Origin of the sequence: Chitinophaga jiangningensis (assembly GCF_900142605.1) — a bacterium.
In the GTDB taxonomy this organism is placed as follows: domain Bacteria; phylum Bacteroidota; class Bacteroidia; order Chitinophagales; family Chitinophagaceae; genus Chitinophaga; species Chitinophaga jiangningensis.
In genome coordinates this window covers 288,358-403,700 of sequence record NZ_FRBL01000004.1, presented here as the reverse complement: position 1 = coordinate 403,700, position 115,343 = coordinate 288,358, and the positions used below count along the sequence as shown (strand labels likewise).

Below are 115,343 nucleotides of genomic sequence, written 5' to 3'. Positions count from 1 at the left end.
TGCCATCATATGTGCCGCTACCTGGTGTTCAAAGCCGCTCATACATTCATTGAAGTAGCCCAGCTGCCAGGCGTTTTTAACGCCAAACGGAAATTCTTCATTACGCGGATTGGTGTTCAGGATCATGCCGCCCTCTCCCGGCACGGCATATGGCCGGCCACCCGGATGTGCCGCAATGTATGGGCCTACATCTGCCTTAAAATTATATTTATACAATGCTTTCAGTGCCGACAATGTTTTTTCCCGGTCTATCACCCGGTCCATGCCTACCTGGAAAGCCCAGCTCTGGCCATATACCTGGTCGATATGGCAGGTGTTGTAAGAACCTATCACCGATCTTCCTTTAATTTTATCCGGCTGATGGATGAAGTATTCCCCATTAAACAGCTGCGCTTCCATGTTCCGTTTTCCCTTCTCCGTATAGTCGTTACAGATAGTTGCAAATTCAGCATCGTTCATTTCTTTGGCCATCAGTGCAGCGGCTTGTACGGCCGCAATGCACAACCCTACGATCCAGGCTATTTCACCATCCCATACCGCGTCCAGCGTGTTTTCCATAGGAGTATCGGTCATGCCGTCGCCGTTGCGGTCCTGGTGAATCAGGAACAGCGTTGCCTTTTTAATCTGCGGCCAGTTCCTTTGGAGGAAGGCATTGTCCGGGCTCATCTGGTGCTCGCGGTATATGCGTAACACGGTGCCTGCCTGTCCGTCGATGGCGGGGCGTTTTTCCGCTTCGCCGCGGAATAGTATGCCACCATCCGGCATCATGGCAATGCCGAGGTCCACGCGTTCCCGGGTATCACGTTCGAGCGACGGGAAAATGCGGCCTACCGCCTGTGCATACTGCCATACATGTGTGCAGGTGCCCTCGCAGGCGCCCACGCCTTCCCAGGCGTAAAAGCGGCCGGAACTGAAGCGGTGCGCAGTGGTAGTTGCCAGTGTGGATATATTGAGGAATGTACGTTCCATCAACCACCAGGGCAGCGATGCATCATACCAGGTATTTTTCCATAGGCGACTCTCGCGGGCTAGGCGGTCGTGGTTGTCCTGCACATAAGTCATGACTGCGGCAGCGTCTTTATACTTGTTTGCATAGTATCTCCCTTCGCCCTGTATGCCTTTAAAGTGCAGATTGGCAGTATGCCAGCTGATGGCAAAATCTGTTCGTATAGTCTTACCCGGTAGCACCGTGTGGTGCGTGGCCACTGAACCGTTTAGCTTTTCGTTTACCGGCTTAATGGCCTCCCTGGTAGACGATGCCGTGAATGATATATCCCCCTGCTGCATCGCGGGATTTACGATCACCTTATTACCAGCTGCTGCAATACAAAAGCTGCCGTAATCGGATTTTTTGCTGAACTCCTGGTTGCTGCCGGTTTTGGTGCGTATGGTTTCATAGATACCCTGCCAGCCTTTGCCTTTCACTACGGTGTTTACCCGCTCCTGCGCCTCGCCGGCTGAATAGATGGCGGTTTTATTTTCCAGCCATCCCAGTATGGTAGCGGTTACCGGCGTATTACCTGTGTTGTGTACCTGGTAGGATAATATCGTAACCGGCAGCCCGGAATCATCTGCGTTCAGTGGGATGAACGGCGAAAATGCCTCCAGGGTAACTGTTACCGGCAACGCGGGATCTATATAACGGATAGTGGCTATAGGATACGTAGCTTCAAAACTGATTTCAGGCCAGCTGGCTTCATCCAAATTGCGGACAACTGTCTTGTTTCCCCATTGGAGTTGCAGGGCAAAACCCTGGTCCAGCGGGCGTATGTTTTTGGAAGGCTCAATATAGCAGGCTCCATCCCTGGAACGTACTTTTTTACCGCCATCCAGTACATTCGCGCTATAGTTTACTATTTTGGGCTCTATCCCTTCCTGGTTTTTGTTGAAGATGTCCCACAGCCACAGGCGGCCGTCGCCACCGAGGTATACCGTGCCGCACATGATACCACCTACCGGCATACCAATGTATTGCAGTTCATTTTTACTTTTCAGATAGGTGGTAACGTTACCCCGATCATAGAGTGATCTGATCCAGGAAGCATCCGGCTGCGCCAGCGGTGGTTGCAGCGCGCTGCCCAGTACGGGCAGGCGCACCGTAAGTGCACCTGCCATCATTAAGCTTACATTTTTTAAGAATTTTCTTCTTTCATTGCTCATAACACAAGATTTTATTTCCAGGTAGTTGTCTGTGAGCGCGGTTTGCCCACGAAGTCATTGCTGCTGCCCGGGTATCTTTTGCAAAGAATCCGGCAAATCCGGAGAGGGATATAATGCCTCAAAGGCATTACTATCATTGTTCAGTGTAATATTTTCCTGCCAGGTCCTGACCATAACATGTTATAACAATATAGAGAACCTTTGTGGATGGTGTGTTAACCAGGGTAACGCAGTGTTATTATTGGTGAAAAAAACATCACTGCTTTAAATGAAAATGGATGTCCGGCGGGACAACCATTTTCTATGCTATATAATAATAACTGCCTTCGGTGGGCGCCTGACCACTTATACAGCCATGGCTACGCGGACACCTTACCCTTATCAGTATTCCGTTTGAGATGCATATATGCGGAAGGCAACATGTTATACTTAGCCTTAAAGGATCTCGCAAAATAGTTAGGTGTGGCAAACCCCACGGTATACGCTACCTGCGCAATGTTCATGTCACTTTTTTCCAGCAACACCGCCGCCCTTTCCAGTTTCACGGAACGGATAAATTCCACCGGCGTTTGCCCGGTAAGCTCCAGCACCTTGCTGTACAGCGAACTTCTGGACATGCCCACCTGCCTGCTAAGCGCTTCCACAGAGAGTTGCGTGTCGGTCAGGTGCTTATCCAGGTACGCCATGATCTCACTCATCAGTCGCTCATCCTCCGGTTGAATAACCGGTGCGGCATCTTCAATTTTTATCTGCCTGGAATAGGTATGCTTCGCGCAATTGTTTAACGACAGCAAATTGCGGATTTTCGTATGCAGAATCTCTACGTTAAAAGGCTTCAGTATATAGTCGTTGGCGCCTGTTTCAAGGCCCTTCAGCTGCTCTTCCTCACCGGTAAGCGCCGTTAGCAGAATAAACGGAATATGATGCGTACGCTTATCCTGTTTGATTTTTTTACAGAGGTCCATGCCATCCATGTAGGGCATGCTGATGTCACTCACAATCAGCTGCGGGTGTTGCGACAATGCCTTTTGCCAGCCTTCTTTCCCGTTGCAGGCCTCTATTACCCGGTATTGCAGCCGGAGGTTGTCTTTCAGGTAAAACCGCAGGTCGTCGTTGTCCTCTACTATCAATATCACCGGCAGGTCGGTGTCACTTTCCGGTATTTCCAGGGAGATGGGATGGGCCGCTATGTCATCTTCTTCCGTTGACTGCAAAAATGGTACTGTTGCTTCACCTTCCATTACCGGCCTTAGTGGGATAGTAAGGGTGAAAGTGCTGCCTTTTCCCGGTTCGCTCTCCACCGATATTTCACCACCATGCATTCTGGCAAATTCTCTCGTGATGGATAATCCAATCCCGGTGCCCTTGTTCAGGATTGCGGCAGGTGTGGATTCCTGGAAAAAGTGTTCAAATATCTTATCATGATGTTCCGCTGCAATGCCTATGCCGGTATCTCTTACTTTGATGGTGACCATATCCTGATCCGGATGATTTTTTTCCACCGCTACCACAATGCGGCCACCTTCCAGCGTGAACTTAAAGGCATTGGACAGCAAATTGAAGAGAATACGTTCTATCTTATCAGGATCAAATCTGGTGAAGATTTTATGCACATTGCTTTCAAAGCTTAAAGTGATTTTCTTCCTTTCTGCCATATCCCGGAAGGAGTCGGTAGCTTCATGAACAAAAGCGATAAACTCCCCGTCGGCCAGCTGCAATTTCAATTCCTGCTCCTCCATCTTCCGGAAGTCCAGCAATTGATTCACGAGGTTTAACAACCTTCGGCCGTTTTGCCGGATCATCCTGAGCTGGTTAAAGGAGTGCTCATTTTTTTCTTTGCGGATCAGGGTGTCAATCGGCCCTAAGATCAGCGATATGGGTGTCCTGAATTCATGACTCAGGTTGGTGATAAACTTAATTTTTAACCGGTCCAGTTCCCGCACCCGTTCCGTTTCGCGGCGCTCCTGCTCCCGTTCCATCTGCTGTTGTTGCTCCAGGAATTTACGCTTTACTTTTTGTATGCCCTTGTAACGGATAAAGAGTAAAATACCGGCTATCAGCAGCAGGTACAGGGTATAGGCATATGGCGTGCGCCAGAGCGGGGGATGTACCACGATCCGGATGGATTTCCCCTTTTCATTCCAGATGCCATCGTTGTTACTGGCTTTTACCTGGAAAATATATTCTCCCGGGTCCAGGTTCGTATAGGCGGCGGTGTTAGTATTGCCGGTATAATTCCATTCTTTTTCAAAACCTTCCAGCCGGTAAGCATATTGGTTTTGTTCAGGTGCGGTGTAATTTAAACCTACAAAACTGATGGAAAAGTTCTGGCGGTAATCCAGATCAATGCAATCAGTGATGCTGATGTTTTCCTTAATAGGTCCTTTGGGCGAAGGACTCACCGCCCTGTTGGCAATACGAAGTTCAGTAAATAAAACAGCAGGTGCGTTGGTGTTCTTTTTTAATCCCGCCGGATCAAAGTAGTTGAAGCCTTCCAGGCCGCCCATGTACACGGTGCCATTGGAGGCCAGCATGCCGGAGCCACGTACAAAGTTGTTATGTTGTACACTGTTGTGGAAGGTATATTTATTAAACTTCCGGGTGTCCGGATCAAAGCTGCAGATGCCCTCGTTGGTGGATAACCACAGTAATCCCTTTTTATCCTGTACGATTTTGTAGATATTATTATTAAGCAATCCATCCTCTTCCGTAAAGGTCACAAACTGATTTGTTTTTTTATCGAGTAAACCCAGGCCACCGCCGTAACTACCTACCCAGATGTTGCCCTGTCTATCTTCCAGCACCGAAAAAATTTTATCTCCCGGCAAATGACTTTGATAGGAAGTATAAACGGTAAAATGCTGCATGGCAGGGTCCAGCTTAGCGATGCCACCGCCATGGGTAGCTATCCAGAAATTGCCGGCACGGTCCTCCAGGATATCGCGGATATAGGGATTCAAAGGCAGTATGGTTTCATTAGGTCCCGGTTCCCGGCTAAAGCGTGCCACCAGTTCTAATTGTGGATTCAATACGGTAAACCCGCCGCCGTTAGTGCCAATCCAGATACGTCCCTTACTGTCGGTGCTCAGCGAAAAAATATCGTTGGAGTTGAGGAGATGGCTGTTTTCTTTTGTGAGCTGCCTGTACTTACCGGTGGTAATATCCACTACAAACAAGCCGTCGAAGAAGGTGCCTACCAGCAACTGGTTTTGCCTGGTGAGCAGTAGCGACACCACACGGATACCTTTTTCACTGCCTTTAATGGCTGATTGCAGCTTCAGTTGTTCGAATGTTTTTTGTACGGGGTCAAAGCAGGCAACGCCGCCCATATCCGTACCCACATAAATTTTTCCATTGCCTGTTTCTGCAAAGGAGGTCACAATAGGCGCCGGCAATCCATGCTTATTAAAAGGATCATATTGCACCAGGTTAAAAAGGTTCAGGTGACTGTCGGACTTGATTATACCATTCCGATAGGTGCCTACCCAATACAATCCGTCCTGGTCGATATGGATGGAATTCACGTCTTTTAAACGGGTTGTTTGTCCGTTGCGACTATCATACGACACCGCTTCCACTTTGCCCGTGGCAGGGTCCAGGATGTCGAGTCCGGAGGTGGAACCTACCCATATCCGGTTTTGTGCATCTACTCCCAATGCATTGAGGGAATTGCTGCTGATGGTGTTGGTGGTGGATTCGTGCCGGTAGGTGATAAATCCATTCAGCGCGGGAGTGGTCATGCTGAGCCCATCCGTGGTGGCGAGCCAGATGTTGCCGCTATTATCTTCCAAAATATCACGTACCACATTGTTGCATATGCTGCGGGAGTTCGATGGGTTATGCATAAACTTCCGCAGTATTTTCCCCTGCTGGTCCGTAATGAATAATCCTTCGTTGGTGCCTATCCACATTCTTTTTTGGCGGTCTTCCAGCAAACAAACGGTAGTCAGTTTAAAGGGCTTCCCATTGCTGTCTGAGAAAGGCGTTACTTTTTTAGTGACGGGATCAATCAGGTCCAGCCCCCGGTAGTGCCCTACCCATATGCTGCCGCGATGATCGCTGGTAATACACTTAACCACATTACTGCCCAGGGTGTTCGGTCCTGCGTCTGCCGGAAAGTTCAGAAACCTGTCGTTTTTGCGGTCGTACATAGCCAGGGAGCCACCGCTGGTACCCACCCAGATGGTGCCGCTGCTGTCCTCGTAAATGGTGGGTATTTCATTGGCAGGCAAACTGCCGGGATCATTATTCTTGTTGCGGTATACGGTGAAGTTGGTGCCGTCATACTTCGCCAGGCCATCATCTGTAGCAAACCACATCAGGCCATAACGGTCTTTTATGATCGCGTTGATGCTGCTTGATCGGAGTCCACCTCCCGTGCTTAAAGCCGTGAAATGAAATGATTGCGCGGTGGAATATTTATAAAGTGTCAATAAGACAATTAAAAACAGGTGTACCCTGTAATGAAACTGCCGATTTTGGTTGCTTTTCATATTAAACGTGGTGGCGTTAGCAATTATTAATCCCCTATACTTCGCGAACTGGATAACATTGGTGTATTGTCAGGAAATCCGTGGTTATTTTCCTACCTACAAGATACAAATTAATTACTGAATCCACACCCCGGTTTTACTATTTTAAGAGTCAGGTCGACATTTATTAAACCGGGAAAGTTTGGCTGATTTTTCCGCTGCGGTGCAACAAATCTGGAGTACTTTGAACATTTGTTACCTTATTTTCAACATTTGAGCCATCCCGCCACAGCCGGTAGTGCTACATTTGAAGCGTATCCCATTCAACACGTTATGAACTTTAAACGCAGCCTTTTAGGTGTGGCATTGTTATGCCTGCCTGCTTCATTTTTACAAGCACAAACCAGTACTACTGATCAGGATTCGCCGGAACGGTATACAAAGGAGCTGACATATGTCAATCCTGTTCTTCCAGGTGATCACCCTGATCCTACCTTATTAAAAGTAGGAGATGATTTCTATCATTGCGGTTCGTCTTTTCATTTTAATCCTTACCTGCCGGTGTATCATTCCAGGGACCTCGTGCACTGGAAAATAATCGGCCGGGTGCTGCCTCCTTCGCACTCCACCATGGTGGCTGACCGACCATCAGGTGGCGTGTGGCAGGGAGCTATTACCTATTTCTATGGTTCTTACTGGATATATTTTTCTTCCGGCGGCCAATGGTTTTCCAAAGCAACTACACCGTATGGGCCATGGTCGGCACCGGTACCCGTGAAAACCGATTCCGCCACCGGCAACCTTGGCTACGATAATTCCATTTTCGTGGACGACGACGGCAAACCTTATATGGTCATTAAAAATGGACAGAAGGTAAACCGCCTGCGTGCAATTGGTCGGGATGGCCAGCTCACGGATACAGTCATCAACCTCGACTGGATCAACGCCAACCTGCAATACAGCTGGGCCGAAGGCCCCGTGATGTGTAAACGAAACGGGTATTATTACTATTTCCCGGCAGGGGATGTTACCGGCGGACAATATGTACTACGTGCCACCGCCTTAACCGCCGACTCCACCAAATGGGAACGGCTCGGCAACTTCTTCAAGCCCAGCCCTGACCCGAAAAATACTTTCAGAAGCCCGAATCATATAGCGGCCCCGATACAATTATCCGATGGCACCTGGTGGACGATCGGGCAGAGCTATGAAAAAACAGAACGGGATGACTGGTCCGGCATGGGGCGACAAACATCCCTGTACCAGGTGATTTGGGAAGGCGACCGCCCCTGGGGGCTGCCACCGGTGAGCACGCCGGTAACAAAGCCCGACCTTCCGCAGGGCGGCATCACCTGGCGTACTGCTTACAGTGATCAGTTTACGGCAGATACCCTGCATCCCGCCTGGCATTTCCTGGACAGGCACTCCGCTGCTAATTATTCATTGTCCGGCCGCAATGGCTGGATCCGTCTTCAACCGGGTAATGGAACAACGCACCTGGTACAAAAAGAAACAGATCATTACTATACCGTTGTTACCAAAGTAGAGATGGACGCAGCTGATACCAGTCAACAGGCAGGTATTTACCTGACCAACGGGAATCAGAAAGTAACCGTTTCGCTATTTACCGGCTATAATAACGGAAAGAAAATCATCTTCCGGCAGGACTCCACCACTTTTATGATCCCTAACCCGGCCGGCAAATCCCTTTGGCTGAAAGTAGAGCGGTACGAACACGAGCTCACCGGCTCCTATAGCCGGAATGGTATCGACTGGGTGAAAGTGGGCACGATTGATAGTCGCCCGCTTGACCGTACCCAGCCCAACTTCAATTCCTGGGTAGGCACCAGCGTTGGGCTTTTTGCAAAAGGAAAGCCGGCTGATTTCGATTGCTTTATATACAAAGATGGACGGTCGTCCCTGCCTGCAGTGAGCTATAATAATTACTATGGCATAGAAACGATTACATCTCCCTATGGTAAAATGGTAACCAATAGCAGCGCTAACGGAGGCTGGATGCTATTTGCCGGCATTGACCTGGGAACCACCGCAGAACCTTTAGGCAAAATGACGCTGGAACTTACTGCCGCTGCCAACAGCCGCCTGGAGGTATTCCTGGATAGTATCACGGATGCAAAGCCGGTGGCCGTAGCCACGGTGACACCCACGCAGCAACTCAAAAAAATTTCACTCGATATAGGTAAGTCATGTGGTCAACATGATGTTTTCATCCGTTTTTCACCGGGAACCCAAGGCGCAGCGTCTATCCGATCGATTCGCTTTTCTGGCCGGTAACACTATTCCACAACCACGTTTTGAATTTTTTTTAAAAACAATCTTTATGTTCATGTCAACCTTTCAACCAAAAAGGCGATCATACCTACCGGGGGGTGGTATGATCAGCACGCTTACGATTGCTTTATCCATCCTGTTGATATTCCTTCATCAAACGGTGATGGCACAGGCTACGCGGGTGACGGGCACCATCGTTAACAGCACCGGAGAAGCTGTTGGTTTTGCATCGGTAGCTGTAAAAGGCGGCTCCGCTGCCGTAGTAGCCGATGAAAAAGGAGCTTTTGCCATTAATGCACCATCCAACGCAACCATCATCATTACCTCTGTAGGTTACGAACGCCAGGAGGTGAATATCGAAGGCCGCAGTACGCTTAAAATCACACTCGTATCCACCGCCAGCAGTCTGCAGGACGTGGTGGTGATCGGTTACGGTACCCAACGCAAAGAAGCTGTTACCGGTTCGGTAGCTTCCATCAGCGGAGCCGCCATGCGTGAAGTGCCTTCCGCTAACGTATCGCAGGCATTACAGGGGCGTATGGCCGGTGTGCAGATGGCACAAACTTCCAGCAGACCTGGAGCTGCCATGCAGATCCGCATACGCGGTGCCCGCTCCCTTACCGCCACCAATGATCCGCTGATCGTACTGGATGGTATTCCTTTCCCTGGCTCTATTGCTGACCTCAATCCGGATGATATAAAAAGTGTGGATGTTTTGAAAGATGCTTCCGCCACGGCTATCTATGGTTCCCGTGGTGCCAACGGTGTGATCCTGATCACGACCAACAAAGGACAGAAAGGTGCTAAGCCAAGAGTGGCCTATAACGGCTATGCAGGCAATCAAACCGTATTTGCAAGGTACCCGATGATGAACGCCCGTGAGTTCACCACCTTAAAACAGGTAGCTAACCGCTTCCCGGCTTTAGGAGTGGATGAGGACTCCTCTGGTAAAGTGAATACCGACTGGCAGGACCTCCTGTACAGAACCGGTACCCTGAATAGTCACGATATCAGCGTTACAGGCGCAGGTGAAGGTGGCAGCTACAATGCCGGAATGGGCTATTACCGCAACCAGGGCGTAATACCCACACAGCGGTATACACGCTATTCCTTCCGCGCCGCCGTGGATCAGCTGATCGGGAAACATATCCGCATCGGATTTACAACGAACAATAACTACAATATCAGCGAAGGAAGTCAGGTAAATGTGAACCTGATGTTGTCGCCACTGGCAAATCCTTATAAAGCGGACGGCTCTACTAAAAGAATTGTGAACACCACACTGGGCGACAACTATGTGCTCACCAAAGGTATAGTGGATAGTTTAACAGATAACGGATTGTGGCTAAACGAAACAAGGAATTTTGCCACCTATAACTCTGCTTATGGTGAAGTGCAGATTCCGGGTGTGAATGGTTTGAAATATCGCGTAAATCTCGGTCTGGACTTCATCCAGGGCAACAACGGCAACTACACTGCCCAGGGGGTGAACAGTGTGAACGCTGCCACAGAATCCACCGCGGGTATCAGTAACTCACAAACCTATCACTGGACAGTGGAAAACATTCTGTCGTACGACCGCACCTTTGCAGAAAAGCACAGTGTAAACGTAACCGCTTTATATTCCGCTGAACAACAGAAATTCAACACTTCTTCCATGGCTGCCAAAGGTATTCCCAGCGATGCCTTCCAGTTTTATAACCTTGGTAATGCCACCGGAGAAATTACCGTGAACCCTGCTAACCAGGGCTATTATATGTGGGGACTGATGTCGTGGATGGGGCGTGTAATGTATGCTTACGATAATCGCTATATGATTTCCGCTACCGTGCGCTCTGATGGTTCTTCCAGGCTGGCACCCGGTCATCAGTGGCATACTTACCCGGCAGTGTCCGCAGGCTGGAATGTGGCTAACGAAGCCTTTATGCAAAATGTGAAATGGCTGAACGCACTCAAGCTGCGCGCCGGTTTCGGTCAAACATCCAACCAGGCCATCAATCCTTATGCTACACTTGGTGCCTTAAGTACCAGGCCCTATAACTTTGGATCTGATAACTATTCCATCGGTTATTATGTGACGCAATTGCCTAACGCCAGTTTGGGCTGGGAATACTCCAAAACCTGGAACTACGGGATCGACTTCGGATTGTTTAAAAATCGTTTAACCGGTACCGTAGAGTACTATGTTACCAAAACAAATGACCTGCTGCAAAGCGTAGGATTACCGCAAACTTCCGGTGTTAACAGCTATACCGCCAATGTGGGTAAAACAGAAAACAAGGGTGTTGAAATTACCCTGAATGGTTCTATCCTGGATGGTGGCCGCGATGGTGTTAGCTGGGATGCAGGATTCAACCTCTACGCCAATCGTAACAAGCTGGTGGCGCTGGCTTCCGGTTCCACCAAAGATGAAGGTAACGGCTGGTTTGTTGGGCACAACATCAACTCCGTATACGACTACCAGAAAATAGGATTGTGGCAGGCAAAAGATCCGTACCTGAATATCCTGGAACCAGGTGGATCAGTAGGGATGATCAAAGTATTATATACCGGTGGCTATAACGATGACGGTACACCGAAAAGGGCTATTGGTGCTGACGACAGGCAGGTGATGGACCTGGACCCGAAATTCATGGGAGGCTTTAATACAAGGGTAGCTTACAAAGGATTTGACCTCACGGCAGTAGGTGTGTTTCAGCATGGTGGTAAACTCATTAGTACGGTATACGGCTCCGGAGGCTATCTCAATACACTCACTACCCGAAACAATAACATAAAGGTAGACTACTGGACACCTGAAAATACGGATGCAAAATATCCGAATCCGGCAGGTCCGCTGAGTGGTGATAATCCTAAATACGGTACCACACTGGGTTACTTTGATGCTTCCTTCCTGAAAGTGCGTACCATTTCACTGGGCTATGATTTCAGCAGAAGCGTGATCAAAAGTAAGAGCATAAAAATGCGTGCATATTTCACCGTTCAGAATCCGTTTGTGATCTGGTCACCCTATACGAAGGAATCAGGTATGGACCCTGAAACCAACTCCTATGGTAATGAAAATGCCGCAGTGCCTTTATCCGGTAGTTTGCGCAGGCTGCTGACCATTGGGGTGAATACGCCTGCTACCCGCAATTACATTCTTGGTGTCAATTTATCATTCTAAACCAGCTGTCAGATGAAAAATATCAATATAAGCAGAACCTTTACAGCTGCTGCACTGATTACCCTGGTGCTCGCCGGCTGTTCCAAAATATTAACAGAACAACCACGTAGTTCTTTTACACCGGATTATTTTAAAACAGAAAATGGTGTAAAAGGTGGTATTACTTCGCTGTATGCTCATCTTCGTAATATATACGGGCATGCCTATTATTACAGCGGCTGTATCACCGGTACTGACGAGGCTACCTATGCACAAAGTGCGGATGGTAACTTTAAAGACATGGATATGTCCGGCGTAGGTCAGGTTACTTCTACCAGCGCGCCAACAGCAGTGCCCTGGGGGGAATCGTATTCAGATATTAATACCGCCAGTGGCATCATCGAAAATGCTTCCGCAGTTGGACTGCCGGATGCGCTCATTGCTGAAGCCCGTTTCTTCCGCGCATTCGATTATTTCTTACTGGTCCAAACCTATGGTGGTGTGCCACTGGATCTGGGTGCCGGTGAGCTGAAATTCAATACCAATCCCGTAAGAACGTCCAAGCGTAATACCGTTCCGGAAGTATATACCAAGGCTATCTTTCCCGATTTGCTGAAAGCGGTGAACGACTTACCAGATGCGGGGCGTGTGATTGGCGGCGTCACTAAAACAGCGGCGCGTTTATATCTCTCTAAAGCCTACCTTACCTACGCCTGGTGGTTAGAGAATCCCAAAAGCATTCCCACTTATCCGGAAGCAAACCGTACGGACCCTGACGGGCATGATGCACACTGGTATTATCAGGCAGCGTATGACGTAGCAGCAGCGGGTATTGATAACCACGGTTCGTTTGCGTTGCAGCCTACATTTTATGACCTTGGTGTGGGTTCCAATGATCGTAACAGCGAGATTCTTTTGTATGCGGATCGCACAGAAACAAGTGAATATTATAACGGTTCCAGTCTTACCTATGGTTCAGGTGGGGCCCCTGATAACTTTGCGGTATGGATGATGACCTGGAACTACACCCTGATCCGCAGCAGTAAAAGTGCTACTTCCTGGAGCAATGCGGCAAGTACCGTGCAGCGTGCTGCCACACAGGATCTGGGCCGCCCCTGGACCCGTATGGCACCAACTATTGATGTGGTGGAAAATACGTTTGCAGATAAAACAAATGATTCCCGTTACGATGGTACGTTTGTAACGGTGTACCGCGGAAACTGGAATCTGGCAGGAGATAATACGGCCACTTATTACAATGCCAATTTACTGCCGGTGAAGGCCGGTAATGCGATCCTTACCTTCCTGAATAGCGAGCCTGCAACACCTATCAATTATACAGACTGGGCATCCAAAAATAACGTGGGTGCCGGTGCATTGCCGGGCAGAGCGGATTTCGTGATATCTCCGCAAGGGATTAGTCGCTTAAGATATCCTGGTCTTTGGAAGATGGGTACTTACCGCACGGATAATGCTGGCGGACTTGGACAGCCGAATGCAGCCTCCACAAGGCCTTTCAACATAGCGAAGCTATCTGAACTGTACTTTATTGCAGCAGAAGCTGCGGTGAAAGGTGCCGCGCCGGTAGCCGGAAAATCAGCAAGGGAGTTGATTAATGTGTTGCGTGCACGTGCAGGTAAATGGCGTTTCAGCAATGCAGAAAATGTGGCAAAAGTGGTGGACAACAGCGCCGCCATGGTGGCTGCTACACCTGCCACCATCGATATCAACTACATCCTGGCGGAACGTTCCCGTGAATACTATGGAGAAGGATATCGCTGGTACGACCTGGTGCGTACGCAAAAATGGGCGGAACTGGCTGGTACCTATCGTATTGGAGGGGTGAACATCGGTGACCACACACCACAAACCATCACCCGCACCATTCAGCCATTCCACTACCTGCGTCCAATCCCGCAAGGGCAGATAGACGCGATGCAGATGACGGATGCGGAGAAGAAAGCTTATCAAAATCCTAATTACTAAATACTTCCGAACTTGAATCGCTAAGCCAATAAGTTCGTGAATCTTCGCGATTGAAAGAAGGGCGTTTCCACGCCCTTTATTTGAATTTTTGCAAATGATGAGGACAAACCGGCGTGGAACCTGGTTTGTCCTTTTTTGTGATAAGTAATAATAAGATCGACCTAATACACGCTGGCTTTCCTCTATAAATTGAAAGACTGTCTGAATTCTAAGGGTGAAATATTGTTTTTCATCTTGAATAACTTACTGAAAGATTGTAGGTGCTCAAAGCCAAGTTCGTACGCTATTTCACTGACAGACATTTCAGTTGTGGTTAACATTTCCTTGGCTTTGGCTATCAGCTTTTCGTGTATGAACTGCTGAGTATTTTGCCCGGTAAGCATTTTAACCAGGGTCGTAAGATATTTTGGTGAGAGATTTAATTCCTCTGCTAAATAAGCAACCGTAGGAAGCCCCTTGTGGACTAAATTATTGCTATTGAAATAGTCGGTGACTAATTTATCCAAACGATCAAGTAGCTGGTGATTTGCCTTTTCGCGCGTAATAAACTGCCGGTGATAAAACCTGTCGGAATAACCAAGCAGGCTTTCTATCTGTGAGATAATGATATGCTTGCTGAATTTATCTATATTAGCCTCACATTCCTGCACAATATTTTGTACAATCTGATTAATTATTGATTCTTCTTTTGGCGACAAAAACAAAGCTTCGTTAATAGAATAATCCCAAAAGTCGTAGGTCTTTATAGTCTTGGCCAAACTTGTATTCCAAAGAAAATCAGGATGGATATTTATCACCCATCCAGTTCTTTCAACCGGTTCGGCTTTGTCAGTAAGCGCGACACTAAAGATCTGATTAGGTGCAATGAAAGACAGAATACCTTCATTAAAATCAAATGGGTGCTGTCCATATTTAACCCTGACGTTCTTCATTCGTTTTATTGATATAGAATAGAAATCCAGCACCATGGCAACTGGGGTTTCGTCATCAATCTGAGGAACAGCACTCACATCCACTACACTGATCAGTGGATGCAAAGGTTTTGGTAATTGCCTGAACTCATGAAATTCAGTTAGTGTTTTAAAATGTTTCAAAGCATTTTTTTTATTTCCAGTATTAGCTTTCCCCGCACATGCCATGTTTCACTTTTGCGATGTGCTGCAGCGACTTCTTCCATCGGGAATACCTTGTCAATCGAAACTTTTACGTCACCCTTGTCAATTAATGCTGCAATTTCTTCCAGCCATTCCCGTCTCGCTTGATAAGCAGGGAATTCACCCTTAGCTTGTTTTTGAGCAAGGGCAACTTTGACTTCCTCGTTAACCGGGGCATCAATATTTACACTAACGAAAGTTCCACCCAACTTCAAAACACTTATAGCTTTGAGCCGTTCCGTATTATCGCGTTGCGGTGATGCTTCCACCACCAAATCAATATCACTTACAGTTTCTTCAAACTTTTGACTTGTATAGTCTATTACCTGGTCAGCGCCGAGGTGCTTTAAGTAGTCCAGGTTGCCTGTTGAGGCAATACCAATCACATATGCTCCTTTTGCTTTTGCAAACTGCACGGCGAAGCTGCCAACACCACCAGAGGCCCCCTGAATCAGCACGCGCTGCCCAGCCTTAAAGCTTCCATGTGCAAATAGTGCAGTCCAGGCTGTCAGACTCGCCAGCGGAACCCCTGCTGCATGGATAAAGTCCAGGCTCTTGGGCTTCAGGGCGAACTGGTTGGCTTTAGCCACACAGTATTCTGCGTAACTCCCGTCGCCTGGAAAATTCGCTGTGCCGTAAACTAAGTCTCCTTTTTTAAAAGCGGTTACTTCACTGCCAATTTCAGCCACTATTCCTGCAGCATCTACCCCCAGGATAATGGGAAGTTTGAGAAAGGGGCGCAGAAAGTCATTGCCTCCTTGTCGGACTACCCAGTCAGCCGGATTTATTCCACTTGCAAATACCTGAACTAAGATTTCATCTGATGCTGGTGTTGGTTGTATGACCTCTTCAATTTGTAAGACTTCTGGTCCTCCAAAGCTATGGATGCTGACTGCTTTCATTACTATTATTTTTGTTCAAAGTTATTGGGTAGTAATAAAACGCATTTAGCCATAATTCGCTTTGTTTTAATCTAAATACCGAATTTACGGTATAGTTATTCAAATAAAATTAGTAATTGTGCGTAGTGCATATAAAAGTGAATATCTAAGGGCGGGTCGTTAAGTGTCAAAAATAGGGAGTGAAATAGCATCTGCCTATGTGCCTTAGGCAATTGCGGAATTGCCCCCCCCCCGTTTTTGGTTGGCGTTACAAACTTTTTAAAATCACATCCCGTAAACGGTCTTCGTGTTCATCACCCCATTGCCCTAAGGCGGCAATCACGGGAATTACCGTCTTACCAAATTCGGTAAGGCTGTATTCTACTTTTGGCGGTACAACCGGATAAATTTTTCTCGTAATCAGTTCGTGCTTTTCCAATTCATTTAACTGCATGTTCAAAACCCTGCGTGAAGCATCGGGAATTTTGCGTTGCAGTTCGCTTGGGCGCTTATGTCCCTGATGGATAAACCAAAGCAAACGTATCTTCCATTTGCCGTATAGTACTTCACCTATCAGATCAAGACCACAGTTCAAATTCGGTATTACTTTCTTTTCATACATATCGCAAAATTAAACCTATATCACGGTGTGTGCAATAGGGAGAAATTTATCCCTATCTGAATCGTAACTCCGTACTTGTTAGGAACTAATGTACTTCAGAGATTTGCACAAAGAAACTTAAAAACAATTTAAAATGGATTATCAAAATGAGTTATCAGGCAAGATTGCCTTGGTTACGGGTGGAACAAAAGGAACCGGAAGGGCAATTGCCGAAAGACTTTTGCAAGCAGGCGCAACGGTAATTATAACTGCAAGGAATGCACCCGAAAAGGAAAACAGCAGGTTGCATTTCATTCCTTCCGATTTGAGTCAGGCAGCAGGCACACAAAAGGTAATAAACGAAGTACTATCGAGTTATGGGAGACTGGATATCCTTGTAAACAACCTTGGTTCTTCAACAACACCTGCCGGCGGCTTTATCGCATTAAATGATGAGGATTGGGAATCAACCTTACAAGCTAATTTGCTTGCTCCTGTCAGGCTTGACAGAGGTTTTTTACCGCAAATGATCAATAGAAAAAGCGGAGTTATTATTCACATCGCTTCCATACAGGGCAAATTACCGCTATACGATTCTACTTTACCGTATGCAGCTGCAAAAGCAGGATTGATCAATTATAGTAAAAGTTTATCAAACGAAGTTTCGCCAAAAGGAGTCCGTGTGCTAACTGTTTCACCAGGATGGATAAATACATCTGCATCGGTAGCCTGGTTGGGCGAAATCGCAAGAAATGCAAATAGTACTGTAGAAGCAGCTCAACAGGGTGTCATGGATGCATTGGGTGGGATACCTTACGGCAGGCCCGCCGAACCGGAAGAAGTGGCTGAACTGGTAGGTTTTTTAGTTTCACCAAGAGCCAGTTATTTAACAGGAACAAATTTTGTAATTGACGGCGGAACAGTGCCTACTATTTAATAACCTCAAAATAAAAAGTTATGAACTTACCACCAGCAGTATCAGCTTTAGTAGCAGCACAAAACAGTTTTGATAGTGTTACTTACGCAAATTGTTTTTCCGAAACAGCCGTAGTTTATGATGAAGGTAAAACGCACAGGGGACGAAAAGCTATAGCACTTTGGATTAAAGCATCCAATGAAAAATACCAATCAGTGATGAAACCTCTTGAATATACCGGGCATGGGAATTCAGGTGTGTTGTCGGCAGAGTGTTCCGGTACGTTTCCAGGAAGTCCGATCACATTGAAATTTCATTTCGATATTATTGATGGCCAAATTCAGCACTTAAAAGTAACTAGTTAAATATTAGCAGAGAGTAACTGAAGATTGGTCGCTCTGTGATTAGTTATTGCATCAGTCATTTTTTTACTTACCAAATTTTTGGTGAGGGCGGATGGAAAAGGCTGAATTTGGCTGTCATTGCCCACACGCACGCTGTATCAATGTATTAAATTTGGAGGACGATAATAGAAGCAAGGCGGGGAAACGGAATTTACTAAGAAAAAAAGGTTGTAAGTAGGATACTTACAACCTTTTTTTGTGCCCAGAACTGGATTCGAACCAGCACACCCTTGCGAGCGCTGCGACCTGAACACAGTGCGTCTACCAATTTCGCCATCTGGGCATCACTGATTTGTGTTACAGGGCTGCAAAGATAGGAATTGATTTTAATCTGCAAAATTTATTTTCTGAAAATTTTCGGACAGCCCGTTTTGCCATGATATTTCTTAACTTAACACCTATAACCAAACGGTTACACGCCTACGAAGCCCGATATGATCAATTACTATATACTGCTGGAACTGCATAATTTCGCCGCCATGGAAGATGTGAAGGCCGCGCACAGACGTCTTTCCAAACAGTATCACCCCGACCTCAATCAGGGCAACAGGGCCGCAGAAGAAAAGTTTAAGATCGTTCAACACGCGTATGAGCAGCTGAAAGACCCGGTGCGTAAACGAAACTATGATGATATCCTCCGCGCTAACATCTACCGGCAATATTATAATACCACCAGCAGCACCAACACCGGTAATAGTACTTACAGCCGCCCGCAGCCTGCTGCAGCTGAGCCGCCACCGCCATCACCGAAGCAGGTAAAACGGGACTTGTACCTTAAACTGGCCGTAGCCGCTGGTATAGTAGTGATCATTGTCCTCGGAGTTATTTTCGGAAAAGAGGATAACCTGGCATCCCGGCTAAAGGCCGGCAACCCCTCGGGCATCATTATTCAATCAGACATGAATACGACTGATCTTGGCTTTCAGGCCAATGATACCAACGATGATGTGAGGAATATCATTGGTGAGCCGGATACAAAAGTTTATGGGCAAGGCGGGCTGGAAATCTGGGTGTACAGTAAGTATACCGTGTTTTTTCAAAACGGCAGGGTAGTGGGTTGTATTCGTACTGCCAAACAGCAGCTTCGTTAGAGCGACATAAACACCATCTCTATCAGACCGTCGCCGGTGTCGTGAAAGTCCTTACTGCGGCCGGTTTCCACCGCCTGGATTGCCTGCATGCTTCTGAAGGTCTGATTTACTGCACCAAATTCAATGGTCAGTTGCAATAGCTCTCCCCGGTTGTTACGGTTAAATCTCCCCTGAATAAAATTTTCGAAGATATCCAGCAGCTCCTGATGTACGGGTCGGCTGGCAAACGGTACCGATTGCGGGTCCAGCGTGTAATCCATAATCATTTTGTTTCGCTTGTCGGGAGTGGAAAATTGTTTCATCAATCTTACAAATTCCTCATTGGTGATATAGTGTATTATGCCTTCAAATATAATGGTGGTAGGGAGATGGGAATCAAACCCGGCCAGCTCCAACGCCGGTATCAGCGAGCCGGCGTCGGCAAGGTTGTGATTTACAAATGCGACCTTACCGGTGTCCAGTCCCAGAGAATTATATAGTTCCTGTTTAATCGCCATATAACTACTGTCAACCTCAAATATTTTCCTGATCTGGTTATTATATTGGGAGAGAAGATGAATAGCGAGTGGGTCAAGCCCTGCGCCCAAAATACAAATCTGCTCATCCTGGCGCTCTATCAAACGCTTACGCAGGAATGAACGCACACTTCGTTTACGCAATTGCACCACTTCTTTAAACAGGGGATAAATTCCCTCCAGTAGTTCGCCCAGGGCACCCACCTGGCTGTAGTTGAGCCGCGACAAATACTGCTGTTCCAGTGGAGAATTGTATACCTCCCCGGCATATTGCATGATGAGGGTAGAGGTAGCCGGCACTTTATATTGTTTGCTTTCCATAAATACAGGTTGTGCAACAAGGTAAAGCGGCGTACCGGAAGTTAAATAGCGGTGATTTTTTGCCTACCTGATCACTTTGTACCTGTAATTGATGGTGATGCCCAGGGCTGGCAGATATTGGCTGGCAGCAAACCTGGTAGTATCTGTGTAGGTGTAGGTAACGGCACTGGTAACAGGTGGCTTTGTTTCAGCGGTGTAGGTGATTTTATTTACGTAGTGCTGGCTGGCGAGCCAGGGCAGTACTGTGTCCATGGGATACGGGTAAATATCTTTCACCAGTGTACGCATTAGCAGTGGATTGGCCAATGTAATAGGATATAGCGGATTTGTATTGGTGCTGTATTCAAAAGCATAATTTCGGTCGATTGGGATGCTGCCGGGGACAGTGATTTTGTACCTGTAGCCGGTCATTGCTCTGTCGTTATAAGTGTACTTGCTGTAAATAATGCCCTGCGCGCCTTTGACTGCCAGGTTCAGCTGGTTGTAGGTGTCGGTGGTATATTGCACGGTGTCATAGCCGGAAACCGTTCCATCACCCCGGAATAGGGTGGTGTAGGTAGTCATTTCACCTGTACTGATACTGACAGAATCGCGTTTGGTATGCAGCATGCTGCCGCCAATATAGGTGTAGTAATCGGCCAATTTCACATAGCCGTTTGTGTTATAAGTATAGTCAATATAGTCAATAAATTTTCGGTAAAAAGGTACAAACTCCCACCTGCGGATTACCTGCCTGGCGTCGTTATAAATCAGGGTATCCTTTGGGATGCCGTTTACGTAAATAGCGCTTACCAGATACTTGCCTGGTGAAGGCAGTGTTGGAGGTTGCGTTGGTGGTGTCAGTTCACCCGCTTCGTGTTTGCACGAGTTGAATATGACAGCGTGCATTAGCAGGATTCCGGTTAACAGTAATACAAGGTTATTCGGTTTCATTGGATAGTTTAGGGAATGCAATCACCTTAAATGCAGTGCTGTCAAATTTGAAATCCTTCATATGAATATTTCTACTTACTAAAGATAAGATTTCTGTCTGGAAGATGGCTGGAGTGGCTAAATTAAATGATGCCAGGCGGCTTACGGAATATTATGCACTCGATAAGTTAATCCTGTAACAATAGTCGCTCCCCCTCCGTTACACCCCTTAAACCACTTGTATGAAAAATGTTATTTACACAACTGTTTTGTTATTAACCTCACTATTGTTTGTAGCCTGTAAAAAGGATAAGATCGAATATAAAAGCGACTTTCAAAAAAGTTATAATGCCTGGATTGATTTTAAGAAAGCCACTGGTAATTCCTATCGTTATCAGGTCACCACAGTTTCCTGGACGGGACTCAGTACAGCCACAACCATTACGGTGCAATCCGGAAAAATTATGCATCGTTCCTATGTGGCTAAGGGCCCTGATCGCAATCAACCGTCTGCAATCGTGATATATGAACAATGGGAAGAAGAGGAGGCCGCCATCAATACAAATACAGGGGGATTCAAAGCCGTTACACTGGATGAAATCTACCAACAAGCCCAGCAGGAATGGCTGGTGAAAAGATCGGATGCTGATGTTTATTTTGAGGCAAAAAACAACGGCATGTTGTCCAATTGTGGATATGTACTAAAAGGGTGTGCGGATGATTGTTTCAGAGGGATTATAATTACCTCGATTGAAAAAATCTAGTATCAGCAAAACTGAGGTTGTAATTATTTTACCAAAAAGTAATCGATGAAATAAACGTCTTACAGTACGGGTCAAGCCTTCGTCAGGATAATTCACATACCACCTATACCGGATTTACTCCCTGTAACGTATAAACGAAAAAGGTATTATCGCCTTTTGGGAGCCCTGCATTGCCATTCCCCACATAATTTCTACCCTTGCTGCGTATTTTTTCTATATTACCCCTGCCTCTTACAGGCACTACTTAATACTATCTTATTAATACGGTGAATAATTATGATGAAAATTTCTTTTGGCCTGGCTTGTTCCGCAGCAATCCTGTTGGGGGCTAAAATGTTTCTGGGAAGCACGCCGGCGGCTTTACCTTATCCTCCTGAATTAACTGTTTCAAGATTTGCAGGCCCCGATGTAACACCCAGCCCGGCATGCCTGGCAGTAGCACCTACCGGTGAGGTATTTGTAGGGGTAGATATGATTGGCTCTTTGGGAAAAGACCCCGGCAAGGGGCGCATCCTTAAACTCATTGATACCGATAATGATGGTAAAATGGACCGGCATATTGAATTTGCTACGGTCGATAATCCACGTGGTATTCTTGTGCAGGGCAACCAGGTTTTTGTGCTCCATACAACCTTTTCGCCGGAAACAAAGAAAGCAACGGGGATGGCGTTGGTGCTGTTCGAAGATAAAGATGGAGACGGAAAGGCAGATGGCCCGCCAAAGCCCCTTGTTGAAAACCTGAGCAACACCAAATATATTCAGGAGCGCGGTACAGACCATGCCACCAATGGTATCCGTATGGGTATCGATGGTTGGATCTACATCGCGGTTGGTGACTTCGGATTTCATAATGCAACAGACCGTTCCGGCAAAAAGCTGACCATGCTGGGAGGGGGCATTATTCGTGTACGTCCCGACGGTACGGAGCTGGAAGTTTACACCCACGGAACACGAAATGTATATGATGTAGCCATAGATCCTTACATGAACGTGTTTACAAGAGAGAATACCAATGATGGTGGTGGATGGAATGTGCGTTTTTCGCATCACCTGCAGTCAGGTGAATATGGCTACCCTGTCCTGTTTCAGCATTTTACAGATGAAATCATTCCTGCGCTGGCCGACCTCGGCGGCGGCTCCGGCACGGGTGCACTGTATATGGCAGAGCCCAACTGGCCTGCTAAATTCAACAACGTTCCTATGATGGCTGACTGGGGACGCAGCATGTTGTATATCCATCGGGTGACACCTGATGGTGCCACCTTTACCCAGAAGGATGAAGAATTCATCGAGCTCCCGCAAATCACGGACCTCGATGTGGATGGTTCCGGAAGATTATATTTATCAGCATGGGATGGCGCTGGCTATTCCGGCAGTCCCGATAAAGGTTATATAATTCGCGCGGTTCCTGCAAACTGGACTTACCAGGCCTTTCCTGATGTCAGTAAATCTGATATAAACGCACTAGCCGGCTTATTGAAATCAGCCAGTGCAGTAGCCCGGTTGAGCGCATCGCAGGAGTTGATTGCCCGTGCTGATAAACAGGCAAGTGACGCAGCGCTGGCAGTAGCCACGGATGCACAATTGCCGGTGTATGCACGTGTAGCCGGCATCTATACCTACGCACAGGCTGCCGGCGAAGCTGGTATCCCTGCTTTGGTTACGCTCACCAACGATGCCGATGTAAGAGAGCATGCACTGCGTGCATTGGCAGATAGAAAGGCATGGGTGAAAGATGTTCCAACCGCCCCTTTCCTGGCAGGATTAAAAGATCTCTCACCAAGGGTACAGGCAGCGGCAATTATTGGATTGGGACGCCTGGAACGCACCGAAACAGCGGGTGCATTGCTGGAAACCAAAGTGCCGGCTTCTTTCAAAGCGCCTGTGAAAACTGCAGAAGGTCCGCATGCTACACCTAATGCTGCCATCGTACTGCCTCACCTGGCAGTAAGGTCATTGCTTGCACTTCATGCTACGGATTCAGTGGTAGCGGCTATCAATAGCAAGAACGGCACCCTGGCGTTATGGGCATCGCGTTATATGCACGAGCCTAAAGTAGTGAATGGCCTTATAAGTGCTTACCAGGTCGCAAAAACGGAGCAGCAAAGGCAGCAGATACTTGTTACACTGGCGCGACTCTACAAAAAAGAAGATGCCTATGACGCTTCCTGGTGGTGGGGTACCCGTCCCGATTCACATGGCCCGTACTATAAAGCGGTGAAATGGGAATCATCTCCTGCAATTGAAAAATTCCTCAAGTCAGTGTCGTTGAAGAAAGGACCTGCAGGACTGGCCTTTTTCAGAGACCTGGATGCCCGCAACAGAATGGATATTCCTGCTTTTGCACCTGCTAAAACTGCAGTAGCGGCTGCGTCAAACGAACCTAAGGTTGACCTCGAAAAAATTAAAAGTAAAAAAGGTCAGGTGGGTAAGTCCTCTATCGAAGATGTGCTGCTGGCCGTAAACAAACTAAAAGGTGATCCCACCAAAGGAAAAGCATTGTTTACTACACAGGGTTGTATTGCCTGCCATAGTATCAATAAGGGAGAGCTGATGAAAGGCCCGTTCATGGGGCAAATCGGATCTATCATGAACAGAGAGCAGATCGCTGAATCTATTCTGAAACCCAATGCCTCTATTTCTCAGGGTTTTGCTACTGTAATGATCACCGCGAAGGGTAATAAGTCCTACATGGGCTTTGTGACAGAGGAAACAGCTGCTAAAGTGGTTATGAGAGATATCAGCGGCACGGTAACTACCGTGAAAACCAGCGATATCGTAAGTCGCAAGGAAATGAAAACTTCAATGATGCCTACTGGGCTGGCCAATGCGTTATCGTATGATGAATTTGCATCGTTGGTTACTTATTTGTCGCAGCAGAAAAAATAAGGGGTGTTGGTGAATTTGAAGCGGTTGTATATCGAAAGGTATACAACCGTTTTGTTTAATGGAATTGCAACAAATTCAAATGGAAAAAAGAAAGGTCAGAGTCGCTTTTTATATGCGTCTTAATTATTGCCTTTCCCAGAGGCCGAATTCCATAAATGCTTCAGCCAATTTCAAATAATTTTCTTTAGTTCTATTTACCCAAATATCCATATCACCAGTTACACGTCTGTATCCATGGAGAATTACGGCATAACCGCCTACCAATATATACTCTACATTGTGGTTGTTTAATGCTTGAATGAAGTCTCTGAAATCATCATTAAAAATAACTCCCATTACTTGCCAAGTTTCTTAATAATAAAATATTTTCTATCAAGTTTGGGTTGTTCCGACATTGAAAATCCATATGCCAGAGATATAAGATAATATGCCTGACGTAAACGTTCAGCATAAGGAGTTTCCTTGTCAAATATGTTAGCTGCATCAGCCTCCTCAAACGTTTGGATTTTAAATGCAGTTCTGTCAAATTTAAAGTCTTTCATGATCAGTCCTTTGTAGTTAAAGATACAATTAAAAAACGTGTCTAATTCTGCATGTCTCTTGCGTGTCAATAAGAATAGGAGAAATCATGAAATATCGCGAAAATTGGCACTTGATAAAACTAAAAAAGGCTTGCAAATCAACGATTTACAAGCCTTTTACGTGCCCAGAACTGGATTCGAACCAGCACACCCTTGCGAGCGCTGCGACCTGAACACAGTGCGTCTACCAATTTCGCCATCTGGGCATCACTGATTTGTGTTACAGGGCTGCAAAGATAGGAATTGATTTTAATCTGCAAAATTTATTTTTAAATAACCCCAACGGGCATACGAAATATAAAGTTTGCTTACTTACCAGTAAGTAAGTAAATTTGCATTTTAATAATACGATTATCATGTCTGAAACGAGAGAAAAAATCATCTCACTGGCGGATAAGCTCATCCGGGTGAACGGCTTCAACGCCTTCTCGTACAAGGATATTGCCCAACCGCTGGAAATGAAAAATGCAGCCGTTCATTACCACTTCCCGGGAAAAACTGACCTCGGAATCGGCGTCATAAATGAAGAACTGTACCGCTTCACCCAACAAACACATAAATGGCAGAAACTACCGGAAGATGAACAGCTTAAACACTTCATCGACGTGTTTCGCAAACATTGCCACCACGGAAATATATGCCTCATGGGCTCCCTGTCTCCCGATTATAATACCCTGGCTCCCGATATGCAGCTCAAAGTACAGGAAATGGCAAACGCCATCCTCCAATGGCTCTCCGCATGCCTCGATGCCGGCAGAAAACATAAACGCTTTAAATTTAAAGGCAGCGCCGAAGACAGAGCTCTGCTTATTATAACCAATCTCCAGGCATCGCTGTTGATGTCAAGAGTACTAGGAAACACCATTTTTTCAAGGATCTCCCATCAACTGCTGGACGATATCCTTATCTAAAACTTCTATTATGAAAAGAGTAGTAGTAACAGGCCTTGGCGCCATCACCCCTCTGGGCAATAACACCGCCGACTTCTGGAATAACCTCACCGCTGGCGCCAGCGGCGCAGCCACCATCACTAAATTTGATGCCTCCCGGTTCCGCACCCGCTTCGCCTGTGAGCTCAAAAATTATGACCCCTCCCTGGCCCTCGATAAAGCTGAACTCCGGAAAACAGACCCGTTTACTCAATACGCCCTGTCCGCCGCCGCTGAAGCTATCGAAGACTCAGGCATCGACTTCTCCGCCATCGACCCATTCGATACCGGCGTCATCTGGGGTTCCGGACAAGGTGGTATGCAGACGTTTGAAGAACAGGTAACGGAATATGTTCAGGGCGACTTCAACCCCCGCTTTAGCCCGTACTTCGTACCGCGACTCATCTCCAACATGGCATCCGGTATGATCTCCATCAAATACGGCCTGATGGGCATCAACTATACCACCGTGTCGGCATGCGCCACCTCCAACACCGCCATCATGGATGCCCTCAACTATATCCGCCTCGGTAAAGCTAAAGTGATCATCACCGGCGGCTCCGAAGCTCCCATCACACCCGCCTCCGTGGGTGGCTTCTGCGCCATGAAAGCGATGTCCACCCGCAACGACGACCCCGCCACCGGCTCACGCCCTTTCGACGTTGACCGCGACGGATTCGTTATGGGGGAAGGCGCCGGCGCCCTCGTGCTCGAAGAATATGAACACGCCATCGCCAGAGACGCCAACATATACGCTGAAGTAGTAGGCGCCGCCATGACCGCCGACGCCTACCACATGACCGCCACCCACCCGGAAGGCCTCGGCGCCATGAAAGCCATGCAGTTCGCACTCAAAGATGCAGGACTCAAACCCTCCGACGTCGACTACCTCAATGCGCACGCTACCAGCACACCCGTAGGTGACCTCAGCGAAATCAGAGCCATCGCAAAAGTATTTGGTGACAAACCCAAACACCTGCATATCAGCTCCACCAAATCCATGACAGGTCACCTCCTCGGCGCCGCCGGCGCCATCGAAGCCATCGCCAGCATCCTCAGCATCCATAACGGAGTGGTACTGCCTACCATCAATACCACCACCCTGGACCCTGAAATCCCCGCCGGACTTCAGATCCAGCTGAATCATGCTACGGAAAAAGATGTGAGGGTCGCCATGAGTAATACATTCGGCTTTGGAGGCCATAACGGAATCGTTATCTTCAAAGGCGTATACTAAAAGTGTCCGATACTGGACAGTATTTGTGCTGTTTGTGAACATTGTTTTTTACATGTATACCGCGCAATATGCTGATCCACAGCATATTGCCTTTCTGGTATTTTTCTTGGTCCGTGGAGGCTGTCATCGATTACCCTAACCATCTTTCCATATGCTGAAGAATTATATCAAAGTAGCATGGCGACATATCAGGCAGAACAAACTACTGTCCATTATCAACATTTTCGGGCTGGCCACCGGAATGACCTTCGCACTGCTGATCTATATGTGGATCCTGTACGAAAAAAGCTTCGATGCTTTTCACGTAAATAAGGACAAAATTGGCATAGTAGTCCAACACGTGGAATTTAACCACGTGAAAAGCTCCCAGAGCGTGTCCCCATTGCCGCTCTACTATGAGCTGAAAAATAATTATCCGGAAGTGGAATATAATACGCGCCTCTCCTGGATCCAGGACGAAAGCGTGATCTCCGGGGATAAAAAACTGGTGAAAAAAAGCCTGTATGTTGATCCTGATTTCCTTCGCATGTTCACCTTTCCCCTCCTGAAAGGTGATGTGAATACCGTCCTTAATAATCCTAATAGTATTGTTATTTCCGCCTCCATGGCGCAGGCCCTCTTCGGTAATCAGGATCCGATCGGGAAAACAATACGGTTAAGTAGTAAGCACGATATGCTCATCACCGGCGTGATGAAAGACATACCGGAAAACTCTACCTATATTTTCGATTTTCTGGGCAGCTACGAGTTCATTATGCAAACAAATGATTTTGTTAGAAACAGTCGCAACGACTGGGGTAACAACTTTATGATGAACATGGTCCAGGTAAAAGAAAACGCATCACTGGCAGGACTGGAGAAAAAAATTACCCGGCTGATTACGGAAAAAGATCCAAAACTTAAAAACAGGATGGTAACCCTGCAGGCTGCGGCGGACTGGCACCTGTACAACAATTTTCAAAACTGGAAAATTGATGGTGGCCGCATCACACTGGTCCGCCTGTTCAGCGTAATCGGCATCTTCGTTTTACTGGTTGCTTGCATGAACTTTATGAACCTTACCACCGCCCGCTCCGCCAGGCGTGCACGGGAAGTAGGCGTTCGTAAAGCTGCCGGCTCTACCCGCCGCCAGTTGATGCTCCAGTTTTTGAGTGAGTCCATGCTCACCGCCATGATTGCCTTCGTAGTAGCGTTAGCATTATGCCTGGTACTATTGCCTTACGTACGCCATCTGGGCTTCGAGCATATCCACCTTCATTCATTTAATCTGAATATGCTGGGCATTATGCTCGCTATTTGCCTGGGGTCTGGCCTACTGGCCGGCTCCTATCCCGCGTTCTACCTGTCAGGCTTTAAACCGCTGGAAGTGCTGAAAGGAAAAGTTAACAGCGGAAAGGACTCCGGGCTTTTCAGGAAAACACTGGTAGTGTCACAATTTGTAATATCTTCTGCCCTCATTATTTGCACCATCATTGTATACCAACAAATAAAATTTGGTCAGGGAAGGAGCATCGGATATAATCCGGAAAACCTCATTACCGTAAGATCCAGCGATGACCTCAACAAAAATTATCAGCCACTGCGCAATGAAGTAATGGCTACAGGATATTTCGAATCGGTTGCACGGGCCTCCCAACCTATGACAGCCTTATATAACAGCTGGTCCGATTTTACCTGGGAAGGTAAATCAGCAGACCTGGATGTTTCACTTAACGTGATCCTCACAGAATGGGATATGGACAAAACAGTAGGCCTGAAGTTTAAGCAGGGGCGAGGTTTTTCCCAGCAATTCCCCACTGATTCCACCGGTATTATCATCAACGAAGCTGCGTTGAAAGTAATGGGCTTCAAAGATCCGCTGGGTAAAATCATCCGCCTGGGATCACAACAATTGCATGTGATTGGCGTAATTGAAAACGTGCTGCTTACCGAACCATTCAAGCCGGTAGCACCGCTGGTGATGATCTTTACAAAAGATGCTTTCAACAATATTTTCCTGCGGCCAAAACCCGGGGTAGATATGAAAGCCGCGCTGGCAGCCGTTACGCCAATATTTGAAAAATATAATCCAACGCTGAATTTCAATTATTCGTTTACGGATCGCGATTTCGCAGCGAAGTTCGATATGGAAAATCAGGCAGCGCGACTGGCGGGTATCTTCGGCCTCTTCGCCATCTTCATTTCCTGCCTCGGTTTATTTGGCCTGGCAATGTTTATGGCACAACGCCGTACCCGCGAAATCGGCATCAGGAAGGTATTGGGCGCCACCACCTCCCAATTGTGGCTACTGCTGTCCACTGAGTTCATATGGCTCGTGCTGCTGGCCTGCCTGCTGGCAAGCCCCGTTTCCTGGTACGCCATGCACAACTGGTTGGAACATTATGAATACCGGATTAATATCAGTTGGTGGATCTTCCCTGCTACGGCCATTTTAGCGCTGATCATCGCGATTGCTACCGTTAGTACCCAATCCATCAGGGCGGCCTTGCTGAATCCTGCAAAGAGTTTAAAAACGGAATAACCCTCTTCTGCCGAAGGCAGAAAAGAAGAGGGGAGCATCAAGGACCTGCGGTCCTTGATGCTCCCCTAATATTTCGGAACAAAACATAAGCCTTAGCTGCTTACCTGCTTTGCTGCTTTGCGAGAAAAAAGTTCGCTCTCCTGGCGCCAAAGGCGCCTGATAAAATATAATCAGCCTTTGCGAGAAAAAAAGTTCGCGCTTACACCGCTACGTTAAACTCGCGCAGGGTATCGTTCAGGCTTGTTTTCAGATCTGTAGAGGCTTTACGCTGACCAATAATCAGTGCGCAGCTCACCTGGTATTCACCGGCAGGGAATTTCTTGGTATAAGTACCAGGAATCACCACGCTGCGGGCAGGTACACGACCTTTGTATTCTTTAGGCTCCGGACCGCTTACGTCAATGATTTTGGTAGATTGTGTCAACACCACGTTTGCACCCAGCACTGCTTCTTTTTCCACAACCACACCTTCTACCACAATGCAACGGGAACCTACAAACACACCGTCTTCAATGATAACCGGGCTTGCCTGCAGTGGTTCCAGTACACCACCAATACCAACACCACCACTCAGGTGTACGTTTTTACCGATTTGTGCGCAGGAGCCTACAGTTGCCCAGGTATCCACCATGGTTCCCTCGTCTACAAACGCACCAATGTTTACGTAAGAAGGCATCAGAATACAACCCTTCGCGATGTAGGCACCATAACGTGCTACCGCGTGAGGTACTACGCGAACGCCCAGGTCTTTATAGTTGGTTTTCAGCTTCATTTTGTCATAGAACTCGAAAGGAGCCAGTTCCATGGTTTCCATTGGCTGAATGGAGAAATACATCAGGATGGCCTGTTTTACCCATTCGTTCACTTTCCAGCCGTCAGCTGTTGGCTCTGCAACTCTCAGATTACCTTTGTCCACTGCTTCGATAACAGTTTTAACGGCATCTGAATACACTGTTTCCTGTAACAAACTGCGGTCTGCCCAGGCAGCCAGTATCTGTTGTTGTAAATCCATCGTTTTTAAATTTTTTGCAAACATAATGCGAATTTTTCTTTCCCGCAATCCTTCGTACTAATGCCGCTATCTGCATTGCGATTCCCATCGCGGGCTTAAAACTCTCCCGGAAACTCCCTATTTTGCAGCCATGAAAATCGGATTCGACGCGAAACGCGCGTTTCAAAACAATACCGGATTGGGAAATTACAGCAGGAGCCTGATCGACTCCCTCGCGGTCGGATATCCTCAGCACGACTACTATCTCTTTGCACCTAAGGAAACCAGCATGTATAACTGGAAACGCTTTCCGGACATGCACCTCATCACGCCGCAAAGGCGGATTCATAAGTGGTTAAAGTCGGTATGGCGTAGTCGTATGATGGTGCCGGCCCTGCAAAAACAGGGTGTCGACATCTACCACGGTCTTAGTCACGAAATTCCGTTCGGAATCCATGACAGCGGCGTAAAGTCGGTAGTAACCATGCACGACCTGATATTCGAAAGATACCCCAGCCAGTATAATCCGATTGATGTGATGACCTATCGCCGTAAGGCCCGCTACGCCTGCAAATACGCGGATGTGGTGGTGGCCATTAGTGAGCAGACCAAACAAGACCTGATCACCTATTACCAGACCCCGGCCGATAAAATCAAGGTGGTGTACCAAAGCTGTGATCCGGCCTTCAGTCAGTTGCACAGCCGGGAGCATATACAGGCCTTCAAAGCCAAATACCAGTTACCCGCATCGTATTTCCTGTATGTAGGTTCTGTTATAGAGAGAAAAAATTTACTCGGTATAGTAACGGCCATGCGTACACTGGACATTACCGATCGTTTACCTTTAGTGGTATTAGGCAGTGGCGGCGGATATAGAAAAAAGGTCCTGGAATGGCTGCAGCAAAATGGCATGAAACAGGAAGTAATCTGGCTGAATGAACGGGCACGGCTGGATAACAGCGAACTGCCCTGCCTCTACCAGGGCGCCCGGGCACTGGTGTATCCTTCCCTGTTTGAGGGGTTTGGTATACCGATATTGGAGGCATTGTGGAGCGGAACCCCCGTTATCACCTCGTCAGGTTCCTGCTTTGGAGAAACGGCGGGAGAGGCTGCCCTTTATGTAGACCCGTTAGAACCCGCTACCATAGCGGATGCAATGAAACGGATCGTAAATGATGATGCGCTGGCAGCAGATTTGCGTACCAAAGGCTTTCAGCACGCACAGCTGTTCACGGCTGAAAAGTGTGCAGCAGCCATGATGAATGTATATAATAGTATAAAATAAGTAAGTGATGGAGATTTTTGAAGATGATATCGTAGCCTCGCTGGGTGCTTTGCGTAACGGCGGACTGATTCTTTATCCCACAGATACCATCTGGGGCATCGGTTGCGACGCCACTGACGAAGCCGCCGTAAGCAGGGTGTACGCCCTCAAAAACCGGGAAGAAGCCAAAAGCCTGGTCATTCTGCTGGCAGATGTCAGAGATTTACTGCATTATGTAGCCAATCCAAGACCCGATATCGCGGACATAATAGCAGGATTTGAACGCCCTACCACCGTCATATACGACGGCGCCCTGGGCCTGGCCTCCAATGTGATCAACGCCGATGGCAGTATCGCCATCAGGATAGTACAGGACCCTTTTTGCAGGCACTTGATAAAAAGATTACGTAAACCATTGGTTTCCACCTCGGCAAATATTAGCGGCGATCCTTCTCCGGCAACTTTTTCCGCGGTAAACCCGGCAATCGTAAATGGAGTGGATTATGTGGTGAAACACAGGCAGGACGAGGCCGCAGCCAGTATTGCCAGCCGCATTATCCGCATCCACAACGATGGTAGTATCACGGTTATTCGCGACTAAAGGCGTTTATTTCTTACATTTGCGCCCTGGTTTTGGGAATAGGACCTACATCAACAGGATAAATTTAATATGATAAGCAACAAGCCGATGGATATTCCCTGCTCACTGCAGGAAAGAAAAATACTGGAAAAGATAGCGCTGGCAGCTCAGGAGCTGAAAGTGCCTGCCTATCTTATTGGAGGCTTTGTGCGCGATAAACTCCTCGGAAGAAGAACGAAAGATATGGATATAGTGTGTGTGGGAGATGGTATCGCCCTCGCACATAAATTGGCTGCCAGCCTGGGCGATCACGTCCCTGTCAGCTTCTTTAAAACATATGGTACCGCCCAGGTAAAATGGAATGACCTCGAAATGGAATTTGTAGGCGCCCGGAAAGAGAGCTACCGTCAGGAAAGTCGCAACCCTGAAGTGACCGAAGGCTCCCTTCAGGACGATCAGAACCGCCGCGATTTTACCATCAATGCGCTGGCTATCAGCCTCCGCGACGAGGACTATGGTTCCCTGCTGGACCCGTTCAACGGCCTGGCAGACCTGGATGCAAAAATCATCCGCACGCCGCTGGAACCGGCCCAAACCTTCAGCGATGACCCGCTGCGCATGATGCGCGCCATCCGGTTCGCCTCACAGCTGCAGTTTACCATTGTGCCGGAAGCATTTCAGGCCATACAGGAGAATGCAGAAAGAATTCGTATCATTACCCAGGAAAGGATAACGGACGAATTCAATAAAATTATGCTTTCCCCAAAACCTTCCGTAGGCCTGGACTTATTATATAAGTCCGGTTTGCTGAAAATCATTTTCCCGCAGATGATCGACCTCGTAGGAGTGGAGATGTATGAAGGAAAAGGCCATAAGGATAATTTCTATCATACCCTGCAGGTAGTGGATAATATTGCACAGCATACCAAAGACCTTTGGCTGCGCTGGGCCGCACTATTGCATGATATCGGTAAGCCTGCCACTAAAAAGTTTGAACCAGGCCATGGCTGGACGTTTCACGGCCACGATGCCGTAGGTGGTAAAATGGTGACCCGCATCTTCTCCCGCTTCAAACTACCGATGGGAGATAAGATGAAACTGGTGAAAAAGCTGGTAGAACTGCACCTGCGCCCGATCTCGCTGACGAAGGAAAATATAACGGACTCGGCTATCCGCAGATTGTTGTTTGATGCCGGCGATGATATAGACGGACTGATGCTACTTTGCGAAGCCGACATCACCTCAAAAAATAAAGTTAAAGTAAAACGATACCTCGAAAATTTTGAACTGGTCCGTGCCCGCATGAAGGAAGTGGAAGAAACCGACAGGATCAGAAACTGGCAGCCACCTATTACCGGCGAAATCATTATGGAAACATTCGCATTAACACCGGGAAGAGTCGTGGGCGATCTTAAAACCGCCATCCGTGAAGCAATTTTGGACGGTGAAATCCCCAACACCTACGAGGCTGCTTATGCTTATATGCTGGAAAAGGCAAAATCTTACAACCTGACCCCAGTTAAATAAAATTGGTATTTTTACATTGCGCAGATTTTTAGCAACAATACGTTCTCTTGAGCGTTAAACCTTTATATATTTTATCTAACTTATAACCTAATTGTCATGCCGGTTTTGAAATTCAGAGTCTACTGGGAAGAAGATGAAAGCGTTTACAGAGATATTGCGATCAAACCTAATCAGACGTTTTTACAATTTCACCAAGCGATCCTGCAAGCATTCGAATTCGACGCTAAACATAAAGCGACTTTCTTTCGCAGTAATGATAACTGGCAAAGAGGTAGGGAAATCATCCTGGAAATGGATAGAACTCCCCGTAAAGTGGAACCCCTGCTGATGGCGGAAACACCTATCGGCGCAGCAGTAAAAGATCCTAACCAGAAATTCATTTACCTGTACGACTTTGCGAAAAACTGGTCATTCCTCGTGGAACTGATCGGCGTTTCCAAAGAAGAAAACATAAAAATTTCCTACCCTGTTTGCGTACGCAAAGAAGGACTGGCACCGAGTCAATACGGTACCAAAGGCCTCGTGGGTGATAAACTCGTGGAAATGGAAGAAAAATACGACCTCAATAAAGAGGGCATGGATGAAGACGGATTCGGTGAAGAAGGTGAAGATGACGCCAGCAGCGATCAGCAGGAAGAGCTGGGCGCTGAAGACGATTTGATGTTCTGATATGCAAAAAACTGTTATCGTCATTGCAGGACCTACCGCTTCCGGAAAAACAGCCACGGCTATACGAATAGCACAACTGTTCAATACCTCCGTTATTTCGGCAGACTCCAGGCAATGTTATAAAGAAATCAGTATAGGCACTGCAAAGCCATCTCCGCAGGAGCTGGCAGCAGTGCCTCACTATTTTATTAACTCCCACAGCATTCGCGAGGAGGTAAACGCCGGCATGTATGAAAAGCTGGCACTGCAATATTGTGAGGAAATTTTCGCCACCAACGATGTGGCAGTGATGTGTGGCGGCACCGGCCTGTATATCAAAGCCTTCGCGGAAGGCATCGACGAAATGCCGGAAATTCCGGCAGCAGTGCGACAATCCATCACAAACCAATACGCCGAAAAAGGAATATCGTGGCTGCAGGAGGAACTGCAGCGCCGCGACCCGGACTTCTACGCCGGCGCAGAAATCCATAACCCCGCACGCCTCATGCGGGCGCTGGAAGTCCTCGAAGCCACCGGCCAATCCATCAGCGTTTTCCGAACCGCCACCAAAAGGCAGCGGGACTTTCGTATCATTAAGATAGGCTTACATCTCCCTAAAGAAATACTACACGATAATATTAACCGACGTGTAGACATGATGGTGAGTGCCGGACTTGTAGACGAAGTGCGGGCTGTGCTTGCATTCCGCAACCACAACGCCCTGCGCACCGTTGGCTACACAGAAATATTCAACTATCTTGATGGCAACCTGACACTGCCACAGGCCATTGAGGATATTAAAGTCCACACCCGCCAATATGCCAAACGCCAGCTGACCTGGTTTAGGAAAGACCCGGGATATCAATGGTTTGATGCAAGGGAAGGGGAACAGATAGATGCATGGCTGCAGCAGCAGATGGATACCTGACCAACTGCGTGTAACCATTACAGTAGAATACCTTGAAAATAAAAGCCGGTACTGCAATCGCAGCACCGGCTTCTCTATAAATAGTCTGAATACTAAAATTTAAACCCTATTGTACCCATGATATTGCTGCGCTTGAAATCCAGCAATGCTGCAGGAGGATAAGTGTTAGCATCATTGGTAGAATACAGCTGGTAGTAGTCTTTTCCTTGGGTATAGCTGTAAGTAACGTCAAAGTATATACCTTTTGTACGTACGCCCAGGCCACCGCTGTAGGTCTTACGGGAAGCATCAATGCCCATATTATAGCTGTCGTTGGAATATGGATTACCATAGTAAGCAAAACCTCCTCTGGCAGCGAATATTCTCGCAAACTTCACTTCCGCACCTGCCTTGAAATTGGACGCTGCTTTGTACAGGAAGCCGATGGTTTGATTGATGCCACCTTCATAGCCTTTGTCCGCATCCTCAAATCTGTATTTGGAGGAACTGTGATTCACATATTCGTAGTCGGCTGCGAGGAAGCCCGTTACCGCATCCGCGTCCTGGAGGTTTCCGAAGAAGTAGGACGCACCTGCGCTTGCACGCAGGGGAGCCGTCATGTTATAGCTGTAATCTTCGCCGGCGCCGCTGGACGACTGCTTACCTTTCCAGCCCTCCGTGTTGGAAGTCAGGTCAGCGCTGGTAGCGATGCTCATGCTGTAAATAGTAGGCAGGCGCAGGGAACCACCAATTCTGAAACGGTCGGTGATTTTATAGAGGATACCAAGCGTTCCGCTGAAACCAAGACCGTTGATGGTAGTGTATTGTTTATAATCGAAATAACCAAAGTCGTTATTCTGGTTGCCGGTATTGTCATCCTCAGAAACAGAGAGCGTTTCCTTGTAGGTAATACTAGGAAGGTTTAAGCTCACACCGAGATAGAGCCTGTCGCCGTAGTTGGTACCAAGGGAGAATACGTAATCGTTGATACCGCCTTTGGTATCGATCTGGGCGCGCTGATAGATGCTTTCCATTACGCCGCCAGCGCCGGTAGGCATGGCCAGGGAAATCCATTTGCCATTGTCTTCCACGAGCAGCGCCTGGTTGTAGGCCAGTGCTGAGCCGATAGAGCCGTAGTCAGGATTATAGCTGCTGGGTTCAGATTCTTCTCTCCAGGGTTCTGTATAGGAGGTGTAGTCCGTTACGCCGCCAATTCTTACCTGGTTGTTGAAATTAGCGCTGCGGTTCATACCGAGGCCAAAGGACCAGTTATTCCAGGTATTGGAGCCGCTGTTGGTGTTGGTCACGAACACCACACCGATATTAGGAATCTGAAAATTGGATTTACTGCCTTTTACATCCAGTGGGTCTACCATGGGGAGGTAGGAGGATGAATTTTTAGAGGTGGCCACACCACCTGAAATCAGAAATTCTCCGGTTTTAAAAATACCGATACCGGCTGGGTTGGTAAATGCGGATGAAAAGTCACCTCCGAGTCCTACCGATACGCCTCCTAATGCCTGTGTTCTGGCTGTTCCGCTGGGTTGCTGGTTGGTGAACAACAATGCTTGTTCAGCTGATTGGGCCATGGCGGAAACAGATAAAAACAACCCTCCGAGTAGAGGATAGATGCTCTTGATCATAAATTAAAACTTAAAATGAGATGTGCTTGCAGGTAATGATTGCTGACAAACGCTTTAGTTGGCTAAAAACGTTCCCTAACGTGCAATTCGTATGTGGGTGTAAAAGATAAGCGTAGTTTTTTAGGCTACGCTTATCAGAAAATTCTTTGTATTAACGGCCTCCGCGACTAGGACGGGAGTAACCGCCTCCACCGCCGCCACTGTTTACGCGGCTAGGTGCGCTGCTTGGCTGGTAGCTCGGTTGATAGCTTGGCTGGCTTGGTCTGCTGTACTCGGTACGCTGAGGGCGGGAGTAGCTGCCGTTGTTGCTGTTGCTATTCTGGTATACCGGCCTTTCGTTGCCTGACTGCTGGAATACCCTGCGTGGTCTTTCAGAAGTAGTGCTGCCGTTAGATGGAGTATATCTGCCACCAGTACCGTTGGAAGTATTGGCGTAGTTAATTCTGTTAGGACGACCGTTGGTACCGGTGTTAGGTCCGATTGGCTGATAACCGCCTCTGTTAGGACGAACCACGTTACCGGAAGCAACGCCGCTCCGTACCGGACGGGTATAGTTGTTAATACGGTTATAGGTAGGCGTGTAGTTACCTTTGTAACCGCCGCTGTACCAGCCGTGTCCGTAATAACCGCCACCATAGTAAGGATAGTAGCTATAGTATGGGTTGTAAGCGTAGTAAGGATAGCCCCACATGCTGCCATACCATGGATTGTAGAAGCCACCGCCCCAGCCGTAGCCAAAGCCCATGCTGAAGGATGAACCCCAGTAAGGACTGTATCCATAACCAAAGCTGCTGTAAGGATAGCCCCAGCCGCCAAATCCACCATAACCCAGACCCATTCCGTAATTGAATGCGAAGTTGTTTCCTGCGCTCAGGCCATCAGAATAACCATCCCAGTAACTACCGGAATAGCTGCTGCCGGTAGCACCAAAACGCTCTAACCTGCGCTCGTAATCTCCCTGCTCATCGCTATAGGTTACATAGGAACCACCTTCGTCATCGGAGGCAGCCACTGATGTAGCGGTATAATCATCCTGGCGGGTGTTGTTTTTGCCATTACTCGCATATCCCTGTTGCTGCTGTTGGCGGGGTGAATAGTATACATCATCCGGGGTAGACGCTGTTTTGTAAGTGCTGGAACAAGCACCCAGGGCTAACGCGCCGGCCATGATGACTAAATATGATATAGGCTTCATTTGAAATATATTTTAAGCGTGATCTGTATCGTAAATCTACTCTTTTTAAACGGATTTCTGCTACACAAAGTTACATCATACTATCTTGTCTATATTATTTTGTTGCAACTATTTGATGCTTTATGATTTTCATGTAGGTTTGTAGCATTTTTCTTTTGAATATTATTCAAAAATTAAGCCAAATTGTAATTTGTTTTCTTTGATATAGGAGTTTTTTTATCAGGATAATTTTTATCATACATTGGCTGCCAAATAAGGATATATAAATTAGATATTTATTTTATGAGTAAAGAGATCACCGCCCGATCCGCAGATTATTCCCAGTGGTATAATGACCTGGTGCTGAAAGGTGGACTGGCAGATTACTCTGCCGTGAAAGGATGTATGGTTATCAAACCATATGGCTTTGCTTTATGGGAAGCAATGCGCGACGTACTGGACCGTAAATTCAAAGAAACCGGCCATCAGAACGCTTATTTCCCGCTGTTTATCCCCAAAAGCTTCCTCAGTAAAGAGGCTGCTCACATCGAAGGCTTCGCCAAGGAATGTGCTGTTGTAACCCATTACCGCCTCAAAAATGACCCGAACGGCGGCGGCGTAGTGGTAGACCCGGAAGCGAAACTCGAAGAAGAACTCATCGTTCGCCCAACTTCTGAAACCATCATTTGGAATACATACAGAGACTGGATTCAATCCTACCGCGACCTACCACTGCTCATCAACCAATGGGCAAACGTTGTTCGCTGGGAAATGCGTACCCGCCTCTTCCTCCGCACCGCTGAATTCCTCTGGCAGGAAGGTCATACCGCCCACGCCACCGCAGAAGAAGCGATCGCAGAAACCACGCAGATGCTGGAAGTATACGCCAATTTCGCGGAAGAATATATGGCCGTACCTGTTGTACGTGGTGTTAAAACCGCTAACGAACGCTTCGCCGGTGCCGTAGATACCTATTGCATCGAAGCGCTCATGCAGGACGGTAAAGCCCTTCAGGCCGGTACCTCCCACTTCCTCGGACAAAACTTCGCCAAAGCATTTGAAGTGAAGTTCTCCAACAAGGAAAATAAACAGGAATATGTATGGGCTACCTCATGGGGCGTTTCTACCCGACTCATCGGTGGACTCATCATGGTGCACTCTGACGACCAGGGTCTGGTGCTGCCTCCACGCATCGCGCCACTGCAGGTAGTGATCGTGCCTATCTACAAAGGAGACGACCAGAAAGCAGCAATCGACGCGAAAGTTAATGGCCTCATCGCCGACCTGAAAGCATTAGGCGTTAGCGTGAAATATGACGATAGCGACAACAGCCGCCCGGGATGGAAATTTGCCGAGTACGAAATGAAAGGCGTACCGGTGCGCGTTGCCATCGGCGCCCGCGATATCGAAAACGGCGTAGCCGAAGTAGCCCGCCGCGATAATAAAACAAAAGAGAGTCTGCCACTGGAAGGCCTGGGTGCACGCATCCACCAGCTCCTGGAAGAAATTCAGCAGAACCTCTACAATAAGGCCCTGAACTACCGCGATGAACACATTACCCGCGTGGATACCTTCGAGGAATTCAAACAGGTACTGGACACCAAAGCAGGTTTCGTATCCGCCCACTGGGATGGTACCAGCGAAACAGAGGAAAAAATCAAAGAGCTTACCAAAGCCACCATCCGCTGTATCCCGCTCAACAACCCGCAGGAAGAAGGCAAGTGTATCCTCACCGGTAAACCTTCCAAAGAAAGAGTGCTCTTCGCAAGGGCTTACTAAATATAACGCAGGCAACAAAACAACCGTTTTAACATAGCATAAGCAACAAAACCTCATCCTTTGCTGCTTACCTGCTTGCTGCTTTGCGAGCAAAAAAGATCGCGCTCCTGGCGCCGAAGGCGCCTAAAGTGAATTGAGTCTTTGCAAGAAAAAAGATCCGCCACCAGCGGATCTTTTTTCAGCCCTGCAGGCACCGAAGGTGCCCAGGCGACCAATCTCTCATCCAATAAGTATCTTATTTATTGCAAATATTTGTAATTTCTTAGCCCGCATTCCAAAAGAAACCAGTAAATTTATCCGATGCCCTCATTCCGCTACATACTGCTATGGATGCTGGCCTGCTTTTGCGTCCTAACGGAAGCCCGCTCCCAGGGCCTCATGATCCGTAATTATAACGTGAAAGACGGCCTGGCAAACGCTACGGTGTATGCCGCTGAACAAGATAAAAATGGATTCATCTGGTTCGCTACCCCCACCGGCGTCAGCAAATTTGATGGGAAACGATTCCGCAACTACTCCAAAAAAGACGGGCTCACAGATAATGACGTCGTGAAACTGGCAGCGGACTCCAGAGGAAGAGTATGGTTTTTTACCCTCAACGGCAAGCCCTCCTTTTACCTTAACTCCGTAATACACAACGAGGATAACGACTCCAGCCTTACCTTCAACTCCCGCAGCCACTACCTCCAATACGCATTCGACGGCGGCCCCAAATCAGGCTACATCTGGTTTCTCAACTCCAACAACCGTATTCTTCAATATACCGGCAAACAATTCACTTACGATAAACTCGGTAACTCCGGCAGTGATATCTACTTCCTGCTGAAAAACGACAGCATATTCAAGCCTTTACAAACTTCCTACGTCCTCGAAACCCTGAAAGATCCCAATAATGCAAATCAGCGCATTATTACCGTATGCCCATATCCGTTAGAAGATCCGGCATTTCAGGAACGTATAAAAAGTCACGCCATTACCATCCTCCGGAATACCCTGTATTCCTTTACCAAAAAAGATGCGATCTGCTTCTTTAATGGCGCTGAATGGGGAATCCGAGAAGATATCAGTAATATTTGTATCGATAATGATAACCTGTGGGTAGGTACCCAGCGTGCTTTATATCTCGTAAAAAATTTTTTTAAGGGAGAGAAGAAAGTCACCCGTTTGCTGGAGAATCACTATATCACCTCATTGCTGAAAGACAGAGACGGGAATATATGGATCACCACTTTTGGCGACGGGGTCTACTATATCCCCTACAAAAACTTCTACTTCAGCTACCTCGATAATACCAACGGCCTTTATTCACACTCGATCTTCAGCATCTTTAAAGATAAAAAAACAGACCTGCTGCTAATAGGCCAGAACGCTGGTATTCTCAATACCATTGATGCAAAGGGCAGTATCCGCCAGTTTACGCTGGATACGACCTCCGGCCGCAATAGCGTCCTCCAGATATTACCGGATAAGGAAAACTCCGTACTCATTGCCACGGACAATGCACTGTTCCAGTTTAATACACAGTCGCAAAAATCCAAACTGCTGAAGTCCGTGAAAATGCTCAAGGACGTGGATATTTCCCCCGCCGGAAAAATTCGTATAGCCGCCAAAAACCAGGTGATCGCTTTGGATGATTACGCCATCAGCGACCTGGATATGCTCGTTACCTCCATCGCTTCCGTGGATGACTCCACCTACTTTGTAGGAACCAACAACGGCCTCTATTTCTGCTCTGACAACAGCAAACAGCTGATGCGGCCAGGTGATAACACCCACCTCAAACAGAGTATCAAAGACCTGAAGTGGATCAATGGCTACCTCTGGATCGGTACCAGCGACCAGGGAATATACGTGATGCACCACGATTCGGTGGTGAAGCACCTGTCTACCGCCATTGGCCTGGCGAGCGACATCTGCCAGCAGTTGTACTACGATGGGGTGGGCCAGCTGTACGTAGCCACCAACAAAGGCGTCAGTGTCATCGATGTAAATAAACAGGAAATTGTAAGGAACATTACTTCCAATGATGGCCTGATGTCAGATGATATCAGGGGCGTGTTTTATGATGATGGCCTCCTGTACATCGCCACCTCCAACGGACTTTGCTACTTTAAAGGCAACAACCTGCCAGTAGATTCCGTGCCGCCGGTGATTTACCTCAGTAATATCCGGTATGGCGACAGTACTTTCCTGCCTTCCAAAGATTTTGTATATCTCTATCAGCGCAAATCCTCGTTTGAGGCGGAATTCGGCACTATTGTGTTTGATTTGCCGGATCAGGTAGAGTATCAGTATAATTTTAGTGGCGACAGCACCACGGGCTGGGTCACTACCATGTCCAACATCATTCCTTTTCCCGACTTGCAGCCCGGTACCTACAAACTGATGGTAAGGGCCCGCAAGTATAAGAGCGACTGGTCGCAGCCGCTGAGCGTGAATATCAATATCCTGCCACGCTGGTATCAGCAATGGTGGGCGAGGGGCATACTTCTCCTGTTAGGGCTGCTGCTTATTCTGTTTATTCTGCGTTATATTGTTCGAAGGATCAAGCAATCAGAGAAGCGGAAAACGGAGTACAACCGACGGATCGCCGAACTGGAAGCCAAAGCGCTGACCAACCAGATGAATCCGCATTTTATCTTCAACTCCCTGAACTCCGTGCAGCATCTGATTCTGGAGAAAGAAGAAAAACAGGCACTGAACTTCCTGGCAGATTTTGCCACGCTGATGCGTCAGATGCTCAATAACTCCCGGAAGTCCTATATTTCTCTGGAAGAAGAAATTGCCTTCCTGACAAGATACCTGGAGCTGGAAAAAATTCGTTTTGCACATTCCTTTACCTACAAGTTTATCATGGAGGATAAACTGAAAGACTATACGATTTACATACCTCCGATGATTATTCAGCCGATAGTGGAAAATGCTATTAAACACGGGCTGGCGCCTAAAAACAGCAGCGGATACCTGGAAATCAGGCTGGAAATGATAGACGACCTGCTTTATTGCTCTGTAGACGACGATGGAATTGGATGGGATAAGTCCAACGCCTTGAAAAGCAACAGGCTGGTGAAGCACGAATCCACCGCGCTGAGCGTAATCAAAGAGCGTTTGCAGATTATAAAATCTTTTAATGGAAGTGTTGGAAAGTTAGAAATTATTGATAAATTTAAATCTGGTTTCGGCAATAAGGAAGGTACCTTAGTTGAAATACTGATTCCCATTGTTAAGATGTTATGAGTAATATAAAAGCTGCCATTGTCGACGATGAAGTTCGCAACATTCATATTTTGCGTAATATCCTGGAAAACTACTGTAAAGATGTCACTGTAGTTGGAGAGGCACAGAATATTCATGAGGCGGCGGAAATGATTAAAAACAACCCCATTGATGTATTATTCCTCGATATTGAGATGCCCCCGCATAATGGGTTTCAGTTGCTGGAAATGTTTCCTGTACTGAATTTTGAAGTTATTTTCATCACCGCTTTTCAGGAATATGCCTTGCAGGCAATCAAATTTGCTGCGCTGGATTATCTGCTCAAACCCATCAAGGTGAGCGAGGTCGAAGATGCACTGGAAAAAGTTAAAAAGAGTAAGAAAGGTCGGCTCAACGAACTGGCGTCTATCCTGAAAGACTATGTCAAAAACAACGACAACGCCTTCTCCAAGATAGTGATTCCGGTAAACGATGGGTATAATGTGATCGACCTTAAAGACATTATTTACTGCGAGGCGTTTGACAGCTATACCAAAATTCAGCTGATCAATAACGTTTCGCACCTAATTTCCAAGTCCCTGAAAGAATACGAGGAAATGCTGTCTGATAAGGGCTTTTACCGCGTACATAAATCCTTCCTGATCAATATTCACCACATTGTAAAGATCATCAAAGGCCTGGGAACCGCTGTGGTGATGAGCGATCAGAAGAATATCCCCATCTCATCCCGCAAGAAGGAAGAGTTCTTCTCCCAGTTAAAAGGAGTAATAAATCTTTAATTTATAATTTTTAATGATATTTAAAGGCCGGTTGAGCGAACGCTTAACCGGCTTTTTTGTGCTTTTACCAGCCATTTCTATGCATTTACGGGAAACCGGTTCGATTATCATATATATATCTTATTTTGATCATGGGTTTTCATAGATATGGCTGATTGCCTGTGAAGTTTTTTTAAGCCATACAGGTATTGCTTAAGATGAAAAGGGCCGCGGGAGCGGCTCTTTTCATTGAAGTAATCTCCATTGTAAGTGCACAAAAAAGGACCGGGTGTTACCCGGTCCCAGTCCTAAAATTTTTATACAGGGAGATATCAGTTAGAAGCTTTCGCTCGATCCGCCGCCAGTCTGAATATTATAATAGTAAATATTAGTGCTCTTTTCAGGATACAATCCTATCAGCTGCACATTCCCTTTACGGTCCAGCACCTTGGCAAGTTCGTCAGGGCTGGTGATGGACTGGTCGCCTGCTTTGATAATCAGGAAGCCAGGGGCCATCGTAGTTTGTTTTTTCAGGATACCGTTACCGATACCGCTTACCCATACTCCACCACGGATACCGAGGCGGCGGGCATCGTCCTTGTCCAGCGCGGATAAATCAGCGCCCAGTCGGTCCAGGACGGTGGTTCTTACCACATCCGTATTACCTGCCAGGTTACGCAGCGTTACATTATCTGCAGTGTACTCTTTATTGTTACGCAGGTAAGTGATGCTGATTTTGTCGCCTGGTTTATAACGGGCAATCTGTTCGGTCATCTGGGAAGGACCAGGGATCGGGGTACCGTTAATGCGCGTGATGATATCGCCGGCCTGGAGGCCTGCGGCCTTTGCAGAGCCGTTATCTACCACTTCTGTTACCTGTACACCCGGTGCGTCTCTTCTTACACCCAGCTCTTTCAGCTGTTCGTCAGAAAGGGAAGCGATCACAGAACTTGGCATGTATGACACACCGAGGTATGCACGCTGCACATTACCGTATTTCATCAGGTCGTTCACCACTTTCTTGATCAGGTTCACCGGAATTGCATAGGAATAACCTGCGTAGGAGCCCGTAGGGGAGGCGATAGCGGAGTTAACGCCAATCAGCTCACCACTGGTGTTGATAAGGGCACCACCACTGTTACCCTGGTTTACCGCAGCATCGGTTTGAATAAAGGATTCAATAGCGCTGTTGCGGCTGCCGCGACTCTTATTAATCCCGATTGTACGGGATTTTGCACTCACGATACCTGCGGTAACGGTGGCATCGAGGTTCAGTGGATAACCGATAGCGAGCACCCATTGGCCGATTTCCACATTATCGGAGTTGCCATACAGCAGGTAAGGGAATCCGGCTCCTTCAATTTTAATCACAGCCAGGTCGGTGCTTGGATCAGCGCCGATCAGCTTAGCCTTATAAGTTTTGGCACTGTTACTCAGTGTAACAGAGATTTCATCTGCATCGTCGATTACGTGGTTGTTGGTAACGATGTAACCGTCATCAGAGATCAATACGCCGGAGCCACTGGCCATCTGGCCTGGAACGTAGTATCGGCGGCCGTCTCCACCACCATTAAACTCATCGCCGAAAAATTCATCACCGAAGAGGTCCTGCAGAATGGAGCGTTTACGCTGTAAGCCATTCGTTACCTGGCGGGGATTGATCTTAGTTTTGATATGTACTACTCCGGGAACCGCTGCCTTTGCTGCTGCGGTGAAATCACTGGGAGGGACAGCACTGCCGTTTTCTGTGCCGGGCATGTAGCGTGCGTAGTTTACAGGGACCTCTGTAGAGCCGTTCTGATAAATACCTGCCTGCCTGGGTTGGAAATATTTGCTGTACACAAATATGGAGGCAGAAGCAGTCACAATGCTGATGCAAACAATTGTAACAATTTGCTTGAATTTCATATTATAGTGTGTTTAGCTATACGAATAAATTTGTAATGCTCTGCTGGCAATTTTAATGCCTTGGGTACAAATTTAATAGTCGGCTTGAATCAAATATCCTTTACCCCATTCACTTTAACAGATTTTTATATCAATCGTTAATTTAAAGTAAAGTAAGTCTATCATGTTACTGACAGGGATGCATTCACTACCTGTCAACTTAACAATTATAAGCGACATTTTGTTAGACGCCCAGCATAAATGCCATGGTGTCCACACCGTCTGCATAATCCCGCAGCGAAGGTTGCTGTGCGTAGCCGAAAGGCGTGAAATCCCTGCCTACGAGGCATTGCAGCACTTCGTTTTGTCCCAGCTCTGCAGCGAGTGCCTGCTTGTCGGTATAGTATTCATAGTTTAATACACTCAGTGGACTAAACAGGGATTCGGCTTCATGGAGCAGCACGGTACCATTTGACAGATGGTAGCTGTTATTGAGCAGCAGCAGGGCCAGGTTGTAGTCGTAGTTATTCTTGTACTTGTGGTGGTCCATCAGGTAGCTGTATTTATTCAGCGCATCCAGCAAAGGCTGGAAGTTGTATTCCTGTGGCACATATATTTTGGTCACATTGCGGCAACCCAGGCCAAAGTACAGCATGATATCATCAGCCAGGGCTTCCAGCTCTTCCGGTGTTTCTTCGCCGGTGAGCACTGCAGCTGAAGTGCGGTTATGGCGGATGATATGCGGGTATTTGGCAAAATAGTAGTTAAAGTAACGGGCAGAGTTGTTGCTGCCGGTAGCAATATAGGCGTTGCAGTCCTTCAGCATGTCCAGTACTTCCGTTTGGCCGGCTATTTCGGGGTACCATTCCTCCATTTTCTGCAGGATATGCTTCATCAGTACCTCATCTTTACTGGATAACTTCAGTTTCACCTGGTGCCCGCTGATAAATCCGCAGAGCCAGTCGTGAAACCCTACCAGCGGAATGTTTCCGGCTGATACGATGCCTATTTTTTTTGGGGTACGGGTTTGGGCAGCGGCCGGGTAGGACTGCAGCCATTCGCGCAGCCTGGCGGGTTCAAGAAAGTATTGGCAGATATTGTCCAACGCTTTGTCGATGAAGGCCGGGATAAACCAACCATTGGCGATGTAAGCCCTGTCCTTCACCGCTACCCACTCAGGGCTGTCTCCGGCCAGGTATTGGCCCAGGCGCACCAGCGCTGCTTCTTTTTCTGCTATATTCATGAATCTTTATAAATAATGACTTGATTAAACCGGGAATATTTTATTTTTGTTCCACAAAATTAATGGCTTACTACTTAAACAAAAAGTTTACTCTATGGCAATTAAGATAACAGATGAGTGTATTAACTGTGGCGCTTGCGAACCTGAATGCCCAAACAATGCAATTTATGAAGGCGGAGTAGAATGGGCCATTGCTGACGGTACAAGCGTTAAAGGTGCTTATACCCTGATGGATGGCAGCACTATGGATGCTGACCAGCGTAATGCTCCTATCAGCGTCGATACATATTATATCGTTCCGAATAAATGTACTGAGTGCCAGGGTTTTCATGAAGAGCCGCAATGTGCTGCTGTTTGCCCGGTAGACTGCTGCGTTCCGGACGAAATGTACCAGGAAACAGTTGATGAACTGCTGGGTAAAAAAGATAAACTGCACGTCTAGTTAATATTATTCAAAGGAAGCTACTGCCGCTCTGGAATGGTGCCAGAGCGGCTTTTTTTTGCCCGGTTATGAGGCATAACTTTTAGTTATATGAAATCTTGATCCAAATAACTTACCTTGGCTGCCGCATAGATTAATAACTAAATCTTATTCCCTATGGCACTTAAAATTACAGAAGAATGCATCTGCTGCGCGGCCTGCGAGCCGGAATGCCCGAATAACGCCATTTATGAAGCCGGAGTGGAATGGTCCCTGAAAGACGGTACCTCCCTGACCGGCACCTTCACCCTGAAAGACGGTACCGTTACCGATGCGGCTGCCCGGCAATTGCCTTTCAGCAATAAGGATTATTACATTGTACCAGACAAATGCACGGAGTGCCAGGGCTTTCATGAAGAGCCGCAGTGTGCAGCTGTTTGTCCGGTGGACTGCTGCGTATCCGACGAAAGGTACGCTGAAACCATCAACGACTTGCTGGCCAAAAAACAACTGCTGCACGCAGAATAGCTATTGACCTTCCGGAAACCGGCGCCTGCCGGTTTCCCATCATATACCCCCACCGCCCATTTCCTCCTCTTGCACGGCAAAAAAGTTTCCTTAACTTTACCGGCTTATTGCTCAGACATCTTATGAAGAAAAATATAGCTTTAGTAGCCGGTGGTTATTCCGGAGAGTATGTAATTTCAGTGCAAAGCGCTGTAACGATTGAAAATAATCTGGACAGCAGCAAATATGCCGTCTATAAGGTGATTATTACCCGTGAAAGCTGGTCGTATACCGCTCCGGATGGCACTGTTCACGAAATTGATAAGAATGATTTTTCTCTGACCGTTAATGGCAATAAGGTAAAATTCGACGCCGTATTCATTGGCATTCACGGCACTCCGGGCGAAGATGGCCGCCTGCAGGGCTATTTTGAAATGCTGGGTATTCCGTACACCAGCTGCGGCATGGTCACCTCCGCCATCACCTTTAATAAAAGCTATTGCAACAAAATTGTGGCTGCCTTTGATGTGGTAAATGTGGCTAAATCCATGCACATTTTCCGCGATCAGCCTTATAATACTAACGACATCCTGGCAAAACTACGTTTACCCTTCTTCGTTAAACCGGCAGAAGGAGGCAGCAGCATCGGCATGTCTAAAGTAAAAACAGCAGAAGAGCTGCAACCAGCTATTGACAAAGCCTTTAATGAGGACTCCCAGGTGCTGATCGAAGAGTTTGTAAAGGGAAGGGAACTGACCATCGGTATGTACCTTTCCGGTGGCAAACTCAATGTACTGCCTATTACGGAAGTGGTGAGCAGCAAGGAGTTTTTCGACTACGAAGCAAAGTATACCCCGGGCGTATCCAACGAAATTACACCGGCTCCGGTACCGGATGATATTACCAGCCTGGTGCAGCAAACGGCAGGAAAATTGTATCACTTGCTGAACTGTCGCGGTATTGTCCGGATCGACTTTATTTGGGATGATACCAATAATAAACTATTTTTCCTGGAGGCCAACACTATGCCGGGCCAGTCTGAAAACAGCCTGGTGCCACAGCAGGTAAGGGCCGCGGGCAAAACGCTGCAGGAATTCTACGGCGCCGTGCTGGAAGAAGCCATGGCAAAGTAACCTGTAACTGATTTATCACTTTTAACGTAATAAACTGTGTTTGATTTTATTACCAAACGATCTTTCCTTGTCAACTTACTGGCGGCTATCGCCATGTTCTTCCTGATAGCGGTGATCTTCTTTTCACTGCTGCCGTTGATCACCAAACATGGTGAACAGCAAACCGTGCCTGATGTAAAAGGCCTTAAGCTGGAGGAAGCGATTTCCAAACTGGAAGCCGCCGGCTTCGAGGCAGAAGTGAGAGATTCCGTATATATCGATAGTATCCCACCACTGGCAGTATGGGCACAAACACCGGATAAAGGCGCTGTGGTTAAAGTAAACCGCACTATCCACCTCACGGTGAATAAAACAGTGGCTCCAATGGTAGCCATGCCTGACCTCGAAGGCCTTACCTTCCGCAGTGCAGAGATGATGCTGAAAAGTATGCGCCTCAACGTAGGAGATACCATCTATAAACCCGACTTCGCTACCAACACGGTATTACAGCAACTCCTGAACGGACGTACCCTAAAAGCAGGTACCATGGTCCCTGAAGGCACCAGCATTACGCTGATACTTAGCTCCGGCCGAGGTAATACCGAAAACCCGGTGCCTGACTTCATTGGCCTTACGTATGCGGAAGCCAGGGAAATCCTCAGTGCCAGCAGTCTGAACATAGGTTCTGTGATCATCGACCCAAGCGTAAGCGATACTGCCAATGCCTTTGTATACAAACAGTATCCTACCCGCAAAAATGAAATCGGCGATTTTAACATGGTGCGCTCCGGTGAGTCGGTAGACCTCTACCTGTCCGCTACCAAACCAGTGAAAGATTCCACCGCACCGGCTGCACCGGCAACGGAGGAATAGTCAAAATACCTTAATTTTATCCTTACAATCATTAAAAAGAATATAATATGCAGAACATAACAGCAGAAGCACTGAAAGCCCGCCTCGATGCCGGTGAAGAACTGATCCTCGTGGACGTTAGAGAGCCTCATGAGCGTGCTGAATTCAATATCGGTGGTATTCACGTACCATTAGGCCAGATCCAGATGATGCAAATCGACGAACTGGAAGGCCTGGAAGATAAGGAAGTAATCGTATACTGCCGCAGCGGTAACCGCAGCGGTCAGGCAGCTATGTCCCTGGAAACACAGGGCTTCAGCAACGTAGTAAACCTGGCAGGCGGTATGCTGAAATGGAGAGAAATCTACGGTTAATCAGCGTGATTAACGGAAGAATAGATACATAAAAAAAATAAAGAAAGTCCCCGGATACCCCGGGGACTTTTGTTATTAAATCGGGACTACAGGGTGTCTTTTATTAACAAAATAATTTGCGAACAGCGTTACTGCCGTTCATGCTTAATCGCCGTCACCTCAATCTCCACCAAATACTCCGGGTTAATCAGTTTACTCACTTCCACCATCGTAGTTGCCGGTTTAATCGCCTGGAAAAACTCACCGTGTGCACGGCCATATTCCTCCCACTGACTAATATCCGTTACAAACATTCGGGTACGTACCACATCATGTAACGTAGCGCCAGCGCGTACGAGCACTGCCTCAATTTTAGCCAGGATAAATTTGGTTTGTTCGTAAGGGTTACCAGGGGCCACTACTTTCCCTTCATCCTCTGCCACTGTACCGGAAACTTCAATGGTATTGCCGACCTGTACGGCTCTGCAGTAGCCCACTTTATCTTCCCAGGTGGCGCCGGATGCGTAATTGGTGCGTGTCATAACGTATTTTTTATACAAAGATACTATTTACTGTCAGCGGGAGTATTCCGGAATTTTACCACTTTCCCCAGCAAATCAAACCAGAAGGGCGCCCCCAAACTGATAGCCATAGCGGTAATCGCCCAGCCGGCCAGCACCATCCAGCCGTTGGACTGATATGGATGGGAGAGCCCGTAAGGATGGGCCGCGCTGAAATCGCGGTGAATACCGAGCACATTCCGGGCATCCCCGGCATCGTTGCGGAGCATGGCATATACTCCTATTACGGAAGTGTCCCCTACAAAGGCTTTCAGAGAGGTGTCGTTACGCAGGAAAGCACTGTCCTTATACATCAGCTGGTGTTGCTGTAAGGTATCTATCATGGGGCCGTAGTTGTAACTGCGACTGCTGGCCAGCTGCACCATTTCCTGGCGCACGGTTTTATCTTTCAGGAGTATTTTCGCAACGGCAATAGTGTCTACATTAAAAATACCCGCCACTACAAAACCAATGATCAGCAGCCAGGTCTGACAATGCTTACGGTACCAGCTGCTGGCCCGCTGCATGGTTTCGTTGAACCAGTTTTCCAGCTGCACCCTGAACTGGGGAATATCCTGCCCGGCATCTGCAAAAAGATTTCGTATGTGCGTGAGGGTATGACTGCCCAGCTGCAACCCGTTTTCCTCCAGTGCAGCCGCTATCGTAGCAGTGTCGGTCGCTCTTTCCGTAGTGCTGGAACGTAACAGGTGTATGATCGCCTGGGAAAATGTTGCAGGGTTGATGTATGACGGCCTGGACGATGCGGTATTTTCTCCCAGATATAAAATAGATGGCGATTCATAGAATTTTTTCAGGATAGGCGCATCCGCAAAGGGCCTGAAATAATGTACCACACTCCACCCTTTTTCGTAAAACCACGTGAAAAATGTGAATTTTCCGAAATATCCAAGGTCTTCCCGGTGCCGGTCTTCGTCCAACATGCGGCGAAGCGCTTTGGATAAAACACGGGCCCGCAACCCTAAGGCGCGCGCAATCATCTCCTGTAGAATGGTTACAAACAGGCTGTATAGGAGGTAAATAAATACCAGCCCCAAGGCAACATCGATGGCAAGGTTACTAAACATAGCATAGGTATATAGGATCAAATATAGGGAAGTACTGCGCAGGGTATCTTCGTACCCCGCGCACTAATATTCAAAAAAACAGCAGCTGCCGCCCACCCAGGTGTCACTACTGTTAAAGCCAACACCAATCATTTTTCCTTTACTCAGTCGGGATAAATTGTGTACCAGCATTGGTCTGGCGGCGCCGTCCGGCCAGATGTACATCATGCGGATCTCGCAGATTGCTTTGCCATTCGGCGTTTCAATGATTGGTGCATATGTTACCCTGCGCTGCAAAATCCAGTTTTCCGGGTCCTGTATTGCATCAATATCCGCCTGAGTCACGTCAATTTTCACGCCCTGGCCGGCAAAGGAGAACAGGGGTTTCAGCACGTAGTTTTCCAGGTCGGCAGGAATCACCGGCAACTGGTGCAGGTACCAGCTCTTCGGGATATAATCGCTGTGCAGCAGTGGCATGGTAAATTTACTGATCCGGTAAAACCAGTTTGGATGTGTGATCCACTCTACTTCCAGGTCCTGGAAGAGATTTACATGCGGCCCCAGTTGTTCCTGCTGACGCAGCAGGTCATCGAAAATGATACGGTTGTAAATCCGCTTCACCCGCGTTTTTTCGCCATCGCACATATAAAACAGGCGGTTGTCTTCCTGGATCAGCTCTGTAATACATACGGGCTTAATACCCAGGTATTTTTCGGTGGCATAAAAGTCGATCCGCGTTTTCTGCTCCTGGGGTTTTACTTCCAGCAGGATCACGGAGGAGGGTTTATGATCACCTATAATCATCTCCCGCAGCAGGTCATAGTATTGCTGATCGTCTAACCCGTTAAAATAATTATTGAGCTGTTCCGGGATGTGAAAATGCTTCCGGTAATTACCCGCCATCACCTGCTGAAAAGCGTTCATGGTGGGAAAGCCTTGCAGCTCAATCAGCTGTGGTTCCGGCTCACCATCGTTTCCGTGGGTAACGGCAAAGTCGATCACCATAAAGTGCGGATGATCATTTTCGTTCGGCACACGGAGGTGGTGTGGGATAGCCGCTTCCGTGAGTTGTTTGAAATCCGGACGCAGTACAACGTTTACAATTTCTTCGCAGGCCTGCACCAGTTTGGTGGTGAGTGCGGCGGGTACAAACACGGGTGTTTCGGCTACGCGGAAAGCCGGTGCCACGCCTGCTTCATCGGCCATGCCCTGCAGGAAATCGTGGTATGCGGTTTCGGTAAAACGCTTGTTATATGCTTGTCTGACGGACGGAATCATATTAGAAGAAGGTATTTTGATCATCGTTGTGAGCTGCCACCTGCACGCTTCGTTCGATGGCTGCGAGGCGGTCGCTGAGTGTGCCGTAAATGGCATAATCGAGGAAGGCGGTGATGAAGCGGTCGTGGGTGAGCATGATTTTATCCGGATCGGTGAGCTGGGTAAGCATGCTGTCGTATTTTTCCACACCGTGGTGGGATATCACCTGTTCTTTCTTTTCTTCCTGTTGGAGATACATGTGCATACCGGCGGCATCGGCCTCGGGATGGAACTGTGTACCGATGAAATGTTCGTTAAACCGGATGGACATGGTGGCTCTTTCCAGCGGCACATGTGGCCGTTCTTTTTCGATGGCCAGTACCTGGGCACCCATGGCGGCGAGATTGGCTTCATTCAGTTCAATCACCTGCCAGTTGCGGGAGTCCACAATGTAGAATGGATCGGGAAGGGCGCCGAATACTTTTTCCTGCATCCCTGCTTCCGTTTTATGCACGGGAAAAACGCCGAAGGCGGGAGATTTACGTCTGCATACATTCCCTAACTGATAATAGCGACACATGATCTGGTAGGAGTGGCAGATGAAAAGCATGGGCTTCTTAACTGCGTTGGTTTTATTCCAGTCCATGAGGTTTTCCACGAGTTGGAAATAAGCGGATTCCCAGTCGCTGCCGGCACTGTCTACCGGGCTGCCGGGGCCGCCGGTGGAAATGTAAATATCATAGGTGGTATCGGGTACCTGTTGTTGGATTCTTACTTCAAATTCATCGAATGTCAGCTGAAGCGAATGCATTTCTGCATATTTCGTCAGAATCTCGCGTATGCAGCGCATACCTTCATTGGGTACGCCTTCGTACATATCCAACACGGCTATTTTAACGTTTCGCATGTGGCAAAATTACGAATTAGCCGGGAGGAATGCTGCATTTAGCAGTTCACTAAGAATTGTTGCTGAATAAAATCGGTTACGGCCACGAGATCTTTTGTGTCTTCATAGACCTGTAACTGCCGGTCGGCGCCGGTACCATTTTGCATCAGGTGGTTGGTGGCGTCAATAATTTCACGACTGCCAAGATCGTCTACCACGTCGTCGATGAAGTCGAGCAGTTCCCCGATCAGTGCGCGGGTATTGACTTCCATCTCTTTCCCGAAATCGATGAGGTTGCCATCGATGCCATAGCGGGAGGCGCGCCATTTATTTTCGTTTACCAGTGCGCGGTTGTAGATGATAAAGTTGAGGTTTTGCATGCGCAGCTTGTAAATTTTAGCACAAACTGCCTGGAACAGGCCTGCCAGCGTGATGGTATCGTCTACCGTCATCGGCACATCGCAGATCCTGAACTCTACGGTATTGAAGAAGGGGTGTACGCGGAGGTCCCACCATACTTTCTTGGCATTATCGATACAGTTGGTTTTTACCAGCAGTTTGATGTAATTGTCGTATTCTTCAATGCTGGCAAAATAATCCGGGATACCGGTACGTGGGAATTTGTCGAAAACCTTGGTACGAAAGGATTTGAAGCCGGTATTACGGCCTTCCCAGAAGGGGCTGTTGGTACTCAGTGCAAAGATATGCGGCAGAAAATAACGGACGGAATTGGCGATATGCAGCGCCATTTCGCGGTTTTCCATGCCTATGTGTACATGCAAACCAAAGATCAGGTTGGACCTGGCAGCGTCCTGCATTTCGTTTACGATTTCAAAATACCGGGGATGGTCCGTAATCAGCTGCTGTTGCCAGTGGCTGAAGGGGTGGGTGCCGGAGGCGCCGATGCTGAAGCCCAGGTCGCCGGCAATCTGGGAAATGGTTTTACGCAGCAGTGCCACATCTTTACGGGCATCGTGGATGTTGGCGCATACCTGGGTGCCTACTTCCACCACTGCCTGGTGAAATTCGGCTTTTACCTGGTCGTTGATGACTTTGTGGGCCTGTTCTACGATCTTTTGTTCATGCGATCTCAATTCACGGGTAACGGGGTCCATTACCATGTATTCTTCTTCTATACCCACTGTGAACGCATTGTACATATCTGCTGCTGTTCTTTTATTTTGAATACAAATGTATGTCGGGAAATCAATCGGTGGAATTTTTTTTCATAATACCGGGAGAGATGAATTTTCCCCAGGTGAGGTTGTCGCGGCCGGGCTCCTGTGCCAGCGCCCTTTCAATGGCATACCGGGCACTGGTTTCCACCACCCACTCAAAATTTTCGGGGCCGATGGAGTGTATATCCGCGTCTGGCGCAGGGTTACAGAAATCGATGGCATACGGTACCTCCCCGCTGACTGCAAATTCAACCGTATTAAAATCGTATCCCAGGTATTGATTTAGGGAGATGGTAGCGGCTTCGATGCTTTGGAGCAGCGTATCGCTCACCTCAAAGGAGGCCTGGTAGCGCTCCGCATGGGGATGCCTTGGGTTGTAGGGCATAATATGCACGTATTTGCCACCGATGCAATAACATCTGAAATAAGCAGTGAAATCTATTTCCTCCTGGAGCATCATCACCAGTTGCCCCGTTTGCTGGTGCACGGCAAAAAATTCCTCCTTATCTGCCAGCCGGTACACGTTCCGCCATCCGCCGCCATCATAGGGCTTCAGAAAGGCAGGAAAGCCTACATAGTCGAAGATGGCATTCCAGTCGAAGGGATATATTAAGTTGCGGAACGATTTTTCATTGGTATTGTCCGGATGCTGGAAAGAAGGCAGCAGCACGGTTTTAGGTACATGTACGCCGATTTTTTCGGCCAGGGCGTTGTTAAAAAACTTATCATCCGCGCTCCACCAGAAGGGGTTGTTGATAATGGCGGCGCCACTGGCGGCGGCATTTTTGAGATAGGCCCGGTAAAACGGCACATCCTGGGAAATACGGTCCACTATTACCGCATAGTCACTGGCATCTCCCTGAATAACCTTATCAATGGTTACAAATTCGGCCAGGATGCCAGGTGGATTTTTCCGGTTAATGCGGTCTATAAATGCCTGCGGAAAGGTGTTTTCCTGTCCGAATAAAATGCCGATCTTTTTCATTGTTTAACGTATTAGCGCGAGGTAGCCTGGCAGCATGGTTTTCCAGGTAGCCCAGTCGTGGGTGCTTGCAGGCCGGATGTCCAGCCAGTGGGTAATATTTTTTTGTGCCAGCATGCCGGACAGCTGCTCGTTCTGTGAGCGGGTAACGTCATTGTCGGCCACGCCCAGTATGATACCCATGCGCCAGAGGTCCTGGTGCTGGTTGCCGGGCATGAAGTCGGCAGGATTGCTGAAATAAACATTATCGTCGTAGTGGCCGTCTACCCGCGATTTAATATCGAAGGTGCCACTGAGGGAAAACAGGTAGCTCACTATTTCCGGATGGCGGAAGGAAAACGAGGCGGCATGAAACCCACCGAAGCTGCACCCGGCAGTGGCAATGCGGCTATAACCGGTTTCTTCCACTATACGCGGGTAAATTTCGTCTGTCAGCAACCGGTCGTAACGGACATGGTTGTACGCTCTTTCAGCCGGCGTGATATGTTTATTGTACCAGCTGCTGGTGTCGAAGCTATCCGGGCAGTAGACTTTAATCCTTCCCTGTTCTATAAACCAGCGTATCGACTCAATCAGGCCCATGTCCTTGCTTTCGTAATACCTGCCCATAGAGGTAGGGAACAGCAGCAGGGGGTAGCCGGCGTGGCCGAAAACCAACATCTCAAATTCCCTGTCAATACTGGGTGAATGCCATTTATAGAAGTTCTCCGTCACGATAATAGCTTTGTTTAAATTTAAATAAAAGTTTCGTCAATTGATAATCCTTACCTTCAGATATGGTCAGAAATGATTTCGTGTATGCCCCTCAGTTGGATAGGGAGGTGGTGCTGGACATCTACCAGTACAGCGATTTACCGCGGGTGCTGCTGCTGGTAAACGATGGTCAGGAGCTCAGGAAGATGCAGATTTCTTCATTATTAGATAACATCCAGCTGCCGGTGGTGATTGTGGGAATCCACGCCGGGCCACGGCGATTGCAGGAATATGGCGTTGCAGGGCATCCTGATTTCCAGGGTAATGGCGCCGAGGCAGATCGTTACGCTGCTTTTATCACCAACACTTTACTGCCTTTATACCCCCAATGGAAGCACCTGCGTTTGGGCATTGCCGGTTTTTCGCTGGGTGGCTTATCCGCGCTGGACATAGTTTGGCGGCATGCGGACCTGTTTTCCTTTGCTGGCGTATGTTCGGGCTCTCTCTGGTGGCGGGATGTGCCACTGGGCCCCGGTTATTCCGATGAACAGCACCGGATCATTCACCGCATCATAGCCGAGGATGAGTTTAAACCAGGGCTGCAATTCTTTTTTGAATGCGGTACAGAAGATGAAACGGCGGACCGAAATGGGAACGGTGTAATTGATGCGATTGATGATACGCAGGATTTGATAAAGATTTTAGCTTCAAAAGGGTATAGTGATATTACTTATTACGAAATTCCCGGTGGCCGGCATGATATGGCTACGTGGGAGGTGGCACTGCAACGAATGCTGCGGTTGCCTTATTTCGCCGGCGGATAAAAAATAATAATCTCCACCCGCCTGTTTTTCTGCCGTCCGGCTGCTGAATTATTATCCGCTACGGGCATGGACTCCCCCATACCATTTATAACAGCAATGGATATACGTTGCTTGTGTTGCTTTACATAAGTAGCAATAGTATTGGCCCGGCGCATGCTCAGGTCCTGGTTGTACAGGGCCGTTCCCTTATTGTCCGTATGACCGGTAACAGCCAGTTGAATACCATTTTCATCCGGGATTTTTTCTACCAGGCTATCGAGGGTGCCTGACATTTTTTTGTTGAGCGTGCTGCTGTCGAAGGCAAAGAGAATATCGGGGATAATCAGTGTATCCGTGCGCGTTACAGGCGTGGCTTCGGGTGCCGGTGCGGGCTGGCAACTGATAATTTCTACTGTTTCCATACTATCCATTCCTGGCCTTGGGCTGGTGTTTCCTTTGATGATGAAATCGTCGAAGCTGAAGCCACGTTTATACACCAGGTACTTTGCAACTTCGTTGGCACGGTCGGCGGCAATGATTTCGTTGTACTTCAGGTTAGGCTTGAGGTAGGAGTAGCCGTTGATCAGGATTTTTTGTTGTACTTCTTCAGGTTTTAACTTGAATGTTTCACCTAACTGGTCCGCATACACGCGGCTGATCTCTTTTTTGTTACCGGTAAAGAATTCAGGCGCAAGCAGGATGGTATCACAACGGCCGCTACGCTGGCTTACGCGGGTAGGCAACTTAATTTTTGCACTCAATGCATTACTATACAAAGAGGTGTTGGGGCGGGCGTAACTATGTCGCCAGCGATCGTTATACAACAGGGTGCGGATGGTATCGGCTTCGGCTGCATTAAAAGTTTGTCCGTCCATAGGCGTTAAGGCCATACTATCAATATAACATAGCAGGTTCCTGGCAATTTTGCCTGGAAGCGTGGTGAGATTACCGATTACGATGTACCCATAATTATCAGCGGCTGTAAACTCCTGTTCCAGTTTAATCCAGTTTTCGGTAGGTTTTCCGGTTGTTTTTTTAGTGAGATGTAAAGTAGGCGTAGTCTGTAAGGCCACGGGCAGGTCTTGTACTGTTTCTGCCGTGTCCAGCTTTACATCGAGGAACCCGGCACTTTCACGCGTGTCCAGCATAAAGACTTCCATTTTATAACGGGTACCCTTGGTAAGTTTATTCAGGAGTTGTGTTTTGTAATAAGGTCTGAAAGTGGTATTCACCTTTGATTCCATGGTAAGGGTTACCATATGGTTGTCTTGCGGTATATCTCCATCATAGATTACCTTGCTGAAAAAGGGAGCAGTAGGAAACCACGCCCTGGGCGCACATTTAGCGAAATATTCAATGCAGATGTTTACTTCGTCGAAGCCGGGGTTGGGGAGTAGGTTTTGTGCGGATGTAAGCATGCAGCACAGCAAGAGTAATACGGTCAGGGTGGATTTCATAAGGTGCATATTGCTTTGGAATAACGTTCTCTATCCCTGTTTTATTTTCGTTAAATTGTGATAAATCCTGATAAGCGTTGCAATTTCCTGTATTTGTACACCTGGGTAATTTACATATCCCCCTGCATGCCCTCACGGAAACCCTGGGCATGTTCATTGGCTTCCGTTACTTCCTGTACCTGCGGCGCCGGCAGGGCGATTCGGTGCCACAAGGCAACCGGATATGGGCAATCATAGGCGCTATCTTTGGCGCATTGTTTGGCAGCCGTATCCTGGGAGCGCTGGAAAATCCCCCGGCACTGTTAAGTGCCGAAAATCTTATCTTCTTTATATACCAAAACAAAACCATAGTAGGAGGGCTCCTGGGTGGGCTTGTTGGAGTAGAGCTGACCAAAAAGCTAATCGGAGAAAAGCACTCCACCGGCGATCTTTTCGTATATCCACTGATACTGGCCATGATTATAGGCCGTATTGGCTGCTTCAGCATGGGTATTTTTGAAGAAACTTATGGCCTCCCTACCACGCTGCCGTGGGGTATGCACCTGGGGGATGCCTACCTGCGCCACCCGGCAGCGCTTTATGAAATAGTGTTCCTGATGGGATTGTGGGCGGTGCTGGCGGCCACCAGCAGACAAGTCCGGCTGGTAAGTGGCGGGAGATTTAAACTTTTCATGATCGCCTACCTGCTGTTCCGTTTCCTGCTCGATTTTATCAAACCCGGATTCCGGTTCTCTTTCGGACTGGGGTCCATACAAATAGCCTGTTTGCTGGGATTATTATATTATGCTCCGAGCATTTTCTTTCCAAAGCGTTTAATCCAAAAAGAAATTTATGCCTGAAAAAAACTACACCTATTACGACTTCACAGTCAGCATTTGCAGTACCTGCCTGCGAAGAGTGGATGCGAAGGTGATCTTCGAAAATGAGAATGTTTATATGGTCAAACGCTGTCCCCAGCACGGCATGGAAAAGGTATTGATTGCTACGGATATTGACTATTATAAAAATACCCGGAACTATAACAAACCTTCGGAGGCGCCCTTGAAAACCAATACCGACACGCATTACGGTTGTCCATACGACTGTGGCCTGTGCCATGATCATGAGCAGCATTCCTGTTTGAGTGTAGTGGAGTTAACGGATCGCTGTAATCTTACCTGTCCTACCTGTTATGCCATGTCGTCCCCGCATTATGGGCGCCACCGCACGTTAGAGGAAATAGAGCAAATGCTGGATATTATTGTGGAGAATGAAGGGCAGCCGGATGTAGTACAGTTGAGTGGGGGGGAACCTACCATTCATCCGCAGTTCTTCGAGGTGCTCGATATTGCTAAAAAGAAGCCTATCCGGCATTTGATGGTGAACACCAATGGCATCCGTATTGCAAAGGATAAAGAATTTGTGGCAAGGCTGGCCACCTATATGCCGGATTTTGAAGTATACCTGCAATTTGATTCCTTTAAGCCTGAAGTGCTAGAACGTATGCGGGGCAAGGATTTGACGGATACGCGGATGCAGGCCATCGAAAACCTGAATGAGGCTAACCTGAGTACTACGTTGGTGGTTACCCTGCATAAAGGTCTGAATGATGACGAGATGGGGGCCATCATCGACTTTGCCCTCAAACAGCCCTGTGTTCGGGGTGTTACCTTCCAGCCGGTGCAGGTAGCGGGTCGTACGGATGATTTTGATCCGGCAACCGACCGAATCACGTTAACGGAAGTACGTCAGCGTATCCTTGAACAGTCGCCCATCTGGCAGCCGAACGATATTATTCCTGTGCCTTGTAATCCGGATGCATTGGCGATGGCCTATGCACTGAAAATCGACGGACAGGTATTTCCGCTCACACGCTATGTAGATCCGGCGGTATTGCTGAACAATTCAAAAAATACCATTGTATATGAACAGGATCAGCAACTGCACCAGCATGTGCTGAAAATATTCAGTACTGGTATTTCCACCGATGCGGCGGTATGCGATATGCAGTCGCTGCTTTGCTGTTTGCCGCAGGTACAGGCGCCGGGATTAGATTACAATAACCTGTTCCGGATTGTGATCATGCGGTTCCTGGATGCGTATGATTTTGATGTGCGTGCTATCAAAAAGTCCTGTGTACATATCGTCCACAAGGACGGCAGGATTATTCCGTTTGAGACTATGAATATGTTTTACAGAGACGACAAGGAAGAGTATTTAAAACAACTACAACAGGAAAGAGCTTTTATTCCGGAAGTTTAAATATTTCATTATGAGTGAGTTCCTCAAAAAGACACTTTACTTTACATTAATCCCCATAGGAATCGTCTTATTGCTGTTATTAACAGGTGGCGCCAGTGGATTAGAAATAGGTATTTCTCTCTTACTTCTGCTTTTATTCGGTTATTTCTTAGGAGGACTTATTTTATTGCTGATAGGAAGAAGGGAAATAGGTAAGGTACTGTTGCTGAGTTGTGGAATAATTTTGCTCGTAGGCTTGTCCACTTGTGGCATTTTGCTCATGGGTATGTAAACACTTTGTTATGAATGAGTTTTTAAAGAAAACCCTGTATTACTCTCTAATACCGCTTGGATTGGCATTATTGATCTGCATTACAGGAGATATGGCCATTTTATTTGCCGGTATGATGTTGCTGTTTGTAGTAGGAGGTTATTTTTTGGCGGGGTTAATTATGATATTAACGGGGAGAGAGCAAACCGGCAAGGCGTTGTTGTTAAGTTGTGGGATCATTTTGCTGGTGGGTTTATCCACGTGTGGGATAATATTGAGTAACCTGAAATTGGGGGGGATGCATTAGTAAAAAGCTTATTAAAGTATACTTAAAAAAAGGCCGCTGGATTTTCCAGCGGCCTTTTTTTAAATATACTGATTTGGATTAGAAGCTGTAACGCAGACCCATCTGCATACCCCATACGCTGAGGTTGCTGAGGGTATTCTGGTAAGCGGTGTTAACGAGGTTAGCACCTGAATTAGCCATTTTATAAGAAGCTACGCCATTAGCGTCCACTGCATTTCTAACCAGCGGATTGGTAACAGTTGTCTGTTGGCGAACGCCCCAGTTTTTGTTCAGCAGGTTAGGCAGGTTAAGCATATCAATGCTGAATTGCAATGTATGGCGGGTACCTCCTTTAGTGCTGATGAAAAAGTCCTGAAGGAAACGAGCATCCAGTCTGTTATACCAAGGCAACAGACCACCGTTTCTGTCAGCATACTGACCTTTATGTTTTTTCAGGTATTTGCTGCTTTCAACAAATTGATCATAAGCTGCCTGTTGTTCGGCAACGCTGAATGTTTTGGATACACTACCGGAAGTATACGTGAAAGGAACAAAGTTTACATCAGTACCTTTTGAGTAAATGTACATCAGGTCAGCAGAGCTATTACCGTCGCCATTGAGATCGCCGTTCACAACATAACTGATGGTGAGTGGGTTGGAACCTTCGTAAAACAGAGAGAGTGTGGAAGCAAAGTGTTTAGCATACTCTTTTCTGTAAGAAATGTTAGCCACCACACGGTGAGGTAATGCATATTGAGATGGTCCGAGCTCGATAGAGTTACCACTACCCACGTTAGGATTTGACTGCCAAATTGAAGCTGCCTGGTTACCAGGGTTACCGGTAACATCCTTTGCGTTGGTATAAGTATAAGCTACGGAGCCATACAGCCCGTTAGAGAAGGTTTTACTTAACTGGGCAGTGAAAGCCATGGAGTAACCTTTGCTGGTGTTTTCCATCACAACCACGGTTGTATTGCCTTTATTCAGGTACTTATCAGAAGAGCTTGCCAGGATGCCATACCATGGACGGTTGTCGCCGTTAGAGTTCAACTGTTTGGTTGGCTCTAAGAGGTTTGCATTACGCATGATAACCGCATTGATATCTTTAGTAAACATGGCTTCAAATGTTGCAGTGAATCCATGTCCAAGCGCTTTATCGATACCCACGTTAGTTCTCCAAACCTGAGGGAATTTGAAATTAGGATCTACAAGGGTAAAGCCAGATGGCGCTACTGTAGAAGGTTTGGTTGGAAACTTGCCAATATAGGCACTTGGGTTTGGATTGAAAGTAATGCCTGCCAGGTCGGTAGCTTTGTTAAGTACTACCTGATTCTGATACATACCAGAGTTAGTAGGTACGTTGGTCAGGTATACAAAAGGAATTTTACCTGTGAAGATGCCTGTTCCGCCACGAACAATCAGTGACTTATCCTTCATCACATCCCATCTGAAGCCAACGCGTGGTGATAATAACACCTTGCTCTTAGGCCATTTGCCAGTAGAGTAGTGTGTCATGTTGCCATCTTTGTCAGGGAATTGCAGTGCAGTGATGGCTGGGTTTTCCAGCGGCTGTTCAGGATAGATTGGCAGATCAGCACGTAAACCTAAAGTCAATTTGAAGTTAGGCTTAATATTCCAGTCATCCTGGACATATACACCCAGCTGTCCGATTTTCAGGTTAGCAGAGTAAACTGCTGAATCGCCTTCAATGAAGGAATAGGTGTTGGCATAGAATGCAGGTGCTCTGTCCAGCATAAAGTCCTGCAGGCTATTATATATGTAGTAGCTGGAAGAACCAGGCATAAACATATTACCAACTTTCTGGTATTCGTATGAGATACCTGCTGTCCAGGTGTGGTTACCACTGTACAGTGTAAAGTTATCAGTAATGTTAAAGATATTATTTACCACATCGTTATTACGGGTAAATGGATCTGTACCGAAGCTCATGTAGTTTTTACCAGCACCATCGAAGATATCTACAGTTGGGAAAATATCTCCCATCGAGAATCGGGTATCCTGGTTTTTAGTGTAGGCTACAATGAATTGGTTAGAGATTCTGTTTGAGAAAGTACTATTCAATTCCAGACTTCCGCTTTTCACCCAGTGGTCTGTCCCATAATTTGAATTGGCAAATGCCATGGACTGATTGCTGAAGCGATTGTTTGGCAGGCGGGAAATATTACCACCACCCAGAACATTGGGGTTACCAATAGTCGAGTTGGGAATAGAACTACCATTGAGGAGGGAGTTGTCTGATCCTTTGAAGTCAGAATATTTCAGCGTCAGTTTGTGTACACTATTGATATTCCAATCGATTTTAGCCAGGAGTTTACGGTTTTTAGTTTCAAACGCTGGATAGCTGGTGTAGCTACCCGGGTCATAACCGTATTTGCTGATCAGATAATCATGCAATTTGGCCAAAGAATCAATGGAGGTAGCGGACATGTCATCAGGACGTTTTTGACTTCCATCCCAGTTTGAAGGCGTTGCTCTCCAGGTATTTCCAGGAGTGGAAGATTTTTCATACTCACCACTGGCAAAGAAGAACAATTTGTTTTTGATAATAGGACCGCCTAACGTAGCTCCAAAGATTTTGTTTTCGCTTGGTGTTACTGTCAGGGTGTTATCATGAACTTTCTTGCCGTTGAAGCTCTGGTCACGGTAGAAACCATAAACACTACCGTGAAATTCGTTGGTACCACTTTTGGTAACAGCATTAATACCTGCACCAGTAAAACCCGATTGTCTTACATCGAATGGTGCGATATTAACAGAAATTTGATCATAAGCATCCAGAGAAATAGGAGATGCACCACCACCAGGGAGTGGATCATTGCTGAGGCCGAAGTTGTTGTTCAGGTTAGCACCATCTACCATTAAGTTGTTAAGTCTACCGTCGCGACCGCCAAAGTTGTTTCCATTGGCTTGAGGAGTGAGGCGTGTGAAGTCAGTGATGTTGCGGGTAACAGTTGGCAACGTTTGTAACTGACGGGTACCGATTACAGTAGATGCACCGGTTTTGTTAAGATTTGCAGCTGCTGATTTGCTGCCCACTACATTAACGGTCTGTAATTCCTGACCGGATGTCAATGTTTGGTTAAGTGTAAAAGGCTCACCCAGTGCAAGGTTAATACCTTCAAGGGTAATGGTTTTAAAGCCGATGAAAGATATCTCTACCTTGTAAGGGCCGCCAATACGCATGCCCGGAATGGTATAGTTTCCATCAGTGCGGGTAACTGTGCCGTACACTGTACCTGAAGGTACGTGTGTTGCTTTAACTGTGGCTCCGATTAAGCCCTCACCTTTGTCATCGTTGATTCTACCTGTCATGCTGGAGGTAGTTACCTGACCAAAACTAATGAGGGAAAGGAGTAAAAAAGAAAATGTTACGAGTAATTTTCTTAATCCCATGATTCCAGAAATTTGATTCATGGCGCAAAGATGCGACAATCTCCCGGTTAAATTTTAACTCTATATTAACTAATTGTTAAGCAACTTGTGGATAACTTGTGTACCCTAAAAAAAATTGAAAGCTATTTAGGAAATGTTTTTTCCGCCTTAGCTTTCACTAATATTCCTGCCAAAATTTAGCAGCCATCAAATTGCCGTTTCTGTTAATGATTGGTTAAGGCACTACAGCCGAACTTTTCCCGGGATTTATTTGTTCTATACTACTTACTTTCTGCGATAAAAATATATGTAAAAATCATGCTGCGTATCTGGCATGTCCCCAACAATTTCTTGCACCGGAAACCAACCACGAATGCTTCAGTTTTCCACCATTAATTGTCGTAACTTTGCGCCATTCATTATTACTTGACCGAAGGATTTTTTTATGTTAGATACAATAGAAGCAGCAATAGAAGATATAAAAAACGGTAAACTGGTAATAGTAGTGGACGATGAGGACCGCGAAAATGAGGGAGATTTCATCACCGCAGCCCGCAACGTAACGCCTGAAATCATCAACTTTATGAGCATTCATGGTCGCGGACTCATCTGCGCCCCCCTTGTGGAAGAACGCTGTGAAGAACTCGGACTCGACCTGATGGTAAGGGATAACACCGCTCTGCACCAAACACCTTTCACCGTTTCGGTTGACCTGCTCGGCCACGGATGTACCACCGGTATCTCCGCGCACGACCGTGCCAAAACCATCCAGGCGCTGATCGATCCGAATACCAAACCGGAAGAACTCGGCAAACCAGGACATATCTTTCCGCTCAAAGCCAAATCCGGCGGAGTGCTCCGCCGCTCCGGCCACACAGAAGCCACCATCGACCTGGCCCGCCTCGCAGGATTTGAACCCGCCGGCGTACTCGTCGAAATCATGAACGAAGACGGTACCATGGCCCGCCTGCCTGAACTGCGCGAAATAGCTACCAAATTCGATCTTAAACTGATCTCCATCAAAGACATGATCTCCTACCTCCTCAGTAAGGAAACCCTTATCGAAGAAGGAGAAAGAGTCCAGATGCCCACCAAATACGGCAACTTCGAACTGATCGCCTTCACCCAGGTGAATACCGGCGAAATCCATATGGCCCTCAAAAAAGGCGAATGGGAAAAAGATGAACCGGTACTGGTGCGCGTACACTCCAGCTGCGTTACCGGGGATATCCTCCACTCACTGCGCTGCGATTGTGGAGAACAACTGCACGCCGCCATGCAAATGGTAGAAAAAGAAGGGAAAGGCCTTATATTATATATGAACCAGGAAGGTCGCGGCATCGGACTGATGAACAAACTCCGCGCCTATAAACTCCAGGAAGAAGGTCGCGATACAGTGGAAGCCAACCTTGAACTGGGCTTTAAAATGGATGAACGCGATTACGGTGTAGGAGCACAAATTCTCCGCCACCTCGGTATCTGCAAACTCCGCCTCATCACCAACAACCCGCGCAAACGCGCCGGCCTGCTGGGATACGGTCTCGAAGTAGTAGAAAACGTACCTATCGAAATCCATCCTAACCCACACAACGAAAATTATCTCCGCACCAAAAGAGATAAACTGGGACACGAAATTTTGAAAGGCTAAGGTGTTGTCTTAATATATTATGGTGTAGCCGGTGCTGTCAACAGCGCCGGCTTTTTTATTTCTTCCGGGTATTTGTCGAATCCACTACCCGCGTGCTATCCGCCACCCGCGTGCTATCCAACGGAGGCTGCGGCTGCTGCTGATAAGGTGCCCGGCGCAGATTTTTGTTAAACAGCTCCAGGAAACGGTCGTATTCACGTACATACGAAATTCCCAAACCTGATTTCGTACGGTTGTTGAGGTTATACACGTCGTAATCCGACTTACTAAAGGCATTTATACGGAAACGCCCATCCGGTGTCAGGAGATATTCTATACGGAAGTCGCCCGCAAAACGGTTGCTGCTGGCAGAAGTAGCGGTTTTACCCCAGTCGTAATCCCCACCGGCATACAACCGGAAACGGTTGTTAAACAGGTTACTGGTTACACCGGCACTCACCTGGTTACGGTCTACAGACGAGTTGTCAGGCAGGCCACCCACATTGTAAGCCCGGTAGTTTACATTAATACCAATTCCACTGCCCTTTAGCAAGGCACCGGTAATATTATTCAGGATCGCGGAAGCCTGCGCTGAAATCGCCTGACCCACACTGTTTTTACCCGTGATGCCCACGTTGGCGCCACCACCCGCGTCATCCGGCAGGAACTGGTTGGCAATCAGCAATCCATAAATCTGCAACAGCGCCTTGTTCTGGTCGTTGTTGATTTCTTTGAGTTTCGCGGCCACACCACTTTCATAAGAGAGCGTACCTACCTCCGGCAATTCAATGGAGTAGGTGATATCAGGCTTCATCAGCGCACCTTTCAGGTTAATCAATACATCCACCCGCTCCTGACGGGTAGCCAACTTATCGTTTGAAGCCATGGTGGCGGCCTGGCCTACCAGGTTATACAAACTGACCTTCGGCAGCGAGTACTTGGCTGTAATATTCATAATCGCCTCAGAAGGATCACCATTCCAGCTGATGCTGCTATTCTTTTCAATATCAAATTTCCAGCTGGTTACCCGCTGGAAATTAAAGTTGTAGGAACCATTGCTGATCTCGTAGTTGCCAAACATGCTGAAATCCCCGTCGGTATTGGCAATGATCTGCAAATTACCGGTACCGTTAGCGGATATAATATCCCCGGTGGTGGCATCCAGGATCACATCGATCTGTGCATCCGGGTTGGCAGCAATATCCAGCTTGATCGTGAGCTTGGTATCGTCTTTTTTCTTTTTTACCTCCTGCTCGGTACCATAAGTTTTGAACTTGATGTATTCATATTTCCCGATATCCTTGCTGTCTGATATAGGGAGATAGAAATGCGTTCCCCGCACGGGTCTCGCGAGCACGTGCATTTGCAGGTCATTCAGCGGGCCCGAGAAATACACCTTACCGTCAGCAATTACATCTCCATAAAACAAATCATTATCATTGGCACTGGTATTCAAAAACAGGAACTTACGGCCGGTCACATCAAAGTCGAAGTTGAGCTTGTCGAAATGATCATGGGAAATATACCCATTGGCGGTGCCTTTGGTGTTGAATTTATCGATCACCGTAAAGCTGCCGAACTCGATGAGGTTGTCATCCACATTCACGTTCAGCTTAGGAATACGATACCGGGTACCGAGATAGTCCACCGTAACACCCACCGTATCCAGCGCGAGCTTGCCCCGGATAGAAGGTAGCGCCGTAGTGCCGCTTATCGTAAGGTTCCCAGCCACTGTACCGGTAAGATCTCTCACATAGCCTACCAGGTATTTATTCAATAAACTAATGCTGCTGCCCCCTAAATTGATGACGGCATCCAGCCCGTTATCCGTTTTGGATAAACCCACCCGGCCCTGTGCATTGAAGTTCATGCCATAGTTGTCCGACTTCACTGCAAAAGTAACCTGGCCGGTATGTTGCAGATAGGTGCCATCTACGGTTACCAACCCGATGGAATCATTGTCGATACGCAACTCCCGCGTACGCAGGGCGGCATTGATATCCAGGTTGCTGGTAGGATCGGAGATATTGATGGTACCATCGGTGATCCCCTCAATGCGTGTAGTTACAAGCTGGGACGGAATTACGTCTGCCAGATTCAGGTTTTTTAGTGTGACGATAAACCTGGACTCATCGGGATTGAACTCGTTGGTTTCAACGGTTACACTCTGATCATTACGGGTAATTTTCAGGTTTTTAACGGTAAGGAAATGCTTACTCCAATAGATCTCATTGCCGGGTGTAACATTCCACTGGCGCTCGTTTACAGTGAACGCGCTATTCAGAAAGTTGACTTTAATGCCTTGCTGCACCGTAATCACGCGGGCATAAAAACCATCCAGACTGGCAGTATCCTGCGCCTGTAAGTCTACTTTGATATAAGAAGTGTCGTTGGAGGAGTTGGCGAGTATCAGCGGATTTACCAATACTTCCTTGGTGCCATTGAATACCTGCCCTACGGTAGTGCTGAGGTTTACCTTGCGGGCATTACCATCTCCCTTAACCTGTATATCCCTCAGATGATATTGTGAAATACTGGCTTCCGGAACCTGTATGTTAAGGGCAAGATTGCCGGTGGATGTGTTCAAACTTCCCTCCACGGTACTGTAATCAAAGCCGGAAACCTGTTTGGTAAAGCCTTTGATCAGCTTGGCCACATTGCCGAATTCGAATTTAAACTGGAAGTCCTCATGAATATTATTGTTGGAAGGCTCCAGGAAATAGCTGGGGTAATAGCGGTAGAGCAGCTGCTGGAAGGCATCCGGCAGTTCCAGGAAACTATATTTTCCTTTCACATAACCCTGTACCTCGCTACCGTTGATCTGCAGCGTTTTCTGGTCGCCCTGTGTTTCGGCCTTCAGCGCCAGGGAGTCGAACTCGAGGCGACTATTATCCTTAAACAGCGACACATCGTACATCCGTGCGCTTCCTTCGAAATTATCGATGTTGCTGCCAGCGAAGTTCAGGTCCAGCTTAGCTTGCAGCGTCAATGAATCATTTACAAAATGCAGGGCTTTGAGGTCGCTTTTCCGTATTTCTGAATTAAATTTAAATACCGGCAGTGCTTCGTTGAAATCGATGGTCCCGGCAAAGTCCATGTCCAGGTTGGGATCATCCACTGCCAGGGCGCCATTGAAGAACTTCCGGTTCATTTCTCCTTTAGTCTTAATGTTCTGGTAGTTATAACCATAGAGTGATATACTTTGTACATCGGCGTCCAGCGACACTTTCAGGGTACGGAAGTTGAAACCGGCGCCATTTAGTGTAGCCTTCAATGTTACCTCGTTGAGGTCCGGAATGTTGAGTAAACTGCCGAGGTTGAAGTTGTTGGTATTTAAACTACCGGAATACACCGGTACATCGCGGTTGGTCTTAAAGTTCAGATCGGAATTTACCTGTCCCAGGTTAGTCTGGAACTGGCCATAGGCCACAAAGTCGTTGATGAAGCCGGTATAGCTTCCTTTAAAGTTAATACTGGTAAGGCGGTCAATCCTCACTGTTGAATTTATATCTTTCACTACCGGCATAATCTGCATTACATCAGCGCCGGTGGTCATGAGGTTGTCCGCGTGGAAGTCGATATAAGTTTCCTCTATATCCGGCAGCCCGCGCATTTCCAGTGAGCCTTTGAGGCGGGTGGTGTTACCTGCCTGCAGGTCTATATCGCTGGCCTTGAGGTTGCTTACCGGTCCCCGGGCATTGCCATTGATGGTAATTTCTTTTTTCCAGGTAGAGAGAGGAGGGGCAAAGTAGGCAATATCGTCGCTGGATACTTTACAGTTTTTGAAGCTGGCACGCATATACACCAGGTCGATGTAATCGCTCATGTCGTCAAAGTCGCTATACTGCATGGTATAGTAATCCCCGATATGGCTCCGGTTTGTTTCCAGGTCCAGGTGGGAAAACTCCATTTCTACCGGCGACATCTTAAACCTGCTCGTCATCTTTTTCACTTCAAAGCCGCTACGTTCTTTGGTAGAAAGGCTCAGATCCCCGATGATACTGTCTTTATAAATGCTGGTATTAGTAAGGGAGAGGTTGATATCGCTGAAGCGGATATGATGTGGGGCGAAGTAACCATCTTCGATTTTCGTAGAGTCTTCGGGGTTATCTACGCCGAAAAGCCCTTTTTTGATGGTCAGCTCTTTAACGATCAGTTTCCAGTTGTCATTGTTCCAGCGCAGCTGCGTACTGTCGTATTCCACGGGTGTATTCACGCGTGGCCTGCGTTTGCGCAGGGGAGAGGCGCTGTAGCTGCTGATGATAAAGCTGGGTTCGTCCAGCGATATTTCCTGGATGTCGATATTATGTTTCTGCAGGTCCAGGTTTTTGGCATCGAGGTAGATGCGTTTGGCGTAGCCACGCATATCTTCTCCGATCCATTGGTCCACCTGGTTGATGCGGATATTGCGGAGGTCTACTTTTTTGAGGTCGAATGCCACGCCGCCGCTTTGCTGCTTTGTACCAGTGGAGGGGCCGCTGAAGGCATCGGAGATAAAGGCGTAGTTCCAAACGGAATCGTTCCTGGGGCGGAGCAGGTTAACCTGGGCATTGTCGAGGCCTACGAATTTGATCACGGGTCTGTCGGCAAAAAAGAACCAGTCGGTCACCCGGAGTTGCAGTCTGCCGGCGTAGAGCAGTGTATCTTTGTTGAGGTCTTCAATGAGCGCGCCTTCCAGGTCCAGGCTATTAAACAGCCGGATATCCACATGTTTGATTTCCACCCTGGTTTTTAGTTGTTCCGACAGGCGGCTGGTTACTTCATGCACCAGGTAGTTCTGGATCACCGGAATGTTTACCAGTATCCCGATCAAGATGATGAGGCCCAACAAACACAAGAGAATGACTGATAATATTTTCCGTACTTTTTTCAGGCGGCTAATTTTATCCGGCAAAAATAATTAATAGTTGCTAGCCACATGCAGCAAAAGCAGAAATATCTCCTAAATTTATCCCAAAAGTCAATCATATGTTCAAGTATTGGGTAATACCATTTGCAGCGGTGCTGTTGGGAGGTAGTGCTGTACGGGCTGCGGTGGGACCAAAAGGAGATTCTGCTATGCAAAAGCCTAAGTATGTATTAGTGATCCATGGCGGTGCCGGCACTATTTTGAAATCACAGATGACGCCGGAGAAGGAGGCTGCCTATAAAGCTGGTTTAACCAAAGCCCTGGAAGCAGGTTACGCGGTGATTCAGCGGGGTGGGCAAAGTTTGGATGCCGTGGAAGCGGCCGTCCGCGTAATGGAAGATAATCCCTTGTTTAATGCCGGTAAGGGAGCAGTGTTTACCAATGAAGGCCGCAACGAAATGGATGCAGCTATCATGAGTGGTAAAAACCTGGCTGCGGGTGCAGTGGCATCGGTGACTACTATCCGTAATCCGATTACTGCTGCCAGAGCGGTGATGGAGAAATCGCAGCATGTAATGATGATTGGCGCTGGCGCAGAGCAATTTGCCAAACAGGCGGGCTGCGAAATAGTAGATCCCAGCTATTTTTATACCGAAGATCGCTGGAAGTCGCTCCAGAAGGTACGTGCAGCTGATTCCACCAAAATGCAGCTGGACCATGATTCAGCAGTGAAAAAAACGACTTTACCAGGCATTGAAAATAAGGATGCGAAGTTTGGCACTGTTGGCGCTGTAGCGCTGGACAAGCAGGGTAACCTGGCGGCGGCTACATCTACCGGAGGTATGACCAACAAAAAATTCGGCCGGGTGGGCGATAGCCCGCTGATAGGCGCCGGAACCTATGCGAACAATGCTACCTGCGCTATTTCGTGTACGGGTTGGGGTGAGTATTTTATTCGACTGGTGGTAGCTAAAACCGTGAGTGACCTGATGGCATATAAAAACCTTTCTGTGCAGGATGCTTCCGCAGAGCTGATTATGAAGCAGGTGCCTCAGCTGGGTGGTGATGGCGGACTAATTGCCCTCGACAAAGATGGAAATATGGCCATGCCTTTCAATACGGCCGGCATGTACCGCGGTACTGTAACGGCAGAGGGTAAAATCGAGGTTTTTATTTATAAGGGAGATTATTAAGGCGGTAAAATAAAGTTTGTAAGGGCTGGGTGAGGTGTCACCCGGCCCTTTTTCGTGTGTACAAAGGTCCCTAGTGATAATGTGCGCAAAACGCTCACAGGCTTGTTCATTGGATTTCGGCAAACTCCTGAGCTTACCTGATAGACTCAATCAATATTTACATGAAGGCTTTCAGCAGGGGCTTGCACCATGTAGGCTTGCACCATGTAGGCTTACGCATAGAGGCCTGCCATCAGCCCCCCGCGCAGCGCGGAACCCTCCCCAATGACACCGAAGGTGTCATTGGATATCCACCACAAGAAATAATATTGGAATTTTTATAATAAAAAGCACTTTGTATTACAAAGTAAATCCTTACTTTTGAATTACCATTTCTAAAATCTGATTATTCAAAAAGGAAGTCTATGAAAATTGACATCATCATCGCCTACATTCAGCGTTATGAATTCGGCCATGAATACGACTTTGTGCCTCCCATTACCGGTATTCACCTGGCCGCCATCACCCCGGCACCTCATGAAGTAAGGGTATACCATCAGCAGGTTGATAAAATCAACCTGGATACAGATGCGGACCTGGTAGCGATCTCGTTCTTCAGCGGATTTGCCCTATCCGCCTACAACCTGGCCGCCGAATTCCGGAAACGTGGCAAAACACTTGTAGCGGGAGGGCCACACGTTACCTACTGCCAGGAGGAAGCACTGACCTACTTTGATGCCATCATCACCGGGGAAGCGGAGCAGCAGTGGCCAATACTACTGCAGGATGCAGCCAGCGGCAACCTGCAACCGATCTACCTGGGCGGCCCCTGTGATATGAAAAACCTGCCAACACCACGGTACGATTTACTACCCGATAAATTTTTTATAAAGAAGGTAATCCAGGCCACGAGAGGATGCCCTTTCTCCTGCTCATTTTGCACCGTGCCATCCCTCAACCCCGGTTTCAGACTGCGCCCGGTTGCGGATGTAATCCGCGACGCCGCCTACGATAGATTCAGCTACTGGTGGCAACGGAAAATCGTATGGTTTTGGGATGATAACCTCACCATCAGGAGGCCTTATATACGTGAACTCCTGCAGGAAATGATCCCGCTAAAAAAATGGTGGCTTACACAGGCAAGTATGGACATTGCGAAAGACCCGGAACTGCTGGACCTCATGAAGGCTTCCGGCTGTATCGGCGTTTTCCTCGGCATCGAATCCTTTGGGGTGGACTCCCTCGCCGATGCCAACAAACGGCAAAATAAAATTGATAACTACAGTGTAGCCGTAAAGGAAATCCGCAAACGCGGCATTGCCGTCATGGCAGGCTTTATAGCTGGTTTCGATCACGACGATGAAGCAAGCATCATCTCCATGGCGGATCAACTCATGGAAATTGGTATAGACGTGCCTTTCCTGAGTATTATGACGCCTTTCAGAGGCACACCCATCTATCAGTCATTAAACAAGGAAGGAAGAATTCTGGAAGACAGAAACTGGAATTTTTACAATGGTTATAACGTCGCCTTCCAACCGAAAAAGATCAGCGAAACACAGCTATTACAGGCGCACCGCACCTTGTGGAAGCAATCCTTTTCACCCTGGTATGCTTTCCGCCGAATCGTGCGCGGCGCATTCCACCTGCGTTTAGGGGCATTTCTGCTGTCAGCTTTTATGAATACTTTCTATGCCTGTAAAAGAACCAGGAAGAATTATCCTATCGACATGACTGCCAGAACATTCCAATTCCCGGCACTGCAGGAACAGCGCAGGCCGCAGGTACATGCCGCTGCTGGTATATAACCGGTGCGTAATGCACCGGTTATAGGTTACGAGTTGGTTTACAAAGTAAAAATTCGTTTAAGAGGTATAAATGCACTACTTCACCGGCTCTACCGTGTACCCTGCTTTACGCAGTAAATTAATCACACCTTCCTCACCACCTAAATGCCCCGCTCCGAAGGCAAAAAAATTGGAGCCCCCGGCTGCTGCTTTTTCTATCACAGGAATCCAGTTTCTGTTGCGTTGAAACACCATCATGTCCGCATAAGCAGCCATGGAAGTGGTTGCCAGCAGATCTTTATACAGCGCATAGATATCACCGGCCTTATAGTTTTTCTTGAATTGCTCATCGCGGGCTTTCGCAGTGGCAGGATCTTTAATGTCTCTGATAATATCCACCATCTGGATGCTGTCAGGGATCTTGTTAAACACACTCATCTGGTCTTCCACTGTTTCCAATCCCTCCACGGGCTTGTTGGCTTTTTTTGCCAGCCGCATCAGCTCCTGTTCTACACCGGAAGCAGGGCAGGGGAGGTTGCGCGCAATGAAAAGACTCATCAGCACCACCGGTTTAAGGTGCACTAAGGCTTCTACACTCATGTGAAAGGAGTCCTGCACAAAGCGGGAGAACACAGCAAAGTCGTCCGGTGATAAATGACTGCTCAGGTTATAAGCCGGATTGGGAGACAGCATCGGCATGAGCTTAGTCGCAAAACTGGAATCAGCCATGTCAATTTCCAGGTATAACGCTTTGGAGTTGTTCAGCGCCTCAGTAGCGGCCGCCGAAAAATTAATATCTTCCTTGCAGAGCAGGTGATAGGTGCCATACAGCCACGATGGCTGTTGCAGGCCTTTTCCACTTACTTTCCAGAGCAGGGAAGTTTCCTGTGCCTGTGTGCTGACAGAGAGCAACAAGGCTAACAGGGCCAGGGTTAATTGTTTCATGTTTTATGGGTCTTAATGGTAATACTCTTTTAAAAACTGTTGCAGCGTTTGCATATCCTTGGTCACATGCAGCGCGGATACCACCGCCCTGTGTGCAGGCGCATCATGGGGCAGCGGATAAGGGAAGCTGGAAATGATTACATCCCTGTCTGCCAGGTAATTCACCAGTGATGGTTTATTATCATATTGCGGATACACGAAAACAGGGAGCTCCCCATTTTGTGTATGCGGTATGCCTTCCATCAGGTGTTGCATTTGCTGGAGATTCTGCTTCAATTGCTGTTGCTGCTTTTGAATCAGTTTGCCTGATTGCAGCCATGCGTAGGCACTTGCAGGCATCAGCGGGGTGCTGCCGGTGAAGTAAGGTGTCCGTTTCATGGCGGCAATGTCAGCGGCGGAACCAGCCACCACACCACCTTCGATGCTATATGCCTTTGCCAGCGAAGTGGTAATGAGGTAACGAACCAGGTCTGTACCCGGCGTGGCATGCGTACTGCCCTTACCGTTAGGCCCCAGGATGCCGAAACCATGTGAATCGTCTAATACCACCAGCACTTTTCGTTTTAACTGCTGCAACCAGTCGAAGGAATGAATAGTACCCGTAATCGGGTTTACGGTATCGGATACAATTACATACGTGTTGTCCGGATGATCGTTTACTTTGTCTATGGTGGCACTTATCCATTGCTGGTAATCTCCCACCGGTAATGCCGGCAGGTGATGCCAGATAGCGGGATGCGTACCCGGAGCATATAACAGCTCGCCGCAATTCACGGCATAGTGTATGGCAGCCTGCCCGGAAAGGTAACCTGAAGAAAACAGTACGGCCGACTGCTGATCCAGCGTTGCTGCCAGTGCATGCTCCATTTCTTCGTACAGGCCTAAACGTATGTTACTCACCCGGGAAGCGGGAAACAGGGAACCATATTTTTCAATACCCTCCTGTAAGCTGGCCTTAAATGCCGGATGCTGGTGGAGTCCCAGGTAGGAGAAACCTGAGAAAAACAGGCAGGTCCTGCCGTCTGTGGTCACTGTCCTGCCCGGTGTGAGGTCTGTTTGTAACATAAGCAGTTATTCTTTCTTCGTACAAAGTACAAAATGATAGTCACCTGATTTTACCTTCATATCAAAATGATCCTCATCCAGTCGTACCACTGTTACCAGGTTCTCCGCTTTGCGGTCCCCATCCGAGGCTGTAACTGAAATGACCTTGCCATTGCTGAGGATATGATACCTGCCCGAATCCGGTTTATTGTCAATAGTAGCAATAAACAGTTTATCATCCAGGAACTGGTAAAACACATTGCTGTAGTAGCCGTCTTTCAGGTCCCGCGCCTGCGTTAGCTGGGTAAGGTTGTAGGGATCATTGGCCGGCACCTTCACATCGTACACGCGCCATTTCTTATGTTTAAGCAGTTCATCCGTTTTTCCGGTGTTACACGCCTGCGCAAACAGGGTGATGCTAACGGCCAGGAGTATACGTAGTTTAGTCATAACAGTGTTGAATTACGGCTTACCAAATTTAGCGTTATTAAAGGCAGCTGACTGCCCCTTGGGAATGGAAAGACTTTCCCACTTGTCCTGCAGCAGCATTTTCCCTGCATACACCATCTGACCTACGTGGTAGGCCACATGTGCCAGCTGCCGGTTAATAGCATCTATTACGGTATGGGCCTCATTGCGAATGTAAACGGTTTTTTCCAGGTCCGCATCGGTGAGGCTGCCCAGCGATGCTTCCAGGCACTGCCAGGCTTCTTCCCACTGGCGCAGGATATCTTCCCGGGAGGCCTGGTCGGATTCAAACTCCGCATCCCGCTGCCGGTTGGGCTTTTCGCCGTCAGTGGTCAGGAAATCGGTCCACCGCGACAAAATATTCCCATGCAGGTGTTTCACAATTACTGCGATGCTGTTGGGTTCGCCCTGCGGCTCCCAATGAAGCTGTTCGGTGCTGAGGCGTGCAATGGTTTTGGCGCCCATGTCCTTATAGTTCCGAAAGCGTTTGGTAACGCTGGTAAGATAAATGCCTGCCATATCATTAGTTTTATCAGTAGCCGGCAGCTCCGTCGTCGCCGCGCTTGTCGGCAGCAGCCTGGAGTTGCCCGGTTTTAAGGTCTTTTTTAATTAGTTCCGTGCGACCTATAGGCCCGCGTTTTTCGATTTTATAGCCCATTTGTTCCAATGCCTGCACGCCTTCCTCCGGAAACCCCGGTTCTACATACACCACATCCGGCAGCCACTGGTGGTGGAATTTAGGTTTATTCACTGCATCTTCCGGCGACAGCCCGAATTCCAGTGTATTCATCAGCGTTTGAAACACGGAGGTGATGATAGTGGCGCCTCCTGGCGTACCCAGGCTATAGATTGGTTTATTATTTTTTAGCACGATGGTAGGTGTCATGCTGCTGAGCATGCGCTTACCGGGTGCAATAGCATTGGCTTCTGTACCCACGAGGCCATACATATTCGGTACGCCTGGTTTTACACTGAAGTCATCCATTTCATTATTCAAGAGGAAACCGGCTTTGCCTGCCACGGTTCGGGAGCCATAGTGGCCGTTAAGCGTAGTGGTAACTGCAACAGCATTGCCGTCCGCGTCTATTACACTGAGGTGCGTGGTCTGCTCACTTTCTTTCGTTAGCCCTGCTTTGGTGCTATCACTATTGCCTGCTGTACCGGGTGTAAAGGTGGACATACGGGAACGGATATACGATGGATCGATCAGCCTGGCCACCGGTACCTTCACAAAGTCAGGATCACCCAGGAACTCGGCCCTGTCGGCATAGGCGCGGCGTTCGGCTTCAATCATCAGCTGCAATGCCTGCGGCGACTGGAATCCCCACTTAGCGACAGGGTAATTCTCTACCATCATCATCATTTGCTGTAAGCACACGCCTCCAGAAGAAGGCAGTGGCATGGTCACGATCGTTTGGCCCTTATACTGGAAAGCAATGGCCTTGCGCTCCACCGCCTTGTAATTTTTAAGATCCGCAAGGGTGATAATACCACCGCCGCGCTGCATCTCACTAACAATATTATCAGCGGTTTCGCCTTCGTAAAATCCCGCCTGACCTTTATCCCTGATGAGTTTAAGTGTATGCGCCAGGTCCGGTTGTACCAGCGTATCACCGGCTTTCCAGGGTACCTCTTTCACAAATGCGGTTGGCACCGTATTTAATTTCACAAACTCCTCGCGGGTGTGATTGAGGCTTTCGGCCTCTTTGGCAGTGATCACAAATCCTTTTTCAGCCAGCAGTATCGCCGGCGCAATCAGTTTACTGAAAGGGAGCTTTGCATATTTCATGGAGGCAAACAGCCCTGCCACCGTACCGGGGATGCCTGCTGCCAGGTGGCCGTCGAGACTCAGCTTGGTGATAGCATTGCCGGCACTATCCAGGTACATATCCCTGCTGGCTTTGGCAGGAGCCGTTTCGCGGTAGTCAATGGCAATGTTACGGCCATTTTTGAGGTGAGCTACCAAAAAGCCTCCGCCACCAATATTACCTGCACCGGGGTATACCACCGCCAGGGCCAGTTGTGTAGCGATGGCGGCATCCACTGCATTGCCGCCCTGCCTTAATACCAGCACACCGGCCTCACTGGCCAGCGGGTGGGCGGATACTACGGCGCCTTTAGCCGCCGTTATATTCTTTTCAATAGTATAGTCGTAAGGGTGAAGGGATCCCGCCTGTTGCTGGGCACAGGCGCTGAGCAATCCTCCGAAGGCCACTCCAAAAATCAACAGAAATCTCATTGCAAAAACTCTTTTAACTAAACACGAATTTCACGAAATTTAATCTACTTTGAGCCATAATTTATTCCTTTCTATGCGCAAATATATCTTGTTGCTACTCAGTTTAGCCAGTGTATTGACTGGTTGGGCCCAGGCGCCCACACCGGCGGCCTTTCTGGGTTACAGGCTGGGAAGTCAGTTTACCCCTTCCTACCGTGTGGTGGACTATTTCAAAGCTGTAGCAGCCAGCGTACCTAATGTAAAGGTGGAGCAATACGGCAGCACCTACGAAGGCCGTCCGTTAATTACTGCTACCATCGCCTCCGCGGAAAACTTCGCTAAGCTGGAGCAAATCCGCCAGCAAAGCTACGACCTGTCGTTCGCCAAAGGCAGCCAGGCCGCAGGGCAGCCCGTGATCGTATGGCTAAGCTACAACGTTCACGGTAATGAAGCCGTTTCCTCCGAAGCCGCCATGAAAACGCTGTATGAACTGGTGAATAACGGAAACGCACAAACGCAGCAATGGCTGAAAAATGTAGTGGTGATTATGGACCCCTGCCTGAACCCGGATGGGCGCGATCGCTACGTTAATTTCTATAACGCCACCCGTAACCGCCGTCCCAGCGTGGATGTATACGCCCGGGAACATAATGAGCCCTGGCCCGGCGGCAGACCCAATCACTATTATTTTGATCTTAACCGCGACTGGGCCTGGCAATCGCAGCAAGAGTCACAACAGCGCTTAACAAAATATAATCAGTGGATGCCACAGGTGCACGTTGATTTCCACGAACAGGAAATCAATGCCCCCTACTATTTTGCCCCGGCAGCAGAACCTTTTCATGATGCCATCACTCCCTGGCAGCGGGAACTGCAACAAATGATTGGTAAAAACAACGCTAAATATTTTGATAAAGAAGGATGGTTGTATTTCACCAAAGAAAGGTTCGACCTCTTTTATCCAAGCTACGGTGATACCTATCCAATGTATAACGGTGCATTGGGTATGACCTTCGAGCAAGGCGGCAGCGGAAGAGCAGGCATCGCTGTACTGAAAAATGATGGCGACACGCTCACCCTGTCCGACCGGATCGACCACCACTTCACCACCGGTATGTCCACCATTGAAGTGGCGGCAGATAACGCGGAGAAGATCATGCAGGAGTATGCCCGCTTCTTTAAAGACGCTAAGTCCAACCCGCAGGGAGCCTATAAAGCCTACGTGGTAAAAGCTGCAGGCAACCCGGAAAAACTGAACACCCTGGCCGATCTCCTGAGAAAGAACCAGATCAGTTTCGGCTACGGCGCCAGCGTATCCACCGCAGCAGGCTTCAACTACTACAACGGTAAAACTGAAAACTTCACCATCGATAAGGAAGACCTGGTAATTAACGCCTACCAGCCACGTTCTACCATGTTACGGGTACTTTTTGAACCGGTGTCAAAGCTATCTGATTCACTGACGTATGATATCACGGCCTGGGCATTGCCATATGCTTACGGACTTCCTACCTATGCCCTGAAACAAGCTGTCACAGCGGCGTCTGATTCTCCCTATATAAAAAATAACAAACCACTGGCGGCACAAATGCCTTATGCGTACCTGGCACAGTGGAATAGTGTGAGAGATGCTAAATTCCTGGCGCAACTGCTGCAGCATAATGTAAAAGTACGCTTCAGTGAAACCAGTTTTTCCGCCTCCGGTAAAGCCTTCCCTGCCGGTACACTGATTGTTACCCGCAATGGAAATGCCAGTGCAATCAAGGATTTCGACAACTTCATCACTACCCAGGCCAACAAATTCCGTATTCAGCTGGATGCGGTAAGCTCAGGATTTGTAGAGAAGGGAATGGACTTTGGTTCCGACAAAATCAGGTTTATTAAACCACCTAAAGTGGTGATGCTGGCGGGCGATAACGTATCATCACTGGCAATAGGAGAGGTGTGGCATTACATGGAACAGCAGCTGGATTACCCCGTTACCATTGTGCAGGAAAGCAATGCTGATGATATCAAATGGCAGGAAGTAGATGTACTGATTTTGCCGAATGGCGAATACCGTTCACTGTCCGATAAACCCATGGCGGAAACCATTAAAAACTGGGTGAAAAAAGGAGGTAAGCTGATTGCAATGGAATATGCCGCCGCACAGGTTGCCGCACTGGACTGGGGCATTAAAGTGAAAAAGGACGAAGAAGATAAAGATGCCGGCCCTGACGCTCCCGATTATACGGACCTGAAAGCATACGCCAACAGGGAGCGTGAAAGTGTAAAACAGTTTATTCCCGGCGCCATCTACCGGGTGGACCTGGATACCACACACCCGCTGGCATTTGGCTATTCCCCACGCTATTACACACTGAAAATCGATAGCCGCCTGTATGAATTTATCAGCAGCGATGGCTGGAATGTAGGCGTGATTAAAAAAGATAATTACCTGAGTGGTTTTGTAGGGGCGGAAACGCGCAAGCGTATCAAGGATGGAGTGATATTTGGTGTGAAAGAAATGGGTAGTGGGCAGGTAGTGCTCATGGCGGATAACCCGTTGTTCAGAAGTTTCTGGGAGAATGGCAAGTTGTTGTTTGCGAATGCTGTTTTCTTTGTTGGAGAATAATGATTGGGATGCCGAAGGCATCCCAATAACACAAAAAAGTCAGGGCCGTGGCCCTGACTTTTTTGTGTTTATAATTTTCGCTTAATATTACAGCCTAACGCATTGCTGGATGCTACTCCCACCGATTTTCCCGCCAGCAAATCATTCATCGCATTCTGCAGATGTTTGATTTTCACTGCATCCGCATTTCCCGGACTATCATCAATTCCGCCTTTATACACCAGCTTACTGTTTTTATCAAACAGATAACATTCAGGTGTGTGGTTGGCATCAAATGCATCTGCCATTTCCGCATTTCGGTCAAGCAGGTATAACGCATTGAAACCGTGCGCAGTGGCATATTCTTTCATGGCATTGAGCGATTCACCCGCACTGCGGTTCGCTTCATTAGAGTTGATCAGCGCTACGCCGATATGATTACTTTTTGCCTGCTTACTCAGGGCCAATATACGTTCTTCGTTACGTAACATATATGGGCATTGGTTGGCAACAAAAACTACCAGCAGTCCGTTGGCGCCTTTGGCATTGTTGAGGGATACTTCCTTGCCGGAAATGTCTGTGAGCCTGTTGTCAGCTTTGGGAATCGGTGCGCCGATTTCAAGTGAAGCATCAGATCCCGGGTTGAAGGCTAACAAAAGGGTACAGACAGATAAATACAGGGCGGACTTAATCATAAATAATATTTTCAGGTCCTAAATAGGTGGTTAAAGGTGACATTTTCCACAGAAAGATAGGGTAAATTTCCATTGAATTGAACCCTATCACACGTAAATCAACTTTACCAGCTGATATACAATCATAAACGATTTACGCCCCCGTTTTGTTACTATATTCTACTTATCCTGATGCAATTACACTTTACTTTAAAAGTAGAAATGCACCTTTCACCATTTCGGTAGTACCATCGTTGTACTCGATATTAGCGAAAAACACATAGCTGTCCATGTTGGCTGTCTGCCCGTTTACCTGGCCGTTCCAGCCATAAGCTTTATCGTTTGCCGGAACATTGAATCGCTCAAACACCTTGTTACCCATGCGGTTAAAAATGCTGAAGCTTTTTACAATACGGATATCTTCCGTACCAATGATATAGAAGATATCATTCTGCCCGTCACCATTAGGTGTAAAGGCTGTTGGCATACTGATTCGCTCCAGCGTAGATGTTGATATCACCGCATCTGCACTGGCGGTGCAAAAGAAATTGTTGTTAACTGTCACCGTATATTTCATGGAAGATCGAGCTGTTACCACAGGATTCGGACAGTTACTGCAGGAGAGTCCGTCGGTAGGCGTCCAGGTATATTTTACCGCTGCATCACCTGTAACGCTGGTGCCTAACGGTATTTGCGCAGGTCGCAGCAGGTTGGTGGAAGCTGGCGTTACTTTTACCGCAAACGGGTTATAGTCTATGTCGCCGGTATTGTTAGTGTAGTCAGTTTCCGGCAGTAGTTTTATTTCCACCCCGTTGCCGCTGGTAGTGCCGTCGTTGTTGATCACAGACACTATACCATGGCCGCTTTCAGGTGCAGGGAAGGTATGCGTATAGGTGTGACAGTTACCCGGTTGTCGGAAACTGGTATAAAATACGGTACCTAATTTTGCATTGGTAACGATGTCATAAAATGTCACCGGAATGCGGGAAACAACGGTATCATATCCATTATTCATGCAGATGTCAAACGACACGATTACTTCACCGTTACGGAAACAATGCGCTTCTTTCAGGGCAATGGTGAAGTCAGGGGAGAATATGTTAAAGTTAGCGTTGCTATTTAGTTTACAGCCATAATTATTAACCAGTTCCAGTTTGATTTTATCACTTGATTTCATGCTGAACTCTGGCTGTTCACAGGTGGTACAGCTGATGTTATAGGTAGGTGCAGCCGACCATTTGATAGTATAGGGCTGTTGTAAGGTAGTTACAAACCCTGCCTGGAACAGCGCTTTACGGTATACGGTGGTATCCGCAGGTGTTATGGACAGGGTAGGTGCGGTATAATTTTCCTGGTGACTATTGTTGTCGTAGGCCACTTCCGTTAACCCGGTTACAGGTGGGTACATGACGGCGGGATCTGTGGCAATGGCCGCAAATACTTGTCCTGATGCAGGTGTGGGTATACTGAACTCATAATCACCGCATGCAGCAGCGCTGGCGCTGCCGGTTACAAATGCTTGTCCCAGTTGGATAGCGTTACCTGTAGCGGGATCGGCGTTATAAAATTTCACGGTTAATCCTGCGGGAATATTACCTTTTATAAAGTTATTGCAGATAGTAAAGTCGACATGCAGGTAATTGTTGGCGGCACAAATCAGTTTACGCACCTGCACCGTATAGTCGTCCACGATAGGTATATGAATGGTGGCGGTGGCATTGTCGTAGCAGCCCAGTTTGCTGAAAGCCTGCACTGTTCTGGTGGTGACGGTATCTTTACGGTATGGCGCAGTAAACGTAGTGGTGATGCAGTTGGCGCAGCTGAGTTCATCCGTGGGCAGCCATTGCGCATTGGCAATTTCTCCGTTTTCTCCTTTTGGCGTGATGTCAATACTTTCGAAAGGTTTCACCGTGAGGTCAGTTGGGTCTAACACCGGTTTAAAGCGAAAATTCCGTTTGATCACCACGTTGTTGGTGTAACGTACTTCTTCCACACCCGTGTTAGGTAATGCCAGCGGCAACGTAGTGCCGTTGTCGTTAATAACAGCCACGATGGAATCAAGGCCGGTGGCTTGTACATCCACCACGGAGGTGAATACCGGTGTGGCACATTTTCCTTTCAGGTCTGAAGGGATCAGGTATAAATCACCTAACCTGGAAGCGCCAGGTTTGCGGGGGTCTTTGTCGTAAAAGGCTACCGGCGTGCCTTTGGGAATGGTTTTATATCCGCCATTATAAAAGTACATGCTCATGCGGATTTTGTCCTGCTGGTAGCATTCTACTTTTGTGACATAGATCGCGGCATCCGGCGTAGGATCATCCACGGTAATATGCAGCATCGATGTAGTGTCGGTACAGGTGCCGTTTGTAGCGATCAGGCGTATATTGTATAGGCCTGGCACGAGGAAAGTGAAATCAAGATCCGTGTTGGTACTGATCACCTGTTCGGCCATTCCCTGGTCGTTACTCATCATCCATTTATAGGAGGTGGCGTTACGGGAGCGATTCTTAAAAAATATTTTGTCCAGCTCTACACCTGCTTTGGAAGCGATTTTCCGTTTGTCCGGATAAAATCTTGCTACTACGCCGCAACTTACTTCTATTACATCCGTAGTGGTGGAAGTGCAGCCTCCGGCAGTAGCCAGCAGCGTAACAATATAATTACGTTTGTCCGTTACTGTTAGTGTAAAATCAGTAGTGGTGGCACTGGGTACACCATCCACCAGCCACTGGTAGGTGGCAGCGCCGGTAGTAGTATTGGTTAGGGAGATGTTATCGCCGGTAAGCGGATAGGCTACGGACCTGGTAAAACCTGCTATGGCAGTTGGCATACAGGGAGGAGTGCAAACGGTACTGTTGACCATGAGTGGCAGGGCGGTGTTGATAAAGTTGTGCATCCTGTCGGCCTGGCCTGGTGTAAAACCCAGTATACAGCCGGTTCCCGGTCCATAGTCCATGAAGTTATCCGGTAGGTCGGTTACATCCGTGGTGAACCCGGAAAGTGTATCGGTATCGCAGCTGTTTTGCGGTGCAGTGCAGGCGTAACCGCCGCTGATTGTTTTTTCCGGAGGGGTATCACAAACCATGTCACCATCTGTGGTGCAGTCGTCGTTTTTGCAGTCGCGGTTAGCGAAGGTATGGGCGAGACTCAGGTAGTGTCCCATTTCATGAGCCAGTACATCCACGCCGAGGCCTGCCACCACGATATCGCCGCCGGGGCTGGCATAGCCACCCATTTTCAGGCGGGTCCACTGGCCGCATTCGAACGACTGCATAAATTCCGATTTGATATCGCTCACTACCCAGATATTGATGTAGCGGCTGCCGTCCCACTTACCCATGGCGGTGATGCGGTCGCCTTCCATATCGGCATCAAAATCCGTGAGGTAGGAGGTGCTGCGGGTGATGCCGGTGCTGCTACTGCCATCAGGCGCTGTTTTAGCGAGGCAGAACTGAATGTTGGTATTGGTTCGGCCGCCGGCGAAGGCGCCCTGTGCGGCGTAGGCATCGTTGAGCGTTTGTATGGCCTGTGCTACGGCCGCATCGGTAATGCTGGCGGGGTTTTCATTGATGATATGGACTACTACCGGCAGGGTAACGTTGAGGTTTGCACGAAAACCTTTGCGCTGCCTTTCCAGGATAGCTTTGTTGAGGTATTGCTCCTGTGATAAAAACTGTGGATTGTTGCGCCAATGTTGCAGCATGATGTCGGTACCGCACGGGCGTACTGCTGCCAGCTGGGCGTAGGTATTTTGCGTAAATAGTAATACTAACAGGCATAGTAGTGCATAGCACGAACAGGCTCTCGGGAACTTGCTTTTCATTGTTGATGGATATGATAAAATGGTATCGTTGGCAATCCTTAACGGATACACGTAGTCACAAATGTAAGGGAAACACTTGTGAAAAAAAGAATATTTGATGAGTTAAGGAATTGCAACCGGTTTCATAGCCTTTCTTTCTTCGCTGAGGTGGCGAATGCTGGCATTGAGTTCGAAGCCTACGAGCAGGAACAGGGAGTTAAGAAATACCCAGAGCATGAGGATTAACACGGTACCGATGGAGCCATAGATTTTGTTGTAATTACCAAAATTGTTGACAAAGTAGGAGAAGCCTACGGTCACCAGGATCATGCCTGCGGTGGCAACGGTGGCACCAGCAGTGATGAATCGCCAGCGTTTTTCGGTGGCAGGGCCAAAGCGGTACAGTACTGCGTTTACGGAGTAGAGCAGGCCAATTATGATTAGCCAGCGGGAGATGTCAATGATATTTTTTACGAATGGGCTCGTAATGTTAAGCCAATTAAAGATGGCACGCAGGGTGGCGCCTTGTGCGATCACGAGGCCCACGGTAATCAGGAGGATGATTACCAGCAGTCCGGTCAGCTGCAGGGCTATCAGCCTGTTTTGCCACCATTTGCGCTTATGAAAGCCGGAGCGCTCCATTTTATTGAAAGAGCGCAGGATACCCATTACACCGTTGGAAGAATAAAAGAAACCCATGAGGAAGGCCACGGACAGTAACCCGTTACGATGGGTATACAGGAAGTCGTGGATCATTTCCCGGACGATGATATAGGTATTGTAGTTAGGTGTAAGGTCCTGAGCAAGGTCGTACAGGGTAGGTTCTATATTTTTCAGCGGCACATAGGGCACCAGCGTAAACAGGAAGATAAAGAACGGGGGAATGGCCAGCAGGAAGTTAAAGCTGATCGCCCTGGCCCTGTCGCCCAGTCCCCGGGCTTTTGTTTCCTGTCCGAAAAGTTTGAGTACATCATACAGTGGCAATCCTTCAAAGCCTGGCAGGATCAGGGTTTTGGTCCGGTTAACCAGTCTTTTATAAGGGGAGGATCTGAAGATTAAATTTTCAGGTTTAAATGCCAAGATGATATATTGTTGATGTCAGTTAAAGTTAATAGCCTCTTTTATTGAGTTCTGCCTGGTATTTCCGGGCGTTTTCCAGGTGTTCGCTATAGGTGGCTGCAAACGCATGATACCCTGAAAAATCGGCTCTGGCGCAAAAATACAGATAATCTGTATCCGGTGTATTTAAAACTGCGTTGATGGATTTTTCAGAAGGCGTACAGATTGGGCCGGGAGGGAGGCCAGCTACCCGGTAGGTGTTGTAGGGCGATTCGTACTGGGTATGCACCTCCCGGATTCTTTTGAGGCCAAAGTCCTGCAGGGCAAATTTTACGGTAGGATCGGCCTGGAGGCGCATGCCTTTGCGGAAACGGTTGATATAAACGCTTGAAACCAGTGGTTTCTCATCGTTTTTATTAGTTTCTTCCTCTACAATGGAAGCGATGATGGTGACTTGTACCGGTGTAAGGTCCAGGGCTTTGGCCTTGGCTTTACGCTCGTCGGTCCAGAAGGCTTCACGGGCTTTTTCCAGTTTACGGAAAACAGCGTCGGCGCTGGTATTCCAGTAAAACTCGTAGGTGTTGGGCAGTACGGCGCACATCACGGTGTTGGAATCCAGGCCAAACTGGCGGAGGTATACCTGATCGCGCATCATCGCGGCCAGGGTAACGGAGTCCGCTTCCAGGTTAATACCTATTTTATGGATAAAGTCCTGTTTGGTGCGGAGTTTATTGATGACGAGGTCCACCGGGGCCTGTCGGCCGGAGCGGAGCAGTTTTACGATATCGAAGTTGCTCATGCCCGGGGTGATCTTGTACCGGCCTGCTTTTACGCGGGAGGGGTATCCAAGTTCTTTTGCGACCCAGTTGAAGCTGGTGGAGTTACGTACGATGCTTTGTTCGCGGAGGCCTTCCAATACATCGGAGTAGGTGCTGCCGGTGCGTACGTAGAAGTATTTGTTATCTCCAAATGCTTTGGTGTTGGGGCCAAATACCCGGTAGCTGATATAAACGAGTACACCTGCCAGCAGGCAGCCAACGATTAATAATGTGCGTTTCAGCAGCACGGATTTAGTGCCTGATTGCTTCCTTTTTGCCATAAATATTGACGGTAACAAAAAACCTCGCTTTTAACGGCGAGGTTTGCTGATATATTATACGAATAATATTAATTGCCTTGTGGAGCTGGTGCAGGAGCGGGCTGACCCTGAGGTGCAGGTGCAGTGTTTGCAGGAGCTTGCTGAACTGGCATTTTACCCATTTGCTTCTCAATCGCTGTTTGCTCCAGTTGGTTAGTGCTACCGCCTTTACCACCAATGAAGAAAGGAGCAGTGAGGCACAGTACCGCAATGAGCGCAGCGAGAATCCAGGTACCTTTTTCGAGCACATCCGTGGTCTGACGTACACCAATCACCTGATTACCAATACCTCCGAATGAGCCGGAAAGACCGCCCCCTTTAGGGTTCTGGATCAGAACGAAAAAGCCTAATAACACACAGGCCAGGATGATCAGGATACCAAAAACTATCAACATAGATTACGACTGTTTATTTTTGTTGTCTATAAGTGACTTTAATTCTTTTATCTTTTGCGCAAAATAAGCGTTTTTGTCGGGATTAAGCAAACTTAATTTTTGATATATCTGAATGGCATTCTGGTACTGCCGTTGGCGGACCCAGATATCTGCCAATGTTTCAGAAACGATATCATTGTTAATCCGTATGGAGTCGAGCGCCATTTTTTCCACTGTTTCAGAAATTTCAGGCTCCTCATCTTCCTCATAAATCCGGTGCAGCTGTTGCTGGTACCAGTCTTTATTGGTTTTTCCGGCAAAATTATCCTTGATTTCACGCAGCCAGGAGGTGAAGCTTTTCATTTCCGCTTCTCCCTGTACACTCAGTTCATCCGCATGTTCGGGATCTTTCAGGCGCTTATATGCAAAATAATCATCTGTATATAAAGGCTGGAAAATGAGTTCTGTTGGTGCATCATCTGATAATTCCAGTGGGAATATCTTTATCATGGGCTCCGGATTTTCCGGTGCAGCCGTGTCTGTATTGTTTTCCGCTGCCAGGTGGATGCCCGGGTTCAGCGAATCGAGTTCTTTTTCTGTTTCCATTTCTTCTTCCTCAAGGGCATTCGCCTCATCAGTGGTTTCGGTAGTGTCGGGAGACGGTAACATCTCCTCATCAACGGCGGGAGGAGCTTCACTTTCCTCCTGAGCCACTACTGCATCAGCCGCGTGGGTGGTTTCAGGATGCGGTAGCGTCTCTCCAATAACTGCAACCGGAGCTTCACTTTCCTGCTGAGCCACTACTGCATCAGCCGCGTGAGTGGTTTCAGGATACCCTGGCATCTCCCCGGTAACTGACAGCGCACCTTCATTATCTATGTTGCTCTCTTCTGCAATAGCATCCATTATTTCTGCCACAGTGGCTTCCTGTAATGGTGTACTGATGGCTTCTGCCACAGGCGATTCTTCCGTGGCCCTGGCCACTATGCGCAGCGGATTGACTGGCGTGGTAGCCACTGCGTCCAGTAAGTCGGCAGAAGGCCCCGTTGGCAGCGCGTCTTCGGGTATGATGGCAGGAATGCGTTCTTCCACTTCCATCAGCACAGGTGCTGAGGTGACAAAATTGTAATAATAATGCTGTTGATGACTGTATAAACTACCGGCTTTAACGGCAGGACTATTTACATCATTATGCCTGGAAAAATCTTTCCGGGCCAGGAGGATACGAGCGGCTGCGAAATACGGATAGTCCGCCACCATGCTGTTCAACGCTGCTTCGTTCACCTGATGCAAATCGGGTACATGGAAGATATGTTCAATAATCCTGTTCGGTGTCATACATGCTAATGTAATAAAATTCCGAAATGTATGAGCTATTAAAACGGAAAATGATTACCAGTTGGCAAATGCACGGTTGAAGATATCATCGGTGATGTTGGGAATGATCTCGTTATCCAGCAAAGTGTTTTCCACACTGCTTGCCAGCTGCGATGCGGAGAATTCCGCACTGCGGGAGAATGACTGTGTCCAGCCTTTTTTATCGGTTCCTTCCACACGCTTGATGAACACTACGTTTACGGTTACGGTGAGTTTGGACCTTGCAGACTGATCTACGTTGGTTACCGCCGCGTTGGTGAAGCTATAGCCGGTAATAGTAGCCCTGAACTCATAGTCAGCACGGGGTTCCGTTTCTGCTACCTGTACGAGTTTGGTCTGGGACTGAATCTTATCACGCAGTTTCTGCGTCATACGCTGTCCCAGCGTTGGGTTATTGAGTGGTGCCCTGTTTTCAAAGAAACGAACGTTCACCGTTTTGGCGTTGGCATCGATACTGGCTCCGGTTGCGGAATATTTTACACTGCAACCGCTGAATAAAGCAGCAAAGCCCATGATGAGCAGTACCGGGAATATTTTCCTCATGAATTATCTTTTGATATTATTCTGCGATATTATATTCTTTCAGTTTCCTGTACAAGGTCCTTTCGGAAATCCCGAGGTCTAAAGCGGCATCTTTTCGTTTACCCTTGTGCTTTTTCAGGGCTTTTACGATCAGTTCCTTTTCTTTATCGGCAATGGAAAGGGTTTCTTCCACCTCCTCGTGATGATCTATTTTACCATCCTGGATAATGATAGGCTGTGCATTGCTGATCACCGGTGCCTGTGGCGTGATATCGGCTGTGGCCGGGAAGCTGTGCAGTACGTGACTGTCCGCCGGATGGAAATCATGATTCTGCCCCAGTGACGGGTTTTGCAGGATATCAAAAAACATCTTCTTCAGCTCTGTCACATCTTTTTTCATGTCGAAGAACAGCTTGTAAAGAATGTCTCTTTCACTGGCGAAGTCGCCCCCGCTTTGTTGCTGCGGAGCGGCCAGCATGGGCAGTCTGTTCATTTCCGGATGCTCCGGCAGGAAGCGTTTCAGGTCGGTGGCCGTAACCATTTTGTCGGTCGACAATACCGAAATCTGCTCCGCGATATTTTTCAGTTCCCTTACATTCCCTCTCCATGGATAATTGACGAGCATGTTACGTGCTTCGTCGTCCAGCTGGATGGAAGGGGTTTTATATTTTTCAGAGAAGTCCACAGAAAATTTGCGGAACAGCAAAGGAATGTCTTCTTTTCTGTCGCGCAGCGCCGGTACCCGGATAGGCACGGTATTGAGGCGGTAGTAGAGGTCTTCGCGGAATTTACCCTGCTGGGTGCGTTCCAGTAAATCCCTGTTGGTGGCGGCTATTACGCGTACATCTGTTTTTTGTACTTTGGAAGAACCTACCCTAATATATTCACCGGTTTCGAGTACACGCAGTAATCTGGCCTGAGTGCCCAGTGGCATTTCACCGATTTCATCCAAAAAGATGGTACCGCCGTTTACGGTTTCGAAATAACCTTTGCGGTTATCTACGGCGCCGGTAAACGAGCCTTTTTCGTGACCAAATAATTCGGAGTCGATGGTACCTTCAGGTATGGCGCCGCAGTTTACCGCGATAAACGGGTTATGCTTGCGGGCACTTAACGCATGGATGATCTGAGAGAATACTTCCTTACCAACACCACTTTCCCCGTTGATCAGTACGGTGAGGTCGGTATTGGCTACCTGTACAGCCACCTGCAGTGCGTAATTCAACGCCGGGCTATTGCCGATAATGCCAAACCTGTTTTTAATAGCCTGTATATCCATATGTCGTTAAGCCTCTTTTGAATTGTTTAAAATACTAAATCTGGTGTAGGAAACAGGTAACGCAAGATTATTCACTTACCGCCGTTCCTCTCAGCGTACCGGAGGTACAGCTATCCACTTTCACCATAACATAATCGCCTTTCTGATAGTTTTCTTTAGGGAAAACAATCACTTTGTTCTGGTCGTTGCGGCCAAACAGCTCTTCAGCGGAGCGTTTGGAGGTGCCTTCTACCAGTACTTTGTAGGTGCGGCCTACTTCGCGCTGCATGCCCTCAAGGGAATGACGGCGGTGTAATTCCACAATTTCCGCAAGGCGTCTTTTCTTCACTTCTTCCGGAATATCGTCCTGGTAGCGGCGTGCAGCCAGTGTGCCCGGGCGTTCGGAGTAAAAGTACATATAGGCGAGGTCGTAACGGGCGTATTCCATTACTTCCATGGTTTCGCGGTGTTCTTCTTCTGTTTCTGTGCAGAAGCCGGTGATAATGTCGGTGGAGATGCCGCAGTCAGGAAGGATTTCACGGATGCGGTCCACCTTTTTCATATACCATTCCCTGGTGTAGGTGCGGTTCATGAGTTGCAACACTCTGGTACTGCCACTTTGCAGCGGCAGATGGATATAATTACAGATATTCTCGTACTTCGCCATGGTGTGCAGTACTTCATCTGTGATATCTTTCGGATGGGAGGTGCTGAAGCGAACGCGCAGCAACGGATCGATCTGTGCTACTCTTTCCAGGAGCATGGCGAAGGTGACAGTTTCATCACCGGCCTCGTTTGTCCAATAGTAGGAATCTACGTTCTGACCCAGCAGTGTCACCTCGCGGTAGCCGTTTTCAAACAGTTCTCTTGCCTCGCGCACTACGGAGTGAGCATCTCTGCTGCGCTCACGGCCACGGGTAAACGGAACCACACAGAAAGTACACATATTATTACAGCCACGCATAATGGAAACGAAGCTGGTTACACCGTTGTTGTCGAGCCTTACCGGGCTGATATCCCCATAAGTCTCTTCCCTGCTCAGCAGCACATTTACCGCTTTTTGGCCGCCTTCTGCTTCGGCAATCAGAGCGGGCAGGCTCCTGTACGCATCCGGGCCCACTACCATGTCCACCAGTTTCTCTTCTTCGAGCAGTTTGGATTTCAGACGCTCCGCCATACAGCCAAGGATGCCTACCAGTAATCCTGGGTTGCGCTTTTTAGCACCTTTGAACTCGTTGAGGCGGTTGCGTACGGTTTGTTCTGCTTTTTCGCGGATGGAGCAGGTATTAACCAGGATGAGGTCGGCCTCCTCCATATTACGCGTTGAGCCGAAGCCTTCCTCGTTTAATATGGAAGCCACAATCTCACTATCATTAAAGTTCATGGCGCAGCCATAACTTTCAATATAAAATTTCTTAGAATATGTATTAGGTTCAATAGCAGCAGGGGCGAATGCCTCTCCCTGACGGCTTTCATCATGCACTTTTGTGATCTGATCCAGCATTTCCTTTCTCAAATTTAGGATGGCAAAAATAAGGAATTAAAAATGAAAAATGACATAATGTCATTTGGATTCCGGTTTAAGGGAAAGCCATCGGCCTTCCCTTAAACCGGAACTCCCGTCTGCCGAAGGCAGACGGGAGTTCTTTAAATAACGAAGGGGCCTATGGCCCCTTCGTTATTTAAAGAAAAATGCATTTATGCCTTAACGAGGCCTACTTTCGCCGCCAGCCAGCTGTCCTTCAATGGAATCAGCCATTTGGTATCAAGGTCAGCCTTAGTGAGCACTGTATTATTTAAATACAGGGTGTTTTCGTCGATATAACCTTTTTCGAGCGCGTAGGCTACCTGCTGAAGCGGCAGCAACTGTACCTTGTCTTTCACCACAAAGCCCAGCAGCAGGCGGTCAAACAGGTTCACTTCGTACTGGCGTTCCAGGCTCTTGATCACCCGTACCGAACTATCCGTACTGCAGCCGCTCACCATCGTCTGGGTTTCATCTGCCATTAATATAATTACCTGGTTCATGACTACCGCGCCCCAGCCTTTAACGGGATCCCCGTGGGCGTTCCATTGGGAGGTAAACTGATCTAGTTGCTCGTTGATCTCCAATACTTCCTGTTCATTGAATGGTCGATTGCTCTGATATATCCAAACCCTGGAAGCAGGAGAAAATCCTTCAGGGAAATTTATCTTGTTCATACTACAAAATTAGGCATTTCTGGTCATTTAAGACTCTCAGCGATGATTTCCGCCAGGTCCAGTACCTTCACGCTATCTTCCTTTCCGGCTTCCTTCACCCCATCGGTGAGCATGGTCATGCAAAACGGACAGTTGGCAGCTACCACGGTAGCACCGGTTTCCACCGCCTCGCGGCCACGCTCGGTGTTAATGCGGATATTGCCTTTTTCCTCTTCCTTAAACATCTGCGCACCACCGGCACCGCAGCAAAGACCATTGCTCCTGCAACGCTTCATTTCTATCAACTCGGCATCCAGGATTTCCAGCACCTTACGCGGAGCTTCGTATATGTCGTTAGCGCGGCCCAGGTAGCAGGAATCATGGTACGTAATCTTTTTCCCCTTGAATGCTCCGCCATCTTTCAAAACAATTTTACCTGCATCAATCAGCTGCTGCAGATAGGTGGTATGATGGATCACTTCATAGTTACCGCCTAATGCCGGGTATTCGTTCTTAATAGTATTGAAACAGTGCGGGCAGGTAGTCACAATTTTCTTCACCGCATACATATTTAATACCTGGATATTGCTCTGCGCCATCATCTGGAAGATAAACTCATTACCAGCGCGGCGGGCCGGATCTCCGGTGCAGCTTTCTTCTCTGCCCAATACGGCAAACTGCACCCCCACTTTATCGAGAATGGTTGCAAACGCTTTGGTGATCTTTTGTGTACGCTGATCAAAGCTGCTGGCACATCCTACCCAGAAGAGCACTTCCGGTGTTTCGCCATTGGCGGCATATTCTGCCATTGTTTTTATACGCATCCTGGTAATTTTAAAATTAACTATTCATTTCCTGGATCCAGTTCTCCCGGTCTTCCGGACCAAACTTCCACGGTGCCATGTTGTTTTCAATATTGCTGAACATTCCTGTCCATTCTGCCGGTGCACTGGATTCTTCCATCACCAGGTAGCGGCGCAGCTGCAGGATAATATCCAGCGGATTGATACTTACCGGACATTCCTGCACGCAGGCATTACAGGTGGTACAGGCACGCAGCTCCTCTTCGGAAATATAATCACGTAACAATGTTTTACCGTCTTCCTGGAAGCTGCCATTGGCTTTGATATTCTTACCCACCTCGGTTACACGGTCTCTCGTGTCCATCATGATCTTACGGGGGGAGAGCAGCTTGCCGGTCATGTTTGCCGGACAGGCAGCACTACAACGGCCACACTCGGTACAGCTATAGGCATCCAGCAGGTTTTTCCAGGTAAGGTCCATCACATCCTTTGCCCCGAATTTTGGAATCACATCCGAAGCAGGTGAATCTGTGGCCAACTCCGGCTGCAGCATCAATTTGACTTCATGTTGTATCGCCGGCATATTATCCATTTCCCCTTTAGGCTCCAGCTTCGCATAGTAAGCATTCGGGAAGGCGAGAATGATATGCAGGTGTTTGGAATAAGGCAGGTAGTTAAGAAACGCCAGGATACCCAGGATGTGCAGCCACCAGCATGCTCTTTCGATACCGGTTACAGCACCGTCAGACAAGCCATTGAACATGGGACTCAGGTGAGAAGATATCCAGAAAGGACCGGTGGCAATATAGTGTTCTGCACCACGGGCCTGCATTTGTTGATCGGCAGCGTTCATGGTGAGGAATAAAGTCATCAGTACAATTTCAGTAATCAGGATGTAGTTGGCATCCGAACGTGGCCAGCCGTCGAGGTCATGACTCATAAACCGGCGCAGCTTCAGCACATTCCTGCGCACGAGGAAAATGACACAGGAAATAAGTACCAGTGCTGCCAGTACCTCAAACAGGCCAATCAGCACGGGATAAAGGCTGCCTAGTACGGGAACGAATAAACGATGGGTACCTAAAATGCCATCCAGGATGATTTCAAGGATTTCGAGGTTGATGATCACGAAGCCGGCATAAACAAAGAAGTGCAGCACCGCCACCAAAGGGTTGCGGAACATCTTCTTCTGCCCGAAAGCCAGCAGCAACAAATTCCTCCAGCGCAGATTCGGATGGTCCGTCAGGTCCTCGTCCTGCCCGAGCAGAATGTTCCTCCTTATCTGGCGTGCCTGTTGGGCAAACAGATATACCGCTATCCCAAAGGCAATTACAAATAACAACTGTTGTACAATTTGCATTATTTCAGATTTGACTCCCTAATTTATGTTTTTTTTCAATCGAACAACGCAGATGCGTATTTTCACTATTTTTGGCGCATGGAAAGCAGGAACGTAATTCTAACAGCCGATATCATTCAAAAGAAGATAGAACGCATCGCTTATGAGATCTATGAACACAACAGCGATGGGGAAGAAATTATATTAGCAGGAATCTGGGACCGGGGACTCATCCTGGCTCAAAAAATTGCCGGCATCCTGCAACAGATATCTCCGCTCAAAACCCGCATCATTGAACTGCGCCTGGATAAACAACAACCCGGAGAGGTAACTGTTTCAGAAGAAATAGATTTTAATGGCAAAGTAGTGATAGTGGTAGATGATGTGGCTAACTCAGGTCGTACCATGCTGTATGCACTGAAGCCACTGCTGCAGTTTTTACCTAAAAAAATACAGACCGCTGTGCTGGTGGATCGTCAGCATAAATCTTTTCCACTGTCAGTGGATTTTGTAGGGTTTTCACTGGCTACTACTTTGCAGGAATCGGTGATGGTGGAGTTGGAGGGGACGAATATTTTGTCTGCTTATTTACAGTAGCCCGAAGTTGTAAGGGCCTGCGGCCCTTACAACTTCGGGGGAAGTATCAGTGCCTTCGGCACTGATACTTCCCCCGAAAATTAAAAATAAATCGGGTGCAGCCGCACTTTCCCCTGGCTCGTCACTTCCAGCGTAGGCGCCGGAAACTTCAGCATATTCAGCAACTGAAAAATCACTTTTACTCCTTTCTTTTTAGTGGGGATCTTAGTAAAGTCCACATCCGGCGATAAATAAAACTGCCTGATTCGCGGCGTGCTGCTGTAATCAAACCGGTGTCCGTCGTCGCTAATCCACCAGTTGGCATTACCGCCATACATTTGCGCTGCACCATAGCCCACTGAAATATTCAGCCATCGTGGAATTCCTGCGTCTTTCGCAAACGAGCGCAGGTTTACAGACAGCCAATAGGTTTGCGCATTATAATCTTTCAATACCCGTTCCATAAAGCGGGTGCCAAAAAGCTGGTTGGTTTTGTCGCGCAACACTGCTCCTTCATATCTGCCGGGGTGGGCGGAGAATTTAATTTGAATCCGCTGCTCATTCCAGGCGAGTTCCTGGCTGATTAACAGGGCAGACCCGGCTGCATTGGCCGCCATATCTCCCCATGAAAAACCCCACTCGCTGCTAAAACCATCCAGTACCTCCACCACCGACTGATAGGCAAACCCACTCAGGCCACCGATCCAGATCTGTTGCTTGCGGGGAAGGCCAGACCAGCGCCAGAGTTCCCGGCTGTATTTACCAATAAAATATGCGCTGAACACATGGCCCAGCTTATCCATTTGCTTCCACTCCTCCATATCATTAAAGAAGTGAAAGTTGCTACGGGGATAGTCCCGGTACCAGGCAGCATTCAGCGCTGCCAGTCCGGTGCCGTACAGCACTACGGTGGCGCCTGTTAGTATGGTTACACGCCGGGGGATGGTAGTATCAGGAATAGTGGAGAAAGACACTTTCTCCTGTGCCTTGCCGCTCAGTAACAGCAACGATAATGGTAATATGCACAGGATACTTTTCATAGAAGAAGAGGTACCACTTACGCTATCATGGATAACGTAAGTGGTAAAAGGCTTATTTCAGGCCGAGGTCGGAAATAATGCCACTGATTTTCTGTTCCAGCTTGGCCGTAACAGCGTCGTAATCTGCAACGCTTGCCAGTGGCTCATTTACACTGAAATAGAATTTTATCTTCGGTTCTGTACCGGATGGGCGGGCAGAAATTTTGCTGCCATCGGCCAGCACGAACTGTAATACATTTGATTTAGGCAGGTCGATTGGCTGGATATCACCTGTGGCAATATCTTTCACCTGCTGCAATTGGTAATCATACAGGGTTACCACTGCGGCACCGTTGATGGTGGCCGGAGGATTCTCACGGTAGCCGCGCATCATCTCTGCAATCTCATCTGCTCCCTTCATACCTTTTTTGGTAATAGAGATCAGCTGCTCGAGGTAATAACCGTATTTAATATAGATGTCGATCAGCTGCTCAAACAGTGATTTACCGTGGCTACGAGCCACAGCGGCCATTTCACAGATCATCGCTACAGAAGAAACGGCATCTTTGTCACGTACATTACGGCCAATCATATAACCGTAAGATTCCTCACCACCTACGATAAAGCGCTCCTGTGGCTCCTTACGGCGAATCAGGTCCGCAATCCATTTGAAACCGGTGAGTACATTATAGCAGGTAATATTGTTCTTGGCTGCAAATACATCAATCAGGTCGGAGGTAACTACGGTTTTACAAACATAGTCTTCCTGTTTGGCCAGGCCTTTTTCCTTACGCTGTTCTATAATGTAGTTAAACAGCAAGGCAGCAGTCTGGTTACCATTCAGGAGGGTCCATTCTCCTTTCAGATTTTTAACGGCAATGCCTACACGGTCAGCATCCGGGTCGGTACCCAGGAGGATGTCGGCATCAATGGCTTTGGCTTTTTGCAGGCCCAGGCTCATGGCTTCTGACTCTTCCGGGTTCGGATATACGACCGTAGGGAAGTTCCCATCTGGCGTAGCCTGCTCTTCCACGATGTTTACATTCGTGAAACCATAGCGTTTCAGGATTTCAGGTACCATCGTGATACCGGTACCATGAATCGGTGTGTATACTATTTTAAGGTCGTGCTGCTGTTTGCAGATTTCCGGGTTGATGCTCAGGCTTTGCAGTTCCTGCAGGTAGGCCTCATCCACGTCTTTGCCGATAAGGGTAATGTTGGCCTCGCCTCCGGTCCATTTCACTTCGTCCGGGGAGGTGATTTTCTCTACTTCACGGATAACATTCTTATCATGAGGTGGTACCAGCTGTGCACCGTCGTTCCAGTAAGCCTTGTAGCCGTTGTACTCCCTTGGGTTGTGGGAGGCGGTACATACCACACCGCCCTGGCAGTTGAGGTGGCGGATAGTGAAAGACAGCTCCGGTGTTGGACGGAGGCTTTCGAAAAGATATACTTTGATACCGTTGGCCGCAAATACGTTGGCCGCAGTTTCAGCAAAAAATCGGGAATTGTTACGGCTGTCATGGGCCAGCGCTACTTTAATCTCGCCCTCGAAGCTTTCTTTCAGGTAGTTGGCAAACCCCTGGGTAGCCATGCCTACGGTATACTTATTCATACGGTTGGTGCCCACACCCATAATTCCACGCAGGCCGCCTGTACCAAACTCGAGGTTACGATAAAAAGCATCAGTAAGATCATCGGGGTTCTCAGCCTGCATTTTCTTTAACGTGGCAACTGTTTCAGCATCGTAATTGCCGTTGAGCCATTGCGCTACTTTGTTTTGAATATTAATATCCATGGTCATCTGAATTTTAAGGAGCCGGGGGCTCAAATGGACTGTAAAGTAAATGGAAAAAACTCAATGTGTGAAATTACAAATCCTGAAATTCATTGAAAATCGCAGGTATTGGTTAATTTTGCGGGTATGAGGCGGTATGAAGATACTTATAAACAAAAAGGACTACGAAAACAATTAGTTGATAGTATCCGTCAGAAGGGCATAACCGACGAAAATGTACTGGCGGCTATCGGCAATATTCCCCGGCACTTCTTCCTTGATACGGCTTTTGAGAGTATTGCCTATGAAGACCGGGCTTTTCCTATCGGGGAAGGCCAAACGATTTCGCAGCCCTACACGGTTGCATATCAGTCGCAGTTACTGGAAATCAAACCCTACGAAAAGGTGCTGGAAATTGGTACGGGTAGTGCCTACCAGGCCTGTGTGCTGGCTGAACTGAAGGCGAATGTATTCACCATAGAAAGGCAGAAACGATTATTTGACCATGTTAAACAGTTTCAGTTTAAGGCCAAATACCCCAATCTGCGGTTCTTTTATGGCGATGGCTATGAAGGGCTCCCTTCCTATGCCCCATTCGATAAAGTACTGGTAACAGCTGCCGCACCGCAGATTCCTGAAAAATTATTGCAGCAGATGAAGATCGGTGGTAAAATGGTCATCCCGGTGGGGGGCCAGGAAGTACAGCGTATGTTGCGCATTACCAAGGTCAGCGAAAGTGAATATGACCAGGAGCTGTTTGATAACTTCACTTTTGTACCCATGCTGGCAGGTAAAAAATAACGCCTGCCCATCTTCCCGATTTACATAAACCGAAAATACAGGCAGGCTCGTTCATTACAGCCTGCCTCTTTCAGCATTAGGCCTTGGCTGCTCCTCCTGTTTCTCCTCTTCGTCTTCCTGCTGTTGCTTTTTCTTTTTAAAGAGATTCGGATCCATCTTGCCAAAACGGTAGCGTACATTCAGGCGTACAAACCGGGTTACGCGCTTACGGTCATAATCCTGGATAAAGGTAGGCGTTACATAATGGCTGTTAAACTGCTGGGTATTTAATATATCCGATACGTTTACAGCAATTACCAGGCGGTTGTTTTTCAGCATTTCCTTACGTAATCCCAGGTCCATTCCGTTCATGGCTTTAAAGGTACCTTGCGGCTGCAGTCGCGGCGAGCGATAGTGCCCACTCACTTCTGCACTGAAGCGCAGTGGCAGCCTGAACTGCATATTACCGTTGAAGCCATAGGTCAGGTTGTCGTTATTGATGGTAATACTCGTAATCTTATTGTACTCCAGGTTCACGTTGAAATTGAATTTCCACCATTTCTGAATTTTCCAGCTGTAGGAAAAGTTAGCACCCATATTCTCACTGCTGGCGAGGTTCATAGGGCGGGTGGTGGTTACGCCACTCAGCGTATCCAACGTACTGATACGGTCAATGTTGTCATTGGTTCTGGCGAAGTACAAGCCACCGCTTAGGTAATTATTTGATCTGGGATACCATTCGGAAAAGTTCATCTCGAACTTATGCGTAAGTGCAGAACGCAGGTCCGGATTACCCGTGCGGATATTCTGAGGATCGGAGTTGTTGATGTAAGGCAGCAACTGATCAAAGTTTGGACGGTCTATGCGCGTGGAATAGTTAAATACCAGGTTCTGATGCTGATTTTTAGGGAGATTATATTTCAGGAAAACGCTTGGGAAGATGTTAAAGAACGATCTGTCCACACGTGAATCTTTGGTTACAGAATATCCCCGGAGGTACGATTGCTCTGCCCTGGCACCTACCTGATAGCCCAGGTTGCCAATGGCATTGGCAATGTTGAAGTAGGCCGCATAAATATCTTCCTCATAGTTGTATTTATTGGAAAGATTCAGGCTGGGCAGGTATTGCAGACTATCTTTACTATACAGCAAAGCCAGGTAATCGTTATCAATATTGCGAATAGTGCCTTTTACACCGGTTTCCAGCTTCCCTTTTTTGCCAAACGGGGAGGTGTAGTCGGATTGTATGTTCCAGAATTTATTCCCGTTGTCGCCACGATTTTTCTGGTCAGCACTGCGGTATACGGTATCTACCACGGGGTGATAGTAATTACTGATGTACTGGCTGTTATTCACACTCGAGTTATTACTGAAGCTTGCATAGGCTGTCAGCTCCTGGTTGGGCTTCTTGTAAGTGCGTTTATAGGAGATGCTGGTGTTGCTGTTATTATTGTTATAGTGACTGCTATTGGTACGTATGCCGTAGTTCAGCTGCTGCAGTTTCTCATCCAGGTTGCTGAGCTGAATGTTTTCATCGTTGCCGCCGAAGGAATAGTTCAGGCCCTGCGCAATGGTGAAGGTGTTGTGGTCATCGAGGTAGTAATCGAACCCAAAACGCCCGCCATTGTTACCGTTGCGGTTATCATTAGTGCTTTTCTGTGTAAAGTAGCGGGTGTTGTTACTGTCGGCTACCAGGTTTTCGCGGTTGCTGATACCGCTGCCGTTGATATCTTCATACCTGCCGTTGTAGTTGGCAAAGAAATTGAATCTTTTAATGCGCAGACTGGCATTGGCGCTACCGTTGAGTTGTCCGCGTGAGGCTGCACCCACGTTGAACATTACGTTATATCCGATCGCTTTATCTTTCTTGAGTACGATATTGATTATACCACCACCGCCTTGTGCTTCAAACTTTGCGGAGGGGTTGGTGATCACTTCCACGCGGTCGATGCTTTCTGCCGGAAGCATTTGCAGTGCTGTTTTAGCATCGCCGAAAGGAGAGGGTTTGCCATCTACATAAATGGTTACGCTTTTTCCGCGGAGGGTAACGTTATCGTCTATATCCACATCTACACTGGGAATATTTTTTAGTATGTCGGTACCAGTACCGCCTTCTGCGTTAATCATATCACCGGCATCAAATACCTGGCGGTCGATCTGCATGGAGAAAGAAGGTTTCTCCGCCTTGATTTCAACGGTGTTGAGTTCCTTGCCGGATTTATTGAGCCGCAGGGTGCCGGCAAAAGTATTTTTGCCTTCCACTACTTTCACTGCTTTCTCGAGCTTGTCGTAACCCATGAAAGTAATGCGCAGTACATAGATGCCGGGGTTGATATTATTAAACGAGAAATTGCCCGTAGCATTGGTATACATGCCGGTTACAACGGTAGAATCGCTACTATTTAGCACCACTACGGATGCCATTTCCACTGGTTTAGTGGTGGAAAGGTCCACGACTTTTCCGGTGATTTTCAGTGGGGTGTTATGCGTCGTTTGTGCATTAACGTTAGTGAACAGACATAAGGACACAATCAGCAAGGACAGGTAGTTTCGCATGCAGAGAATAGTACTAGCTTTTACAACTTTGGTTTGATCAACATAAAAGTAGTTTGTACGACTGTATTATTTATGTGTATGTGATGAATGGTAACGAAAAAATGATAGCCGGCGTTTCGCTGTAGAAGCGAGTTGCCGGCTATTGGTTGCATTCATCAACTTAAGTAATATCAGAATCCCATCTGGTCCATTCCGTTGTCGGAATTATCCGGGCGTTTCTTTTTCTTGAAGAGACTTGCATCAAATTTTCCGAATCTGTAGCTAAAGTTTACCTTAAAGATTCTGGACTCGCGTTTACGTAGGTAATCCTGTGCAAACGTAGGTGTGATCTGATTTAGCTCGTACTGTCGGGTATTGAAAATATCGGATACACTCAGGGTTACGGAGGCCGCTTTATTTTTCAGGAAGTCTTTTCTGATAGCAGCATCCACGAAGCTGAATCCTTTGATGGTCCCTTGTGCGGAAGTGGAGATCATACCACCGCCACCACCGCCGCCGGGGCCGCGTCCGCCACCACCGCCGCTACCGTTGTTTGGCAGTGCCACGGCAGGTGCCTGATAAGTGGCATTGAGCTGCAGCGTCATGTTCCATGGCAGTTTTGTTTCAGAATTAATTTTGCCCATCCAGCTGAAACCGCTGTTGGTAAAGGTGTTTTCACCATCTGTTACCTGTAGGTCAGTTTGATATAAGTTTACGTTAGTGGTGAGGTCCCATCCCGGAATGATTTGATTTTTCAAGGTCAGTTCTGCACCATAGGAATTACTGCGGTTCGCGTTGATAAACTGCATGAGCAGTGTATCACGGCCAATTGGCGTATTGATGGTGGTGATCAGGTTATTGGTATTCCTGAAGTACACACTACCGAGGAAGTTGACAGTTTTCCAGGACTTAACATAGGAGAGTTCCAGGCTGTTGGTGTATTCCGGCTTCAGGTTTGGATTACCCTCCCGTTGATTCTGCGGATCGCTGTAGTCGCGGTAAGGTATCAGCTGGAAGAAGTTCGGGCGGTTCACTCTCCTGGAGTAATTGAGTTGTAACTCTTGTTCATGTTCAAATTTCTGGGAGAGGAATATACTTGGGAAGAAACCAGGAGTAGCCTTGGTAGGTTTATAGGTGATGCCCTGATTCTCTCCGCTATAAATATATTGCTCCACGCGCAAACCTGCCTGGTAGCCGAAATTGCCAATGGTGTTGGCAAAGTTTACGTACCCGGCGTAGATCTGTTCTTTGTATTTGTATTGGGTAGAAAGCGAGTCTACAAAATCAAATTCATTCCTGATCGTGTCCTGGTTAAATACGTTGTACTGACTGTTATAATTGCGCAAAGTTGCTTTCACGCCGAGTTCCAGCTTACCGTTTTTACCAATGGGGTTGGTGTAATCGGACTGCATGGTGATGAAAGTGGTTTTACCGCTGGTGTTATTGTTTTGCATCACCGGTTGTCCGATGGGCGTGCCGGCAGCATCTTGTGCCTGTGTGATGTAATCACCGTTGCGACTATTCTTGCTGGTATTAAACTGGAAGCCGGCGGTGAGTTCCTGGTTAGGTTTTGCAAAGGCGTGACGGTAATCGAGCGCCGTAGTGTAGTGGCGGAAGCTCATGTCACTGTTGTTAAGCCTGTTGTTGCGGCCGGTCACCAGGTGATTTCCGTCAGCAAAGGTGCTGAGGAGGTCTTCGTTGTTTTTGAAGTCGCCCCCGCCAATATTTTGGGAGAGAGACAAGGTGTTCCTGTTGTCCATGTAATAGTCCAGGCCCACTCGTCCGAACTGGAACAGGGGTTTATTGGTACTGTTACTTTTTTGGGTGAGGAAGTTGGTATCGCCTTTGGTACCGAAGTTGGTGCGGTTGGTGGTTCCTTCGCCCCACATCTGGTTGGCGTTGATGTTATAATTGGCTGATACGTTGATTTTTCCTTGTCGCACCGATACGTTACCACCGGCATTGTATTTATTGTTATTCCCGATACCAGCTTGTATAGCGCCGTTGAAACCTGCTTTCCGGTTTTTCTTCAGCACAATGTTGAGGATGCCCGACATGCCTTCAGCATCGTATTTAGCGGAAGGGTTGGTCACCAGTTCCACGCTTTCGATGGCGTCAGCGGGGATCTGGTCGAGGGTGAGGGTAGAAGGTTTGCCATCCACGAAGATGTTGGGGGAGGCGTTACGCACGGTAACGTTACCGTCGAGGTCTACGTTTACAGAAGGTACACTTTTAAGTACATCCTGTGCGGTACCGCCTACGGAGGTGAGGTTACGGTCTACGTTAAATACTTTTTTATCGATACCCATCTGGAAAGCGCTCTTCTGGCCGGTTACTTCCACGCTGTTGAGCATTTTCACATTTGGTTTCAGTTTGATGTTACCGAGGTCCTGTTCGGAGGACTGGCCCGTGATGGTTACTTTTTTCGTTTGGGTGATGTATCCCATGAAATTAATCCGAACGATGAAGGGGCCGAATGGCAGGTTTTCCAGGCTGAAGTCACCATTTGACCTGGTGAGCATGCCGGTAACCACGGAGGAGTCTTTCACCCGGAGAATAGCTACCGAAGCGTATTCGATGGGTTTGTTGGTGCCTTCCTCCAATAATTTTCCGTAGATGTGGCCAATCTGTGGCATGTTGGGACGTTGTCCCTGCGTGCGTGCGGGGCCTTGTTGTGCGGGTGCTTTACCAGCAGCGGGGGCCTGCGCGTAAGTATGTATCTGCCAAAACATAATACCAGCAACAATTGCATAGCATTTTCTCATCCTAATCGATTTAAACCAGTTTTTATTTGCGGGTTAAGGCAAAATTATCGGGGTGTCGGTATGAATGGCGCCATATTATGATGAGCGGAAGTTTAACGGGGGAAGTGCGGTAAAAGCAGCGTCAGAAGGTCTTAACAGTAGTTAACAGTAGCGCCGCAATGTTGAGCGTTCAGCGCTTTTAACCCATTGCTGAACGGGTTTAAAGCGATTAATAGCAGCATAGCATTGTGATATGTGCAGCTGGCATTGCGGCGCCACCGGAGGTAAAATGTTTCGCGGGATTTACCATTATGGCATCAGCACAAGCAGTGCCAGGCAGATTAGTCCAATTACCAGTCCGGACACGGCTCCGAGTAATTTAAAGGTATTGAGTTCTTTTCCGAGGAACCCTTTCACGGCTTGTTGCATTTGTTCATCGGTGGTATGGCTGATTTTATCGCTGATGATTTTTTCCAGGTTGAGGTCTTTTTCTACGTTGTCGAGGTATTGGTTGATCATTACCGGGAAGAGTGTGTCCAATTCAGCCACGAGGTGGGATTTGATCTGGTTGATGGTGCTGTCGCCGATGAACATGGAGAGTACCGGCATGGCTTTAGGGAGGCGGTCGCGCAGGAAGCCGTCCAGGTGAGTTTCCACTACCGGAATAATGCTTTTCACTTTTTCCGGGTCGGTCAGTTTCTGTTTCACGGCAGCGAAAGAAAACTGTTTACCGGCGAGGGCGCCTAGGTCGGCGGCGAGTTTTTCGCGTCGTTTAGGCAATTGGTTCAGCAATATGCGTATGGCAATGGAGTTGATGAGCCAGCCGGCCAGTGCAGCGATGATGGGTAATGTATATAGCATGAGGTGTTACTGTCTTTTAATAGTGGCGATAAAGATAGGGGAATAAGTGGAGTTTAGGGAGAATCTGCAGGTAATTACGTTTTCACATGATCATTTATTTTTCAACATCAAAAATGATTAATTTTAGTTAAGCTATTTTTTGGAAGAAATACTATTGCTAAAGTATATGAATACAACAGAAGTTATAAATATTGACAAGCTTGTTTATAGTATTCAGCAAACCAACCAATATTTTATAAATCAGGCTCAAAAACAGGTTAATATTGCCTTGACATTGCGTAACTGGTTAATTGGCTTTTACATATTGGAGTATGAGCAAAACGGAGAGGATCGCGCGGTATACGGTCAACGTTTGTATAAAGAAATAGCAGTTAAGCTCAAAAAAAGCGGGGTAACTTCCATCAGAGAGCGGCATTTATATCTGTGTAAAGACTTTTATAAAACGTATCCTCATATGTCGTTGACCACTTCAGTTAAATCTTATTTGGTTGATTTACAGAGTGTTGCATTTTGCGGACACTGTCCGCAAAATCAGAAGGTTCCCAATTTCAAGGAATTACGGAGGGCATTCAGACAGCTCCTGATCTCCTGCTGAACAGGCTTAGTTTTTCACACTTTATAGAGTTGCTGAAATCCGATTCACCTCTAAAACGAAGTTTCTATGAAAAGGAGGCTATTAAGAATAACTGGAGTGTGCGTGATTTACAACGAGCAATTAATAGTATGTTATTCGAGCGAACAGGGTTAAGTAGTGATAAGGCCACTTTGTTAAGAAGCCAGGCTAAAGGTGAGGGCTTAAAGCCTGAAGATGTATTTCGAAATCCTTATATGCTGGAATTTTTAGGGTTGGAAGAAAAAGCTGTATATACAGAGACGGAACTCGAACAGGCTATCATCAGTCATCTGCAAAATTTTCTACTGGAGATGGGAAGTGGATTTTGCTTTGAGGCCAGGCAAAAGCGTATTACATTTGATAATACCCATTACCGCATTGATCTTGTTTTCTATCATCGTATATTGAAATGCCATGTGCTATTGGATTTGAAGATAGGAGAGTTTACTCATGCTGATGCTGGGCAAATGAATGTTTACCTGAATTATTATAATGAGCATGAAAAGTCTGAAGGAGATAATCCGCCAGTAGGAATTATTCTATGCGCAAATAAAAATGAAAACCTGGTAAGGTATGCAACAACGGGTTTGCCACAGCAGGTCTTCGTATCAAAATATCTGATTAATCTGCCTAGTGAAGCCGAATTAGCGAGGATTATTGAGGAAGAACAGGATAAATTAAGATGAGAAATTTAAATCAATTCACGCAGGGGCAAAACAATTAATTTTTAAATAAAAAAAGGTTGACTCGAAAGAATCAACCTTTTTTATTTTAGGGTGAATGAGGGGTCTCGAACCCCCGACCCTCAGAACCACAATCTGATGCTCTAACCAACTGAGCTACAATCACCGTATTTCTTGTTTGTTCCTGTAATTTCGTCAAAAAAAGCTTCGGAACAAAAGCCTTTTTCCTAATGGGGTGAATGAGGGGTCTCGAACCCCCGACCCTCAGAACCACAATCTGATGCTCTAACCAACTGAGCTACAATCACCGTATTCCCTTTAGTAACGAGGATTTCACCGTTTGTGAAGCCCTTATTTCGTTGTTGGGAGTGCAAAGATAAGAGAAAGTATTTTTAAATTCCAAATAGATGTAAAAATTTTTTTCCAATAACTTATAGATTATAGAAAACGCCTATTTGGATTGTGCGCCAGCAAGATGCTACCGGACTGGGGAAGCACAACCCGCGAAAGCACCTTTTCCCGCAGCGTAACCACTTCCAAAATCGCATTTTTCTGATTATCTTTGCGGACTTTCCCATTTCATTCCCGTTTTTATAAACTATTGAAAATCAATTGGTTGATTTTTGAATAGGTATGTCGGATTACCCCTGCGTGTAATTCCACGCAGTTATTTGCCTAAGAATTTAATTTTTAATTGTATATATATTATGGATCAGCTTAAACTGAAATTACAGGAATACTATCAGCGCTATCAGCAGTTGGACCGGAAGGTAAAGCCTGGAAACGAGGTGGATGGAAATGACGACGTGCTGGACATGGAAAACGATATTCTCTCACAGTTCGGATTGCCTACTTCGCGGCGCTTCGTGCAAATATTGCACGACTTCGTACAGCACCGCCCGGTAAACGACCAGCTGTTGGACTACGTAAGCCGTAAACTCCGCTCGGCCGCCAGGAAATACCTGCTCGCTCCCGTAATGTCAGATATCGACCTCCTGCAAGGAGCACGTGAACAAAAACGTTCCCCATACGACGTACTGCCAGAGCTCGGTTACCCGGCGCATGAATACGCCATCTTCCTCATCGGAGAACTGTATTACCGCCGAAATATTCCAGCCACGGAAGTACTGGATGAGCTAAAACAAATGCAGCACCACGACAGCTGGAACGACCTGGGCCTGCTCAGCAAAATGAATAATTATACCAGCAACGAACTATATACGAAACTGAAGAAACAAGGACTACGCTTTGTGGATGATTACATCCAGAATAGCCGCCGCCAGGAAACTTCCAGGCTGGTAAATAAAAGACCAACACCTTCCGAAGAAGGATACAAACCCAATTACCGCACCATTACCAAAATCCAGGTGGAAGATATCATCTTTGATGAAAATACTTCTCCCAGCCTCTTCGGTAAAATAAAAAGCGGCCGTAGCTATAGCAGAATCACCATCAGCCTCGAATACTCCGAGCTGAACCAGATACTGATGAGTTGCGACGACCTTGGCGTTGAAATCAGCAACCATATTAAAAAACGCCTGGCTAATCCTACACCGGATAAGCCAATGGTGATCGACCTTAAAGCGGAATTCGGAGATGTACTGAAACTGGATAACTGTTACCTTGAAGTATATAAACCACAACACCGCGAAGGCAATAAATGGGTAGAAGATAAAGACAACTTCTACTTCGTAGATAAAATTCTGACTAAAAAGGAATTTGAAAAACGTGCTAAAGAAGAGGAAGTAAAACACAAAATCCAGGAATGCCTGGAGCTGATCGGTGGCTCCTACGTTTACTATCAGCGCTTGCGCCGCCTCGGTATCACCGATGAAGAAGCTAAGCTCAGAGCTGGCCTCTCCGATGAGTTGTTGTTTAAATTGTCCTACTTTTTGAATAAGGTGAAAGAATAGATTTTCTAATGACACCTTCGGTGTCATTAGGTGATGCCGCGCTTCGTGCGGCTATGCAACAAAAGGACTGTACCGCAGGTACTGTCCTTAACTCAAAACCGAAGTGGCAGAAGCGCAAGCTTCTGCCACTTCGGTTTTTCATGAGCTGCCGAAGTCAGCTCATGAAAAACCGAAAAATTCCATAAGTTTATACAAAAAATCAGATGGAAGAAGAACTGACCTTAGGCATTGGCAGCAGAGTGCAGCACGCACATTTTGGCCCGGGCGTTATCATCGGTATCCGTTACGCACAATACCAGGTAACCTTCATGGACCACGGTATCAAACTCGTAGATAAAACCGATCCGCTCTTCGAAGTACTGGTAGCAGAAAACAAAACAACTGAAGTAGAAACACTGTCGGAAGTAGAAACATCCCTGCTGAAAATCCTGCGCCTCTGGGGCGGCTTCTCCGAAATAGTGCCCCTGGGCGATAAATGGAGAAACGGCACCCTGATACTCCAACCCGGCGATGCATCCCTGAAAGCAAAAGAAATTCCAATTGATGCCTTCTTTCATAAGATCGTGATGCTGCGCGACCGCCTCCGCGTGCTGGAGCAAAACATCAACAGCCATAAAGTACTCTCTGATGAAGAGAAAATAAATCTCCAGCAATACATCACACGCATTTACGGCTCCCTCACCACCTTTAACGTACTTTTTCGTGATAAGGAACATTGGTTCGTAGGGGAGAAGGGAGGCAGCAGCGATTAATCCGTTGCGCCTTTTCCATAAATCTGTTCCGTTAACCAGATATAATTGGCGGTATTATGATGCAGGAAGATATTCTTTCCATCAAAAGGAAATTTCTCGTCGTAGCCGGCAACAGGATATAATATTACCGGGGTACCCGCAGGCGAATAGTTATGGCTGTTTACAAACGGCGGCCGCTCATACCCTGGTAATACCTTTTCCACCCGCTTGTACAAGGTGTTACCCAGTATACGTTGCATACGCCTGCTAGCCCGCTTCGACGGACGATCCAGCCGGCCATACAAATATTTCAATCCCGCCCTTGCAGGCCACTTTTGCTTCTTCAGTGATTTCTTAATATCTGTAAAAGGATTAACAGGGGAGAAGTCGCGGGTGGTTTGAATAGAAAACGGCGTTTCTGCCACCCAGTCCCTCGCATTCACCACACGTAATCCCCAGCCATCACGGGTGATGTAATCATAATCATATGCATAACTGAGGTTGCCCGGCTTCGGTGCGGCACTGCTGTAAGTCTTATATACGATGTCTTTGGGCATATCAGGTAAGTACGCCAGCCAACTTCTAAGGAGGAATGTTATGGCGCCACCCTGGCTATGACCGGTTATAATAAAATCGTGTACACCTTCCCGGTAGCACTCTTTTATCTTCCTGACAATATCAGGACCCAACGCCGCCAAACCAATCATCCAACCTGCATGCACATACGCCTGCGGATCATTGGAAAGAGTATAGTCAAACCGCGTACTGTCGCTTAATTGTAACGTTCCCTTTGCCGGAATCATGCCTGCATAAAAGTTCTCCATCCAGGAAACGGCTGTTCCGTTGGTACCTCGTATCTGGATAATGGCCACCTTATCATCCCGTAACCACAAGTCCCAGCGGTTCAGCATTCCAGCCTCCGCAGAACGGTAAATCATCTTACAGTGAGCAGGCATTGGGGTTTTTACCTTGGTCCATGGTGTATCCATAGACCTGTTAATAATCAGCATCAGTTGCTGGTACTCGGCGGCATCAAAGCCCGGTTTTAATTTTTGAGCATCGCTCTCCAGCGCAAAAGCAAAAATCAGAAAATAGATAAGATAATAACGGTATCGCATGTTTTTCTCAAAAAAAATAAGGTGTTAGCCTTGAAGTTACTTTAAATAATTGCTGATTACTGCATATCACCAAACAATTTCTGACCTGCCATTGTTGTAAAAGCATTTACCTTCCTGTTTTAAATCTTTATACAATATGTCAAAGAGAATCGAACATGATTTCCTGGGTGAAATGGAAATCCCACAGGATGTATACTACGGTATCCAAACATTAAGAGCACTTGAGAATTTCCATATAACCGGTATTCCTTTAAAGGTGGAACCCCTGATGGTACAGGCACTGGGTTATGTTAAGAAAGCTGCTGCCATGGCCAATCGCGACCTGGGCGTGTTGGATAAGAACATTGCAGAATACATCATCAAGGCCAGCGACCGCGTCATCAACGGAGAGTTTAATGATCAGTTTCTCAGCGATCTGATTCAGGGCGGCGCCGGTACTTCGGTAAACATGAACGCAAACGAAGTAATCGCGAACGTGGCCCTGGAAATGATGGGTAAGAAAAAAGGCGAATATGAATTCTGCCATCCCAACAACCACGTGAACTGCTCACAATCCACTAATGATGCATACCCTACCGCTTTCCGTATTGCGCTGATCAATAAACTGACCAGCTACAAGGAAATACTGGCTGAGCTGGGCCAGGCGTTTGAAGCCAAAGGAAATGAGTTCAGCAACGTATTGAAAATGGGTCGTACCCAATTGCAGGATGCAGTGCCTATGAGCATGGGCGACGAGTTCCGCGCTTTTGCCACCAACATCGGCGAAGAGGTACCCAGGGTGGAAGACAGTAAACGACTGATCTCAGAAATCAATATGGGCGCCACCGCCATCGGTACCGGCGTAAATGCACCTAAAGGCTATTCTGAATTAGTAACCAAACATCTGAGAGATGTTACCGGCCTGGATTTAATTCTGGCAGCAGATCTCATCGAAGCTACCTATGATACCGGTGCCTATGTGCAACTCTCTGGTGTACTGAAACGCACGGCTATTAAGGTTTCTAAGATCTGTAACGACTTACGCCTACTATCCTCCGGACCTCGTACAGGGCTAAACGAAATTAACCTGCCGCCTATGCAGCCAGGTTCTTCTATCATGCCCGGTAAGGTAAACCCGGTAATTCCGGAAGTAGTAAACCAGACGGCCTTCTATGTAATTGGTGCCGACCTCACCGTAACCCTGGCCGCAGAAGCCGGACAGTTACAGCTGAACGTAATGGAACCTGTACTGGCCTTCTCCCTGTTTACTGCTATTACTTATATGGGTAACGCCTGCAGAACCCTGAAGGACAAATGCGTGGTGGGCATCACCGCCAACGCGGAACATACCCGCCAGATGGTGATGAACAGCATCGGTATTGTTACCCAGCTCAACCCTGTTATCGGATATGAAAAATCCGCCGGTGTGGCCCGCGAAGCCCTGGAAACAGGGAAGTCGGTGCACGACCTGGTTGTAAAAGAAAAGAAATACATCACACAGGAAAAATGGGATGAGATCTTCACTTTCGACAATCTGATCAGACCTCAATTCATCCAATAAAAATTACTATAGGTATGTTACGTTCTTCTATTTTCGTTTATGGCTTACTGTTAGCCTGCATGACGGGTATATTTCAGGTGACTCCGATGGAGGCACAGGCGCAAAAGAAAAAGAAAAAACGGGCAGAAACAACACAAACAGCCACCACCCCTTCTCGCCCCCCAAAAAACAAAAACTTGCCTAATATAGTAATCCTGGCTACTGGTGGTACCATAGCCGGCGCCGGCACCTCGAGTGTCGCCGCCGGCTATACAGCCGGAAAACTCCCGATCGAAGACCTGCTCAATGCCGTACCGGAAGCCTATAAAGTGGCTAACCTGGAAGGAGAACAGGTAGCTTCTGTGGGAAGCCAGGCCATGACGGACAGTGTTTGGCTCAAGCTCGCCAAACGGGTGAATCAGGTACTGCAACGCTCCGATGTGGACGGTGTGGTAATCACCCACGGAACGGACACGCAGGGCGAAACTGCCTTCTTCCTGGAATTGACTGTTAAATCCAATAAGCCAGTGGTAATGGTAGGCGCCATGCGCTCCGCCACCGCCATCTCCGCCGACGGTCCTAAAAATCTTTACGATGCTATCGTGGTTGCATCCGATAAATCTTCCACCGGCAGGGGAATACTGGTTTCCATGAATGAAGAAATCTTTTCCGGACGCGAGGTTAATAAAACAAATACTACCAGCACCGCTACCTTTAAAGCACCAAACACCGGCCCGCTGGGATATGTATTTGACGGTAAAGTGGCCTGGTATCACGCTACGCTCCGCAAGCATACCACCCAAACCATCTTTGATGTTTCCAATGTGAATGAACTGCCTAAAGTGGACATCCTGTATGGTTACTCCAATCCTGATCCAACCCTGATGGATTGCCTCATGAACAACGGCACCAAAGGTATTGTGATCGCAGGGGTAGGAAACGGAAACCTTTACCCTACAGTAGAAACAAAAGTGAAACAGGCCACCGCAAAAGGAATTGTAGTAGTAAGAGCGGCCAGAGTGCCGAGCGGACGTGTAACACTCAACGGCGAAACAGACGACAAGGCCCTTGGTACTATCGTATCAGATGATCTCAACCCCGAGAAAGCAAGAGTATTATTACAATTGTCATTGCTGAAAACATCGAGCCCTTCCACCATTCAGGGTTACTTTTTCGAATACTAGCATGTTCCGTAGTATTTAATATCACCGTTTATATTCAACAGTATGATTTGGATTCAGTTTGCCATCTTATTAGTGGCTATTTTGATCGGTGCGCGCATGAAAGGGATTGGACTGGGAGTGATGGGAATGGTGGCGCTCATGATATTTGTGTTTGTGTTCCGCATGGCACCTGCGGACCCGCCGATCGACGTGATGTTGATTATTTTGTCGGTGGTAAGCACTGCGGCCACCTTGCAGGCAGCCGGCGGTATGGAATATATGGTGCGGCTGGCGGAAAAAGTATTGCGTAGTAAACCATCGCTTATTGTACTGATAGCCCCGTTAACCACCTTCGTTTTCTCTGTGTTTGCGGGTACTGCACATATCACTTACTCGCT

The 115,343-nt window shown here is 47.6% G+C and carries 89 protein-coding genes and 4 tRNA genes (2 of these 93 only partly in view); 42 read left to right on the top strand and 51 right to left on the bottom strand.

Translation table 11 applies throughout. The annotated features are described in order from the left end of the window. Together BUB18_RS11885 and BUB18_RS11880 are read right to left on the bottom strand one after the other, a co-directional pair. Nucleotides 1-2,160 carry the 5' portion of a GH116 family glycosyl-hydrolase gene (locus BUB18_RS11885; protein WP_073081004.1) on the bottom strand. It extends 456 nt beyond the left edge of the window, so 2,160 of the gene's 2,616 nt are visible here — the first part of the coding sequence; its start codon is at nucleotides 2,158-2,160; its stop codon lies off the left edge, out of view. Nucleotides 2,161-2,519: 359 nt separating this feature from the next. After that, a complete protein-coding gene (locus BUB18_RS11880; protein ID WP_178372125.1) occupies nucleotides 2,520-6,593 on the bottom strand; it encodes a hybrid sensor histidine kinase/response regulator transcription factor in 4,074 nt (1,357 codons plus the stop codon). Nucleotides 6,594-6,965: 372 nt separating this feature from the next. Between BUB18_RS11880 and BUB18_RS11875 the strand changes: the two genes are divergently transcribed. The 3 genes from BUB18_RS11875 (at nucleotide 6,966) to BUB18_RS11865 (ending at nucleotide 14,055) form a co-directional block, all read left to right on the top strand. Further along, nucleotides 6,966-8,927: a family 43 glycosylhydrolase gene (locus tag BUB18_RS11875; protein WP_073081000.1), complete on the top strand. Its 1,962-nt coding sequence runs from the start codon at nucleotides 6,966-6,968 to the stop codon at nucleotides 8,925-8,927. 100 nt (nucleotides 8,928-9,027) lie between these two features. Then, a complete protein-coding gene (locus tag BUB18_RS11870) occupies nucleotides 9,028-12,090 on the top strand; it encodes a SusC/RagA family TonB-linked outer membrane protein (RefSeq protein WP_073080998.1) in 3,063 nt (1,020 codons plus the stop codon). 12 nt (nucleotides 12,091-12,102) lie between these two features. Next, the gene (locus BUB18_RS11865) at nucleotides 12,103-14,055 is read left to right on the top strand and encodes a RagB/SusD family nutrient uptake outer membrane protein (RefSeq protein ID WP_073080996.1); all 1,953 of its coding nucleotides are present in this window, start codon (nucleotides 12,103-12,105) and stop codon (nucleotides 14,053-14,055) included. Nucleotides 14,056-14,237: 182 nt separating this feature from the next. Here the strand turns inward: BUB18_RS11865 and BUB18_RS11860 are convergent, their stop codons facing one another. From BUB18_RS11860 to BUB18_RS11850, 3 genes are all read right to left on the bottom strand, one after another. Beyond that, nucleotides 14,238-15,149: a helix-turn-helix domain-containing protein gene (locus tag BUB18_RS11860; protein ID WP_073081376.1), complete on the bottom strand. Its 912-nt coding sequence runs from the start codon at nucleotides 15,147-15,149 to the stop codon at nucleotides 14,238-14,240. Then, complete coding sequence (locus tag BUB18_RS11855; protein WP_073080994.1) at nucleotides 15,146-16,111, bottom strand: NADP-dependent oxidoreductase; 966 nt, start codon at nucleotides 16,109-16,111, stop codon at nucleotides 15,146-15,148. The genes BUB18_RS11860 and BUB18_RS11855 overlap by 4 nt, the downstream gene beginning before the upstream one ends. Nucleotides 16,112-16,358: 247 nt before the next feature. Continuing rightward, nucleotides 16,359-16,712: a winged helix-turn-helix transcriptional regulator gene (locus BUB18_RS11850; protein WP_073080993.1), complete on the bottom strand. Its 354-nt coding sequence runs from the start codon at nucleotides 16,710-16,712 to the stop codon at nucleotides 16,359-16,361. Nucleotides 16,713-16,845: 133 nt separating this feature from the next. Here BUB18_RS11850 and BUB18_RS11845 point away from each other — a divergent pair, with 133 nt between their 5' ends. Both BUB18_RS11845 and BUB18_RS11840 read left to right on the top strand, forming a co-directional pair. Then, on the top strand, nucleotides 16,846-17,628 hold the full coding sequence (locus BUB18_RS11845) for an SDR family oxidoreductase (RefSeq protein ID WP_073080991.1): 783 nt from the start codon (nucleotides 16,846-16,848) through the stop codon (nucleotides 17,626-17,628). A 20-nt stretch (nucleotides 17,629-17,648) separates the two neighbouring features. After that, nucleotides 17,649-17,972, top strand: a complete 324-nt coding sequence (locus tag BUB18_RS11840) for a nuclear transport factor 2 family protein (RefSeq protein ID WP_073080989.1) — start codon at nucleotides 17,649-17,651, stop codon at nucleotides 17,970-17,972. 238 nt (nucleotides 17,973-18,210) lie between these two features. Here BUB18_RS11840 and BUB18_RS11835 read toward each other — a convergent pair. Further along, nucleotides 18,211-18,294 (bottom strand) — tRNA-Leu (locus BUB18_RS11835). Between the two features lie 151 nt (nucleotides 18,295-18,445). Between BUB18_RS11835 and BUB18_RS11830 the strand changes: the two genes are divergently transcribed. Then, nucleotides 18,446-19,102, top strand: coding sequence for a J domain-containing protein (locus tag BUB18_RS11830; RefSeq protein ID WP_073080987.1), 657 nt, complete (start codon nucleotides 18,446-18,448; stop codon nucleotides 19,100-19,102). Here BUB18_RS11830 and BUB18_RS11825 read toward each other — a convergent pair. After that, nucleotides 19,099-19,938: a class I SAM-dependent methyltransferase gene (locus BUB18_RS11825; protein WP_073080985.1), complete on the bottom strand. Its 840-nt coding sequence runs from the start codon at nucleotides 19,936-19,938 to the stop codon at nucleotides 19,099-19,101. The genes BUB18_RS11830 and BUB18_RS11825 overlap by 4 nt on opposite strands. A gap of 63 nt (nucleotides 19,939-20,001) precedes the next feature. Beyond that, entirely contained in the window at nucleotides 20,002-20,871 is an 870-nt protein-coding gene (locus BUB18_RS11820; protein ID WP_073080983.1) for a hypothetical protein, read from the bottom strand. A gap of 221 nt (nucleotides 20,872-21,092) precedes the next feature. Here BUB18_RS11820 and BUB18_RS11815 point away from each other — a divergent pair, with 221 nt between their 5' ends. Next, nucleotides 21,093-21,614 carry a hypothetical protein gene (locus tag BUB18_RS11815; protein ID WP_073080982.1) on the top strand — a complete coding sequence of 174 codons (522 nt, stop codon included), beginning with the start codon at nucleotides 21,093-21,095 and terminating at the stop codon, nucleotides 21,612-21,614. A gap of 276 nt (nucleotides 21,615-21,890) precedes the next feature. After that, the gene (locus BUB18_RS11810; protein WP_073080981.1) at nucleotides 21,891-24,503 is read left to right on the top strand and encodes a DUF7133 domain-containing protein; all 2,613 of its coding nucleotides are present in this window, start codon (nucleotides 21,891-21,893) and stop codon (nucleotides 24,501-24,503) included. Nucleotides 24,504-24,626: 123 nt separating this feature from the next. Here BUB18_RS11810 and BUB18_RS11805 read toward each other — a convergent pair whose 3' ends face one another. From BUB18_RS11805 to BUB18_RS11795, 3 genes are all read right to left on the bottom strand, one after another. After that, a complete protein-coding gene (locus tag BUB18_RS11805; RefSeq protein WP_073080980.1) occupies nucleotides 24,627-24,839 on the bottom strand; it encodes a hypothetical protein in 213 nt (70 codons plus the stop codon). After that, nucleotides 24,839-25,045: a hypothetical protein gene (locus BUB18_RS11800; protein WP_073080979.1), complete on the bottom strand. Its 207-nt coding sequence runs from the start codon at nucleotides 25,043-25,045 to the stop codon at nucleotides 24,839-24,841. The genes BUB18_RS11805 and BUB18_RS11800 overlap by 1 nt, the downstream gene beginning before the upstream one ends. Before the next feature lie 161 nt (nucleotides 25,046-25,206). Further along, nucleotides 25,207-25,290, bottom strand: a tRNA-Leu gene (locus tag BUB18_RS11795). Nucleotides 25,291-25,440: 150 nt separating this feature from the next. Between BUB18_RS11795 and BUB18_RS11790 the strand changes: the two genes are divergently transcribed. From BUB18_RS11790 to BUB18_RS11780, 3 genes are all read left to right on the top strand, one after another. Beyond that, nucleotides 25,441-25,995 carry a TetR/AcrR family transcriptional regulator gene (locus tag BUB18_RS11790; protein WP_073080978.1) on the top strand — a complete coding sequence of 185 codons (555 nt, stop codon included), beginning with the start codon at nucleotides 25,441-25,443 and terminating at the stop codon, nucleotides 25,993-25,995. 10 nt (nucleotides 25,996-26,005) lie between these two features. Next, the gene (fabF, locus tag BUB18_RS11785) at nucleotides 26,006-27,250 is read left to right on the top strand and encodes a beta-ketoacyl-ACP synthase II (protein ID WP_073080977.1); all 1,245 of its coding nucleotides are present in this window, start codon (nucleotides 26,006-26,008) and stop codon (nucleotides 27,248-27,250) included. Nucleotides 27,251-27,401: 151 nt separating this feature from the next. Continuing rightward, nucleotides 27,402-29,771 carry an ABC transporter permease gene (locus BUB18_RS11780; protein ID WP_073080976.1) on the top strand — a complete coding sequence of 790 codons (2,370 nt, stop codon included), beginning with the start codon at nucleotides 27,402-27,404 and terminating at the stop codon, nucleotides 29,769-29,771. Nucleotides 29,772-29,970: 199 nt separating this feature from the next. On the opposite strand, the gene BUB18_RS11775 is transcribed toward BUB18_RS11780, so the two are convergent. Beyond that, a complete protein-coding gene (locus tag BUB18_RS11775) occupies nucleotides 29,971-30,783 on the bottom strand; it encodes a 2,3,4,5-tetrahydropyridine-2,6-dicarboxylate N-succinyltransferase (protein WP_073081374.1) in 813 nt (270 codons plus the stop codon). Between the two features lie 130 nt (nucleotides 30,784-30,913). On the opposite strand from BUB18_RS11775, the gene BUB18_RS11770 reads away from it, so the two are divergent. From BUB18_RS11770 to miaA, 5 genes are all read left to right on the top strand, one after another. Next, nucleotides 30,914-32,047, top strand: a complete 1,134-nt coding sequence (locus tag BUB18_RS11770) for a glycosyltransferase family 4 protein (protein ID WP_073080975.1) — start codon at nucleotides 30,914-30,916, stop codon at nucleotides 32,045-32,047. Nucleotides 32,048-32,054: 7 nt separating this feature from the next. Next, nucleotides 32,055-32,627: an L-threonylcarbamoyladenylate synthase gene (locus BUB18_RS11765; RefSeq protein WP_073080974.1), complete on the top strand. Its 573-nt coding sequence runs from the start codon at nucleotides 32,055-32,057 to the stop codon at nucleotides 32,625-32,627. A 69-nt stretch (nucleotides 32,628-32,696) separates the two neighbouring features. Then, a complete protein-coding gene (locus tag BUB18_RS11760) occupies nucleotides 32,697-34,133 on the top strand; it encodes a CCA tRNA nucleotidyltransferase (protein ID WP_245805656.1) in 1,437 nt (478 codons plus the stop codon). A gap of 96 nt (nucleotides 34,134-34,229) precedes the next feature. Then, the gene (locus BUB18_RS11755) at nucleotides 34,230-34,802 is read left to right on the top strand and encodes an IS1096 element passenger TnpR family protein (RefSeq protein ID WP_073080973.1); all 573 of its coding nucleotides are present in this window, start codon (nucleotides 34,230-34,232) and stop codon (nucleotides 34,800-34,802) included. A gap of 1 nt (nucleotide 34,803) precedes the next feature. After that, nucleotides 34,804-35,709, top strand: coding sequence for a tRNA (adenosine(37)-N6)-dimethylallyltransferase MiaA (gene miaA / locus BUB18_RS11750; protein ID WP_073080972.1), 906 nt, complete (start codon nucleotides 34,804-34,806; stop codon nucleotides 35,707-35,709). Between the two features lie 92 nt (nucleotides 35,710-35,801). Here miaA and BUB18_RS11745 read toward each other — a convergent pair whose 3' ends face one another. Both BUB18_RS11745 and BUB18_RS11740 read right to left on the bottom strand, forming a co-directional pair. Then, on the bottom strand, nucleotides 35,802-37,331 hold the full coding sequence (locus BUB18_RS11745) for an OmpP1/FadL family transporter (RefSeq protein ID WP_143159915.1): 1,530 nt from the start codon (nucleotides 37,329-37,331) through the stop codon (nucleotides 35,802-35,804). 151 nt (nucleotides 37,332-37,482) lie between these two features. Further along, nucleotides 37,483-38,526 (bottom strand): hypothetical protein, encoded by a 1,044-nt coding sequence (locus BUB18_RS11740; protein ID WP_143159914.1) that lies wholly within the window; start codon nucleotides 38,524-38,526, stop codon nucleotides 37,483-37,485. A 282-nt stretch (nucleotides 38,527-38,808) separates the two neighbouring features. Here BUB18_RS11740 and proS point away from each other — a divergent pair, with 282 nt between their 5' ends. From proS to BUB18_RS11725, 3 genes are all read left to right on the top strand, one after another. Then, nucleotides 38,809-40,284 (top strand): proline--tRNA ligase, encoded by a 1,476-nt coding sequence (gene proS / locus BUB18_RS11735; protein WP_073080959.1) that lies wholly within the window; start codon nucleotides 38,809-38,811, stop codon nucleotides 40,282-40,284. A 300-nt stretch (nucleotides 40,285-40,584) separates the two neighbouring features. Beyond that, complete coding sequence (locus BUB18_RS11730; protein ID WP_073080957.1) at nucleotides 40,585-43,521, top strand: sensor histidine kinase; 2,937 nt, start codon at nucleotides 40,585-40,587, stop codon at nucleotides 43,519-43,521. Further along, nucleotides 43,518-44,279, top strand: coding sequence for a LytR/AlgR family response regulator transcription factor (locus BUB18_RS11725; protein WP_073080955.1), 762 nt, complete (start codon nucleotides 43,518-43,520; stop codon nucleotides 44,277-44,279). Before BUB18_RS11730 ends, BUB18_RS11725 begins: the two co-directional genes overlap by 4 nt. A gap of 315 nt (nucleotides 44,280-44,594) precedes the next feature. Here the strand turns inward: BUB18_RS11725 and BUB18_RS11720 are convergent, their stop codons facing one another. Together BUB18_RS11720 and BUB18_RS11715 are read right to left on the bottom strand one after the other, a co-directional pair. Further along, on the bottom strand, nucleotides 44,595-46,166 hold the full coding sequence (locus tag BUB18_RS11720) for a trypsin-like peptidase domain-containing protein (protein WP_073080953.1): 1,572 nt from the start codon (nucleotides 46,164-46,166) through the stop codon (nucleotides 44,595-44,597). Nucleotides 46,167-46,389: 223 nt separating this feature from the next. Beyond that, complete coding sequence (locus tag BUB18_RS11715; protein WP_073080952.1) at nucleotides 46,390-47,388, bottom strand: acyl-CoA reductase; 999 nt, start codon at nucleotides 47,386-47,388, stop codon at nucleotides 46,390-46,392. Between the two features lie 94 nt (nucleotides 47,389-47,482). Between BUB18_RS11715 and BUB18_RS11710 the strand changes: the two genes are divergently transcribed. The 5 genes from BUB18_RS11710 (at nucleotide 47,483) to BUB18_RS11690 (ending at nucleotide 50,654) form a co-directional block, all read left to right on the top strand. Next, nucleotides 47,483-47,830: a 4Fe-4S dicluster domain-containing protein gene (locus BUB18_RS11710; RefSeq protein ID WP_073080949.1), complete on the top strand. Its 348-nt coding sequence runs from the start codon at nucleotides 47,483-47,485 to the stop codon at nucleotides 47,828-47,830. A 156-nt stretch (nucleotides 47,831-47,986) separates the two neighbouring features. After that, nucleotides 47,987-48,337 carry a 4Fe-4S dicluster domain-containing protein gene (locus tag BUB18_RS11705; protein ID WP_073080947.1) on the top strand — a complete coding sequence of 117 codons (351 nt, stop codon included), beginning with the start codon at nucleotides 47,987-47,989 and terminating at the stop codon, nucleotides 48,335-48,337. Nucleotides 48,338-48,459: 122 nt separating this feature from the next. Continuing rightward, complete coding sequence (locus BUB18_RS11700; RefSeq protein ID WP_073080945.1) at nucleotides 48,460-49,449, top strand: D-alanine--D-alanine ligase; 990 nt, start codon at nucleotides 48,460-48,462, stop codon at nucleotides 49,447-49,449. Nucleotides 49,450-49,485: 36 nt separating this feature from the next. Continuing rightward, the gene (locus BUB18_RS11695) at nucleotides 49,486-50,301 is read left to right on the top strand and encodes a PASTA domain-containing protein (protein WP_143159913.1); all 816 of its coding nucleotides are present in this window, start codon (nucleotides 49,486-49,488) and stop codon (nucleotides 50,299-50,301) included. Nucleotides 50,302-50,348: 47 nt separating this feature from the next. Beyond that, nucleotides 50,349-50,654, top strand: a complete 306-nt coding sequence (locus BUB18_RS11690; protein WP_073080941.1) for a rhodanese-like domain-containing protein — start codon at nucleotides 50,349-50,351, stop codon at nucleotides 50,652-50,654. Between the two features lie 128 nt (nucleotides 50,655-50,782). Here the strand turns inward: BUB18_RS11690 and BUB18_RS11685 are convergent, their stop codons facing one another. The 7 genes from BUB18_RS11685 to BUB18_RS11655 all read right to left on the bottom strand — a co-directional run bounded on the left by BUB18_RS11685 (nucleotide 50,783) and on the right by BUB18_RS11655 (nucleotide 57,274). Continuing rightward, nucleotides 50,783-51,175, bottom strand: coding sequence for a RidA family protein (locus tag BUB18_RS11685; RefSeq protein WP_073080939.1), 393 nt, complete (start codon nucleotides 51,173-51,175; stop codon nucleotides 50,783-50,785). Between the two features lie 23 nt (nucleotides 51,176-51,198). Beyond that, nucleotides 51,199-52,278 (bottom strand): hypothetical protein, encoded by a 1,080-nt coding sequence (locus BUB18_RS11680; RefSeq protein ID WP_073080937.1) that lies wholly within the window; start codon nucleotides 52,276-52,278, stop codon nucleotides 51,199-51,201. Between the two features lie 63 nt (nucleotides 52,279-52,341). After that, the gene (locus BUB18_RS11675) at nucleotides 52,342-53,535 is read right to left on the bottom strand and encodes a hypothetical protein (protein WP_073080935.1); all 1,194 of its coding nucleotides are present in this window, start codon (nucleotides 53,533-53,535) and stop codon (nucleotides 52,342-52,344) included. A 1-nt stretch (nucleotide 53,536) separates the two neighbouring features. Next, nucleotides 53,537-54,421, bottom strand: coding sequence for a type 1 glutamine amidotransferase (locus BUB18_RS11670; RefSeq protein WP_073080933.1), 885 nt, complete (start codon nucleotides 54,419-54,421; stop codon nucleotides 53,537-53,539). A gap of 38 nt (nucleotides 54,422-54,459) precedes the next feature. Continuing rightward, entirely contained in the window at nucleotides 54,460-55,560 is a 1,101-nt protein-coding gene (locus tag BUB18_RS11665) for a carboxylate-amine ligase (RefSeq protein WP_073080932.1), read from the bottom strand. 46 nt (nucleotides 55,561-55,606) lie between these two features. Continuing rightward, entirely contained in the window at nucleotides 55,607-56,563 is a 957-nt protein-coding gene (locus BUB18_RS11660) for an ATP-grasp domain-containing protein (RefSeq protein ID WP_073080930.1), read from the bottom strand. Nucleotides 56,564-56,566: 3 nt separating this feature from the next. Then, nucleotides 56,567-57,274, bottom strand: coding sequence for an esterase family protein (locus BUB18_RS11655; RefSeq protein WP_073080928.1), 708 nt, complete (start codon nucleotides 57,272-57,274; stop codon nucleotides 56,567-56,569). A 62-nt stretch (nucleotides 57,275-57,336) separates the two neighbouring features. Here BUB18_RS11655 and BUB18_RS11650 point away from each other — a divergent pair, with 62 nt between their 5' ends. Beyond that, a complete protein-coding gene (locus BUB18_RS11650; RefSeq protein WP_073080926.1) occupies nucleotides 57,337-58,077 on the top strand; it encodes an alpha/beta hydrolase in 741 nt (246 codons plus the stop codon). Here BUB18_RS11650 and BUB18_RS11645 read toward each other — a convergent pair. Continuing rightward, nucleotides 58,059-59,513, bottom strand: a complete 1,455-nt coding sequence (locus BUB18_RS11645) for an OmpA family protein (protein ID WP_178372124.1) — start codon at nucleotides 59,511-59,513, stop codon at nucleotides 58,059-58,061. The genes BUB18_RS11650 and BUB18_RS11645 overlap by 19 nt on opposite strands. A 77-nt stretch (nucleotides 59,514-59,590) precedes the next feature. Between BUB18_RS11645 and BUB18_RS11640 the strand changes: the two genes are divergently transcribed. Genes BUB18_RS11640 through BUB18_RS11625 form a run of 4 tightly spaced genes read left to right on the top strand, consistent with a single transcriptional unit; the run spans nucleotide 59,591 to nucleotide 62,311 of the window. Further along, on the top strand, nucleotides 59,591-60,352 hold the full coding sequence (locus BUB18_RS11640) for a prolipoprotein diacylglyceryl transferase (protein WP_073080922.1): 762 nt from the start codon (nucleotides 59,591-59,593) through the stop codon (nucleotides 60,350-60,352). Beyond that, nucleotides 60,345-61,754 (top strand): radical SAM protein, encoded by a 1,410-nt coding sequence (locus BUB18_RS11635; protein WP_073080920.1) that lies wholly within the window; start codon nucleotides 60,345-60,347, stop codon nucleotides 61,752-61,754. The genes BUB18_RS11640 and BUB18_RS11635 overlap by 8 nt, the downstream gene beginning before the upstream one ends. 10 nt (nucleotides 61,755-61,764) lie before the next feature. Then, a complete protein-coding gene (locus tag BUB18_RS11630) occupies nucleotides 61,765-62,025 on the top strand; it encodes a hypothetical protein (protein ID WP_073080918.1) in 261 nt (86 codons plus the stop codon). Between the two features lie 10 nt (nucleotides 62,026-62,035). Further along, entirely contained in the window at nucleotides 62,036-62,311 is a 276-nt protein-coding gene (locus BUB18_RS11625; RefSeq protein ID WP_073080916.1) for a hypothetical protein, read from the top strand. Nucleotides 62,312-62,389: 78 nt separating this feature from the next. Here BUB18_RS11625 and BUB18_RS11620 read toward each other — a convergent pair whose 3' ends face one another. Next, complete coding sequence (locus BUB18_RS11620) at nucleotides 62,390-65,704, bottom strand: TonB-dependent receptor (RefSeq protein ID WP_073080914.1); 3,315 nt, start codon at nucleotides 65,702-65,704, stop codon at nucleotides 62,390-62,392. Between the two features lie 424 nt (nucleotides 65,705-66,128). Between BUB18_RS11620 and BUB18_RS11615 the strand changes: the two genes are divergently transcribed. Beyond that, the gene (locus BUB18_RS11615; protein ID WP_073080912.1) at nucleotides 66,129-67,331 is read left to right on the top strand and encodes a bifunctional 3,4-dihydroxy-2-butanone-4-phosphate synthase/GTP cyclohydrolase II; all 1,203 of its coding nucleotides are present in this window, start codon (nucleotides 66,129-66,131) and stop codon (nucleotides 67,329-67,331) included. A gap of 55 nt (nucleotides 67,332-67,386) precedes the next feature. Here the strand turns inward: BUB18_RS11615 and BUB18_RS11610 are convergent, their stop codons facing one another. Further along, the gene (locus BUB18_RS11610; protein ID WP_178372123.1) at nucleotides 67,387-72,123 is read right to left on the bottom strand and encodes a translocation/assembly module TamB domain-containing protein; all 4,737 of its coding nucleotides are present in this window, start codon (nucleotides 72,121-72,123) and stop codon (nucleotides 67,387-67,389) included. Between the two features lie 155 nt (nucleotides 72,124-72,278). Here BUB18_RS11610 and BUB18_RS11605 point away from each other — a divergent pair, with 155 nt between their 5' ends. After that, a complete protein-coding gene (locus tag BUB18_RS11605; protein WP_083549810.1) occupies nucleotides 72,279-73,352 on the top strand; it encodes an isoaspartyl peptidase/L-asparaginase family protein in 1,074 nt (357 codons plus the stop codon). A gap of 404 nt (nucleotides 73,353-73,756) precedes the next feature. After that, nucleotides 73,757-75,139, top strand: a complete 1,383-nt coding sequence (locus BUB18_RS11600; RefSeq protein WP_073080909.1) for a B12-binding domain-containing radical SAM protein — start codon at nucleotides 73,757-73,759, stop codon at nucleotides 75,137-75,139. Nucleotides 75,140-75,214: 75 nt separating this feature from the next. Here BUB18_RS11600 and BUB18_RS11595 read toward each other — a convergent pair whose 3' ends face one another. From BUB18_RS11595 to ggt, 5 genes are read right to left on the bottom strand one after another with little or no spacing between them, the layout of a single operon-like run. Then, nucleotides 75,215-76,063 (bottom strand): TraB/GumN family protein, encoded by an 849-nt coding sequence (locus tag BUB18_RS11595; RefSeq protein ID WP_073080907.1) that lies wholly within the window; start codon nucleotides 76,061-76,063, stop codon nucleotides 75,215-75,217. 12 nt (nucleotides 76,064-76,075) lie between these two features. Further along, entirely contained in the window at nucleotides 76,076-77,128 is a 1,053-nt protein-coding gene (locus BUB18_RS11590; RefSeq protein WP_073080905.1) for an aminotransferase class I/II-fold pyridoxal phosphate-dependent enzyme, read from the bottom strand. 6 nt (nucleotides 77,129-77,134) lie between these two features. Beyond that, entirely contained in the window at nucleotides 77,135-77,557 is a 423-nt protein-coding gene (locus BUB18_RS11585; protein ID WP_073080904.1) for a hypothetical protein, read from the bottom strand. A gap of 12 nt (nucleotides 77,558-77,569) precedes the next feature. Continuing rightward, a complete protein-coding gene (locus tag BUB18_RS11580) occupies nucleotides 77,570-78,094 on the bottom strand; it encodes a DUF1572 family protein (RefSeq protein WP_073080902.1) in 525 nt (174 codons plus the stop codon). Nucleotides 78,095-78,107: 13 nt separating this feature from the next. Beyond that, nucleotides 78,108-79,814 (bottom strand): gamma-glutamyltransferase, encoded by a 1,707-nt coding sequence (ggt, locus tag BUB18_RS11575; protein WP_073080901.1) that lies wholly within the window; start codon nucleotides 79,812-79,814, stop codon nucleotides 78,108-78,110. 73 nt (nucleotides 79,815-79,887) lie between these two features. Between ggt and BUB18_RS11570 the strand changes: the two genes are divergently transcribed. Continuing rightward, nucleotides 79,888-82,407 (top strand): M14 family metallopeptidase, encoded by a 2,520-nt coding sequence (locus tag BUB18_RS11570; protein ID WP_073080899.1) that lies wholly within the window; start codon nucleotides 79,888-79,890, stop codon nucleotides 82,405-82,407. Nucleotides 82,408-82,475: 68 nt separating this feature from the next. On the opposite strand, the gene BUB18_RS11565 is transcribed toward BUB18_RS11570, so the two are convergent. The 12 genes from BUB18_RS11565 to BUB18_RS11510 all read right to left on the bottom strand — a co-directional run bounded on the left by BUB18_RS11565 (nucleotide 82,476) and on the right by BUB18_RS11510 (nucleotide 96,934). Continuing rightward, nucleotides 82,476-83,081: a redoxin family protein gene (locus tag BUB18_RS11565; RefSeq protein ID WP_073080897.1), complete on the bottom strand. Its 606-nt coding sequence runs from the start codon at nucleotides 83,079-83,081 to the stop codon at nucleotides 82,476-82,478. A 184-nt stretch (nucleotides 83,082-83,265) separates the two neighbouring features. Further along, the gene (locus BUB18_RS11560) at nucleotides 83,266-86,883 is read right to left on the bottom strand and encodes a T9SS type B sorting domain-containing protein (protein WP_073080896.1); all 3,618 of its coding nucleotides are present in this window, start codon (nucleotides 86,881-86,883) and stop codon (nucleotides 83,266-83,268) included. Nucleotides 86,884-86,985: 102 nt separating this feature from the next. Then, nucleotides 86,986-87,942 (bottom strand): YihY/virulence factor BrkB family protein, encoded by a 957-nt coding sequence (locus BUB18_RS11555; protein WP_073080894.1) that lies wholly within the window; start codon nucleotides 87,940-87,942, stop codon nucleotides 86,986-86,988. Between the two features lie 28 nt (nucleotides 87,943-87,970). Continuing rightward, nucleotides 87,971-89,020, bottom strand: coding sequence for an endolytic transglycosylase MltG (gene mltG, locus BUB18_RS11550; RefSeq protein ID WP_073080892.1), 1,050 nt, complete (start codon nucleotides 89,018-89,020; stop codon nucleotides 87,971-87,973). 68 nt (nucleotides 89,021-89,088) lie between these two features. Further along, a complete protein-coding gene (secG, locus tag BUB18_RS11545; protein WP_073080890.1) occupies nucleotides 89,089-89,454 on the bottom strand; it encodes a preprotein translocase subunit SecG in 366 nt (121 codons plus the stop codon). A gap of 3 nt (nucleotides 89,455-89,457) precedes the next feature. Next, entirely contained in the window at nucleotides 89,458-90,771 is a 1,314-nt protein-coding gene (locus BUB18_RS11540) for a hypothetical protein (protein WP_073080888.1), read from the bottom strand. A gap of 54 nt (nucleotides 90,772-90,825) precedes the next feature. Continuing rightward, nucleotides 90,826-91,353: an LPS assembly lipoprotein LptE gene (lptE, locus tag BUB18_RS11535; RefSeq protein ID WP_073080886.1), complete on the bottom strand. Its 528-nt coding sequence runs from the start codon at nucleotides 91,351-91,353 to the stop codon at nucleotides 90,826-90,828. A 16-nt stretch (nucleotides 91,354-91,369) separates the two neighbouring features. Beyond that, complete coding sequence (locus BUB18_RS11530) at nucleotides 91,370-92,611, bottom strand: sigma-54 interaction domain-containing protein (RefSeq protein ID WP_073080884.1); 1,242 nt, start codon at nucleotides 92,609-92,611, stop codon at nucleotides 91,370-91,372. Between the two features lie 67 nt (nucleotides 92,612-92,678). Continuing rightward, a complete protein-coding gene (miaB, locus tag BUB18_RS11525; RefSeq protein ID WP_262487679.1) occupies nucleotides 92,679-94,106 on the bottom strand; it encodes a tRNA (N6-isopentenyl adenosine(37)-C2)-methylthiotransferase MiaB in 1,428 nt (475 codons plus the stop codon). 182 nt (nucleotides 94,107-94,288) lie between these two features. After that, a complete protein-coding gene (locus tag BUB18_RS11520) occupies nucleotides 94,289-94,792 on the bottom strand; it encodes a hypothetical protein (RefSeq protein WP_073080880.1) in 504 nt (167 codons plus the stop codon). Nucleotides 94,793-94,815: 23 nt separating this feature from the next. Further along, nucleotides 94,816-95,595 (bottom strand): (Fe-S)-binding protein, encoded by a 780-nt coding sequence (locus BUB18_RS11515; RefSeq protein WP_073080878.1) that lies wholly within the window; start codon nucleotides 95,593-95,595, stop codon nucleotides 94,816-94,818. Between the two features lie 16 nt (nucleotides 95,596-95,611). Next, a complete protein-coding gene (locus BUB18_RS11510; protein ID WP_073080876.1) occupies nucleotides 95,612-96,934 on the bottom strand; it encodes a 4Fe-4S dicluster domain-containing protein in 1,323 nt (440 codons plus the stop codon). A 78-nt stretch (nucleotides 96,935-97,012) separates the two neighbouring features. Between BUB18_RS11510 and BUB18_RS11505 the strand changes: the two genes are divergently transcribed. After that, on the top strand, nucleotides 97,013-97,510 hold the full coding sequence (locus BUB18_RS11505) for a phosphoribosyltransferase family protein (RefSeq protein WP_073080874.1): 498 nt from the start codon (nucleotides 97,013-97,015) through the stop codon (nucleotides 97,508-97,510). An 80-nt stretch (nucleotides 97,511-97,590) separates the two neighbouring features. Here the strand turns inward: BUB18_RS11505 and BUB18_RS11500 are convergent, their stop codons facing one another. Together BUB18_RS11500 and BUB18_RS11495 are read right to left on the bottom strand one after the other, a co-directional pair. Further along, the gene (locus BUB18_RS11500; RefSeq protein WP_073080873.1) at nucleotides 97,591-98,529 is read right to left on the bottom strand and encodes a DUF2279 domain-containing protein; all 939 of its coding nucleotides are present in this window, start codon (nucleotides 98,527-98,529) and stop codon (nucleotides 97,591-97,593) included. Nucleotides 98,530-98,581: 52 nt separating this feature from the next. Further along, complete coding sequence (locus BUB18_RS11495) at nucleotides 98,582-100,306, bottom strand: phospho-sugar mutase (RefSeq protein ID WP_073081366.1); 1,725 nt, start codon at nucleotides 100,304-100,306, stop codon at nucleotides 98,582-98,584. Between the two features lie 126 nt (nucleotides 100,307-100,432). Between BUB18_RS11495 and BUB18_RS11490 the strand changes: the two genes are divergently transcribed. Further along, nucleotides 100,433-101,086: a protein-L-isoaspartate(D-aspartate) O-methyltransferase gene (locus tag BUB18_RS11490; protein WP_073080871.1), complete on the top strand. Its 654-nt coding sequence runs from the start codon at nucleotides 100,433-100,435 to the stop codon at nucleotides 101,084-101,086. 54 nt (nucleotides 101,087-101,140) lie between these two features. Here the strand turns inward: BUB18_RS11490 and BUB18_RS11485 are convergent, their stop codons facing one another. From BUB18_RS11485 to BUB18_RS11475, 3 genes are all read right to left on the bottom strand, one after another. Beyond that, the gene (locus tag BUB18_RS11485; protein ID WP_073080870.1) at nucleotides 101,141-103,621 is read right to left on the bottom strand and encodes a TonB-dependent receptor; all 2,481 of its coding nucleotides are present in this window, start codon (nucleotides 103,619-103,621) and stop codon (nucleotides 101,141-101,143) included. Nucleotides 103,622-103,791: 170 nt separating this feature from the next. Next, entirely contained in the window at nucleotides 103,792-106,365 is a 2,574-nt protein-coding gene (locus tag BUB18_RS11480; RefSeq protein ID WP_083549803.1) for a TonB-dependent receptor, read from the bottom strand. Nucleotides 106,366-106,653: 288 nt separating this feature from the next. Further along, the gene (locus BUB18_RS11475; protein WP_073080868.1) at nucleotides 106,654-107,205 is read right to left on the bottom strand and encodes a DUF445 domain-containing protein; all 552 of its coding nucleotides are present in this window, start codon (nucleotides 107,203-107,205) and stop codon (nucleotides 106,654-106,656) included. Between the two features lie 166 nt (nucleotides 107,206-107,371). On the opposite strand from BUB18_RS11475, the gene BUB18_RS29850 reads away from it, so the two are divergent. Together BUB18_RS29850 and BUB18_RS29845 are read left to right on the top strand one after the other, a co-directional pair. After that, nucleotides 107,372-107,800, top strand: a complete 429-nt coding sequence (locus BUB18_RS29850) for a DUF1016 N-terminal domain-containing protein (protein WP_218588032.1) — start codon at nucleotides 107,372-107,374, stop codon at nucleotides 107,798-107,800. 29 nt (nucleotides 107,801-107,829) lie between these two features. Then, nucleotides 107,830-108,504: a PDDEXK nuclease domain-containing protein gene (locus BUB18_RS29845; protein ID WP_218588031.1), complete on the top strand. Its 675-nt coding sequence runs from the start codon at nucleotides 107,830-107,832 to the stop codon at nucleotides 108,502-108,504. Between the two features lie 88 nt (nucleotides 108,505-108,592). On the opposite strand, the gene BUB18_RS11465 is transcribed toward BUB18_RS29845, so the two are convergent. Both BUB18_RS11465 and BUB18_RS11460 read right to left on the bottom strand, forming a co-directional pair. Then, nucleotides 108,593-108,668: transfer RNA gene (locus BUB18_RS11465), tRNA-His, on the bottom strand. Between the two features lie 64 nt (nucleotides 108,669-108,732). After that, a tRNA-His gene (locus BUB18_RS11460) sits at nucleotides 108,733-108,809 on the bottom strand. A 399-nt stretch (nucleotides 108,810-109,208) separates the two neighbouring features. Here BUB18_RS11460 and BUB18_RS11455 point away from each other — a divergent pair. Beyond that, nucleotides 109,209-110,414, top strand: coding sequence for a hypothetical protein (locus tag BUB18_RS11455; protein ID WP_073080866.1), 1,206 nt, complete (start codon nucleotides 109,209-109,211; stop codon nucleotides 110,412-110,414). Nucleotides 110,415-110,617: 203 nt separating this feature from the next. Further along, complete coding sequence (locus BUB18_RS11450) at nucleotides 110,618-111,166, top strand: hypothetical protein (RefSeq protein WP_073080865.1); 549 nt, start codon at nucleotides 110,618-110,620, stop codon at nucleotides 111,164-111,166. Here BUB18_RS11450 and BUB18_RS11445 read toward each other — a convergent pair. Continuing rightward, complete coding sequence (locus BUB18_RS11445; RefSeq protein ID WP_073080863.1) at nucleotides 111,163-112,263, bottom strand: lipase family protein; 1,101 nt, start codon at nucleotides 112,261-112,263, stop codon at nucleotides 111,163-111,165. The two genes, BUB18_RS11450 and BUB18_RS11445, sit on opposite strands and share 4 nt — an antisense overlap. A gap of 136 nt (nucleotides 112,264-112,399) precedes the next feature. Between BUB18_RS11445 and aspA the strand changes: the two genes are divergently transcribed. The 3 genes in view from aspA to BUB18_RS11430 are tightly spaced (at most 42 nt apart) and all read left to right on the top strand, a layout consistent with a single transcriptional unit that may run on beyond the window. Next, nucleotides 112,400-113,803: an aspartate ammonia-lyase gene (gene aspA, locus BUB18_RS11440; protein WP_073080861.1), complete on the top strand. Its 1,404-nt coding sequence runs from the start codon at nucleotides 112,400-112,402 to the stop codon at nucleotides 113,801-113,803. Nucleotides 113,804-113,817: 14 nt separating this feature from the next. Further along, complete coding sequence (locus BUB18_RS11435) at nucleotides 113,818-114,966, top strand: type II asparaginase (protein ID WP_218588030.1); 1,149 nt, start codon at nucleotides 113,818-113,820, stop codon at nucleotides 114,964-114,966. A gap of 42 nt (nucleotides 114,967-115,008) precedes the next feature. Continuing rightward, nucleotides 115,009-115,343: the beginning of an anaerobic C4-dicarboxylate transporter gene (locus BUB18_RS11430; RefSeq protein WP_073080859.1), read on the top strand. Its footprint extends 1,006 nt past the window's final position; 335 of the gene's 1,341 nt are visible here — the first part of the coding sequence; its start codon is at nucleotides 115,009-115,011; its stop codon lies off the right edge, out of view.

What these genes read in the sequence shown, in the direction of transcription:
- BUB18_RS11765 (WP_073080974.1), top strand. Translation starts at nt 32,055, where the DNA reads ATGGAGATTTTTGAAGATGATATCGTAGCCTCGCTGGGTGCTTTGCGT.
- BUB18_RS11875 (WP_073081000.1), top strand. Translation starts at nt 6,966, where the DNA reads ATGAACTTTAAACGCAGCCTTTTAGGTGTGGCATTGTTATGCCTGCCT.
- BUB18_RS11740 (WP_143159914.1), bottom strand. Translation starts at nt 38,526, where the DNA reads ATGAAGCCTATATCATATTTAGTCATCATGGCCGGCGCGTTAGCCCTG.
- BUB18_RS11475 (WP_073080868.1), bottom strand. Translation starts at nt 107,205, where the DNA reads ATGCTATATACATTACCCATCATCGCTGCACTGGCCGGCTGGCTCATC.
- BUB18_RS11565 (WP_073080897.1), bottom strand. Translation starts at nt 83,081, where the DNA reads ATGATTAAGTCCGCCCTGTATTTATCTGTCTGTACCCTTTTGTTAGCC.
- BUB18_RS11635 (WP_073080920.1), top strand. Translation starts at nt 60,345, where the DNA reads ATGCCTGAAAAAAACTACACCTATTACGACTTCACAGTCAGCATTTGC.
- proS (WP_073080959.1), top strand. Translation starts at nt 38,809, where the DNA reads ATGAGTAAAGAGATCACCGCCCGATCCGCAGATTATTCCCAGTGGTAT.
- BUB18_RS11825 (WP_073080985.1), bottom strand. Translation starts at nt 19,938, where the DNA reads ATGGAAAGCAAACAATATAAAGTGCCGGCTACCTCTACCCTCATCATG.
- BUB18_RS11710 (WP_073080949.1), top strand. Translation starts at nt 47,483, where the DNA reads ATGGCAATTAAGATAACAGATGAGTGTATTAACTGTGGCGCTTGCGAA.
- BUB18_RS11625 (WP_073080916.1), top strand. Translation starts at nt 62,036, where the DNA reads ATGAATGAGTTTTTAAAGAAAACCCTGTATTACTCTCTAATACCGCTT.
- BUB18_RS11515 (WP_073080878.1), bottom strand. Translation starts at nt 95,595, where the DNA reads ATGCGTATAAAAACAATGGCAGAATATGCCGCCAATGGCGAAACACCG.
- fabF (WP_073080977.1), top strand. Translation starts at nt 26,006, where the DNA reads ATGAAAAGAGTAGTAGTAACAGGCCTTGGCGCCATCACCCCTCTGGGC.
- BUB18_RS11730 (WP_073080957.1), top strand. Translation starts at nt 40,585, where the DNA reads ATGCCCTCATTCCGCTACATACTGCTATGGATGCTGGCCTGCTTTTGC.
- BUB18_RS11665 (WP_073080932.1), bottom strand. Translation starts at nt 55,560, where the DNA reads ATGTACAATGCGTTCACAGTGGGTATAGAAGAAGAATACATGGTAATG.
- BUB18_RS11715 (WP_073080952.1), bottom strand. Translation starts at nt 47,388, where the DNA reads ATGAATATAGCAGAAAAAGAAGCAGCGCTGGTGCGCCTGGGCCAATAC.
- BUB18_RS29850 (WP_218588032.1), top strand. Translation starts at nt 107,372, where the DNA reads ATGAATACAACAGAAGTTATAAATATTGACAAGCTTGTTTATAGTATT.
- BUB18_RS11725 (WP_073080955.1), top strand. Translation starts at nt 43,518, where the DNA reads ATGAGTAATATAAAAGCTGCCATTGTCGACGATGAAGTTCGCAACATT.
- BUB18_RS11540 (WP_073080888.1), bottom strand. Translation starts at nt 90,771, where the DNA reads ATGACACCGAACAGGATTATTGAACATATCTTCCATGTACCCGATTTG.
- BUB18_RS11755 (WP_073080973.1), top strand. Translation starts at nt 34,230, where the DNA reads ATGCCGGTTTTGAAATTCAGAGTCTACTGGGAAGAAGATGAAAGCGTT.
- BUB18_RS11645 (WP_178372124.1), bottom strand. Translation starts at nt 59,513, where the DNA reads ATGAAATCCACCCTGACCGTATTACTCTTGCTGTGCTGCATGCTTACA.
- BUB18_RS11845 (WP_073080991.1), top strand. Translation starts at nt 16,846, where the DNA reads ATGGATTATCAAAATGAGTTATCAGGCAAGATTGCCTTGGTTACGGGT.
- BUB18_RS11485 (WP_073080870.1), bottom strand. Translation starts at nt 103,621, where the DNA reads ATGCGAAACTACCTGTCCTTGCTGATTGTGTCCTTATGTCTGTTCACT.
- BUB18_RS11760 (WP_245805656.1), top strand. Translation starts at nt 32,697, where the DNA reads ATGATAAGCAACAAGCCGATGGATATTCCCTGCTCACTGCAGGAAAGA.
- BUB18_RS11745 (WP_143159915.1), bottom strand. Translation starts at nt 37,331, where the DNA reads ATGATCAAGAGCATCTATCCTCTACTCGGAGGGTTGTTTTTATCTGTT.
- BUB18_RS11770 (WP_073080975.1), top strand. Translation starts at nt 30,914, where the DNA reads ATGAAAATCGGATTCGACGCGAAACGCGCGTTTCAAAACAATACCGGA.
- BUB18_RS11505 (WP_073080874.1), top strand. Translation starts at nt 97,013, where the DNA reads ATGGAAAGCAGGAACGTAATTCTAACAGCCGATATCATTCAAAAGAAG.
- BUB18_RS11570 (WP_073080899.1), top strand. Translation starts at nt 79,888, where the DNA reads ATGCGCAAATATATCTTGTTGCTACTCAGTTTAGCCAGTGTATTGACT.
- BUB18_RS11815 (WP_073080982.1), top strand. Translation starts at nt 21,093, where the DNA reads ATGAAAAATGTTATTTACACAACTGTTTTGTTATTAACCTCACTATTG.
- BUB18_RS11870 (WP_073080998.1), top strand. Translation starts at nt 9,028, where the DNA reads ATGATCAGCACGCTTACGATTGCTTTATCCATCCTGTTGATATTCCTT.
- BUB18_RS11435 (WP_218588030.1), top strand. Translation starts at nt 113,818, where the DNA reads ATGTTACGTTCTTCTATTTTCGTTTATGGCTTACTGTTAGCCTGCATG.
- secG (WP_073080890.1), bottom strand. Translation starts at nt 89,454, where the DNA reads ATGTTGATAGTTTTTGGTATCCTGATCATCCTGGCCTGTGTGTTATTA.
- BUB18_RS11670 (WP_073080933.1), bottom strand. Translation starts at nt 54,421, where the DNA reads ATGCGAAACGTTAAAATAGCCGTGTTGGATATGTACGAAGGCGTACCC.
- BUB18_RS11680 (WP_073080937.1), bottom strand. Translation starts at nt 52,278, where the DNA reads ATGTTTAGTAACCTTGCCATCGATGTTGCCTTGGGGCTGGTATTTATT.
- BUB18_RS11615 (WP_073080912.1), top strand. Translation starts at nt 66,129, where the DNA reads ATGTTAGATACAATAGAAGCAGCAATAGAAGATATAAAAAACGGTAAA.
- BUB18_RS11850 (WP_073080993.1), bottom strand. Translation starts at nt 16,712, where the DNA reads ATGTATGAAAAGAAAGTAATACCGAATTTGAACTGTGGTCTTGATCTG.
- BUB18_RS11595 (WP_073080907.1), bottom strand. Translation starts at nt 76,063, where the DNA reads ATGAAACAATTAACCCTGGCCCTGTTAGCCTTGTTGCTCTCTGTCAGC.
- BUB18_RS11510 (WP_073080876.1), bottom strand. Translation starts at nt 96,934, where the DNA reads ATGCAAATTGTACAACAGTTGTTATTTGTAATTGCCTTTGGGATAGCG.
- BUB18_RS11720 (WP_073080953.1), bottom strand. Translation starts at nt 46,166, where the DNA reads ATGAAATTCAAGCAAATTGTTACAATTGTTTGCATCAGCATTGTGACT.
- BUB18_RS11685 (WP_073080939.1), bottom strand. Translation starts at nt 51,175, where the DNA reads ATGACACGCACCAATTACGCATCCGGCGCCACCTGGGAAGATAAAGTG.
- BUB18_RS11855 (WP_073080994.1), bottom strand. Translation starts at nt 16,111, where the DNA reads ATGAAAGCAGTCAGCATCCATAGCTTTGGAGGACCAGAAGTCTTACAA.
- BUB18_RS11480 (WP_083549803.1), bottom strand. Translation starts at nt 106,365, where the DNA reads ATGAGAAAATGCTATGCAATTGTTGCTGGTATTATGTTTTGGCAGATA.
- BUB18_RS11490 (WP_073080871.1), top strand. Translation starts at nt 100,433, where the DNA reads ATGAGGCGGTATGAAGATACTTATAAACAAAAAGGACTACGAAAACAA.
- BUB18_RS11810 (WP_073080981.1), top strand. Translation starts at nt 21,891, where the DNA reads ATGATGAAAATTTCTTTTGGCCTGGCTTGTTCCGCAGCAATCCTGTTG.
- BUB18_RS11605 (WP_083549810.1), top strand. Translation starts at nt 72,279, where the DNA reads ATGTTCAAGTATTGGGTAATACCATTTGCAGCGGTGCTGTTGGGAGGT.
- BUB18_RS11820 (WP_073080983.1), bottom strand. Translation starts at nt 20,871, where the DNA reads ATGAAACCGAATAACCTTGTATTACTGTTAACCGGAATCCTGCTAATG.
- aspA (WP_073080861.1), top strand. Translation starts at nt 112,400, where the DNA reads ATGTCAAAGAGAATCGAACATGATTTCCTGGGTGAAATGGAAATCCCA.
- BUB18_RS11580 (WP_073080902.1), bottom strand. Translation starts at nt 78,094, where the DNA reads ATGGCAGGCATTTATCTTACCAGCGTTACCAAACGCTTTCGGAACTAT.
- BUB18_RS11620 (WP_073080914.1), bottom strand. Translation starts at nt 65,704, where the DNA reads ATGGGATTAAGAAAATTACTCGTAACATTTTCTTTTTTACTCCTTTCC.
- BUB18_RS11530 (WP_073080884.1), bottom strand. Translation starts at nt 92,611, where the DNA reads ATGGATATACAGGCTATTAAAAACAGGTTTGGCATTATCGGCAATAGC.
- BUB18_RS11840 (WP_073080989.1), top strand. Translation starts at nt 17,649, where the DNA reads ATGAACTTACCACCAGCAGTATCAGCTTTAGTAGCAGCACAAAACAGT.
- BUB18_RS11445 (WP_073080863.1), bottom strand. Translation starts at nt 112,263, where the DNA reads ATGCGATACCGTTATTATCTTATCTATTTTCTGATTTTTGCTTTTGCG.
- BUB18_RS11500 (WP_073080873.1), bottom strand. Translation starts at nt 98,529, where the DNA reads ATGAAAAGTATCCTGTGCATATTACCATTATCGTTGCTGTTACTGAGC.
- BUB18_RS11775 (WP_073081374.1), bottom strand. Translation starts at nt 30,783, where the DNA reads ATGGATTTACAACAACAGATACTGGCTGCCTGGGCAGACCGCAGTTTG.
- BUB18_RS11700 (WP_073080945.1), top strand. Translation starts at nt 48,460, where the DNA reads ATGAAGAAAAATATAGCTTTAGTAGCCGGTGGTTATTCCGGAGAGTAT.
- BUB18_RS11780 (WP_073080976.1), top strand. Translation starts at nt 27,402, where the DNA reads ATGCTGAAGAATTATATCAAAGTAGCATGGCGACATATCAGGCAGAAC.
- BUB18_RS11495 (WP_073081366.1), bottom strand. Translation starts at nt 100,306, where the DNA reads ATGGATATTAATATTCAAAACAAAGTAGCGCAATGGCTCAACGGCAAT.
- BUB18_RS11790 (WP_073080978.1), top strand. Translation starts at nt 25,441, where the DNA reads ATGTCTGAAACGAGAGAAAAAATCATCTCACTGGCGGATAAGCTCATC.
- BUB18_RS11630 (WP_073080918.1), top strand. Translation starts at nt 61,765, where the DNA reads ATGAGTGAGTTCCTCAAAAAGACACTTTACTTTACATTAATCCCCATA.
- BUB18_RS11520 (WP_073080880.1), bottom strand. Translation starts at nt 94,792, where the DNA reads ATGAACAAGATAAATTTCCCTGAAGGATTTTCTCCTGCTTCCAGGGTT.
- mltG (WP_073080892.1), bottom strand. Translation starts at nt 89,020, where the DNA reads ATGGCAAAAAGGAAGCAATCAGGCACTAAATCCGTGCTGCTGAAACGC.
- BUB18_RS11585 (WP_073080904.1), bottom strand. Translation starts at nt 77,557, where the DNA reads ATGACTAAACTACGTATACTCCTGGCCGTTAGCATCACCCTGTTTGCG.
- BUB18_RS11450 (WP_073080865.1), top strand. Translation starts at nt 110,618, where the DNA reads ATGGAAGAAGAACTGACCTTAGGCATTGGCAGCAGAGTGCAGCACGCA.
- BUB18_RS11455 (WP_073080866.1), top strand. Translation starts at nt 109,209, where the DNA reads ATGGATCAGCTTAAACTGAAATTACAGGAATACTATCAGCGCTATCAG.
- ggt (WP_073080901.1), bottom strand. Translation starts at nt 79,814, where the DNA reads ATGAGATTTCTGTTGATTTTTGGAGTGGCCTTCGGAGGATTGCTCAGC.
- BUB18_RS11590 (WP_073080905.1), bottom strand. Translation starts at nt 77,128, where the DNA reads ATGTTACAAACAGACCTCACACCGGGCAGGACAGTGACCACAGACGGC.
- BUB18_RS11650 (WP_073080926.1), top strand. Translation starts at nt 57,337, where the DNA reads ATGGTCAGAAATGATTTCGTGTATGCCCCTCAGTTGGATAGGGAGGTG.
- BUB18_RS11865 (WP_073080996.1), top strand. Translation starts at nt 12,103, where the DNA reads ATGAAAAATATCAATATAAGCAGAACCTTTACAGCTGCTGCACTGATT.
- lptE (WP_073080886.1), bottom strand. Translation starts at nt 91,353, where the DNA reads ATGAGGAAAATATTCCCGGTACTGCTCATCATGGGCTTTGCTGCTTTA.
- BUB18_RS11600 (WP_073080909.1), top strand. Translation starts at nt 73,757, where the DNA reads ATGAAAATTGACATCATCATCGCCTACATTCAGCGTTATGAATTCGGC.
- BUB18_RS11705 (WP_073080947.1), top strand. Translation starts at nt 47,987, where the DNA reads ATGGCACTTAAAATTACAGAAGAATGCATCTGCTGCGCGGCCTGCGAG.
- BUB18_RS11830 (WP_073080987.1), top strand. Translation starts at nt 18,446, where the DNA reads ATGATCAATTACTATATACTGCTGGAACTGCATAATTTCGCCGCCATG.
- BUB18_RS11560 (WP_073080896.1), bottom strand. Translation starts at nt 86,883, where the DNA reads ATGAAAAGCAAGTTCCCGAGAGCCTGTTCGTGCTATGCACTACTATGC.
- BUB18_RS11805 (WP_073080980.1), bottom strand. Translation starts at nt 24,839, where the DNA reads ATGGGAGTTATTTTTAATGATGATTTCAGAGACTTCATTCAAGCATTA.
- BUB18_RS11690 (WP_073080941.1), top strand. Translation starts at nt 50,349, where the DNA reads ATGCAGAACATAACAGCAGAAGCACTGAAAGCCCGCCTCGATGCCGGT.
- BUB18_RS11660 (WP_073080930.1), bottom strand. Translation starts at nt 56,563, where the DNA reads ATGAAAAAGATCGGCATTTTATTCGGACAGGAAAACACCTTTCCGCAG.
- BUB18_RS11675 (WP_073080935.1), bottom strand. Translation starts at nt 53,535, where the DNA reads ATGATTCCGTCCGTCAGACAAGCATATAACAAGCGTTTTACCGAAACC.
- BUB18_RS11800 (WP_073080979.1), bottom strand. Translation starts at nt 25,045, where the DNA reads ATGAAAGACTTTAAATTTGACAGAACTGCATTTAAAATCCAAACGTTT.
- miaA (WP_073080972.1), top strand. Translation starts at nt 34,804, where the DNA reads ATGCAAAAAACTGTTATCGTCATTGCAGGACCTACCGCTTCCGGAAAA.